The sequence below is a fragment of the Planococcus soli genome (genome assembly GCF_016881065.1).
Taxonomy (GTDB): domain Bacteria; phylum Bacillota; class Bacilli; order Bacillales_A; family Planococcaceae; genus Planococcus; species Planococcus soli.
In genome coordinates, this window is the sequence record NZ_WXYN01000022.1 from 1 (window position 1) to 115343 (window position 115343).

103 protein-coding genes and 1 riboswitch (1 of these 104 running past the window's edge) are annotated in these 115343 nt (G+C 45.1%); of the genes, 71 read left to right on the forward strand and 32 right to left on the reverse strand.

The window, feature by feature from the left end; genetic code table 11:
* The first annotated feature begins 10 nt into the window (after positions 1-10).
* The gene (locus GJB59_RS11325; protein WP_203583270.1) at positions 11-988 is read left to right on the forward strand and encodes a macro domain-containing protein; all 978 of its coding nucleotides are present in this window, start codon (positions 11-13) and stop codon (positions 986-988) included.
* A gap of 81 nt (positions 989-1069) precedes the next feature.
* Positions 1070-1720 carry a vWA domain-containing protein gene (locus tag GJB59_RS11330; RefSeq protein WP_142828040.1) on the forward strand — a complete coding sequence of 217 codons (651 nt, stop codon included), beginning with the start codon at positions 1070-1072 and terminating at the stop codon, positions 1718-1720.
* A gap of 307 nt (positions 1721-2027) precedes the next feature.
* On the opposite strand, the gene istB is transcribed toward GJB59_RS11330, so the two are convergent.
* Positions 2028-2777, reverse strand: a complete 750-nt coding sequence (gene istB / locus GJB59_RS11335; protein WP_142828424.1) for an IS21-like element helper ATPase IstB — start codon at positions 2775-2777, stop codon at positions 2028-2030.
* Positions 2770-4326 (reverse strand): IS21 family transposase, encoded by a 1557-nt coding sequence (gene istA, locus GJB59_RS11340; RefSeq protein ID WP_142828042.1) that lies wholly within the window; start codon positions 4324-4326, stop codon positions 2770-2772. Before istA ends, istB begins: the two co-directional genes overlap by 8 nt.
* A 175-nt stretch (positions 4327-4501) precedes the next feature.
* Here istA and GJB59_RS11345 point away from each other — a divergent pair, with 175 nt between their 5' ends.
* The 9 genes from GJB59_RS11345 (at position 4502) to GJB59_RS11385 (ending at position 14251) form a co-directional block, all read left to right on the forward strand.
* Entirely contained in the window at positions 4502-5332 is an 831-nt protein-coding gene (locus GJB59_RS11345; RefSeq protein WP_185960054.1) for a DUF4839 domain-containing protein, read from the forward strand.
* A gap of 1108 nt (positions 5333-6440) precedes the next feature.
* Positions 6441-7658, forward strand: coding sequence for a DUF1572 domain-containing protein (locus GJB59_RS11350; RefSeq protein WP_142828045.1), 1218 nt, complete (start codon positions 6441-6443; stop codon positions 7656-7658).
* Between the two features lie 539 nt (positions 7659-8197).
* Positions 8198-8440, forward strand: a complete 243-nt coding sequence (locus GJB59_RS11355; RefSeq protein WP_142828047.1) for a hypothetical protein — start codon at positions 8198-8200, stop codon at positions 8438-8440.
* Positions 8437-9414 (forward strand): HEPN domain-containing protein, encoded by a 978-nt coding sequence (locus GJB59_RS11360; RefSeq protein WP_142828049.1) that lies wholly within the window; start codon positions 8437-8439, stop codon positions 9412-9414. Before GJB59_RS11355 ends, GJB59_RS11360 begins: the two co-directional genes overlap by 4 nt.
* A gap of 282 nt (positions 9415-9696) precedes the next feature.
* On the forward strand, positions 9697-9912 hold the full coding sequence (locus GJB59_RS11365) for a hypothetical protein (RefSeq protein ID WP_142828051.1): 216 nt from the start codon (positions 9697-9699) through the stop codon (positions 9910-9912).
* Between the two features lie 533 nt (positions 9913-10445).
* Positions 10446-11831: a PQQ-dependent sugar dehydrogenase gene (locus GJB59_RS11370; protein ID WP_142828052.1), complete on the forward strand. Its 1386-nt coding sequence runs from the start codon at positions 10446-10448 to the stop codon at positions 11829-11831.
* Between the two features lie 447 nt (positions 11832-12278).
* The gene (locus tag GJB59_RS11375) at positions 12279-12605 is read left to right on the forward strand and encodes a hypothetical protein (protein ID WP_142828054.1); all 327 of its coding nucleotides are present in this window, start codon (positions 12279-12281) and stop codon (positions 12603-12605) included.
* 208 nt (positions 12606-12813) lie between these two features.
* The gene (locus GJB59_RS11380; RefSeq protein WP_142828056.1) at positions 12814-13761 is read left to right on the forward strand and encodes an alpha/beta hydrolase; all 948 of its coding nucleotides are present in this window, start codon (positions 12814-12816) and stop codon (positions 13759-13761) included.
* Positions 13739-14251 (forward strand): DUF4085 family protein, encoded by a 513-nt coding sequence (locus tag GJB59_RS11385; protein ID WP_142828058.1) that lies wholly within the window; start codon positions 13739-13741, stop codon positions 14249-14251. The genes GJB59_RS11380 and GJB59_RS11385 overlap by 23 nt, the downstream gene beginning before the upstream one ends.
* 74 nt (positions 14252-14325) lie before the next feature.
* On the opposite strand, the gene GJB59_RS11390 is transcribed toward GJB59_RS11385, so the two are convergent.
* Positions 14326-15855, reverse strand: coding sequence for an FAD-dependent monooxygenase (locus tag GJB59_RS11390; protein ID WP_142828060.1), 1530 nt, complete (start codon positions 15853-15855; stop codon positions 14326-14328).
* 330 nt (positions 15856-16185) lie between these two features.
* On the opposite strand from GJB59_RS11390, the gene GJB59_RS11395 reads away from it, so the two are divergent.
* The 4 genes from GJB59_RS11395 (at position 16186) to GJB59_RS11410 (ending at position 21089) form a co-directional block, all read left to right on the forward strand.
* A complete protein-coding gene (locus tag GJB59_RS11395; RefSeq protein WP_142828062.1) occupies positions 16186-16641 on the forward strand; it encodes a hypothetical protein in 456 nt (151 codons plus the stop codon).
* Positions 16642-17190: 549 nt separating this feature from the next.
* Entirely contained in the window at positions 17191-18576 is a 1386-nt protein-coding gene (locus GJB59_RS11400; protein WP_142828063.1) for a M20/M25/M40 family metallo-hydrolase, read from the forward strand.
* Positions 18577-18950: 374 nt separating this feature from the next.
* Positions 18951-19175 carry a hypothetical protein gene (locus tag GJB59_RS11405; RefSeq protein ID WP_142828065.1) on the forward strand — a complete coding sequence of 75 codons (225 nt, stop codon included), beginning with the start codon at positions 18951-18953 and terminating at the stop codon, positions 19173-19175.
* Positions 19176-19430: 255 nt separating this feature from the next.
* Positions 19431-21089: an SWIM zinc finger family protein gene (locus tag GJB59_RS11410; RefSeq protein ID WP_142828066.1), complete on the forward strand. Its 1659-nt coding sequence runs from the start codon at positions 19431-19433 to the stop codon at positions 21087-21089.
* A 217-nt stretch (positions 21090-21306) separates the two neighbouring features.
* On the opposite strand, the gene GJB59_RS11415 is transcribed toward GJB59_RS11410, so the two are convergent.
* Both GJB59_RS11415 and GJB59_RS11420 read right to left on the reverse strand, forming a co-directional pair.
* A complete protein-coding gene (locus tag GJB59_RS11415) occupies positions 21307-22335 on the reverse strand; it encodes an FUSC family protein (protein ID WP_142828068.1) in 1029 nt (342 codons plus the stop codon).
* A 250-nt stretch (positions 22336-22585) separates the two neighbouring features.
* The gene (locus GJB59_RS11420; protein WP_142828071.1) at positions 22586-23542 is read right to left on the reverse strand and encodes a calcium/sodium antiporter; all 957 of its coding nucleotides are present in this window, start codon (positions 23540-23542) and stop codon (positions 22586-22588) included.
* A 229-nt stretch (positions 23543-23771) separates the two neighbouring features.
* Between GJB59_RS11420 and GJB59_RS11425 the strand changes: the two genes are divergently transcribed.
* Complete coding sequence (locus GJB59_RS11425; RefSeq protein WP_142828073.1) at positions 23772-24215, forward strand: GNAT family N-acetyltransferase; 444 nt, start codon at positions 23772-23774, stop codon at positions 24213-24215.
* Between the two features lie 147 nt (positions 24216-24362).
* Here the strand turns inward: GJB59_RS11425 and GJB59_RS11430 are convergent, their stop codons facing one another.
* Positions 24363-25106, reverse strand: coding sequence for an SDR family NAD(P)-dependent oxidoreductase (locus tag GJB59_RS11430; protein WP_142828075.1), 744 nt, complete (start codon positions 25104-25106; stop codon positions 24363-24365).
* 237 nt (positions 25107-25343) lie between these two features.
* On the opposite strand from GJB59_RS11430, the gene GJB59_RS11435 reads away from it, so the two are divergent.
* Together GJB59_RS11435 and GJB59_RS11440 are read left to right on the forward strand one after the other, a co-directional pair.
* Positions 25344-26186 carry an aldo/keto reductase gene (locus GJB59_RS11435; RefSeq protein WP_142828077.1) on the forward strand — a complete coding sequence of 281 codons (843 nt, stop codon included), beginning with the start codon at positions 25344-25346 and terminating at the stop codon, positions 26184-26186.
* A 298-nt stretch (positions 26187-26484) separates the two neighbouring features.
* Positions 26485-27159: a metallophosphoesterase family protein gene (locus GJB59_RS11440; protein WP_142828078.1), complete on the forward strand. Its 675-nt coding sequence runs from the start codon at positions 26485-26487 to the stop codon at positions 27157-27159.
* 162 nt (positions 27160-27321) lie between these two features.
* Here the strand turns inward: GJB59_RS11440 and GJB59_RS11445 are convergent, their stop codons facing one another.
* Positions 27322-28779, reverse strand: coding sequence for an amidase family protein (locus GJB59_RS11445; RefSeq protein WP_142828080.1), 1458 nt, complete (start codon positions 28777-28779; stop codon positions 27322-27324).
* A 247-nt stretch (positions 28780-29026) separates the two neighbouring features.
* On the reverse strand, positions 29027-30178 hold the full coding sequence (locus GJB59_RS11450) for a hypothetical protein (protein WP_142828082.1): 1152 nt from the start codon (positions 30176-30178) through the stop codon (positions 29027-29029).
* Positions 30179-30609: 431 nt separating this feature from the next.
* Here GJB59_RS11450 and GJB59_RS11455 point away from each other — a divergent pair, with 431 nt between their 5' ends.
* The 7 genes from GJB59_RS11455 (at position 30610) to sstT (ending at position 39204) form a co-directional block, all read left to right on the forward strand.
* Positions 30610-30966, forward strand: a complete 357-nt coding sequence (locus tag GJB59_RS11455) for a hypothetical protein (protein WP_142828084.1) — start codon at positions 30610-30612, stop codon at positions 30964-30966.
* Between the two features lie 331 nt (positions 30967-31297).
* Positions 31298-32050, forward strand: coding sequence for an LPXTG cell wall anchor domain-containing protein (locus tag GJB59_RS11460; protein ID WP_142828086.1), 753 nt, complete (start codon positions 31298-31300; stop codon positions 32048-32050).
* 470 nt (positions 32051-32520) lie between these two features.
* Complete coding sequence (locus tag GJB59_RS11465) at positions 32521-34032, forward strand: GGDEF domain-containing protein (protein ID WP_142828088.1); 1512 nt, start codon at positions 32521-32523, stop codon at positions 34030-34032.
* A gap of 203 nt (positions 34033-34235) precedes the next feature.
* A complete protein-coding gene (locus tag GJB59_RS11470) occupies positions 34236-36506 on the forward strand; it encodes an excinuclease ABC subunit UvrA (protein WP_142828090.1) in 2271 nt (756 codons plus the stop codon).
* Between the two features lie 142 nt (positions 36507-36648).
* On the forward strand, positions 36649-37326 hold the full coding sequence (locus tag GJB59_RS11475; protein ID WP_142828092.1) for a type 1 glutamine amidotransferase domain-containing protein: 678 nt from the start codon (positions 36649-36651) through the stop codon (positions 37324-37326).
* Positions 37327-37614 carry a putative quinol monooxygenase gene (locus GJB59_RS11480; protein ID WP_236015638.1) on the forward strand — a complete coding sequence of 96 codons (288 nt, stop codon included), beginning with the start codon at positions 37327-37329 and terminating at the stop codon, positions 37612-37614. It begins immediately after the preceding gene.
* Positions 37615-37932: 318 nt separating this feature from the next.
* Positions 37933-39204: a serine/threonine transporter SstT gene (gene sstT, locus GJB59_RS11485; protein ID WP_142828094.1), complete on the forward strand. Its 1272-nt coding sequence runs from the start codon at positions 37933-37935 to the stop codon at positions 39202-39204.
* Positions 39205-39810: 606 nt separating this feature from the next.
* Here sstT and GJB59_RS11490 read toward each other — a convergent pair.
* Entirely contained in the window at positions 39811-40008 is a 198-nt protein-coding gene (locus GJB59_RS11490) for a hypothetical protein (protein ID WP_142828095.1), read from the reverse strand.
* A gap of 184 nt (positions 40009-40192) precedes the next feature.
* Positions 40193-41008: a CPBP family intramembrane glutamic endopeptidase gene (locus tag GJB59_RS11495; protein WP_185960055.1), complete on the reverse strand. Its 816-nt coding sequence runs from the start codon at positions 41006-41008 to the stop codon at positions 40193-40195.
* A 331-nt stretch (positions 41009-41339) separates the two neighbouring features.
* Here GJB59_RS11495 and GJB59_RS11500 point away from each other — a divergent pair, with 331 nt between their 5' ends.
* Complete coding sequence (locus GJB59_RS11500; RefSeq protein WP_142828099.1) at positions 41340-42149, forward strand: TspO-related membrane protein; 810 nt, start codon at positions 41340-41342, stop codon at positions 42147-42149.
* A 103-nt stretch (positions 42150-42252) separates the two neighbouring features.
* Here the strand turns inward: GJB59_RS11500 and GJB59_RS11505 are convergent, their stop codons facing one another.
* On the reverse strand, positions 42253-43128 hold the full coding sequence (locus GJB59_RS11505; RefSeq protein ID WP_142828100.1) for a YitT family protein: 876 nt from the start codon (positions 43126-43128) through the stop codon (positions 42253-42255).
* A gap of 695 nt (positions 43129-43823) precedes the next feature.
* On the opposite strand from GJB59_RS11505, the gene GJB59_RS11510 reads away from it, so the two are divergent.
* From GJB59_RS11510 to GJB59_RS11525, 4 genes are all read left to right on the forward strand, one after another.
* Positions 43824-44555 (forward strand): glucose 1-dehydrogenase, encoded by a 732-nt coding sequence (locus tag GJB59_RS11510; protein ID WP_142828426.1) that lies wholly within the window; start codon positions 43824-43826, stop codon positions 44553-44555.
* A 130-nt stretch (positions 44556-44685) separates the two neighbouring features.
* Positions 44686-45465 carry an aspartate dehydrogenase gene (nadX, locus tag GJB59_RS11515; RefSeq protein ID WP_142828102.1) on the forward strand — a complete coding sequence of 260 codons (780 nt, stop codon included), beginning with the start codon at positions 44686-44688 and terminating at the stop codon, positions 45463-45465.
* A gap of 37 nt (positions 45466-45502) precedes the next feature.
* Positions 45503-46477: an alpha/beta hydrolase gene (locus GJB59_RS11520; RefSeq protein WP_236015640.1), complete on the forward strand. Its 975-nt coding sequence runs from the start codon at positions 45503-45505 to the stop codon at positions 46475-46477.
* A 268-nt stretch (positions 46478-46745) separates the two neighbouring features.
* Positions 46746-47960 (forward strand): amidohydrolase, encoded by a 1215-nt coding sequence (locus tag GJB59_RS11525; protein ID WP_142828104.1) that lies wholly within the window; start codon positions 46746-46748, stop codon positions 47958-47960.
* Positions 47961-48095: 135 nt separating this feature from the next.
* Here the strand turns inward: GJB59_RS11525 and GJB59_RS11530 are convergent, their stop codons facing one another.
* The 3 genes from GJB59_RS11530 to GJB59_RS11540 form a co-directional block, all read right to left on the reverse strand.
* Positions 48096-48335 (reverse strand): hypothetical protein, encoded by a 240-nt coding sequence (locus GJB59_RS11530; RefSeq protein WP_142828106.1) that lies wholly within the window; start codon positions 48333-48335, stop codon positions 48096-48098.
* Positions 48336-48350: 15 nt separating this feature from the next.
* Positions 48351-48860, reverse strand: coding sequence for a glycine/sarcosine/betaine reductase selenoprotein B family protein (locus GJB59_RS11535; protein ID WP_142828108.1), 510 nt, complete (start codon positions 48858-48860; stop codon positions 48351-48353).
* Positions 48861-48982: 122 nt separating this feature from the next.
* Positions 48983-50059: a CdaR family transcriptional regulator gene (locus GJB59_RS11540; RefSeq protein WP_142828110.1), complete on the reverse strand. Its 1077-nt coding sequence runs from the start codon at positions 50057-50059 to the stop codon at positions 48983-48985.
* Positions 50060-50191: 132 nt separating this feature from the next.
* Here GJB59_RS11540 and GJB59_RS11545 point away from each other — a divergent pair, with 132 nt between their 5' ends.
* From GJB59_RS11545 to GJB59_RS11580, 8 genes are all read left to right on the forward strand, one after another.
* The gene (locus tag GJB59_RS11545) at positions 50192-51334 is read left to right on the forward strand and encodes a glycerate kinase (protein WP_142828112.1); all 1143 of its coding nucleotides are present in this window, start codon (positions 50192-50194) and stop codon (positions 51332-51334) included.
* A gap of 1 nt (position 51335) precedes the next feature.
* Positions 51336-52685: a GntP family permease gene (locus GJB59_RS11550; protein WP_142828114.1), complete on the forward strand. Its 1350-nt coding sequence runs from the start codon at positions 51336-51338 to the stop codon at positions 52683-52685.
* Between the two features lie 276 nt (positions 52686-52961).
* On the forward strand, positions 52962-54467 hold the full coding sequence (locus GJB59_RS11555) for a phytoene desaturase family protein (RefSeq protein WP_142828116.1): 1506 nt from the start codon (positions 52962-52964) through the stop codon (positions 54465-54467).
* A gap of 396 nt (positions 54468-54863) precedes the next feature.
* Entirely contained in the window at positions 54864-55115 is a 252-nt protein-coding gene (locus GJB59_RS11560; RefSeq protein WP_142828118.1) for a hypothetical protein, read from the forward strand.
* A 13-nt stretch (positions 55116-55128) separates the two neighbouring features.
* Positions 55129-55683: a restriction endonuclease gene (locus GJB59_RS11565; RefSeq protein WP_142828119.1), complete on the forward strand. Its 555-nt coding sequence runs from the start codon at positions 55129-55131 to the stop codon at positions 55681-55683.
* Between the two features lie 73 nt (positions 55684-55756).
* Positions 55757-56215, forward strand: a complete 459-nt coding sequence (locus GJB59_RS11570) for a hypothetical protein (RefSeq protein WP_142828121.1) — start codon at positions 55757-55759, stop codon at positions 56213-56215.
* A 143-nt stretch (positions 56216-56358) separates the two neighbouring features.
* The gene (locus GJB59_RS11575) at positions 56359-56802 is read left to right on the forward strand and encodes a hypothetical protein (RefSeq protein WP_142828123.1); all 444 of its coding nucleotides are present in this window, start codon (positions 56359-56361) and stop codon (positions 56800-56802) included.
* 28 nt (positions 56803-56830) lie between these two features.
* Complete coding sequence (locus tag GJB59_RS11580; protein ID WP_185960056.1) at positions 56831-58099, forward strand: SMI1/KNR4 family protein; 1269 nt, start codon at positions 56831-56833, stop codon at positions 58097-58099.
* Between the two features lie 133 nt (positions 58100-58232).
* Here GJB59_RS11580 and GJB59_RS11585 read toward each other — a convergent pair whose 3' ends face one another.
* Positions 58233-58709, reverse strand: coding sequence for an SRPBCC domain-containing protein (locus tag GJB59_RS11585; RefSeq protein WP_142828127.1), 477 nt, complete (start codon positions 58707-58709; stop codon positions 58233-58235).
* 87 nt (positions 58710-58796) lie between these two features.
* Positions 58797-59231: an OsmC family protein gene (locus tag GJB59_RS11590; RefSeq protein ID WP_142828128.1), complete on the reverse strand. Its 435-nt coding sequence runs from the start codon at positions 59229-59231 to the stop codon at positions 58797-58799.
* 229 nt (positions 59232-59460) lie between these two features.
* On the opposite strand from GJB59_RS11590, the gene GJB59_RS11595 reads away from it, so the two are divergent.
* From GJB59_RS11595 to GJB59_RS11620, 6 genes are all read left to right on the forward strand, one after another.
* A complete protein-coding gene (locus GJB59_RS11595; protein WP_142828130.1) occupies positions 59461-63234 on the forward strand; it encodes an AAA domain-containing protein in 3774 nt (1257 codons plus the stop codon).
* A gap of 4 nt (positions 63235-63238) precedes the next feature.
* Positions 63239-63991 carry a hypothetical protein gene (locus GJB59_RS11600; protein ID WP_142828132.1) on the forward strand — a complete coding sequence of 251 codons (753 nt, stop codon included), beginning with the start codon at positions 63239-63241 and terminating at the stop codon, positions 63989-63991.
* 170 nt (positions 63992-64161) lie between these two features.
* Positions 64162-64677 (forward strand): hypothetical protein, encoded by a 516-nt coding sequence (locus tag GJB59_RS11605; protein ID WP_142828133.1) that lies wholly within the window; start codon positions 64162-64164, stop codon positions 64675-64677.
* Between the two features lie 276 nt (positions 64678-64953).
* Positions 64954-65316, forward strand: a complete 363-nt coding sequence (locus GJB59_RS11610; RefSeq protein WP_142828135.1) for a hypothetical protein — start codon at positions 64954-64956, stop codon at positions 65314-65316.
* Between the two features lie 289 nt (positions 65317-65605).
* A complete protein-coding gene (gene ltaS, locus GJB59_RS11615) occupies positions 65606-67555 on the forward strand; it encodes a lipoteichoic acid synthase (RefSeq protein WP_142828137.1) in 1950 nt (649 codons plus the stop codon).
* A 193-nt stretch (positions 67556-67748) separates the two neighbouring features.
* On the forward strand, positions 67749-68561 hold the full coding sequence (locus tag GJB59_RS11620; RefSeq protein ID WP_142828139.1) for an alpha/beta hydrolase: 813 nt from the start codon (positions 67749-67751) through the stop codon (positions 68559-68561).
* 83 nt (positions 68562-68644) lie between these two features.
* On the opposite strand, the gene GJB59_RS11625 is transcribed toward GJB59_RS11620, so the two are convergent.
* From GJB59_RS11625 to GJB59_RS11640, 4 genes are all read right to left on the reverse strand, one after another.
* Complete coding sequence (locus GJB59_RS11625; RefSeq protein WP_142828141.1) at positions 68645-69208, reverse strand: DUF4256 domain-containing protein; 564 nt, start codon at positions 69206-69208, stop codon at positions 68645-68647.
* Positions 69209-69346: 138 nt separating this feature from the next.
* Positions 69347-70825, reverse strand: coding sequence for a UDP-glucose--hexose-1-phosphate uridylyltransferase (galT, locus tag GJB59_RS11630; protein ID WP_142828143.1), 1479 nt, complete (start codon positions 70823-70825; stop codon positions 69347-69349).
* Between the two features lie 2 nt (positions 70826-70827).
* Positions 70828-71823 (reverse strand): UDP-glucose 4-epimerase GalE, encoded by a 996-nt coding sequence (gene galE / locus GJB59_RS11635; RefSeq protein ID WP_142828145.1) that lies wholly within the window; start codon positions 71821-71823, stop codon positions 70828-70830.
* Between the two features lie 2 nt (positions 71824-71825).
* Positions 71826-73004: a galactokinase gene (locus GJB59_RS11640; RefSeq protein ID WP_142828147.1), complete on the reverse strand. Its 1179-nt coding sequence runs from the start codon at positions 73002-73004 to the stop codon at positions 71826-71828.
* A 302-nt stretch (positions 73005-73306) separates the two neighbouring features.
* Between GJB59_RS11640 and GJB59_RS11645 the strand changes: the two genes are divergently transcribed.
* The 8 genes from GJB59_RS11645 to GJB59_RS11680 all read left to right on the forward strand — a co-directional run bounded on the left by GJB59_RS11645 (position 73307) and on the right by GJB59_RS11680 (position 82915).
* Complete coding sequence (locus tag GJB59_RS11645; RefSeq protein WP_142828149.1) at positions 73307-74227, forward strand: ArsR/SmtB family transcription factor; 921 nt, start codon at positions 73307-73309, stop codon at positions 74225-74227.
* 230 nt (positions 74228-74457) lie between these two features.
* Positions 74458-75441 (forward strand): family 43 glycosylhydrolase, encoded by a 984-nt coding sequence (locus tag GJB59_RS11650; RefSeq protein ID WP_236015642.1) that lies wholly within the window; start codon positions 74458-74460, stop codon positions 75439-75441.
* Between the two features lie 45 nt (positions 75442-75486).
* Entirely contained in the window at positions 75487-76740 is a 1254-nt protein-coding gene (locus GJB59_RS11655) for an ABC transporter substrate-binding protein (protein ID WP_142828153.1), read from the forward strand.
* A 148-nt stretch (positions 76741-76888) separates the two neighbouring features.
* Positions 76889-77785, forward strand: a complete 897-nt coding sequence (locus GJB59_RS11660) for a carbohydrate ABC transporter permease (protein ID WP_142828155.1) — start codon at positions 76889-76891, stop codon at positions 77783-77785.
* A 32-nt stretch (positions 77786-77817) separates the two neighbouring features.
* Complete coding sequence (locus tag GJB59_RS11665) at positions 77818-78651, forward strand: carbohydrate ABC transporter permease (protein ID WP_142828157.1); 834 nt, start codon at positions 77818-77820, stop codon at positions 78649-78651.
* 22 nt (positions 78652-78673) lie between these two features.
* The gene (locus GJB59_RS11670) at positions 78674-80440 is read left to right on the forward strand and encodes a glycoside hydrolase family 2 protein (RefSeq protein WP_142828159.1); all 1767 of its coding nucleotides are present in this window, start codon (positions 78674-78676) and stop codon (positions 80438-80440) included.
* A 238-nt stretch (positions 80441-80678) separates the two neighbouring features.
* On the forward strand, positions 80679-81818 hold the full coding sequence (locus GJB59_RS11675) for an ROK family transcriptional regulator (protein ID WP_142828160.1): 1140 nt from the start codon (positions 80679-80681) through the stop codon (positions 81816-81818).
* Positions 81819-81859: 41 nt separating this feature from the next.
* Positions 81860-82915 carry an aldose epimerase family protein gene (locus GJB59_RS11680; protein WP_142828162.1) on the forward strand — a complete coding sequence of 352 codons (1056 nt, stop codon included), beginning with the start codon at positions 81860-81862 and terminating at the stop codon, positions 82913-82915.
* A gap of 334 nt (positions 82916-83249) precedes the next feature.
* Here GJB59_RS11680 and GJB59_RS11685 read toward each other — a convergent pair whose 3' ends face one another.
* The gene (locus GJB59_RS11685) at positions 83250-84032 is read right to left on the reverse strand and encodes an SDR family oxidoreductase (RefSeq protein WP_142828164.1); all 783 of its coding nucleotides are present in this window, start codon (positions 84030-84032) and stop codon (positions 83250-83252) included.
* A gap of 156 nt (positions 84033-84188) precedes the next feature.
* Between GJB59_RS11685 and GJB59_RS11690 the strand changes: the two genes are divergently transcribed.
* Positions 84189-84785: a TetR/AcrR family transcriptional regulator gene (locus GJB59_RS11690; RefSeq protein WP_142828166.1), complete on the forward strand. Its 597-nt coding sequence runs from the start codon at positions 84189-84191 to the stop codon at positions 84783-84785.
* A gap of 65 nt (positions 84786-84850) precedes the next feature.
* On the opposite strand, the gene GJB59_RS11695 is transcribed toward GJB59_RS11690, so the two are convergent.
* From GJB59_RS11695 to GJB59_RS11710, 4 genes are all read right to left on the reverse strand, one after another.
* Positions 84851-85240, reverse strand: a complete 390-nt coding sequence (locus tag GJB59_RS11695; RefSeq protein ID WP_142828168.1) for a hypothetical protein — start codon at positions 85238-85240, stop codon at positions 84851-84853.
* A 182-nt stretch (positions 85241-85422) separates the two neighbouring features.
* Positions 85423-86142: a hypothetical protein gene (locus GJB59_RS11700; RefSeq protein WP_142828170.1), complete on the reverse strand. Its 720-nt coding sequence runs from the start codon at positions 86140-86142 to the stop codon at positions 85423-85425.
* A 1-nt stretch (position 86143) separates the two neighbouring features.
* Complete coding sequence (locus GJB59_RS11705) at positions 86144-87016, reverse strand: ABC transporter ATP-binding protein (protein WP_142828172.1); 873 nt, start codon at positions 87014-87016, stop codon at positions 86144-86146.
* Positions 87016-87390, reverse strand: coding sequence for a GntR family transcriptional regulator (locus GJB59_RS11710; RefSeq protein ID WP_142828174.1), 375 nt, complete (start codon positions 87388-87390; stop codon positions 87016-87018). The genes GJB59_RS11705 and GJB59_RS11710 overlap by 1 nt, the downstream gene beginning before the upstream one ends.
* A gap of 182 nt (positions 87391-87572) precedes the next feature.
* Between GJB59_RS11710 and GJB59_RS11715 the strand changes: the two genes are divergently transcribed.
* From GJB59_RS11715 to GJB59_RS11755, 9 genes are all read left to right on the forward strand, one after another.
* The gene (locus tag GJB59_RS11715) at positions 87573-87776 is read left to right on the forward strand and encodes a hypothetical protein (protein WP_142828175.1); all 204 of its coding nucleotides are present in this window, start codon (positions 87573-87575) and stop codon (positions 87774-87776) included.
* Between the two features lie 170 nt (positions 87777-87946).
* A complete protein-coding gene (locus GJB59_RS11720; protein WP_142828177.1) occupies positions 87947-89146 on the forward strand; it encodes an acyl-CoA dehydrogenase family protein in 1200 nt (399 codons plus the stop codon).
* Positions 89147-89338: 192 nt separating this feature from the next.
* Positions 89339-90055, forward strand: coding sequence for a PspA/IM30 family protein (locus tag GJB59_RS11725; protein WP_142828179.1), 717 nt, complete (start codon positions 89339-89341; stop codon positions 90053-90055).
* Between the two features lie 48 nt (positions 90056-90103).
* Positions 90104-91132 carry a TFIIB-type zinc ribbon-containing protein gene (locus GJB59_RS11730; RefSeq protein WP_142828181.1) on the forward strand — a complete coding sequence of 343 codons (1029 nt, stop codon included), beginning with the start codon at positions 90104-90106 and terminating at the stop codon, positions 91130-91132.
* Positions 91129-91908: a TPM domain-containing protein gene (locus GJB59_RS11735; RefSeq protein WP_142828182.1), complete on the forward strand. Its 780-nt coding sequence runs from the start codon at positions 91129-91131 to the stop codon at positions 91906-91908. The genes GJB59_RS11730 and GJB59_RS11735 overlap by 4 nt, the downstream gene beginning before the upstream one ends.
* 32 nt (positions 91909-91940) lie before the next feature.
* Complete coding sequence (locus tag GJB59_RS11740) at positions 91941-92939, forward strand: SPFH domain-containing protein (RefSeq protein WP_142828428.1); 999 nt, start codon at positions 91941-91943, stop codon at positions 92937-92939.
* Positions 92940-93195: 256 nt separating this feature from the next.
* Positions 93196-94803: a DcuS/MalK family sensor histidine kinase gene (dcuS, locus tag GJB59_RS11745; protein WP_142828184.1), complete on the forward strand. Its 1608-nt coding sequence runs from the start codon at positions 93196-93198 to the stop codon at positions 94801-94803.
* Positions 94800-95516, forward strand: coding sequence for a response regulator (locus GJB59_RS11750; protein ID WP_142828186.1), 717 nt, complete (start codon positions 94800-94802; stop codon positions 95514-95516). Before dcuS ends, GJB59_RS11750 begins: the two co-directional genes overlap by 4 nt.
* A gap of 163 nt (positions 95517-95679) precedes the next feature.
* The gene (locus GJB59_RS11755) at positions 95680-96990 is read left to right on the forward strand and encodes a 2-hydroxycarboxylate transporter family protein (RefSeq protein ID WP_236015645.1); all 1311 of its coding nucleotides are present in this window, start codon (positions 95680-95682) and stop codon (positions 96988-96990) included.
* A gap of 355 nt (positions 96991-97345) precedes the next feature.
* Here GJB59_RS11755 and GJB59_RS11760 read toward each other — a convergent pair whose 3' ends face one another.
* Together GJB59_RS11760 and GJB59_RS11765 are read right to left on the reverse strand one after the other, a co-directional pair.
* Positions 97346-97570 (reverse strand): helix-turn-helix domain-containing protein, encoded by a 225-nt coding sequence (locus GJB59_RS11760; protein ID WP_142828188.1) that lies wholly within the window; start codon positions 97568-97570, stop codon positions 97346-97348.
* Between the two features lie 10 nt (positions 97571-97580).
* Entirely contained in the window at positions 97581-98060 is a 480-nt protein-coding gene (locus tag GJB59_RS11765; RefSeq protein ID WP_142828190.1) for a DUF2975 domain-containing protein, read from the reverse strand.
* A gap of 493 nt (positions 98061-98553) precedes the next feature.
* Positions 98554-98733: riboswitch (cobalamin riboswitch) on the forward strand.
* 162 nt (positions 98734-98895) lie between these two features.
* Here GJB59_RS11765 and metE point away from each other — a divergent pair.
* On the forward strand, positions 98896-101181 hold the full coding sequence (gene metE / locus GJB59_RS11770; protein WP_142828192.1) for a 5-methyltetrahydropteroyltriglutamate--homocysteine S-methyltransferase: 2286 nt from the start codon (positions 98896-98898) through the stop codon (positions 101179-101181).
* 151 nt (positions 101182-101332) lie between these two features.
* Here metE and GJB59_RS11775 read toward each other — a convergent pair whose 3' ends face one another.
* Together GJB59_RS11775 and GJB59_RS11780 are read right to left on the reverse strand one after the other, a co-directional pair.
* Positions 101333-102697 (reverse strand): YjiH family protein, encoded by a 1365-nt coding sequence (locus tag GJB59_RS11775; protein ID WP_142828193.1) that lies wholly within the window; start codon positions 102695-102697, stop codon positions 101333-101335.
* Positions 102694-104022: a sigma 54-interacting transcriptional regulator gene (locus GJB59_RS11780; RefSeq protein WP_142828195.1), complete on the reverse strand. Its 1329-nt coding sequence runs from the start codon at positions 104020-104022 to the stop codon at positions 102694-102696. Before GJB59_RS11780 ends, GJB59_RS11775 begins: the two co-directional genes overlap by 4 nt.
* Positions 104023-104337: 315 nt before the next feature.
* Between GJB59_RS11780 and GJB59_RS11785 the strand changes: the two genes are divergently transcribed.
* Positions 104338-104838: a pyridoxamine 5'-phosphate oxidase family protein gene (locus tag GJB59_RS11785; protein WP_142828197.1), complete on the forward strand. Its 501-nt coding sequence runs from the start codon at positions 104338-104340 to the stop codon at positions 104836-104838.
* Positions 104839-105011: 173 nt separating this feature from the next.
* On the opposite strand, the gene GJB59_RS11790 is transcribed toward GJB59_RS11785, so the two are convergent.
* The gene (locus GJB59_RS11790) at positions 105012-106091 is read right to left on the reverse strand and encodes an S-layer homology domain-containing protein (protein WP_142828199.1); all 1080 of its coding nucleotides are present in this window, start codon (positions 106089-106091) and stop codon (positions 105012-105014) included.
* A gap of 640 nt (positions 106092-106731) precedes the next feature.
* On the opposite strand from GJB59_RS11790, the gene GJB59_RS11795 reads away from it, so the two are divergent.
* Both GJB59_RS11795 and GJB59_RS11800 read left to right on the forward strand, forming a co-directional pair.
* Positions 106732-107718 carry an Abi family protein gene (locus GJB59_RS11795; protein ID WP_236015647.1) on the forward strand — a complete coding sequence of 329 codons (987 nt, stop codon included), beginning with the start codon at positions 106732-106734 and terminating at the stop codon, positions 107716-107718.
* A 17-nt stretch (positions 107719-107735) separates the two neighbouring features.
* The gene (locus GJB59_RS11800; RefSeq protein ID WP_142828203.1) at positions 107736-108275 is read left to right on the forward strand and encodes a DUF1697 domain-containing protein; all 540 of its coding nucleotides are present in this window, start codon (positions 107736-107738) and stop codon (positions 108273-108275) included.
* Positions 108276-108312: 37 nt separating this feature from the next.
* Here GJB59_RS11800 and mug read toward each other — a convergent pair whose 3' ends face one another.
* Together mug and GJB59_RS11810 are read right to left on the reverse strand one after the other, a co-directional pair.
* Positions 108313-108822: a G/U mismatch-specific DNA glycosylase gene (gene mug, locus GJB59_RS11805; RefSeq protein ID WP_142828205.1), complete on the reverse strand. Its 510-nt coding sequence runs from the start codon at positions 108820-108822 to the stop codon at positions 108313-108315.
* A gap of 38 nt (positions 108823-108860) precedes the next feature.
* Complete coding sequence (locus GJB59_RS11810; protein WP_142828207.1) at positions 108861-109073, reverse strand: TM2 domain-containing protein; 213 nt, start codon at positions 109071-109073, stop codon at positions 108861-108863.
* 238 nt (positions 109074-109311) lie between these two features.
* On the opposite strand from GJB59_RS11810, the gene GJB59_RS11815 reads away from it, so the two are divergent.
* The 5 genes from GJB59_RS11815 to GJB59_RS11835 form a co-directional block, all read left to right on the forward strand.
* On the forward strand, positions 109312-109965 hold the full coding sequence (locus tag GJB59_RS11815; RefSeq protein ID WP_142828209.1) for a hypothetical protein: 654 nt from the start codon (positions 109312-109314) through the stop codon (positions 109963-109965).
* Between the two features lie 759 nt (positions 109966-110724).
* The gene (locus tag GJB59_RS11820) at positions 110725-112338 is read left to right on the forward strand and encodes a glycoside hydrolase family 13 protein (protein ID WP_142828211.1); all 1614 of its coding nucleotides are present in this window, start codon (positions 110725-110727) and stop codon (positions 112336-112338) included.
* 564 nt (positions 112339-112902) lie between these two features.
* Entirely contained in the window at positions 112903-113793 is an 891-nt protein-coding gene (locus GJB59_RS11825) for a macrolide 2'-phosphotransferase (RefSeq protein WP_142828213.1), read from the forward strand.
* Between the two features lie 84 nt (positions 113794-113877).
* A complete protein-coding gene (locus GJB59_RS11830; RefSeq protein ID WP_142828215.1) occupies positions 113878-114753 on the forward strand; it encodes an AraC family transcriptional regulator in 876 nt (291 codons plus the stop codon).
* Between the two features lie 221 nt (positions 114754-114974).
* Positions 114975-115343, forward strand: the 5' portion of a protein-coding gene (locus GJB59_RS11835) for an SRPBCC family protein (protein WP_142828217.1). Its footprint extends 78 nt past the window's final position; 369 of the gene's 447 nt are visible here — the first part of the coding sequence; it begins with the start codon at positions 114975-114977; its stop codon lies beyond the right edge, outside the window.

Here is a 115343-nt window from a genome sequence, read left to right on the forward strand (position 1 = left end):
AAACGGCGTTATTGGGTATTTTATCACCGGCAGTGACACGATTGTCAATGCCGCAAATTCCAGCCTTAAAATGGGTGGTGGTGTGTGCGGTGCCATATTCCTTGCAGCGGGTCCTCGAAAATTACAAGAGGCGTGCGATCGCATCGGTCAGTGCACGGTGGGAAGAGCGGTGTCTACGGAGGCTTTTTCGCTGGATGCTGATTTCATCATCCACACGGTTGGACCGTTCTGGGAAGGCGGGGCCGATAATGAAGAAGCCCTATTGCGGAACTGTTACCGCAACTCCCTGGAGCTTGCACATCAGCTCGAATGTGAATCGATCTCGTTTCCGCTCATCTCCACCGGAATCTTCGGCTATCCGAAAGAAACTGCTTTGCAGGTTGCTATTTCAGAAATCGAAGCCTTTCTGATCAATCGCGAAATGCATGTTTATCTGGTCGTATTCGACAAGCAGTCTTTCGGAATCAGTGAAAAACTCTACCAGTCGATTGCCGCATTTATTGATGAAAATGAAGTAACGGAACTGGAGAAGAAGGATAGCCGGTATCGCAAGGAAGCCAAGACAGAAATCATATCGGAGTATCAAGAAGAGGAATTCGTAGTGGAAGCGCCAATTGATATCAGTCTGGAAGATTTCTTTGGAGATATGGATGAATCGTTTTCAGAACGGCTGCTCCGTTTTATTGACGAGAAAGGCATGACTGACACACAGACCTATAAAAAAGCGAATATCGACCGGAAACTGTTTTCCAAGATTCGCAATTCCCCTGGATACACGCCGATGAAAAAGACCATTGTGGCTTTTGCTGTAGCTCTTGAATTGGACCTTCACGAAACAGACGATCTGCTTGAAAAAGCGGGTTACAAACTATCGCGCAGCCATAAATTCGATCTGATCATCATCTATTTCATTAAGCGGCAAAATTACAATATCCATGAAATCAACAACGCGTTATTTGTGTTTGACCAAACGCTCCTGGGCGCTTGAACTGTCGCTTCCAAAGGGACCTTTTCACCTCTTGAAAATCATATCCTTAAGTTGGTAAGAAAACTTGAGGAGGAAAACGATATGAAAACGCAAACGACGGAACTGGTCTTTATTCTCGACAAAAGCGGTTCGATGGCGGGACTGGAAAAGGATACAATCGGGGGCTTTAACGCATTGCTTGAAAAACAACGCAAGCTTCCCGGAGAAGTCCGTGTCACGACGGTGCTGTTTAATCAGGGGTATGAACTGTTACATGACCGGATTTCGTTGGAAGGCATTTCTCCGCTGACGGAAATGGATTATGAAGTGGGCGGCATGACGGCGCTGCTCGATGCGATCGGTTCAACGATCCAGAAAATAAGCAACGTACAAAAAGGCACATTGCAAGACCAGCAAGCCGACAACGTGATGTTTGTCATCACCACGGACGGCATGGAAAACTCGAGCTGTGAATACAATTATAAAAAAATCCATGGAATGATTGCGCAGAAGAAAAGCTCAGCCAATTGGGAATTCATGTTCCTCGGCGCGAATATCGATGCGGTCGCCACTGCACGCCAATTCGGAGTCGGGGAGGAATTCGCGGTCAACTACCATGCAGACGCGAAAGGCACTCAGCTCAATTACCAAGTGGTGAGTGAAGCGGTTGCTTCTTTCCGGACGGGGAAGAAGATTGATGGTGAGTGGAAGAAGGATATTGAGAAGGATTATAACTCGCGTGGGAAGAAATAAAATCTCTTCATGTCCTTCTGGGAGGACATGAAGATTTTTATTGTGTATAGTGATTCTACTTGTATATATTTCACAAAATAGATAAGTCAATGTGTTATAATATTTTGACTATAAAATGTTAATTTTATACATATTCGATGGATGATTACGGCCACGAATTTTTACCAGGTCTGCCATCTTATTTACCACCTAGTGCCAGTTGATTTACCACGATTTGTCACACTCTTTACCAAGATAACCACAAAGCCCTACAGACCAAAAGTTATAAGTCTGCAGGGCTTTCTTTTGTGCCGTAGGCACTGAGTTCTTATCTCTGACCTAAACCATGGCGCTCGCGCATTGAGATATCTCCATCGATCATGATCTGGTAGGAGTCGTGGATGATCCGGTCGAGAATGGCTTCTGCGATCGTTTCGTTCCCCAGCTTCAAATGCCATCCACTCGGATCGATTTGAGAACAGTAAATAGTAGAAACCGTTTTATGACGGGATTCAGAAATCTCGAGTAAGATTGCTGCCTCATCAGTTGAAAGATCAGTCAATAACCATTCATCCAAGATGAGTAAATCTACTTTTGTGTATTTTTTGATGAGTCGTCGGTAACTGCCATCAGCTGCCAGTTTCGCTAGCGTCAGTTCATCAAGCAGTTCGGGCAACCGGATGTATTTCACTTTAAAGGACTGCCGACAAGCTGACACGCCGAAGGCCGTCGCAAGATACGTTTTCCCGGATCCTGTCGGACCCTTTAAAATAATGTTGTGGCCGTCCAAGAGATATGCGCCACTTGCCAGTTTCAGTACTTGCTCTTTATTTAACCGGCGATCGGCGTGATACTCGATGTCTTCAATACAGGCATTGGAATCTAAAAAAGAAGCTGCTTTAATCAACCGTTGGAGTTTATTGCTCTTTCGGCGCGAGTACTCTAAATCGACAAGCAATGAAAAGCGCTCATCAAAATCCATCTGTTGAAAATCGCGTTTGGTGACCTGTTCCTCATAGGCCTCCGCCATGCCATTCAATTTCATTTCGTTCAACTTATTCATCGTTTGCTCATTCATGCGTATCTGTCCCTCCATAATAGGCTGCTCCACGAGTGAAGCCGTAATTATTGATGCTGCTTTCCGTCTTTCTTTTCAGTTCCTGTTCGGCATCGCTTTTCTTATTATTCGCCAACAGTGTCTGTATGCTTTTGACCGAAGGTCTTGCGGTCATGGAGATGATCATCTTACAAGCCCGTTCAATTTCATACTTGGAGTAGCGTCGCTCTGTTTTCTTCAACGAAAAGATCGACTGTAAGGCTAACTTTTCAGGCTTGGTATTCGCCAATAGGTAATTGACTACTTTTACAGTATTTTCACCAATGCTTTCGGACCAATCCTTCGCATTTTCCGGTGTCTGATCGACATAGAGCTTGTGGTTGTCGGGCATGTGATCATGCGTTGTAGCTAACTGCCCAAACTTGCCATATAATCGTTTATGAGAAGCGATCCGCATATGGTTAGAATAAATCTCGACGAGATTATCGGTGAGTCGCACTTCGACTTTCCGATTGATGTATTCGTAGGGAACGGAATAAAACATACTCTCGACAGAGATATGATAATCCGGCCGAACTTTAGCCAACTTCCATTCAGACATTTTGTAGGATGCGGTGGGCAGAGGGGAAAGCGCAAATTTCTCCTCTTCTTCAAATGCCGAAAGCCGACTTCCTTGCTTTCGAGTGAAAGGCCGTTGGTTGAACTCATCCAATTTTTTTCTGACCTCCTCATTCAATTCCCCAATACTGAAACACTGTGTGTTTCGAAGCGCTGCGATGATCCAGGTCGAAATGACACCTACCGAACCCTCGACACTCGGCTTATCTTTTGGAGCGCCTACCCGTGCGGGCATGACGACGGTTTGGTAATGATCAGCCATCTCCCGGTATGTAGGATTTAAGACAAGTTCTCGAATCGTATGCTTGGTCACACTGGCTTTCAAATTATCTGGAATAATAATCTGCGTGCTCCCACCAAAATAGGCATAAGCATGATTATGAGCAGTGATCCAAGAAGACAAATTCATAGATAACGTGGCTTCCGCATAGGACAATTGGCTGCACGGCAATGTCGCTACGAAGACATATGCCTTCACTTTCTCTCCTGTATCCCGGTCAATAATGAAGGCGGTGGAGCCTGCCCAATCCACTTCCATGATTTCCCCAGGTTTCCGGCGGATCCGCAATGTAGCCTTATGCTTATTTGCGTAGCTGCTGTAATGGCGGACAAAGCTGCGATACGAATAAGGAATTTTCTTGTTCATGCGGCATTCTATCTCATATTCGTGATGGAGTAGCGACAGGGTCACATTCGGCTTAGCGAGTTCCTCGTGAATATGATCAAAGTTGAGTGGCTGTCTGCCGGAAGCTTCTAGCGACTTCTCAGGGAATAAAAATTCCTCAATCCACTTGTCGGTCATTTCTTCCTCTAATGGTCCCTTCAAGCCCTTTTTCTCCGCCCGCTCGATGATCTCGGTCACTTTCTGCCGGGAATTTCCCGTGCTAGAAGCAATACTTCTAAGACTGAAACCCTCCTCCTTTAATCTCAAAATCCTGGCATATTGAAGCATAAAAAAATACCTCCTATAAGAAATGTCACACCAGTAGGTGTGCCCATCAATTATATAAAGGTATCTTATCGAGTGGTGCATATCGTGTCATTCAATGGTACATTCTTTGGCACTCTGTGGTAAAAAAGATGGCAAGAGTGGCTCATTTTAGTGGCTGTAATCAATGGAGGTTATTATGAAAAGAATGTTAGTGTTTATATGTTTGATTACTACTCTTTCAGCTTGTTCTGATGAACAGGATCCTAATGTACTAGAAGTAAGTAAATCTTCAGATGAAATGAATGGGGAAAATTATCAAACAATCATTTCAGAATTTGAAGAAACGGGATTTACTAATATTGAGACTAAGGTATTAGATGATTTAATTACTGGCTGGCTAACAAAAGACGGAGAAATTGAACAAGTAGAGATCAATGGAACTACCGAGTTTAGCGCAAATGATAATTTTGAAAAAGATTCTGAAATAGTTGTTACATATCATACATTTTCAAAAGAAGAGAAAAGTGACGCTGAAGTCACTGATGAAAAGAGCTCGGATACAGAAGAAAAATCAACTGAAGAAAAGGGTGCAGAGCCCGTTGATCAATCAACCGATGATACATCTGTGGAAAGTGAACAGGAAATATTAACGGAAGAAAATAACGAAGACCTTGCAGCTCTTTTGGCAGTCCAGGATACTAATGATCCAATCGTTGTTGAATTTGCAAAAAAATATGCTGGTAGAACCATTGAATTCGATGGATATATCGCACATATGATGCCACATGAGGATTATACAACAAGATACGATATTTTAATCGCAGTTGGTGATTCTAGTCAAACAACTTATAGTGGTCCTGATTTTAAGTTCGAAGATGTGGATATTTTTGATTTAAATCTTACTGGTTCTGAGGTGCCGGAAACTATTGGTATGGGCCAAAATCTACGTATTACCGCTGTAGTTGAAGAATATGAAGAGAATTCCGGACTATTCTTCCTTGAGTCAGTTTCTAATGAAATAAGGTAAAAGTTAATATTCTATAAGAGAGTATTAACTTGATTACTAATGGGAAAGGTAATGAGAATTAACATCTTATTTTTATCTTATAAAATTCTAAACGTTATCAGATAATTAGTGATCGCAAGCCTGTGTAAAAATAAACTCTAAACGAATGAGCCAACACACTAAAATTTATATCCCATACATCTCCGCATGCTCTGTATCAACAATTCAAAAGTGGATTTTTTATTCTATAAATGACTACAAATCGTGTGGGAATTGTTTTCAACACAGAGTGAATTTGGATACTGCTGGAAATCGGTTTTGAAAGGCTTCCGCTTTTATATAAGCTTTTTGTATTCTATCTACTGCCACGCGAATAATATCTAGAGTGTAAGCATTTTTTTACTTTGTATATCAGTCTTAGTAATTACAATTTGTGCTGCTCCTAAAGAAGGAAAAATTAATACTTATTAGAATTTTACAACAAGGAAAAAATCATGATATAATTTACTAGTCAGCATTAAGAAGCTGATTAATAAATCTAAAAGGGATAGACCTATATTAGATAAAATAAAAATGACAAGAGACCAAAAAAACTAAAAAACCCTTTGATTCAAAAAAAAAAAAGCGAATAATAAAAAGCTGAAAAATATAATTTCAAAAGGGAATCCTAAAAACTAAGAGTCTACTTAAATGAAAAAGTGAAAATCTATTGAAAGTCTAATGCTACACCCTTTAAAGAAAGGGGGTAGAATGTCTTGCAGCAATATTTCTTAGAAATAGCTTTGCCGGTAGTAGCTATACTAATTGCAAATTGTGTTTGGCATTTTATGACAAATTATAAAATTGTGAAGAAATAGCCAGTGGATTTTTAAATCTATAAAAAGGCGTCTCTCTTTGTCTATTTCAATTCAGTTTATTAACTTAATTTGTATAAAGAAGCCGTATCCCATAACCTTAAGGTTAGCGGATACGGCTTAACTAATTTTATTTAGTAAGTTAAATATCCATAGTCACTTGTGACATAGTGAGGGCCTGGGAACTAATATAACAAAACGCTCAGATTCTTTCGGTATGAGAGATGGTAAAGTCTTTTACATTGCAAGAACTACGCCAGAAAGAGGGACAGACCATGGAATATATTTTCATTTCGATTGTAGTAATATTGTCGGCACTGGTCGTGGTCTTTATTTATTTTAAAAAGAATAGGAAGATACAGCCGCAACTAGAAGAACCAAACATTGAAGAAACTGGAGAAGACAGCGAAGTAGAGGAGCCGGAAGAAGACAGCAATTTGAACCCTAAAGTGTCTGAAGTCAAGGACGTAGGGTTCATCAAAAGTAGCTATAAGAGAATCGAGATTCCTTCGAATATGATTCCGATCATCGCGCAGACCTTGAAAGACGGTGCGGTGGTGTTTCACCAGAGTCGGACCTTCCGCGTGGAGTTCAGCCCGGATGTGGTGAAAGGCTTAAAGGATAAGAGCATGAGTTTGATCGAACGAGTGAACGGCAAAGGCTATTTGCCGGCGGTGAAGAAAGACGGCGTGAAAGAGATTTATGAGCAAGCAGTGCTAGTGAAGCGTGTGAACCCGGCGCTCTTGGCGCATGCAAGCATGAATCTTTTGACGACGGTTGTTGGCCAGCAGCAACTTGTCGAAATCCAAAGTTCCTTGAAGAGCATGGAACAGAAGCTTGAGACCTTGATTCAACACAGAGAAAATGATTTTGCTGGACGGATCGAAGCGCGTTTCGGCTATTTCAAGGAAGTGATCGAACGGTTCCGCCGAAACGGTATTACGCTTGGCGGTGTGGAAGATGCGGAAATCGAAGGATTTTATACAGCGACCTTACAGGATTTGAAAGTGCTAACGAAAGACTTGAAGGCAATCGCTGGGAATATTGAAGGATTGAAAGAACATGAAACGTTGCGGAAATGGGGAGACGCACCCGTGAAAAAAGAGTACGAGCGGCTTGTCGGAGAGTTCAACGCTAAGCAGGAGCTCGTGCTGTTGAATGTGCAGTTCATCGAGGAATGCTACGAGCCATATCTCCGAACGATTCGGAACTACGAGGAAGCCGATGTAAAATCACAGACTTTGGCACAGGTCGTTGGGGAGAACCATATCTTGATTGAGACCATCGAAGGAAAAGTGAAAAGCATCGAAGAGAATTATAAGGTGAAAATAAATTTCGGCATCAAGGCCTTGAAATACCGCAATTTGGAGAGCTTGAAACAACTGACGCCGAAAAAAATCAGCCAGCAGCTATTGGCAGAACAAGAGGTTCCGTCTGAGGTGCTGGTTGAAGTGACGGAAGATGATAAGGCGTATGTCTATATGCCGCGTTAAGATGAATAATAGAAATTAGACCAAAAACACCCTTTTCTGAGCAGTCGGCATTTGTATGCCGAAGTTTCAGGGAAGGGTGTTTTAGATTCTGCTACATTGGAATTAATTAAGCTTATGTAGAGCTTGCCGAAATATTCGAATAAGCTTAATGAAATAAATAAAAGAATTATAATTCGCGTCCCTGTGTTAAAAACAATTCTAAACGAATCTGACTATACACTACAGTATATAATGTATACATTGCCACACCCGCTGCATCAGCATTTAGGGCGTGGCTTTTCCTTCTTATTCACCCATATAAATTGTGTGGAAATTGTATGCGACACAGGGAACATTTGGGGACTGCTGGAAATTCAATTTAGCTGTTTCGTCCTAGACATTTCCTTCATTATCATATTGATTAAAGAACACCAATTTACAGCACCTCCAATCTGCAGTTCATTTCTTGCCACCCTCACCGAACACCGCTACGATAAAAGAAAAGCTGAAGAAACAATCTTTGTCATAGAAGGAATCAAAAAGATGCGGGAGGAGATGCAGTGAAGAAGTCCATATGGATAGGAAATTTACTGGCGATGCTGTTTTTATTGTCGGCTTGTAGTGTAGACAGTGAAAAGGCGTCAATTGAGGAAGCGAGTTCAATGAATGAAATTTCAGGGATATTGAAAGCTTCCATCCAAGTGCCCAATCAGTCGCCACCGATACTTGTGGAGTTTAATGGAGATGGCGGCACATTATACCTTTCCCAGAGTAACAAAGTTAAAAGGAGGATACGATTATGAAACAGTTATTAATAGGTGCTTTATCTTACATTGAAATTAAAGACTTTGCGGCTGAAGCTATTATCTTGGAGGAACAAATCAACTTAATTAAAGACACCTATCCTATTGAAAAAGAATTTCTTACTGAATCTTTTATAAAAAAAATAGGATTAATAAATTTTGAAAAACTGACAACCGGTTTGACTCATTGCAGTGTTTTGGAAATTGATCAAGTTGTAAATGACCATTACGAAACGAATCCCTCGTTACTAGTTAATGATTATTTGGGGTTGGTAAACGCATTTCAAATAGCTTTATGGTTCGTAAAAGATAATTCGGTTAATACTGGTAATCTCTATTCTTATAAAACAACCAGAGATGAAGTTGAGATTATCAATACAAGCACACTTTATAGTAATTCTGCAGGCGAATATTGTAATACTTATTTTTCTCTGGAGGAGTTAAAGCAAGCAATATCTTGGTTAAAGATAATAAAACCTCATTTATATACTGAAGAATTTAATACAAATTCTAAAGAAATGACTAATGCCCGTAATCATCGTAAAAATATGCAATATAAGGAGTTTAATCGTATAGTAAAGTCGTTGATGCTTATTTCTAATGCTAGGAATGATTCTTTTCTTCCGTCAAAAATTTCTTCCTATATGAGTGCTGTAGAAGCCTTAATTGCTTCTGATAGAGACTCATTAACTATGCAAGTTTCTGAAAGAGTAGCTGTATTAGTAGGAAACAGTAGAGACGATAAACTTCAAATACACGACAGTTTAAGAGAGGCATATAAAGCCAGATCCTCTTTTGTTCATGGTGATAATTTAAGTAATAATATCGAACGTAGAATTGAAGAAATAAGTAGAGAGACTGATGATATAGTAAGGCGATTAATTATTAAAGTAATTACTGACTTTCCAGAAATTGCTGAACTAAACCCAGAGAAGTTAAAAAAATGGTATAAGGAAAAATTGTTGTTTACTTAATCCTTAATTAAATCGCCTCACAGTTACGTATTGCAAAGTCGAAGTACAGAACTTTGAAACGAACTTGTACAGAGTTTTGCTTCAATTAATCGCATCCCTCTTCCTGGAAAGTAAGAATAATTGAGTGAAAACGCCAATACACTGTCAACGCCTATTTTGTTTATATGAACTCAGTTTTTTAAAGAAAAAACGTACGTATCTTTTGCTAATCTTTTATAGAAGGAATCAAAAAGATGCGGGAGGAGATGAAGTGAAGAAGTGGCGGCACTTGAGATTCCAGTCTTGATAATTGCTAGCACAGCTGATTCGCAGGTGCCGACCTCCGATGCAGAAAGCTTGCATGCGGCGCATCCGGAATCCCAACTGCTGATTATTGACGATATAAACCATGTGCTGAAAACGGTGGCGGATGAAGGCGAGAATGAGGCGGCATACAGCAATCCTGATTTACCGTTGGCGGAGGGGTTGATGGAGGGGATTGTTGGGTTTATGGAATGAAATAATATATGTAAAAAAAGCTGCGAAGGGATTCGCAGCTTTTTTGCAGGGTTTTTGTACTCACTCAGGTAAAGACGCAGTTTTAAATATTTTCTCTATACTACTGCTTTAAGTGAAGATGTTAATGGACCTATAATAACAAAATTAATAAAGTCTTATGCGCCCCAGACCCAGAAACTGCAACACAGATGGTGGGTATGGCTGCCGGCAGCATTTAGGATTTATGTGCACGTAACATCGACAAAGTATTACGCCGTGAAGGGGATGCGAGACATAGACAGGCTGAATACATCACAAAAACCAGCAACACCGGTTGTTGTCTTTTACCAATTAATTGTTACAATAATTTAGTAAATGTCACAGGAAAGTAACATAATTGTTTTATTTTTAGTAAATCTGGGTATATTACTTTCAAAGGCGTTTCATATTCTTAGTTTTGATATGAAAGTCTTACCTAATTTTTATACTGGGTTTTAGGGTACTGAATTTTAATCTCTATTCAGTTTACTATTTTAGAAAAGGGAGGAAAAAGGATGACGAAAGTTTCGTGGTCAGGATTAATGTTATTTACAATGCTGATTTTTGTATTGGCTTTGGCAGCATGCGGCAATGATGATGCTTCAAACGAAGAAGCACCTGCTGATTCGGATGCTACAACAGAAGAAAGTGCTGAAACAGAAGAAAGTGCTGAAACAGAAGAAAGTGCTGAAACAGAAGAAGGTACTGAAGAGGGCACTGAAGAAGACGCTGAAGAGGGCACTGAAGAAGTTGATGATGGAAGTGCAGAATCTCAACCAAAAGTTACTGAGTTTGAACCGGCATTTCCAGAACAAACAAGAGCACCTGCAGTAGTGACTGAAACAGAACTTAATGAGGAAGTTATTGCTGAAGGTCTTGGCGTGTCTTGGGGTATGGCAGAGTTTGAACCAAACCGCTTGCTTGTTACGCAAAGAGATGAAGCAGAACTTCTAATTGTAAACCTTGATGAGTTCTCTGTTTCAGATCCAATCGAAGGTACACCAGAAGTAAATAACGAAGGTCAGGGCGGGTTGCTGGATGTAGCCGTTGCACCTGATTTTGACGAATCAAGAATGGTATTTCTGACGTATTCTGAAGATGCTGAAGATGGTACTGTAACTGCAGTCGGTAAAGGTGTTTTATCAGAAGATGAAACTTCACTGGAAGATTTCGAAACATTCTTCCAAGCGACACCAGCATATGCTGGCGACTTGCACTATGGTGGACGTATTATCTTTGATGAGGATGGCAATCTGTTCCTAACAACGGGTGAGCGTTCAGATGACCCAATTCGCGAACGTGCACAAGACTTGGATGCTTACTTGGGCAAAGTCATTCACATTACACAAGATGGAGAAGCAGTAGAGTCGAATCCATTTATCGAAGATGAAGACGCACTGGATGGTATTTACAGCTACGGTCACCGTAATATTCAAGGTGTGGATTTCCACCCTGAAACAGGAGACTTATGGATTGTTGAATTCGGTCCACAAGCTGGGGATGAACTGAATATTGTTGAACCAGGCAATAATTATGGATGGCCGATTGTTTCTTATGGTATCGAGTATACTGGCGAATTGATCAATGGTGGTGTTTCAGAACACGAAGCGCAAGGCTTTGTTGAACCAAGATATTATTGGGATCCAACAAGTGCGCCAAGTGGTAGTTCATTCTATGATAACGACGCAATTCCTGAATGGGAGAACAACTTGCTCATCGGTGGTTTAGTGTCGAGCTATATTGCACGTGTCGTTATTGAAGATGACACCATCGTTGGAGAAGAACGTCTATTAACTGATGAAGGCGAACGTTTCCGTGATATTCTTGTAACTGAGGATGGCGCGCTTATTGCAGCCACTGATGGCGGTAAGATTTATAAAATTTCTGCAGCAGGTGAATAAAAACGCGCTCCTGTGTCCAAAAGGATTCAGTTTACTAATTGCAATTGCATGAAGAATAAGCCGTATCCAGAAACCTCAATGGTTAATGGATACGGCTTTTGTATGTAATCTAAGAAGTAATTGACTTTGATAGAGAACTTAATGATGTTCAGACTTCCATAAGCAGTATATCTGGGATCATAGACACCGACTGATTAATACAAATAGCGTTTCTCTCGGCGCTTGTTGCATTTTATTCAAGCTCATATTTTGTTTAGGAGTTGTGTCGTTCCCTGGGAAGTGGGATTTTCAAGTACTAATATGCAAACAAGTATGTGAGCTATCCTAAATCATTACCTTATTTACTAAATGAACTAAATATTCTAAAATTTTTAATCTTTTCACTAGGAATCGAACGTAAGTTCTGTTATATTAAATACATACCACTATGGAATGAGGTGTATTTCGATGGTGCTTGCAATCAAAGAAGTGAACGGATTTGAAAAAGGAAAGAAATATACTAAGGAACTTGAGTTTGTTTCTTGCTTTAAAAGCGACGAATATCGAGTAATCGCTTTAGCAGATAGAGATGGCTATGTTTTTTATTGGACAACTACAGAAGATTCGCTTGAATATCGAAATTTCCGCAAAAAAGCTACTTACACATTTAAAGTTAGCTATATTTCTACAATAGTCGGTCCTTCTAGACCTAAGGTCATTATTGCAGAATTGGATGATGTAACAGCTGAAAACAGCATGTATGGTAAGGCAGAGCAATATAAATTAAATGCTTAATATATATTTGTAAAAAGAACCTTGATGCTCTCAAGGTTCTTTTTGTTTAGATATGTAAATGTTAGTCTTTCCATCAGGGATTATCTCCCCGCACTCTTTGCATTCACATTTAGAGTGTGGTATTTTTATTTATTTATCAGCATAAATTAGGAAATGCGTCGCTTCCACGGAAGCGAAATGGTTTATTTTAAAAGAGGGAGATTAATATATGAGTAAGTTTTCTATTGTGGCAATTAGTTTATTGGCATTTATCATCATCGCTCTTGCCTTTGCCGGGGATTTCTTTTACGGCGAAGCTGTGCAGCGGGGGACTGAAGTTGAACTTTATGAGGAAGAAGAAGTTCCAGTGACAATCGTTCTTGAAGATGAACAGATTATCGAGGAAGCGGCTGAATGGTACGAAGAGCAGGAATTTGAAACGGCTTCTATCCTTTCATATGACGATCTTAGGTTGGAAGGTGACTTTTTGGAGAACGAAGATTCGGGTGGGAAAGCCGTGATCCTTGCACATGGCTTCCGCGGAAACAGTGAAGATATGAAAAATTTTGTTCAGTTTTATTATGACCAGGGATTTGATGTTTTAATTCCCGATGCTCGTGGCCATGGAGGGAGCGAAGGGGATTATATTGGTTTTGGCTGGCACGACAGGCTGGATATAAAGCAATGGACCCAGCTGCTCATTGATGAGGAAAACAGCAGCGATATTTTTCTTCACGGCGTTTCAATGGGAGCGGCGTCCGTATTGATGACGAGCAGCGAAGAGCTTCCGGCGGCAGTGAAAGGGATTATTGCTGACAGCGCTTATACGTCAGCGGCGGATATTTTATCTTATCAGCTCGAGTCTATCTACAATCTGCCGGCGTTTCCGCTCATTCCAATCACTAGTGGTATTACAGAACTCAGAGCGGGTTTCACTTTTAATGAAGCCTCCGCGCTCGAGCAAGCCGCAAAAAATGCGCTTCCTTTGTTTATCATTCATGGAGAGGCGGACGAACTCGTCCCGACGTCGATGGCAGAAGAACTGTACGAAGCAGCAGGCGGCGACAAAATGTTTTGGACAGTTCCGGACGCCGGACATGTTAAAGCCTATACGATAGCCACTCAGGAATATCAGGAGCGGCTGAAGAGATTTATTGTGGAAAGTATGGAAAATTGATTTGCATGAAATGGGCGTCTGCTTGGGAACGGAAAGGCGCATGCTCGTCAATCGGTGGGAACGGGATTACGAGCGGCGGATGGAAGAGCTTAGTGACCGGTATAAGCAGCATTTCGAATCGATCAAAGCGGAGCTCCCGTCAGCCGCAGTCGAATTGGTAGAGAATGGCCTGCACGATGCGGTCGTCCTTTCTGTTGAAAGACCATCTGAAGATCTGCTGGTCCTGATGCTCGACTGTAGTGGAGGTTTCTATTATTTCACGGATTTCCGACTCACTTTTGAAGGAGTCACCTATTCGAACGTTCCGGCTGATTTCAAAGGTGCATGGTGGCTGTATGATGAAATTTACAAAACGGAAGATAGCTTTGAGCTTCATACATTGTTCGACTCGCCGATGATAGAGACAGTAATTCGCGCGCGCGATGTAAAAATCGAGCCGCTGAAACTGCCGTTAATGCGCCGGTTGCAGAAATGGTATAGAAGAAGGTAGTTTACAGTGCAAGGAGGCTAAAAGAACGATCCCATCACGGATCTATTTCTCAAGCCTCCTTTACAATTTCTCCCTCACTCCGCTCCAAAAGCCATAATCCCAAAAGCCTCCAAATACATTTTCAACACACGCACCCATTGCTTTTCAGTCGCAAGCGCCACGTGTCCATCCGGCCGGATCAGGTACAGCGCATCTTGCTTGAATCCTGCGTTTTTCATCTGTACTTCCCATGGAAACTCATGGAGCTGGAGCGACTGCGCATGGGCAAAGTCGATCAGTTCGGGCTGCGCTTTGCCGTATATGTGAATTTGCCAATCGACGGAACGCAGCGGCGCGAAATTATCGCCGTTTGCGGTTTCAATCCACGGCAAGCGCATGCCGCCGTAGACTTTACCGGCTTTGCCCTTGCTGAAGAGGCTGTTGCGGTAATTGATGTGGATTTGAGACAAGATCTTAAAAGCATTTTTTGAGGGGAATGAAAATTTGAATAGGGACGGTAAGACGTAAGGGACGGCATACTCCCGCAGCAAAGTGCCGCGCAGTTTTTGGCTGACGATCGTTTGGAATGCTTTGTCGGTTGTCGCGATCAACCGGCGCGCAAAGGCGATGCGCTCTTGTTCGTAGGTGCTCAATATTCTAGGAGCGACTTTCCCTTGAACCACCGCTGCGAGTTTCCATCCCAGATTGATGGCGTCCCCAATACCGGTGTTCATGCCTTGTCCACCGGTCGGGCTGTGCAAGTGTCCGGCGTCACCCAGAATAAAGACACGCCCTTTGGCAAATCGCTCGCTGACGCGGTTGTGGACGCGGTAGGTCGAAAACCAATTGACCTTGGCCGCGCTCACGCGGATTTTGTTTTCAATGTAATTGGTGATGTCACTGTATTGGACATCGGTGCGTTCGTTGAATTCCTCGGGCACAATGCCGAGGATTCGTTTGGTGTTGGCGTTGCGGACGTTCATATACAGCATAAAGCCGTCATTGTCCATGTACATGTCCATCTTTTCCATATCGTCTACCGGTTCTTCGGTTTCGATATCAGCGACAAAGAATAATTGCTTGTACGTGCCGCCGGGAAAGTCGAGTCCCAGTCCTTTTCGGACCATGCTGCCGGCCCCGTCGCATCCGCATAAATAGGCAAATTCCGCTGTTTCTTCTGGCTGTCCTTGTTGCTGTATCACGGCATTCACGCCAGCTCCTGTGTCTTCAAACGAAAGCAACGAGGTGTTCCATTCCACTTCGATGCCTATTCGACTTAATTCGTCCTCAAGAATTTCTTCGTGCTCGTCTTGCGGCAAACTCAAGATAAACGGAAACGGGCTCAGCCCTTTGCCCAACTCATGGAATTTCACTGTGGCTCTCACTCGTTTGCCGTCGCTGACATCCAGCGACAAAATCGGATGCCCCCGCTTGATGTTTCGTTCGGCGAGGCCCAGTTGCTCGTACTGCTCCAATATGCGCGCATGCACAGCGAGCGCACGTGACGCTGTGCCGGTTCCTGCGTTTTTATCGATGATCCGAAACGGCACGCCTTGACGCGCCAGGCTAGAGGCAAGAGCCAGGCCAGTGGGGCCAGCTCCGACGATTAAGATTTGTGGGTTCATCATAGAGACCTCCTAATGAGTATCACGCCTGCTGATCAGTCTAGTTTCAAGTGTCATGTAAAGCTATAAAATCGAGTAGATGAAAAGTTCTTATAAGAAAAAAGCATGTGATACCGAACTGAAAAGATCTTGTACAGCTACTATATCCTTAATCGACCCATTTCAAGCAAAAAAATAGTGTCCTGGAGCGTACAATTTAAACACGGAGCAATCATCGGGACGTGATAGAATAACAAGTAGTGGAACGGAAAAATAAACGGTATGGCCTTGCCTGGCAGAAAGTGCAGTATTCACAATTGATAGATGAGTTGAAAGGAATGAAATAGCAAAATGAACAAAATGGTCGAACAAAAAATGAACGAGATGACAGAAGTGTTTAACAGTTTGCCGAATTGCCGGATTGAAACCGATGAGGGCGGCCGAATTTTGATTGTGAGCGACAATCCGGTCCCTTGGAGTGACGCGCTTGAGAAGAAGGATGCGCATTCGGCGTATAAAATTGGGTCCATTAAGCCTCATAAAGCGGCACTCGGACTGTATATTGATTTCCCACATGATTATATAGAGATTGACCGGGTAGATGACATCATCGATCCCGAATTCACATTGACTTATTATGAGCCAGGCACCAAGACATCAACAGTGAAAAGCTGGTGGAGGTTCCGTTCGGACGAGAAGTTCGACAGCATCCACCTTGTTCTGAGAAAAACAGAGCTGGAATTGTATGATTTCAAGAGAGAAGAATGGGTTCGATTGATGGAAGAGATAACTGGTGTTCATAAGTGATTTATTGCATAGCCGAATAAAAATCGTCTTTAAGTGTCGAACTCAATTCAGTTTTTAACTACAATTGCATCAATAAAATGCCGTATCCAGTGACCTTAAGGGTTAATGGATACTTTTTTTTTATTTTATCCGGGGCAGCTGGGAATCACGCATACAGTAGGAAGAATCAGATTTTTATCATACTCGTATTACTGTGTGTACTTTTTAGCAGAATTTTATAATCGTTGCATTCACGTTGTGGGTGCGGTTTTTTATTTTATAACTGCTGGCAACTGCTCATCATCTTTGTTTCGCGTGTAGAGAACGAAAATTGTTTTGTTTATAAATAGTATTTTAAGTGTATATTAATGCGTGGTAAAATAATCTCTATAAGTCATATTCCAGGAAAACCCTTTAAAAAGGAGCCTGAACAATGACGATGAAAGAACAAATTTTCAAGCAAGATGAATCATTTCTCAACTGAAATTACCCAAATAAGACGCCATCTACATAGGTACTCTGAATGATCACATCAAGAAGCGAAGATGGAACCAGAGGAGGAACATCATTATGAAGGTTACTAATCATGAAACATTGCGTACTATCGTTGGGGACTTGATGCCTCAGGCAATCGATACCTTAACGTCATACGTCAGAATTCCTTCAGTGGCTGCACAAAACCAAGGGATTCCGGAAGCGGTCCAGTTTGTTGTCGACCTATTGGAAGGGACGGGTGGCGAAGCCCGCGTTCTGAGAGACTTGGGTGGCAACCCCGTTATTTACGGTTTTTTCCCGGCTGGAAAAAACGGTGCGCCGGATAAAACATTGCTGTTTTATAATCATTACGATGTCCAGCCGCCGGAACCGTTTGACGAATGGAAGACGGAACCTTTTGAGGCCACTGAAATCGAGGGGATTTTATATGGAAGGGGAGTCGCCGACAATAAAGCGGATTTGATTGTCCGTCTGACAGCGATTCAAGCCTTGCATGAGTCCGACGGTGGATTGCCGTGCAATGTGAAATTTATGATTGAGGGAGAAGAAGAAGTGGGGAGTCCCAACCTTCTTCCTTATTTGGAGAAGTACACCGAGTTGTTCCGGGCAGATGCGTGTATATGGGAGTTTGGCAACAAAGATGAGAAAGAGCGGGTCAGCATGGTGGCGGGCATTAAAGGAATGGCCTACATGGAATTGATTTGTGAAAGTGCTGATATTGATCTGCATTCGTCCATGGGCGCTTACGTCGATAATGCGGCTTGGCGTCTCGTCCACGCGTTGACGTCTATGAAAAACGGCAAAAATGAAATCCTGGTGGAAGGGTTTTATGACGACATCATCCCGCCGACAGCTGAACAACTGGAGGTCGTCGAGTCATTGCCTTTTGAAGAAGACGCCTTAAAAGAAATGAACGGGCTCAAGCGTCCGCTTATTACAGAAGCGCTTGGAAAAGATCCGCGGATCGCGATGGTATTTGAACCGACCATGACGATTTGCGGATTGGAAAGCGGCTATTACGGGAAAGGCAGCAAAACGGTGCTGCCAAAGCGGGCCATGGCAAAAGTGGACTGCCGTCTGGTACCGGGACAAGACCCTGAAAATATTGTTCAATCCATCAGACGCCATTTGGACAAACATGGATTTACGGATGTGGAAGTCCGTGCGTTGAACAGCCAGCGCGCCTACCGCTCCGATTTTTCCCATCCGTTTATCGCTCAGGTAGTCGAAACGGCCAAGGAAGCATACGGAGCAGAGATCGTCATGGCGCCGAATCATGCGGGCACAGGGCCGATGCATGATATCGGAAACCGGCTGAAATTGCCGATCGTCAGCACAGGCGTCGGCTGGGCAAATTCAAAAGTGCATGCGCCGAATGAATCTATCCGATTGAACGATTTTGAGCAAGGCACCGTGCATATGGCTTACTTGCTGAAAGCGTTTGGTCATCCGGAGAAGTAGAATCAGGCTCTGCGAATTGAGAAATGATGTTTAAATTGTCGCTTCCCTGTGTAAAAATCAATTCTAAACGTTTCCGACAATATGTGCCATGCATTATCACATCCGCTGCTTCAGCCTTGCGGGTGTGTTTTTTCATTTTTTTCATCTATAGGATGGCATGAAAGTTGGACGGAGCACAGTCCCGCGTCTTCCTCTCAAGCTATATTCGGACTTTACGGAAAATTTCTTACCATATATAATCCGGAGTCTTTTTAAAAATACTTGTTTGCATGGCGGCGTATACAGGGAAAACCCTTTGAATCAGGGAATGATCTTGGAGAATTTTAAAGGACTCTGTCCAATTATGAAGAATTTGAACTTAGGGAGGTGAAATTATGAAGAAATTCGTCATCCAATATACCTTAGAAGAAGGACTCACTGTGGAAAGAACAGTGGAAGCAGAATCGAGGGAAGATGTGGCCTCCATGGCATTATCAGAACAGATTGTCCAGTTTGAGGACGTTTTCGGAGAATTGAATCTGTTTAATAAAGACGACATCAAACTAGTGAAAATAAAAGATTATATTGAGCCTGTCAATACTTCGAGAAGAGGTGGGTAATGAAGCTGGGAATCCACATAAGTCTGTAATGGAGCGGACTTGTCATGCGGCTTTATGGGGGAAAAAGTAGTTATAATAAAAAACGACAGTGTCAAAACAATTCTAAATGATTTTGGCAATACGCGATAACTTATATTTTGATACCGCCGCCTCTGACTTATCAATATTTCGAGTAAAAACCTTCCCTATTTTCCTGAATAAATACTGTTCAGCTCTAAAGAACAGCAGGCTATAATCACTCCAGGGGGAATTCTCATGAACTTAAGCAACCTGAAAACAACCGTGCCGGCAAAGCTTTATAAACGTGGCCTTGATTATTTTGAGCAGGATTTTGTGGAGCAATTGACGGAAGATGCGCCGAATCGGTGGCATGCGCTGGTAGCGGGCACGCGGGATTACGAGGTGTCGGTCAATTTGACGAAAGATGGAACGATTGTGGGTTCTTACTGTACCTGCCCGTTCGAATCGGATTCACTGTGCAAGCATGAAGTGGCGGTATGCTTGGCGATCCGTGAATATAAAGAAGAGAACGGTTCGACTGCAGTGGATGTGCTGACGCAATTAAAGACGCTGAAAAAAGCGGAGCTGCTGGAAATTCTGGAGGAGCTGGTGGAGAAGCAGCCATCCGTCCAACTTTATTTAACAGAGAAATTCTCGGATTCGAGTGATATGAATGAGGAAAAGGCGCGTCGAATCATCCGGAAATCAGTGAGCCGCGCCAGCCGCAGCGGATTTATCGATTGGGACCGGCCGGATCAGGCTCTCGAAGGCGTTTTGGAAGTCCTCGAATATATGGATGGATTGGACTCGCAGCAAGATGCTGAAAAGATCATCCGCCTCAGTTTGATTATCATAAAAGAATGTACTGAAATACTGGGAATTGCGGACAGTTCGTCCGGGGACATCAGTTCAGTTATCTACGAAAGCCTGGAGAAAGTTGACGATGCGCTGGCGCAGTGGCCGGAAGATCTGGATAGAGCGACTGTTGACCGTATGCTCAATCTGCTGTATCCACATATCCTGTTCGGACTGGAGCAGGACATGACAGATGCACCAAGTAGTTTGCTGGAATCTGTCCTGCAATGGAATGAAAGCAGCGATTTCACAGACAAGTTTTATGATTTTATTGAAAAAGTGATTGGCAGCAAGGAAATGCAAAACAAGTCATTCGATTACGAGGAAGAGCGGTTTCGCCGATGCCAGCTGAGGGTGCTGCAGCAACAGGGAGACAAGGAAGCGGTCGAAGCATTTTACGTGAAGCACCACCACTATTCAGAAATCCGAAAAGCACAGACTCTGCAGGCGCTGGTTGCGGGTGAATTTGAAAAAGTGATCCGGTTGTGTGAAGAGTCGGAAGGATTGGATGCGAACCTCCCGGGACTCCTGCAAGACTGGAAGGAGCTGCGCTTTGCAGCTTATGAAGGAATGGGCAGCACGGCGGAAATGATCGACCTCAGCTTTGAGTTTGCTCTGCAAGGGGAGGGGAAATATTACGTTAAGCTGAAGAGTTTGGTGGATGTGGAGCAATGGTCGGAGAAGTTGGAATTGCTTCTTGCGGAGATGAAAACCAGTCCGCGGAGTCTGCCGCTGTATCTCGAAATTTTGATTGATGAAAAGAGGTTGGAGGAGCTGCTGGATTATTGTCGCAGCAATGTCTCTGCAATCGAGTACCTGTATCCGCATCTGCTTGCCGATTATCCGCATGAAGTGAATGAGATTTATACGACCTATATATACCGCCTGATCGAACGGGCTTCCAACCGCAAGGCATACTGGACTGCCTGCCAAAGGATCAAAGATTTTCAGCAGGCGCTGGGGGCTGAAGCGGCCGCGGGGCTGATTGAGGAGTTGAAGTTCATGTACCCGAAACGGATAGCGCTGCTGGATGAGTTGGGGAAGATTGAGTCGAAATGATTGTGTCGCTCCCTGCTAAGCGAAATCGAATTATAACTAACAGAACCTAAAAGCTAATATGCTCCAATTTAGACATAAAAAAGACCGAGTGCGTTAACACTCGGCCGATGCAGTACATGCCGTATAAGAACGGCTGGCCAAATTGAAGATGTTATTAAGCAAAAAAGTAACCACCTACAATCCTGGCAGGGAGAAGGCGGTTACTTTTTTGTTGATGTTATTTTTGTGCCTGGTTCAGCAGCTGATCTAGACGGTGCAGATAAAATGTATAATCAAAAAGAGCAGATGCTACGATCATTAATCGGATGTTCTTCTCCGGATCTTCCTTAGAGAGAGAAAGCACTGATTCATAAAATTCGTTTCTTCGGTTTAACATATCTGCGTCTGAATGCTGAAATTCTTTAATCTTGCCCTGATATTTCAAAAATAGGTACTCATGATATTTAATTAATTCTTCCAGGTACTGATCAAATAACTGATTGACACTTTTTTCAGACTTACTCTGAAAGTAATGGTCATCAATTTTTCCGAGAAGCTGATCTCCCTCCTCTAATGTCTTCAGCATCTGCCTGAAAACAATCATTTCTCTGTCGTTCAATTGTTTTGTTCGTGATTTTCCGAGCTTAATTCTTTCCTCATCAAACAACTCGAATTGCTCCACTAAGTTTTCAAGTTCTTTCTTAAAGTTACGGGAAAGAACCTGATAGGAACCTTCTGTCAGCTCATTTGAAATTGCAGTTCTTAATAACAATGACATTTGCTGGAAAGCTGAGTGGATGTTATCCGAAAAATTCTTTTTATATTTCGGTGGAAAAACAACCAGATTAACTACTATAGCGGAAATCGTTCCTACCAAAATAACTAAAAATCTTTCCAGGGCAAAATACAAATCCTCGCCTGCACCGGAAGTCATAATCGCAGCTACCGTTACAAGAGTTAGGGGGATTGTGCTATCCATTTTTAATTTCAAGCTTAATGAAATCATAATCATAATAACTAAACCGATGGTGATCGGATTTTCGCCCAAAAAATAGATGAAAAACAACGAGATGGATGCGCCTAACGTATTTGTAATCAATTGATCGGGCAATTGCTTCCAAGTCCGGTATAACGAGGGCTGTACAGCTAAAATAGCTGCAACAGCTGCAAACGCAATGTTGTCCAATCCGAAAAAATCACATACATATATGGCAATTATAACTGCTACTCCAGTTTTAAAAATACGAGGACCAAAAGTAATATCCATTTCTCCTTTCAGATAATAAAGAACTGGAGGAATGCTTTTTCACTCACCAGTATCTCGTTAGATAATTATTATCTATGTTATATAATGTTGTCTGATTAAACTTTAAATTGCGATCGATATTATGTCAAAAGTGAGTATTGCACTTCAGTATTTTTATCAGTTAATGTAAAAAGGGACTGTTACTCAAAAGTCATTTTCATGCCCTTTTGGGACAGCCCCATTCTATAATTTATTCGTTCTGCTCTACATGTTAATTCCTCAAAATAATGTAAACAACGTAAATAATGTAGATAACGGCTAAAGCCGAACCTTCAATCCTTGAAATCTTATACTTGGTTCTTGCAAGAATCATTAATAGGATGGACACAGCGATCATTACCCATACATCCTGAAAAATCTTCGAATCCACCGTTAAAGGATGGATAGCTGCTGAGGTTCCCAGTATGAAGAATATGTTGAAGATATTGCTGCCGATGATATTTCCTAACGCAATTTCCACCTGTTTCTTTAACGCTGCGGTTATAGAGGTGACCAGCTCAGGAAGTGAAGTACCTACAGCCACGATCGTCAAACCGACTAAGGTCTCGCTCATTCCAAGTGAGAGGGCGATCTGAATGCTGTTTTCTACGACCAGGTTACCGCCAAACACGATGGCCGCAAGTCCGCCGATTGTTAAGAATGTATTTTTCATTTTGGATATGTTCGCGATATCAGCGGGATTTTCTTCTATGTTCATTCGGTCTTTTCTTGCCACCTCAAAGATATAGTAAAGAAAAATCACAAAGAATAGGAGCAAAATAAGGCCTTCAGTTCTTGTAATCAGATTGCTGCCTGATGATCCGAGTTGAATGTCGCTGATCAGAAGCAGCAATGCAACTGCGCCCAATAAGGCGAATGGAATTTCTTTTCTTATGGTTTCGCTCTGAACCATCAAAGGGAAAACGAGTGCTGTAACTCCTAAAATGAACGTGATATTAAAGATGTTGCTGCCAACTACATTCCCGATAGCTACATCACTGTTTCCTTCGAATGCAGCAATAAAACTGACGGACGCTTCCGGTGCGCTTGTACCAAAAGCTACAATTGTTAAGCCGATTAACAGGGGTGAAACCCTCAAGCTTTGCGCTATTTTTGAAGCTCCTTCTACAAAAAAATCAGCTCCTTTAATCAAAAGAGCGAATCCTACTAATAATAAAAAATAAGTCATGTGGGCTTCAATTCCTTTCTAATTTTTTCATTTGTTGTTAAGAGAAGTCACTTTCCTCTTTTCTATGCCAATACCCTTCGAACTATTTTAAAAACCATAAAAAGTCGTCACCCAGAGCCTTCGGAATGTGAAAACTTTGAAATCTGAAAGAATTTAAGGTTCAATAGTCTAAAAGTTTACCATGTAAATACATAAAAAAGAAGTAATCCAAACAGATGGAGGCGAAGAAATGGCAGATATTCGAATTTGTCGTTATGAATCATCTTTTGCCGATGAAGCGGTAGCAATGTGGCGATTGAGCAAGAAGAAGGCGATCGGGCAAAAAGAAATCCATTCTTTTGAAAGCCACGTCCACTTTTTGAATCATATTTTACCGCAGGACTATGAAATTTATTTGGCGCTCGAGAAGGAGCGTGTGGTCGGCATTGTCGTTTTCAAATCGGATGAACTGAACCAGCTTTATGTAGCCAACGACCAGCAAGGAAAAGGAATTGGAGAGGCATTATTGAATATAGCGAAAGAGCATTCGAGCGGCAGTCTATTTTTGTATACGTTTGAAATAAATAAGAATGCACAACGGTTTTATGAAAAGCATGGATTTGTAGAAGTCGGGCGAGGATATGAGAATGAAGAAAATTTGCCTGATATCAAATATGAGTGGCGGGAAAGGTAAGGTGAATTTTAAAGGTGCTTGTCCTGGTATGGAAAGCATTTTATGGGTTTGCATTTTGGATTTGGACAATAAAAGGTAATCAAAAATCACGCAGGGAAAAAATCATTTCCCCTGCGTGATTTTTTGGTTCTAAGCTTGGAAATTTGCTTACTGGGCTGTGTATCCTCCGTCCACCATGATTGTGGCCCCTGTGACAAAATCATTTTCGCACAGGAAGATGATGGCATGAGCCACTTCTTCCGGCCGTCCCAAACGGCCGATTGGATGTTTTACGACGCTTCGCTCATAAGCTTCGGGGCTTAATGTCGTGCGGTTTGACATAGCGGTTTCAATATAGCCCGGACTTACCGCGTTTACTCGGATGTTTTTGTCTGCATATTGCAGCGCCAAAGATTTTGTCATCAATTTCACTGCCCCTTTAGAAGCGCTGACCGCAAAAGCCCGTGCCTCTCCGACACTTCCCAGGATAGAAGCTGTGTTGACAATGGTGCCGCCACCGGATTTCAGCATTTCGCGGATGGCGTGCTTGGAACCGAAGAAGACCCCGTCCTGGTTGACGGCGATCACTTTCCGGTAATCTTCATAGGATAGCAAATGCGTTTCACTGAGTGCGCGAATCCCGGCATTGTTCACCATGATGTCGATCTGCCCAAATGTTTTGACCGTCTCGGCTATCAGATTTGCTACAGATTCTTCTAGAGAAGCATCGACTTCAATAAATACAGCTTCTGCTCCTGTGCCTTGAAGTTCTTTTGCAGCGGCTTCTCCACCTTCTGTATTAATATCGGCCACTACCACTTTTGCGCCTTTTGCGGTAAGTGCTTGTGCCGTCGCCAAGCCAATTCCTGAAGCCGCTCCGGTGACAACTGCCACTTTTCCTGCCAGTTCCACTTGAATTCCTCCTCTTTTCGAATGTCTTTCTAGTAGCTAGTTTACCATTATTATTTTGAATATTCAGTCTTTTTATCGCACTTATGATCAAAGCCAATAAATTGTGCCGGGGTGAAGGGGAATAATGAAGCGGTCAGCGGAAGTTGTTCTATTCGCTATTTTTTGGAATGTAGAGTAGTTTGAGTTTTCAGTCAGGTAAGAGTAATCTTAAAGTAGAAGTGAGAGGAGTGAAAGTGGATGGAAAAAGCAATACCAGAAGTTACGTTGAACGACGGAACAAAATTACCGGTTACCGGACTCGGTACATACGGGCTTTGGGGCAATGCAGGGGCGAACGCAGTCAGCAGCGGGATCAATGCCGGCTATCGGTTGATCGACACGGCATATAATTACGAGAACGAAGGAGCGGTCGGGGAAGGCATCAAACGCAGCGGTGTTTCCCGTGAAGATTTGTGGATTACCTCCAAGCTGCCAGGCCGTTATCATACTTACGACAAAGCGATGGTTGCGATTCAGGAATCATTGTACCGTTCAAAGCTGGATTATTTTGATCTATATTTGATCCACTGGCCGATGCCAAATCAAGACGTATATGTGGAAGCGTGGCAAGCCTTGATTGATGCGAAGAAATGGGGGCTCATCCGGTCGATTGGCGTCAGTAACTTCCTGCCTGAACACCTGGAGCGCATTATTCAGGAGACAGGAGTAACACCGAGTCTGAATCAGGTCGAATTGCATCCGTTCTTTAATCAGGAAGAGCAGCGGAGCGTACACAAGAATCTCAATATCCAAACAGAGTCATGGAGCCCGATTGCCAAAGCAGCGGACATTATGTCGAATGAAACAATCAGTAAGATAGCAGGCGTCCACCACAAAACGATTGCTCAAGTGGTCCTGCGCTGGCAATACCAAATAGGATCCGTTTCGATTCCGCGATCCATTTCTCCTCAGCGGCAGCGAGAAAACCTGGCTATTTTCGATTTTGCCTTGAGCGATGCCGAAATGACTGCGATAGCAGAACTGTCCCGTCCAGACGGCAGGCTGTTTGATATGGACCCGGCTACCCATGAAGAATTTTAATATAGGTACTGGTCGATTGCTGCATAGAAGAATGTAAGGAGTGTGAGAAATAATAGCAGCTCCAGACAAATGAGTCAAAACAATTCTTAATTTATGATAGAAGCGCCTGGTCTATACCAGGCGCTGCATTTTATTTTTGAGAAATTGCCCTTAATTAGAAAGTAAATTCTTTCAGAAATCATCCTGCAACCCGTCGCTTACTCTAAGTAGGGAATAATAGAAATTAGCTCTCAAACAAAAGGCAAGTGCAGAGCGGTTTCCCGGTGGTTTCAGAAGACTAAAAGCAGGGGTGAACACGATGAAAAGAACGTTGGTCATCAGTGACATTCACGGAGAACTTCATCTTTTTGAGGAGCTGCTGCAGGAGGCGAAATACAACGCTGCTGAAGATGGACTGATTTTACTAGGGGATTACGTGGACCGGGGCCCGGATTCAAAAGGGGTTCTGGATCGGGTCATCGAATTAAAAAAGCAGGGCGCTATTGTATTAAGAGGCAATCATGACCAAATGATGCTGGACGCTGTAAATGATGAAATCGGTGCGAAGAAGAATTGGGCAAGAAACGGGGGACTCGCTACACTGCAAAGCTACGATCCTTCAATAAAAGACGTGACGTTCCCGGCGGCAGATATCTTTTGGGAGCACGTCGATTTTATTAAGGAAACGGCTTATTACCATGAGCAGGATGACTCCATTTTTGTGCATGCGGGTGTCCATCCGAGTATCCCGGTTCAGCAAACAGACCCGTATATTTTAATGTGGATCCGTGAAGAATTTCATAGGGTTTATTCAGGCGAAAAAACGGTGGTGTTTGGACATACCCCGGCATTTATACTGCGGGGGACAACTGATCATGGCGTTTATTTTGGTGACAATCGGATTATTGGAATTGATGGAGGAGCAGCTTACGGGGGACAGCTGAATTGTCTTGAGCTGCCGAGTAGAAAAGTCTATTGCGTAAAGAAAAGTTGAGATTAAAGCTTTTCGATTTTCGTACGCTGATCCGTAAATCGCCCCAAGTGGAAATCACTTTTCACAGAAGCAGAACTCATGAAAAACACCCTCCGCTGAGCGGTTGGCATCTGCATGCCGACTTTTCAGTAAAGGGTGTTTTTCATTGCCATACACTAATCATCAATAGGATTCGAAATCCGGTGCCTGACGCTTTCGAGTTGCCTGTTCATAGGAGTAGGCCAGTTCGATCAAGCGCGGTTCGCTGAAAGCCTGGGCGCTGAACGTGACGCCGACCGGATGCCCGCTGCTCGTGTAGCCGGCTGGAACGGTGATGGACGGATAGCCCGCTTTTGCCGGCATCGCAGCACCACGGTTGTTTTGGAATAACAGCGCATCCAATTGGTGTTCACTCATGACGAGATCCAACCCTTCCAGAGTGGAATGGCGCAAATCGGTTTGGCGGTGTTCCACGTACGTCGGGTCAGCCGGATCGTCGCTTAAGGACTGCGATTTTTCCAGTTCTGCCTGGCCGAATTTCATCCGGCGCTCCGGATCTTGTTTATTAAACGCGATGACATCCGCCAGTGATTTGACCGGCACCTCATCAGGCAACGTGCTGAGATACTCATTGACACCACGCTTGAATTCATACCATAAGACGTCTGATTCGAATGACTGCTGGGGAATCGTCACTTCTTCCACTATAGCGCCGAGCAGCTTCAATTGTTCGATCGCATCAATCATGATGGCACGTTCTTCCGGCTCTTCGTTGTTCAGGAAAGAAAGGTCGACGCCAATGCGGGCGCCTTTCAAACCGTCCGTTTTCAAGTGCGGCGTGTAATCGGTTAACGCCTGACCGGCACTCGCCTGTGTTGCCGGATCCTGTTCATCGACGCCGGTCATAGCGCCGAGCAGGATCGCAGCATCTGCAACGGTGCGCGCCATTGGTCCTGCGGTATCCTGGCTTTCAGAAATCGGGATGATGCGTGAGCGGCTGATGAGCCCGACCGTCGGCTTGATACCAACGATCGAATTGGCGCTCGCTGGGCTCAAAATCGATCCCGAGGTTTCGGTGCCGACGCCGACAACGGCGAAATTCGACGCAATGGCGGCGCCTGTTCCGGAACTCGAGCCGCCGACATCTTCCGGTTTGAAGGTGCCGACTCCATAAGGGTTCCGTACTTGTCCACCGAGTGAGCTGTACCCGCTCACGCCTTCTTTCGACATGAAATAAGCCCATTCGCTCAAGTTCACTTTGCCAAGAATGATGGCGCCTGCATTCCGAAGCTGCGAAGCGACAAAAGAATCCTGCTGCGCGAAGTTCTGCTCCAGTGCGATAGCGCCGGCTGTAGTTGGCATCGGGTCCGTCGTTTCGATATTGTCTTTGAGCAACACGGGAATGCCGTATAACGGACCTTGCCCATCCTGCCCGCGCATTTCATCGAGCCGGGCTGCAATTTTCAGTGCGTCCGGATTGATAGTCAATACAGAGTTGATCTTCGGACCATTCCGGTCGAATGTCTCGATCCGGTCAAGGTAGGCTTCCACCAACTCCACGGAAGTGAGCCTGTTTTCCTGAAAAGCCTGTTGAATGTCTTCGATTGTCGCTTCGTTTAGTTTAAATGAGGTTTTCTCCATCGGTAGACTCCTAACTATATATAATAGATTAGCTTTAATTGTACACCAATTCTTAATTTTACATAAAGTAGGGAATTCAATATGTACACTTACAAGAAGATAGAGCAAAATAAAAAAGCCGCATTTTGAGATGCAGCTTTACTATTTATGGATATTATTATGAATAATTTTACTATATGATTTTTCGATTACTACTTTATAAATCCAAGTTTTGATTAAAAACACAATTACTATATTTAGAGGTGGCTTAGTTAGTTACTTCAAATTCAATATTCTGTGCATCTGAAAGTGTTTCGTAAGTCTCAGTTGACATGGATTCGCTAATCACAACTCTGACTTTTTCTACTTTAGTCGGGTCAGTTTTAATTACTACTCCAATCTCACCAGCTTTACTTACAGCCCCATAATAATCTGGATCTTGGGCTTCATCATAGTCAATGAAGTCTTTCCAATCATATGCCACGTCAATTTTTTCTTGTTTACCTTCTGAGAACAATACAATCTCATTGATTCCGCTAAAAGTTACATCTTGATCAGAAGTGTTTTCTGCAGTGTATTTAATATAAAAATAATTAAACTCTGCCCCTATTGGTTCGTCCGTATACATATTGTTTATATCGAACTGCTGATCCTCTGAGACATTGCTCGCTTTTTTGAATGATACTTCTTCCAATGTAACGTTTATCGGCTTTGCATCATACGATTTATTCTCGGCTACAACAGACAACACTTCAGAAGTTTGCTCAGGTTGTTCTTCTTCTGTTTCTTCCGATTCTGTCCAAGACTCACTGTCTTCTCCGCTGAACATATCTTCTAGCTGGGAGATATTAGCGAAGATAGCTTCCTCCAAGTTTTCGTCATCTACAATTTTAAAGTTTCCTTCATCATCTTTTTCTAAGTTTAATTCTACCGACCGTGTAACGAGAGGAGCATCCTCAGCAGTCATATATTTTACCATGGTCTTTTCAGCCATTTCTTCAAAGACTTTTTCTGATTCTTGAGTTTCTTCATCAAAAGCACTGGCAAAAGCTAAAGGCATGATTTCAGCCATTGTGCTGGTCATAACGCTTCCCATATCAAGAGATGTAATTTCAGTTTTTATAACTGCTTTATCATCATCAGTTGATACTTCTTCAGTCTTTTCAAAGTCATAGTTCTTAGAGATGTTTTCAAATAAGGTCATTGCTAATTCTTCATCTGCCTCTTCAGCCGTTTCTTGATCAGTAGTCAGGCTTTCAGTACCACCCTGAACATAAGAACCTGCTTTTTCAAAATCATTCTTTTGGACGGCAGTTAGAAAATCATCTACAGTGGCGCTAGGATTTTCTGATCCACAACCTGCTAGAAGGCCTGTAATCAGACCGACGAACATCAAACTCATTAATTTTTTCTTTCTCATTTTCATTACCCCGTCTTTCTTTTCTACTATAACAACTAATAAATAGTACCATCAATTGGATGATTATGGAACAGGATTTATGCTATTTTTAACAAATATATCTTTATATTTACAGATCAATATCCAACTGTGCCCGAATTCATTCAGGACTAATAGATATAGCTTCTGGATAACAAACTGCCGGCGGAAAGCCGTGGTTTTGTTTTGGAAAGGAATTTTATGGTCGGTTATGGAGATTCTGTGGATTTAATAGTAGGTGTCTTGTTTCTTAAACAACCTAAATTTATTTAGAATAAATGGGAAATTTATGTATTTCAAATCAGTGCTTTGTGATACTATTTACTCACGTCTAAAGTAATGTTTAATTTCATGAATGCTTTATTATAGCTTAGTCAAAGAATTTAGACGTTTACAAAAAGGGGGAAGGTCAAGTGAAGATTACAATGAAAATGAGTGAGGAAGCCTATCCAATAGCAAAGAAAGTTTATTCGGGACAATTGACGAGAAATGACGGAAAAAGTGAAATCAATCGCGTTTCTGGTATGAACGAAGGATCTGCTCAAGCATATATCACGATTTTTTTAGCCATGATGAGTGGGGAAGAATACAAGCGAGCATTTAATAATGAAACCAATCGATTTTTATTTGAAAGTATTCGAAGAGATTTCGGAGAGCCCCATTACAAAAAGGCATTAACTGCCGCACAGAAGCACATCAATTACTATGCTACGCTGGGCAAAGGCAATCTAACTGGGCTCCAAAGAATTGTAAATGAACTAAACCATTAATTGTTTCTCACTGAGAAGCGGAAAATTCGATCTCATATAGCAAGTTTAGATAAATAGATTATAAAGTTTACCGAAGGTTTTGGAATGGGGCTAGAGGTGCTATGCAGTATTGTGCTTGCCAATCCTTTAAAAATCTTAACTGATTCAATGACTTTTTTAGTTTCGTTTCCCACTTATTCTTTTCGAAAGGCATGATTTAATTTTGGATTTTATAAAGTCAGCTGTTCTTGCTGCGGCTTTCAAGTGTTATTCAGGATTATAAGTTCAACGGAATCGAGTCGCGCCCTGGGAAGTGTAATTTAGTGAAAGCCAGCTACGAGAGGTGAGATAAATGAACCCCAGTGAATCCATCACGTTTTTTCTTATTGGACTTGCAGTTTTGTTAGTAGTGGGGATAGTTTGGATCCTCTTTAGAAAACGGAAAAAATGGGCGATTGTTCTAACTTGTTTATTGGTTGCAGGGTATGTCTGGTATTATGCTTATTATCCATACTTGAAAGTCAGTGTCCATGCAGAGAAATATGAGCAGGTCAGTGAGTACTTGGCAATCACTTATCCGGACCGGAAATTCATAGTTGTACCGGAACAGTATGAAGAAGGATATACGGTCGGAAGTTTTGACGTCAACGATAAAGAAACGCCCGGTATAGGCGTGACCTTATATGTCGATGACAATGGCCAAATCCAGCAACCAAGCAATTGGACAAATCAGGGATTCCTTTCGCAGCGGGAACTGTGGCGGGAGCTCGAATTTCATTACGGAGAAAATTATACTCTGGACAGTGACAACATTGATATTACAAAACAAGATGTATGGATAGATGGTGAACTGACAGTATTTGCGCTAACTATAGATGGGATGCCGGCAATCGCAATCTATGAATATTCAAATGGTGATTATGGCTTATTGGATTTGCAGGTAGCAGAGGATAAGTTATTCATTTCTGCTGAAGCAGAGGGATATACATTCATCTATGTTGATGAACGTTACGAAGGGGAGACAGAGGCCGTACTATTGGGAAATGGTAAGACGATTTCTATGGATGCGGCAAGGTATAAAGGAAAATTGTTTATGATGGAATAGCAAGTGTATGAATGGCTAACCCCGCAGCTGAAATGAAAATCCAGCTGCGGGGTTCTGGTTTGTAATCAACTATTTTTGATTTTTGTTAAATTAGTACAAACACCCAGTTTAAACCAATAATTATGTTGCTTTTACAGAATAGAATTTGATCAGATGGGCCGAAGTCTTTCGTCATTTCTTCCATTATTTTGGTAGGTAATTAGTATTTCTTTATAACGTATATATTATGATAAAAGGACTATTTTAATGTCATATTAACGGGTATAATGAATTTACTAAGATTTTGATATGCTGGCTCAGTGGGAAGCTTTTAACTAGAGGGATTTTTTGTTTGAAGTACCCATGGTGCGGATCCGGATCATTGTCTTTGGCGATTAGGCGTATTGCAGCTGTTCCGTCTGTTTACGGTTTACAGGCAATGGAACAAATTGCGGGCTTTAATTAATTTCAGGCATTGAGGGGGTACGGCCATGTTCAGGAATAATATTTTTCCCATATCACTTCTATTATCGGTCATCATCGTATTTTACAGCTTGACGCATTTCTTCGAACAAAGCCCGTGGCTGATTTCCGCAGGGACCAATGTGCTTCAGATTCTGATCGGGACGCTGAGTCTCGTTTGGCTGTTACAGGCGTATCGCCGAGCCGGCAGCCGGCAGAAGAATTTTTGGCTGCTGCTGTTCGTCGGGTTCAGCGTCTATTTGTGTTCCAATTGGTTGTGGCTGTATTATCAGATCAGCCGGCAGACCATAGAGTCGGAAAATCTTATGAATGTATTGTGGATGGTTGCCTACCTTTTCTTTCTGGCCGCCTTGATTGTTAAAATACGTGAACTGAGCGGTGCCTTTTCCAGCCAAGCCTATGGTTTTAACATCATGGTCTTTATGATTACCGTCGCTTCCATCAGCTACCATTACCTGATTGATCCGGTGCTCGAATTTGCCGGGGATTCGCTGCTGGTGATGTTGCTGACCTTCGCTTATCCGGTAGCGGATCTGACCATTCTTTTCGCTGTCACGATTTTGTATTACTTGATTCAGAAAAACGATAAGCAAGGCATCCTGTTGCTCTGCATCACTGGATTTTCCTTCCAGGTCGCCGCAGATTTCATTTATGCGTACCTGACGTTCAATGGAACTTATCAAGCAGGCCATTACGTCGATCTGTTATGGCAGCTGTCCATTTTGTTCATCGGGCTTACAGCGTATTATGCAAAGGAGGGTGAGGGGCAAAATTCTTGGCTGGTGAAAAACCGGGTGCGCGACCAGGCTGCGCTTTTTCCTTATGTGAGCATTGTCGTTCTGATGGTATTGGTCATCGAAAGTTATCAATTCGATTTCAATGCCCTCAGCACGGGACTGCTGCTGGTGTTCCTGTTGCTGCTCGGCCACCAAATGCAGATTCTTCACAAGAATCGCCAGCTGGTGGCGCAATACAAACAATTGGCTTACCATGATCCGTTGACAGGGCTTCGCAACAGAGGCAGTTTTAAACAGGAGATTGAAAGCATGCTGACTGATTATCCGTCTTCGCAGCTGGCACTGCTGCTCCTGGACCTGGATAAATTTAAAGCGGTGAACGACACCTTGGGCCATCATATTGGAGATATGGTCTTAATGAAAACTGCACAACGGTTGGAAGCGGCAGGTGGGAACGAAGCTCTGATCTTCCGCCTGGGAGGGGATGAATTCATCATCATTATGCCTAGTGCTACACAGGAACGGTGCACCGTTTTAGCCAAAAGAATCGTAGATGTGTTTCAGGACCCGATGGATATTGAAGGCCACGTGGTTAGTGTGACGCCGAGCATCGGCATCAGCAAGTATCCCGAAAACGGAAACACCTCTGACAAACTGATGCAAAATGCGGATGCAGCAATGTATGTTACAAAAGGAAACGGGAAAAATGGTTTCAGTTTTTACGATGAGGATGAAAACTGGAATGAAGTCCGCATTAAAAATGAAAATCGCGTCCCTGTGTGAAATAGTTCAAAATGATTCTGACAATCCAAGACACAGCTGCCACACAATGGCAGCTGTGTCTTTTTCCTTTTTTCGATTCGCTATAAGTTTTGCAGCACCGAGGGAACAACCGTAATAATTATTTGTGTGAGCCAAGCCAAAACAGGGAAACCATTTACGGATAGGGTAATTCCTTGATTGGTTTGGAAAAGGAGAATTTTTAGATGGCAGATAAAAGAGATGAAATTATATTGAGAGGGCTTCAGGAAAACAACTTGAAGAACATCGATTTGAATATCCCGAAAGAAAAAATAAATGTGTTTACCGGCCTGTCGGGTTCAGGAAAAAGCTCCGTCGTATTTGATACGTTGGCGACCGAAAGCAGAAGGCAAATGACCTTGAACTACCCGCTGTATGTCCGGCATCAGATGCCGCGGTACGAAAGGCCGCATGCTGACTTGATGCAGCATTTGAGCCCGGTCGTTGTCGTGGAACAAAAACCGGTAAAAGGCAATGCACGCTCAACGGTTGGCACGTATACGGACATCGATCCGTTGATCCGGCTGTTGTTCTCACGAATCGGCAGTCCATCAATCGGTTCAGCGACTGAATTTTCGAGTGAGGGTTCTTTCGGAAACTGTCCGGAATGCAGCGGATACGGAGAAATCGTTGCGCCGGATATCACCAAACTCATCGATCATACGAAGTCACTCAGGGACTCCGCAGTGAGATTCAAGCCGCTGGCGCCGCCTGGCTGGCAGGGCAGGTGGATGGTGGACGGCGGATTGTTCGATCCAGATCTCCCCATTAAAGATTTCACGGAAGAAAAATATAATATGCTGGTCTACGGACCCCCGGAAGGCGAGCGGGCATTCAGCACTTATTATTACAAAGTAGGCAATCGGGACATCGAATGGGACGGCATCCTTCCCCGTTTTATTCGCCTGTACATTAACCGGGACCTCACGAAACTGAAAATAACGTCGCAGGAAGACGTGCTGGCAATGACGACACACACAGCGTGCCCTACCTGCGAAGGTTCGGGATTAAATCCGAAAGTGCTGGAATGCAAAATCAACGGCTTGAATATCGTGCATTACGACCGTTTGGAACTGACAGAATTGCTGGATGAACTGGCGAAAATAAAGGACCCTGTCGGAAAATCCATTGCACAGCAGGCGTATCCGAATGTAAAACAGCTGGTTGACTTGGGGCTGGGTTATTTGAGTCTGTCGCGAAAAATGGGAACTTTGTCCGGCGGAGAAGCGCAGCGCGTGAAAATTGCCCGTCATTTAGGAAGCAGTTTAAATAACATCACGTATATTTTCGACGAACCCAGTGCAGGGCTTCACCCGGAAGAAATCGAGATGTTGACGCATATGTTGGAGAGTCTACGGGACAATTACAATACCGTCGTCGTCATTGAACACAATTTAGCGGTCATCAAAACAGCAGATGAAATCATTGAAATGGGGACAGGAGCGGGCGTGAGCGGCGGCGAGGTGGTCTATCAAGGCGGACTGGAAGGGCTGAAAAAAGCATCAGCCATCACCAATTTGGACCATAAACCGAGCATCAATAAGAACCCGCGAAAAGCAGAAGATGGATTCTCCATCAAAAATGCTTCTGCCAACAACTTAAAAAATGTCAGTGTGGACATTCCTAAAAATGTCCTGGTCTCGGTATGCGGCGTTTCCGGTTCCGGCAAAAGTTCGTTAATGTTCGGCGCATTTACCGAAAACTACCCCGAAACCATTTCGGTTGGCCAAGGCAGCATCGGAACGTCCAGCCGTTCGACGCTTGCGACTTATATGGGGATCATGGATGACATCCGGTCGATCCTGTCAAAAGAAACCGGACAACCGGTGGGACTGTTCAGCTTTAATTCATCAGGGGCTTGTCCTGTCTGTGAGGGCAAAGGCGTCACGACGCCAGACGTGGCTTTTGCGGATCCCGTGACCGTCACATGTGAAGCGTGCCGGGGGATGAGGTATTCAGAAGAAGCCTTGTCTTACCGCTACAAAGGAAGAAATATCGTGGAAATTTTAGAACTGACAATCGACGAAACCAATCAGTATTTAAACATGCCAAAAATCGTCAAAAAAGTGGATACCTTAAGGGATGTAGGATTGGGGTACCTGACACTCGGACAGACGACGAGTTCGTTAAGCGGAGGAGAAGTGCAGCGCCTCAAACTCGCCAGCCACTTGAAAAAAGAAGGGCAAATTTATTTGTTGGATGAACCTTCACTCGGGCTTCACACAAAAGATAACGATCATTTATTGGATGTTTTCCAAGGCCTTGTGAACAAAGGGAATTCAGTTATCCTCGTTGAACACAATTTAAACTTTATTGCAGCGAGCGACTGGGTCATCGAAATGGGTCCAAGCGGCGGCAAAAAAGGTGGCGAAGTGTTGTTTGAAGGAACACCGGAAGAGATGCTCGAGTCGGACACATTGACGGCGAAGTGGATGAGAAAAGGGATAGAGGCGTAATTTTATGGTCGCTCGTATATTTTTTGATTTCGGTTCCCAGTATCAAAAACAATTTGCTGGAGTTGTCCGTTAGTTTAGACGATAAAAGATTCGGGAAACACTAATATTAGGGTATTTTATAATTAAGAGGAGGAAACAAAAAATGGCGAAAGTATTAGCAGTGCTGTCAAGTGGACACAAGGATACAGAAAATAACTACGAAACCGGCTGGTGGGCGGAAGAATTGTTTGCACCGATGGAAGTATTGGAAAAAGCAGGACATCAAGTGGATCTGGCTTCACCGCTGGGCGGGAAACCTGCACTTGATCAGGTCAGCATCAGTGAAGATTACGACCCTGAAGGCAAATACAAAAAAATATACGAATCGGGAGTAGCGGATAACACCACAGCTCTTTCGGAAGTCGTTCCAGAAAACTATGACGCAGTATTCATCGTCGGCGGCCACGGGGCTATGTACGATTTGGCTGAAAATGAAACATTGCATAACATAATCAATGCTGTTTACGACAATGGCAATATCGTTTCGGCCGTATGCCACGGACCGGCTCCGTTGCTTTGGACAAAACGTCCGGATGGCAAGAGCATCATTTCCGGTTTGGACGTAACAGGATATCCAGAAGCGGTTGAACCTGAGGGCCTTCCTGCAATTTTGCCATTCAGCCTGGAAGGCGAAATGAGCAAAGTGGCTAATTATTCCGCTGAGCAAAAAGTGGTATGGGGCAATGACCAATTGCTAACTGGACGCGATCCGTTTTCTTCTGAAGAATTGGCCGAGGAATTGGTAAAGGCATTCGACAAGAAAACCAAGAAGGGCAACTAAATGATGGAGCCCATCATCATTACCGCGATCCTAAAGCCCAAGGAAAACATGGCAGATCGATTATTGGTGGAATTAAACAAAGTGCAGGAAGCTTCGCAAGCAGAAGCGGGTTGCATAAACTATGTTCTTCACCAGTCAATTGAAGACGACACGTTTGTCCTTCATGAAACATGGAAAGACCAGGATGCTTTACAGAGCCATATTGAATCTCTTCACTACCTGGAATACCGCGCGAACATTGCGGATCTGGTGTCGGAGAGAGAAGTTTACAAGCTGAAGGCAATCTGATTCGTTAGCAATTCCATAGAATACCGAAAACAGAACTTTGCAGAGAACCATCGCAAAGTTCTGTTTTTCTTTTGGCATTGGGAATGCAGAGCCGCTCATCTGGAATAATATAGGCAACGACCAGTCAATAAGGCGGGTCTTTTTAGTCGTGGCAGCGGTTCGAATGAATTAAGTATTTGATTTTATAAAAAATTTATTCTATTCGTGCATCTATTTGGTTAGAATAGGAATAGATTGAAAATGGCGGCTGCATCTACAACGGATGGGAGAGCGGCGGCTGACTTACAGCATAGAATAAACTAGCATGGGGGAATGGGTATGAACGTATTGAAAATGTGGAACCGGATCAGTCTTGTGAAACAAATCCTGATCGGCTTGGTCTTAGGGGTAGTCTTGGCGGTTGCGATTCCGGAAACTGCGGCATCATTGACGATTTTTGGCACCTTGTTTGTCGGAGCACTGAAAGCGATAGCACCTGTCCTCGTGTTGTTCCTGGTCATGGCATCGATTGCCCAGCACAAAAAAGGACAGCAAACGAATATGAAATCGATCGTTTTTCTTTATTTATTAGGTACATTTTTAGCAGGGCTTGTCGCCGTCGTTGCGAGCTTCATCTTCCCGGTCAGCATTGCGCTTACGCAAGGAGCTGAAGGCTTGACGCCTCCGGGCAATGCGATTGAAGTCCTCAAAACTTTGGTGTTGAACGTGGTCGACAACCCGGTCAACGCGCTTGTGAATGCAAACTATATCGGTATTTTGGCGTGGGCAATCGTCCTTGGCCTGGCATTGCGAAATGCCGCGGATACGACCAAAACGGTTATTACAAATGTTTCGGATGCTGTGGCGAAGATGGTCGGCTGGATCATTAAATTCGCGCCGTTTGGCATTATGGGTCTTGTCATCGAGTCGATTACGACAAACGGACTGTCATCGCTCTTGGGCTACGGCAAACTATTGGCTCTGTTGATCGGCTGTATGCTTTTCTTTGCGCTAGTGGTCAACCCGCTTATCGTATTCATCAATATCCGCCGCAATCCGTATCCGCTAGTCTTCAAATGTTTGCGCGAAAGCGGCATTACGGCATTCTTTACCCGCAGCTCGGCTGCAAACATTCCGGTCAATATGACGCTTTGCGAAAAGCTGGGCTTGGACAAAGGCACTTACTCTGTCTCTATTCCGCTTGGCGCAACAGTCAACATGGCTGGAGCCGCAATTACGATTTCCGTTTTGACGCTTGCAGCGGTCAATACGCTTGGCATCCAAGTGGATATCCCGACAGCAATCATGCTTAGCATTCTGGCAGCAGTATGTGCATGCGGAGCTTCTGGTGTGGCAGGCGGCTCGCTGTTGTTGATCCCGCTGGCGTGCAGTTTGTTCGGCATCCCGGCTGACGTAGCAATGCAAGTAGTCGGCGTCGGCTTCATCATCGGCGTGCTGCAGGATTCTTTTGAAACGGCTTTAAACTCTTCAACAGACGTGCTGTTCACAGCAACGGCTGAATACAAGAAGCGTTTGAAAGAAGGCCACGAAGTAGTGGTCGGGAAAAGTTTTGAGATCAATAAACCTTCTGAAGACTTGGTGAAAAGTTAAGTTGTTTGGCTGATGTTACTTGGACCTTCAAATAAGGCTGCATCGCCAACAAAATAGGTTTTGTTAAAAGGCAAAGCACCGCTCCGGCAAAAATCGGAGCGGTGCTTTTTGATGTTGGTATTGAGTGTCAGGGCAGGAGTACACTTTTTTGAACGCTTGTTTCATTGCTCAATAGCCACGTCATTTAGTTGAAGGAAAACAGGTGGCATCGCGAGATTTGATTTTCTTTAGTAATTGCCAATGCCGTTCTTCAATAAAGAAATCAGTTTTTCTGTTTTTACATTTTATTTTCTGCAATTTCAGTTCTGCCAAGCAAGAGAGACGGCACTAAGTAGATGGCTTTTAAATTGCTTCCCTGTATAACAAATTCCAAGTAAATTTTGCCGCATACAGGGGCGAAATAGGAGAATACTATATCCTTTTGGAGCAGCTCCTATATGATCATCTTAATGCAGGAAGTGTTCCCATCAGAAATCCCTTAGAAATCAATAAAAACGCCCAACAAATCAGGATGGATTTGCTGGGCGTTTGTGTTTATATTTTTAAGTTTTGCAATAGGAAATCGCTATTCAAATAATCCTTTTGCAAACCAATCAAAATGGAGAGTCAGGGAGTTCGGTTATTGTTTTTGTTTGTTAACTTATTATTTTCATCCTGGGTACGCGCATTATCTTTTAACGATTGGTTTTTTTGTTCCTGTGGATCGAAATCTTGTTTTTCGGAAGTTTCCTGATTTTTGTCTTCAAGAAATGCGTTCATTTTTTCAATGTTTTTTTCCTGTTCGGATGATTGGTGATTGCTCATCGGAATCGCTCCTTCATAACAGTTTTTATTTATATTCCCGATAGCTGGAGAGATAAACGCTGACTAGCCTGCACTTGATGACAAACTGTTCCTCAGAGTGATCGGGGGAAGTATTCATAATTGAGCACCACTCAGGGAAAATGTTGGGAGTGGAGCGAGCAACTCCATCCTTAGAAATTCAATTTCAAAAAACACGTGTTTCTTCTACCTTATTCTCCAACCCCCGCGCCAGCCACGCAATGATAAACAGCAGCAACGTCAAACTGCCAGCCAGCACAATCAGGTTCGGCACACTTTTTGTATACAGGTCATTGATGCTCGATATCATCAGCCATTGCGGAAAAGACGGATTCACGAAACTTTGGTAAACGGCGACAAAGTTGTTGGCGCTGTGCAGTAAAATCGGCACCAGCAGATTGCCGGTCTTTAAATACAGCAGTGACGCCACCACGGCGAACAGGAAAGCGCCAAAAAAGTTGATGTGAAAAATGCCGAAGATCAAACTCGACAAGCCGATTCCTTTCCAGAAGCCAAATCCCGCGACCAGCCAATTGAGGATCAGCCCGCGGAATACGAACTCTTCTGCAATCGGCGCAATAACCGCTAAAATAAAGCCGGTCGCCACCAAGTACCATAACGTATCGGGAAACGGCTGCGGCATGAGTGCCAATTCGACCGCAGTGGGGGCGATGGACAGGAGCCCCCGCAACTGCAGCCAGTAGATGCTGACGGAAAATGAAGTCACCAGCACGGTGAGTCCGAGGATTGGCAGCAGCCAGCGCAGGGTGCCGCGAAAGAAGAAGACTTGACTCAGCTTCACGCCGCGCTTCTTGAAATGGTAGCGGACAAACGGCACCGGCAAGACGACGTAGAAAACCAACAGCATGGCAACACCGATAATGAGCTCGTTTTGCGTGACCTGCAGCAGGATGAAAATGGACACGATCCATGCGCCCAGCATCCAGCCGAACATGTTCGGTGACTTCCGTTCCTCAGACATCCCCAGCGCCGCCTTTCGTTTTAGGGTGATTGCATTCCCGAGAGTGGAACAAATCATCTTCTGCAACAAAATCAGCTTTTACTACTGAATGGAATTTTTTTTAGTAATATTTTGATTTTATAATAGCATGACTTAAGGTTTTAAAAAATATTTACAGCTCATTTGATAAGGGAAGAAATATAGTTCTTAGCTGAAATGTTTAAGCCTCTTTCATTTTCAAACAAGATTTTGCAGGAAACTGTTTCGTCGTGGGACCAATTCGGGAAGACATATTGAAAGAGAGTTATGGAATGATGTTAAAAGTACTAACTACCGAGAGGATGCGTTCATTATGGATGAAAGTACATTGAAAAAAACAAAAGTCTTCACCTTATTAAATCTGGTTTTCTATTTTTTAACGCTCGGCGTAAATTATCTCGGATCTTCCGGATTTTTTAATGGGATGGGTCAGAAAGACATCTCAGACAAATACATGACGCTCATATCGCCGGCACCTTTTACGTTTTCGATTTGGGGAGTCATTTATAGTTTGCTGCTGATTACGCTGATTTATCTGTTTGTAAAAAGAAAAGATAAGCGTATCAGCAAGCTGGTGCTGTTAATTTCACCGTTGTTTATCGCGAGCTCCCTGCTCAATATGGGGTGGATCGTTGCTTTTTCTTATGAGCAATTAGGAATATCCACACTGCTGATTTTGGGGATGCTGTTTTCCTTGCTCATCATTGTGGAAAGAATCTACAAGAATCGCTTTGAGTTTCCATCTACGCTTGCTGGTCTCAGTTTTACCTTCTACAGTTCATGGGTGTTCATTGCGACAATCGTCAACATCTCGTTGTTTTTAGTGCAATTGGAATGGAACGGATTCGGGCTTTCCGATTCAATCTGGACATTGGTCGTATTGGGGCTCGCCATAGCTTTCGTGCTCTTTTACTTGTCCCGTTTCAAAAATGCTGCCTTTCCGATTCCCATCGCTTGGGCTTTCTATGGAATCTATAGTACCTATGCCGGCGGACAGCTCAATCCTGCCATGTCTACTGCCATTCAAGGCGTTTTGTTGGCAGGCATCGGCATCTATCTGATTGCTGTTGTGTGGAGATTCATAAAAAATGGCAATGCTCTTTTCCCAAGACAGACGGCTTAAGAACGCTCATCAAATAAAAGCAGCCGGTTCTTTCAGTGGATGCAAAAAGCGCCGCTCTCTTTTTAAAAAAGAGAAGCTGGCGCTTTTTTTTGTTTCTGACTCATCAATGGATATCCCGTTTTTTGAAACTGCCGCCTCTGACTTCGGCGACGTCGTATACGGCAACGAATGCGTTTTTATCAATTTCGAAGATGATTTCTTTCATTTTGCTGTCTTCGAGCCGATTGATGATGCAGGTGATTTCTTTGTATTGCTCGTTCGTATAGGCGCCGTTGACGATATTGTAGGTGGCGTTGCGCCCCAGACGGTCGTAGATGGTCTGGACGAGCAGCTCCGGTTCACGCGAAATGATTTTATACGTTTTGGAGCCGCTGAATCCTTCTTCCACCAGGTGGATCACTTTGGATGCGATAAAATAAGCGATTCCGGATAGGAACGCGCCTTGCAAACCGAAGACAAAGGAAACGATGATAAAGACAAATACATTCAGGAATAGGATCATGTCACTCGTCCCGAATGGCAATTTGCGTGACAGCAGTACAGCCAGCATGTCGATGCCGTCAAGCGCACCGCCGTTCCGCAAGGCGAGGCCCATGCCAAAGCCGATGATGATCCCGCCGATGACGGTGACCAATAGCGTGTCGCCCTCAATGATGGGCGGAATGTGGTGCATGAGAGTTGTCGCATAGGCAAGGGAAGCAATGCCGATGGTGGAGTAGATGGCGAAGCTTTTGCCGATTTGTTTATAGCCTAAATAAACAAAAGGGATGTTCAAAACGGCGATCAGCAAGCCAAGCGGCAAGCCGAACAATTGGGAGCCGACAATGCTGATGCCGGTGATGCCGCCGTCCGATACATTGTTTGGGATCAAGACGGCTTCCAAGCCGTATGCGGTGATAAACGCACCGATGATAATGGGCAGCGCCCGTAAAATCAATTTCACTTTACTTGCTTTTCGTTTTGTAGCTGCAGCACTCATTGTATTCCTCTTTTCTGTAGTAGCATGATGGCATTTTTCGCTCTATATATGTTGAACGAAAGAAATCAAATTTCACCAATCGCTTCGCCCTTGGACGCGCCGGCGCTAAGAGATAGCAAGTCTGGTTTTCCTGATGTATTCATCAAAGATATTCCACAAATCAGCAAGTGAAGATCATTGATTCAACATATATAACTATTAAATATAATCCTTTTATTGCTATTTTAGTAGAGTAAATTTGGAGAGAATTCACCAAAGGGTATAAATTCATGGAGAATGCAATATTCGCGTGCAATTAATCATTCACCAAAAGGCAGAAAAAGTGTAAATTATATTTCCATGCCCCATGATTCAGTATGGTGAAGATCTTATTATTTAAAATGGCAGAATTTCTATAAGCCAACCATATTTAATGGCTGCTGATAATTTGGTGTATTGACAATATTTTGATTACATAATATTATGACGTTGAATTTTAAAAAGGACTGAAAAATCTCTTTAATTAATGATTAAAAAGGAAGGAGTTGATTTGGGAAGGGGCGAACGTTCGAGACGTTGCAAACGCTGAGTTACAAAGGGGCTATGGTGCGAAGGAGCAGCTGCAGCAATATTCCTACAGTTTTTTAATCATATGAAGTAAATAATGGCGGGCTAATACACAATTATTCATTGTCAAAAAAAGGAGGCGATTGATGATGGGCAGATTGGACGGCAAAGTTGCCATTATCACAGGAGGCGCTGGAGGAATGGGGGCATCATATGCCAAAAGGTTTTTAGAGGAAGGGGCAAATGTCGTAATTACGGACATTTTGGAAAAGGAAGGCAGAGCGGTCGCAGAGGATCTCGGAGGCAACATCAAGTTCTTGGAGCATGACGTCACGAAGGCGGCGGAATGGGAAAAGGTCGTGGCTGAGACGGAATCATCATTTGGACCCGTCAGCGTGCTGGTAAATAATGCGGGGATTGCTTTGCTCAAATCGATCGACCAAATGACAGAGGCACAATACCGAAGAGTTATTGATATCAATCAAGTCTCGGTATTTCTGGGGATGAAGTACGTGCTTCCATCAATGAGAAAAGCAGAGCATGGATCCATCATTAACATTTCTTCCATTAGCGGGTTGAGAGGGAACAGTGACTCCATAGCTTACGATGCTTCAAAATTCGCTGTAACAGGCATGACGAAAAGTGCGGCAATCGAATTCGGAAAAGAGGGGATCCGTGTAAATTCCGTTCATCCGGGAATTATCGAAACTCCAATGATCAGGAAGAGCCGGGTCAGTCAGCTAGCTAAGAAAATTCCTTTGCAGCGGACAGCCCAGCCAGTGGAAGTGAGCAATCTGGTTGTCTATTTGGCTTCGGATGAATCCAACTACGCCACAGGTTCTGAATTTGTGATTGATGGGGGTTTGACCGCAAAATTATAAACGAAAAAAAAACCCCATCCTCACTGATTTTATTTAAGATGGCAGTTGCATATTTAAGGGTATAAGTATGTATGCGTCATTCTGCGGAACAGAGAAAAGCTTTCGCCGATTTACTGAAGGAGGACCCACCATGAACATCGGAATTATCGGAACTGGAAATATCGCTACGTATTTATTGGAACAAGTGAACTCCAATAAGATGGCTAACGGACGAATCACCGCAATTTTTGGCCGTAACCAACAAGCGGGCCATGGGTTGAGTGAACAGTTTGAAACTGATTTTTACACAGATCTTCAAGCGTTTTTGAAATTGCCGCTAGATATCGTCGTGGAGGCAGCTACTGTGGAAGCGGCGGCCCTTTACCTGAAAGAGGTCGCCACGCATAAGAAAGATCTTATTGTCAGCAGTATCGGCGTATTTAAAGAAGCCGCTTTCCTGAACGAAGTCAAAACCCTGGCAGAATCGGCAGGCACGCAGATCTTCCTGCCGTCCGGTGCGATTGGTGGACTCGACGTCCTGCAATCAGCGAAAGCAGCGGGTGGGTTGCAGCGGGTCCAGCTGACGACAAGAAAGTCACCGGCATCGCTCGGAATGGAAGCGGGCAGCGAGAGGGTGATATTCGAAGGTTCTGCATATGAGGCCGTCGAACAATTCCCGAAAAACGTCAACGTGGCGATGACGCTCGCACTGGCAGGAATCGGCATCGAGAAAACGAAGGTGCGCATCATTGTCGATCCGGATATTGAACGGAATACACATACGATCGAAGCTGAAGGGGATTTCGGGAAGCTGCATCTGCAAGTCGAAAACAATCCGATGCCGAGCAATCCGAAAACGAGCCTTCTTGCCGCATTGAGTATTCTGGCTGTGCTGCAGAACAAAGATGGAGCATTGAGAATTGGCAACTGAATTTTAATTTGGCTAGGGTTTAAAGGGGGATTCGGGATTGAAAGTAACGCGCAAAATGGTCAATAAGCAATTAAGGTTCAGAGGAATGCTGCTGAACAGGCTGGTGACGAAATCGACGGAAGAAAAGTTTATCGAGTCGATGCACAACTCTAAAGAACAGATGGAGAAGCGGTTTAAGGGGAAAGACGTGGAAGGCTTGGGCTGCAGCGAAGAGTGGGTAAGCCGTGGGGATGGTTCTTCGATTCGCGTACGTATTTACAAACCGCTCGCCCCCGTGAAAGATGTGCCGGGCGTGCTATGGAGTCACGGCGGCGGCTATGCGCAGGGTGTTCCGGAAATGAGCGGGGATATGTACAAACGCCTGATCGACACGAGCGATTGTGTCATTGTCGCACCGGATTACCGCCTATCGATCGACGCGCCTTATCCGGCAGCGATAGATGATTGCTACAAAGTGCTGTTATGGATGAAGCATCATGCACGGGAGCTGGGGATCCGCAGCGATCAGCTGATGGTGGGCGGCGAAAGTGCCGGTGGTGGCTTGACGGCCGCGCTGGCGCTGCTTGCGCGGGACAGAGGTGACGTGAACCTGGCTTTTCAAATGCCGCTTTATCCGATGATCGACGACCGGATGTTGACAGAGTCTGCGAGAGACAATAACGCCTATGTCTGGAACTCGGATACGAACCGGTGGGGTTGGAAACTATATCTCGGGGAATTGTTTGGAAAGCAGGTGCCGATCTATGCAGCAGCTGGACGTGCAGCGGATTATCGAGGGTTGCCGCCAGCTGTCACATTCGTCGGAGACATAGAACCGTTCCGGGATGAAACGATTCAGTACGTGGAGCGTTTGAGAGCTGCAGGCATTTCAGTAGATTTTAGGATTTACAAAGGCGCTTACCACGGGTTTGACATCATCCATCCGGAAGCGGACATCAGCAAAGCGGCAAGGGACTTTCTAATAGAATCCTTTAACTATGCAACCAAACATTATTTTGCGAGTCAATTTTGATATTTGACCGCAACTGCTTTAATTGAGTGGAATCACGCCTCAAGCGAATGCTGGTTTTTCATTCTCATGCAAAGCGTGAAACAGCAGTGGTAAAATCAATGAAACGTGTAAATATTCTCCGAATTTCCGGACTCGATTGAAAGCTTTTTTGTGTATTTGGTGGACCAGAGTGATATGTTTGTTACTAGATAAAATGAAAAAAAAAGTAACAGCATAAAGAAATCTTCACTCCGTGGAGAGGTAAATTAACTTAAGGAGAGATGAATACATGACTCAACCGATTAAAAAGAGTGGGACAAAGCAGCAATTACTGGATATGCTGGAAAGCCGGAAAGACGAAATGATTCAGATCCGCCGCCATTTGCACCAGCATCCCGAACTTTCTTTTCAAGAAGAAAAAACCGCTGAGTTTATAGCGGAGTTTTATAAAGGAAAAGATGTGGAAGTGCATACGCATGCCGGAAATGGCTTTGGTGTCATCGTCATCATCAGAGGGGGAAAGCCTGGGAAAACAATCGGGCTGCGGGCTGATTTTGATGCCCTTCCAATTTTTGAAGAAACGGATGTGCCATTCAAATCGCAGAATGAAGGAGTCATGCATGCTTGCGGGCATGATGGCCACACCGCCTATATGCTCGTTTTGGCAGATTGTTTGATTCAGCTGAAATCCGAACTTTCAGGAACCATTAAAATTATTCATCAGCATGCAGAAGAAACGCCGCCGGGCGGAGCGAAAAGCATTATCGAATCAGGAATTCTGGATGACTTGGATTATGTGTTCGGAACCCATCTGTTTCCGAGCCATCCGGTGGGCACGCTCGGTTACCGCAGCGGTTACGCCATGGCCGGACGAACGTATTTCAAACTTAAGATCCAAGGCAAGGGTGGCCACGGATCAACGCCTCATCGAGCCAATGATCCGATAGTTGCCGGTGCCCATTTTGTTACAGCTATTCAGACGGTCGTAAGCCGACGCTTGAACCCATTTGAGATGGGGGTCGTTACCATCGGTTCTTTTGACGCCAAGGGCTCCTTCAATATCATCAAGGACAGCATTGAGATTGAAGGGGATGTGCGTTATATGAACGACCAAACGCAAGAGCTTATCGCCCGGGAAATCCAACGCATTGTCAAAGGAATCGAGTTGGAGTTTGACGTTGGGTGTGACTTGACCTATACAGCGGATTATCCGCCGCTTTGCAACGATGCGGAAGTCACTGAGAACGTTGTGTCCATCCTGAAAAATGCGAATGATCCAGCGATTGTACACGTAGTCGAGTTTCCGGTATTTTCGGGCTCGGAGGATTTTGCATATTATTTGGAAAAAACACCCGGACTCTTTTTCAACATCGGCTGCAAACCTGAGGGAAGAGAAGAAATTTATATGAATCACCATCCGAAATTTGATATTGATGAAGATGCGCTTCTTGTATCGGCGAAGGCGGTTGCCCATGTCGTCTGCAGTTACAGCGATATTGAATAATGAAGAAAACAAAAACAGCCATCCTTTTCAAGGGTGGCTGTTTTTTTCTTATAGCCGTTAGAATCGATGGAAGACGTTCTCAGAAAGCAGTCTTGGCAGCAAAGGATAAGAGGTTCGTCAACGTAAGCCTCGTAACTAAGGCTTTTCCTGATACGCTGCCCTTGATCCGGAAGACAGGGCCAACAGCTCCAGCAATTGATCCACCACTTTCCCCCGTGTTTCAAAGTCGAACGGTTCACCGCACGGCCGTCCCATTTTAAATGGCACATGGAGTGTGCGCGGAGCGCCGACTTTGTCGGTGATTTCCGGAAACAAGGTGACCATGGCAGTCGGAATGTGTGTTGCTTCTAAAGCCCGGGCATACAGCCCAAGCACGTTATGGCAGGATCCTCAGCCAGGCACCAACAGCGCGGCATCGATTCCTTCGTTATGGAACAGTTCGACCACTTTCGGGATAAAATCTTGTTCAGCTATCGTCGTGTCCAAGATGCCGCCGTTCAATCCAATATGGACGCCGGAAACAGAGCCAATCTTTCCGTCCGCCGCGGATTCTTTAAGTTGCTGGAGCGGGAAGACGATGGACGGATCGGTTTTGGCGAACTTTGTATCGAAATAAATATGCGTCACGGTCAGCTCCTGTTCGGTAACGTCTGCCGGGATGATCCGAAACGAAGGATCTCCGGCCGGATTATCCACATCAAACGGTTCGTCCGACTTCAAGTGAACACCGGCGGTTGAAACCAGTGCCACTTTGCATTGGTCCAACGGCTTCTGTAAAAAAGCTTCGGGCAAGCTGCTGTTTTCTGTCATGTGGTTCATGGTGAATTTCTGGTAGGCATTCGTGAAATTACTGGAAAACGTCCGTGACAGCTTTGATTTGAGTTTTGTCTTCATTTTCATGATCAGCCATTCCTCCAGTTCAAATAGTCTAATGGATAGTATTCGCTGACGGGGTGGAAATTCCTTTTTGGATTTTTTCCTTTTTCGTTTGATAGCGCGACAGGTTTGATGCAGCAAGTAAATTACTTCCTAATAGCCAATGCCAAATGCAAAACGACTGCATCCTGGAATTCCGATGGGTCCAACCCCGTGATGTCCAAGATCTTTTTCAGGCGGTAGCTCAAGGTATGGCGATGGATTTTTAGCCGCTCAGCGGTTTCGGTATGGCTTTTGTTAGAGGCAAAATAAGCAGTCAGCGTCTCGCATAAGGGTTCGCTCAAGCCTGCTAGGATTCTGCCGGTAAATTTGGCGAGATCGTCTTGGGGATTGCGCTTTAGGAGCGCCATCAATTCCACGTCTTCAAAATAAACCAGTTGCTGGCCGGGGGCGCCAAAGTCCAAGGCATTGCGCGCAGCCAAATAGGACGTCCGGATATCAAAAATGCTGTCGACGGCTACACCTACGCCGATTCTCCCAGGCGCACTTTTCTGCAGAAAATGAAGCAAACTGTACAATTCTTCTTCCATTAGGGATGGCTTTTCATTTGCCACCAATAGGAAGATTTCGTTCAGCTGGGAATGTCCAGCGACGACGGTTTGGTTTTGGAAATGGCCTTCCAGCTGTTCGATGACCCGGTGGGAAGGGGAAGGCGGCTTTTTCAATTCAATCAGCAGTGTGACAAAGGACATTTTGCCTTCGAGTCCCATCTGGAAAATCCGTTCATGGACAGCCGCAGACAAAGGTTTGCCGCTTGTCAGTTCTTCAAAAATCAATTCATTGCGCTTGCGGTTCCATTCGATGTGGGAAGTGATGAGCGACTGGTGAACCATCATTTCTGTTGTCAATTGGACCAATGTAGAAATTTCTTTTAGTTCTTCCGGATTGCCGGTGATTCCGATGACACCGACAAGTTTCCCCTGAAAATGGATCGGCATATTGATGCCGGGTTTTACGCCATGCCATTCCGCTAAATCGGCTTCTGTGATGGAAAGGGTTTCGCCGCTTCTGGCTACGTGTGCTGCACCTTCATGGATTTTTTCGATCCGCTCTGCCTCGCCTGATGCCAAAATCATGCCGTTGGGATCCATGACGTTTAGGTTGCGGTTCAAGCGGATCATGGTTTGTTCGACAATTTCTTCTGCCAGCTGTCTTGTAATCATAAATGCGCCCCTTGGTATATATATTCTAAATATTTCGGTAAAAATATGTACACTCAGTATAATGTATCTCCATCTTCTTTTCATTATAATTCTATGTAAGCGCTTTAATAAAGCGGCAAGGAGGTTTTGGCAATGAAAATTATGGTAGCACCCGATTCTTTTAAAGGCAGCTTATCTGCAATGGAAGCAGCGCAGGCAATGGCAGAGGCGATACAAGAACTTGGCAGCGGAGCAGAAACCGTTTTGTTGCCGGCAGCGGATGGCGGGGAAGGTACGATGACTGCCATGGTGGAAGCGACTGACGGAAAATTGGTTGCTCACCAGGTCCAGGATCCGATTGGGCGGACCGTTTCTGCCTGCTATGGAATTCTTGGAGACGGCAAAACCTGCGTCGTTGAGATTGCGGAAGCATCCGGGTTGACCTTGCTGGAAAAGCACGAACGAGATCCACTCGCAGCCTCTTCTTTTGGTACGGGGGAATTGATCAGGCATGCGTTGGACGCCGGTTTTCGGAGCTTTATCATCGGGCTTGGCGGCAGTGCCACCAATGACGGCGGTGCCGGGATGCTCGAAGCGCTTGGCATGAAGTTTTTGGACAGGAGTGGAGAGATTTTGGCGCGCGGCGGCGGTGCACTTGCCGAGCTTGCAGAACTGGACGTTTCCGGTTTTGACCACCGCATTCCGGAAAGCCGCTTTTTGATTGCTTGTGATGTGGAAAATGTCTTAATCGGCGAACACGGTGCATCAGCGGTATTTGGACCCCAAAAAGGGGCATCACCTCCTATAGTCCGGCAGCTCGACGCCAACCTGCAAAATTTTGCGGACATTGCCGAACAGTTAACAGGCATGGCGCTCCATCATAAAAAAGGAGCCGGTGCTGCGGGAGGTGCCGGCGGAGCGATGCAGGCATTTTTTGCAGGAGAAATGAAGCGCGGCGTTGATGTTGTTTTGGAGGCAATTTCGTTTCAAGCCCATATGGACACGGTCGATTTGGTTGTGACCGGAGAAGGCAAAACAGACAGCCAGACGTTATCCGGAAAAACGCCTTTAGGCATTGCCGAAGCCGGAAAGAAAGCAGGCAAACCGGTTCTTTTGATTTCGGGAATGATTGACAGTCAGAGTTCAGGGCTGGTGGAGCCTTATTTTACCGAAATCCATGCGGTCGTGGATGGGACGGTTACGGCACAACAGTCGATCGCCGATCCGTACTACTGGCTGAAGATGAAAACGCAAACGGTTATTGGAGTTTATTTGAAAAAACAAAAGGGGTGCTGATATGTTATTTTTCATTATTGCTTTAAGTGTTGTATTGGTTGTGTTGTTGACTGCGGTCTTTAAAGTTCATCCATTCTTATCGTTATTGATCGGGGCATTCTTCATGGGAATCGCATCCGGCATGCCATTGGCGGATGTTGTGCTCAGTGTCAATGAAGGTTTTGGCGGGTTAATGACCAGCATCGGGATCGTTATTGTCGCGGGTACCATTATTGGTGTCATTTTAGAAAAGTCCGGTGCTGCTTACCGTATGGCGGAAGTGGTCTTGCGTCTGATCGGCGAAAAACGGCCGCAGCTGGCCATGTCGATTATCGGCTTTATCGTATCGATTCCTGTTTTTTGTGATTCTGGATTTATTATCTTATCAAGCTTGAAAAAAGCATTGGCGAAGCGTGCGAAAGTTTCAATCGCTTCGATGTCTGTCGCACTTGCGACAGGTTTGTACGCGACGCATACATTGGTCCCGCCAACCCCGGGCCCAATCGCAGCTGCCGGCAATATCGGTGCTGAAAACTACCTGGGTACGATCATTTTAATCGGCTTGATCACCGCGATTCCTGCGGCCATTGTCGGCTATATTTGGGCAGTCAAAGTTGCTTCAAAAATCGTAGTGCCGGAAGATACAGTCCAAAGCGGCGATTTGAACTACGAAGAAGTCATCAAATCGTTTGGCGAAATGCCTTCTACATTCAAAGCATTTTTGCCGCTTGCACTTCCTGTCTTGCTGATCGCCGCGGGATCGATCGCCAGTGTTCTTGGCGGCGATGATGCAATCACAAATACTGTGAAGTTTTTAGGTTCGCCGACTGTCGCGTTATTGTTTGGTGTGTTTGCGGCCTTCTTATTGCTTCCAAAATGGAACGAAGAAACTTTGTCCGGATGGATTGGCGAAGGGCTGGTAAGCGCAGCTCCGATCCTATTAATCACCGGCGCCGGCGGAGCGTTCGGCCGCGTTATCACCAATTCTGGCGTGGCGGATTTGATTGCAGGCATGGATTTGTCTGCACTTGCTGGAGGTTCATTGTTCCTGCTGATTCCATTCTTTATCGCAGCCGCATTGAAAACGGCTCAAGGATCTTCAACTGCCGCACTGGTCATCACTTCAACTTTAGTGGCGCCTCTGTTGCCGACTCTTGGTGTTGAAGGCGCAGTGCCACTCGCGCTAGTCGTCATGGCAATTGGTGCCGGGGCAATGACCGTGAGCCATGTCAACGACAGCTTCTTCTGGGTCATTACACAATTCAGCGGAATGAAAGTGACGGATGCTTACAAAGCGCAGACAATGGCGACGTTGCTGCAAGGGGTTACCACCATTGTCTTCACGATGATTTTATGGACGATTCTTGTGTAACAATCAACATGCATGTGCAAGGCGAAAGGGAAACCATCTTTCTTAGGAAAGGTGGTTTTTTGGTTGGAAAAGGTCAGGACAGATTCCTCTACTAAAGTCTTTCAATGTGGACATTCAGACAATTCTGCTTCTATAATGAAGTATGTATAAAAATTATACAAAAACTATATAAATAAAGTTTTTAAAGCCAATCCGCAGGGAATTAAAAGAACTCTAGCGATAATTTTACTGCTTCAATAATACGAACATACTTGAAAGATGAAAGGCGGTACATATATGGTGAATGCGACTAAATCCGTAATTGTGATCGGGGGAGGCCTGGGCGGCTTGTCTGCAGCGATTTCCCTTGCTCAAAAAGGGTATGGGGTTTCTTTATATGAGAAAAATGACCACATCGGCGGGAAAGTGAATCGCCTGGAACAGGACGGTTTCGGTTTTGACCTCGGTCCGTCGATTTTAACAATGCCGCATATTTTCGATAAATTGTTTCAAGGCAGCGGCAAGCGGATGGAGGACTATGTGCCGATCAAGCGTCTGGAACGCGAATGGCGGTCGTTTTTCCCGGATGGTACGGTGCTGGATTTGTACCATGACCTGCGCTTGATGGAACGGGCGAACCCTGCGCTTTCCAAGAAGGACATGAAAGAGTATTACGCCCTATTGAAATACGCACAGCGGATTTACAAGACGACTGAGCACAGCTATTTGAAAGAAGGCTTTGAGTCGCCGAGAGAAGCCGTTGCCCAAAACGGCATCCTGGCCACCTTGATCGGGTTCGACTTGACGTCCACCATGTACAGCGCGATTTCCAAGCGCATCAGCAACCCGCATTTGCGCGATATGCTTTCCTATTATGTGAAATACGTCGGTTCATCGCCCTACAGCGCGCCTGCGGTTTTGAACATGATGATTTACATGCAGCATGCGCAAGGCTGCTGGTACGTAGAAGGCGGAACGCATAAACTGGCGGAGGGCTTGGAGCGGCTGGCAAGAGAAGAAGGCGTTCAAATCCATACCGGTATGGGCGTCATTCGTGCCCTGACGAGTGAGGATGGAAAAATCACCGGTATTGAACTTGAAGACGGTTCGTTCAAGACGGCTGATTACTATGTATCGAATATGGAAGTCATTCCATTCTATAAGAAGATGGTCAAGGCGGAGCATGAGTTTATCGACAAGCTCGAGAAGAAATACGAACCCTCAAGTTCCGGACTGGTTTTGCATCTTGGGGTAAAAAAAACGTATCCGCAATTGAATCACCACAATTTCTTCTTCTCGGATAATTTAAAAGAACAGATGTACAAAGTATTCGAAAAGCACGAACTGCCGGACGATCCGACGATTTACCTCGTCAACGTCAACAAGACGGACCCGGCGCAGGCGCCGGAAGGCCACGAGAATATTAAAATCCTGCCGCACATCCCCTATATCCAGGACAACCCGTTCACACCGGAACAGTACCGTGAGTTCGAGGAGCTGGTGCTGGATAAACTCGAACGCATGGGTCTGGACGGTTTGCGCGAAAATATTGTGACGCGTGACGTCTGGACTCCGCATGACATTGAACGGACATACGGCTCAGACCGGGGAGCGATTTACGGCACCGTTTCCGATAAAAACAGGAACGGCGGCTTTAAGCACAAAAAACAAAGCGAACTATACGACAACCTCTACTTTGTCGGAGGCACCGTCAATCCCGGCGGTGGCATGCCGATGGTGACACTCAGCGGCCAGCAAGTGAGCGACAAGATTGTCAAGCGCGATCAGGCGCGGAAGAAGTAAAAATGCATTTTGTTGAAAAGCAGCCCATTCAGTTATAAAACACAAAACTAAAGCTTTTTAGACCGCTAATTCAATGTTGAATTAGCGGTCTTTTTAATGCTGGTAAAGGATTCTCAACTTAAATGATCAAGATATTGGATTGCGTAAATAAGTAGCGGCCTTTTTTTCTTCGGTGTTGCCGGCTTTTAGATGGAGCAGATCAGAACCGCAACTTTGGTATTCATCAGTTCGTCAGATAAGGGATGGTGGAAATAAAAGAGATGGTGGAAATAAAAGCCATATTTTTTGAAATATGCTACACTAAGGTTATGGAATAATCAGACAACTGGGTCGATGAATTAAGTTAAGTAAGAAGCTGGTTTTTTCATTTTACTAAACTCTTTTAGGAGGGCTTACATGAAAAAAACGTTTGAAACTACTTATAACGGCCGTCATATTTTAGTGGAAAATCGCTGGTTTGAAGGAGAAAAGCTATTTGTGGACGGAGAATTGCAGGACGAAAATATCGGACTCAGTTTTAGAGGAATCTTAACGGGCAAGCTTAAAAGCATTGAAACTTCAAAGGATATTAAAGTAACGCTCGGCGGCTTTTTTGCCATTCAATGCAAAGTATTTGTTGACCATGAATTGGTTTATTCGAGCGAGTGAAAGGCGGTTCAACATGGCCAGAAAGAAGAAGAATGATAATTTAGGTGAGTTGCTTACCGGAATTTTGATTCTCGGCAGTGTTAGTACTTTTGTTTACACGCAGTCAGTCACAGGAACCATCATCGTATTTATCGTTGGCTTTATATGCATGCTGGCAATTGCGAAAGCGATTCAATTCAAAAAGCGGAAGAAATTGAACGAGTCCGGAATATTGCAGGTCGATGGAATGTCCGGGGCAGAGTTTGAAGAGTTTCTCCGTTTGCGCTACATGGCTGAAGGCTATGCCGTTCATAAAACGCCTTATAAAGGGGATTATGGAGCAGATCTCATTTTGGAAAAAGACCAGCAAAAGATCGCTGTACAAGCGAAGCGTCACAAGAGCAATGTCGGCATCAAAGCCGTGCAGGAAATTTCCGCTGCGAAACTGCATTACGGAGCAACCGAAGCATGGGTCGTCACAAACAGCTTTTTCACAAGAGCGGCTGCAGAGCTTGCGCGGAGCAATAAAGTGAAATTGGTGAACCGTGATGAATTGGTGGAGATTTTATTGGCGAAGAAAGCAGTCTGAACAGTGCTTCCAATGTTTTTTTATAACAGTGATAGAACCGGACTGCCTTTAATGTATGGAGGGAGGGGGATTCATGGAACCATCAACTCGCAAAGAAATGATGAAAAAGCTGGATTTTTTCATTGGCACCTGGACAGTAGAAATCATCCATCCGCATCTTCGGCCCACCCCGATTTTGGGGCACACCAGTTTTGAATGGCTGGACGACAGTTATGTCGTTCAGCGCATGCATATTGATAAACCTGAATTTCCAAGCAGTATGATCGTCTGCGAGTGGAATCCGGAAACGGGCCGCTATTTACAGCATTATTTCGATTCGCGGGGTGTAACACGCCTGTATCAAATGACTTTGGAAGATCGTGTTTGGAAGTTATGGAGGGACACCTCTGATTTTTCACCACTCGATTTCTTTCAGCGGTTTGTTGGGGAAATCGATGAGGCTGGGAGCACGATTGAAAGTTCTTGGGAACAATCAGATGATGGCATCAATTGGACCCGTGATTTTAAGGTTTTGTATAGAAGAAACTCATGATATAGGGCGGCAAAACTATATCTAGCGGCGTCCGGCTAATGATCCTATTGGGCTAAACCGACATGGCAATGTCAATCTCACCTTGCCATGCCGGTTTTTGTATAACAGCGTCTTAATAGAAATAATAAGGGGGGTTCTGGAACATGTTTGAAAAACAAATTATCGACAAGCAAGACCACCGGAACTTTTTTGTGCAGATGTCCAATCGAGGGACGAGGGATACGTTCCCACTGCTGACAGATGATCCTTCGACCATTATCAACCGGGCCTATGAAGAAATTTCCATGGGGTATACGTCACTGGTTATATATAAAAGAATGGCTATTCTTCAACAGGATAGCTGTGTTGATTTGTCAAAAAAGGATGAAGGCAAGGCCAAGTATTATCAAAACTTTCTTTTTGTTCAGCAGCATGAAGAAAGTGAACACGTGGCTTTTTCAGCATTCGAACCCCCCAATCATTACGAAACATTGGACGAAGCGATTGCGGCCGGCAAGGAAGAGCTCAAAAACAAGCAGCGGATTTTTCCGGGCCAAGTGTTTACGGTGGTCTGCAGCGCATTTTTAGAAAATCACGCTTGGCATTAAGAGAGGAAGATACAGGATGCAATTAGTCATGAAGCGAATTTCAAAAAAACTGAGTTCTCATTTCGGACCCTTTTTAAGCCAACCCGCAACTGTCGAGGAGATTGAAGATCTGGAACGTATACTCGGGGTCAGCTTGCCAAACGATTTGAGCCGGCTCTACCAATTGCATAACGGAGAGCTGGCCGGAGAGCCGGGTTTGTTTTTCGGCCTGTCTTTTTTACCCCTGCCGGACGTTTTGAATGAATGGCGATTTTGTGCGTCATTAGCAGACGATAGGGCAATGAACGATGTCCCGTTTTATGCGGTTCCGCTCGAAACGATTAAAGACCAATACATAAACCGCAAATGGATTCCTTTTGCGGCTGATTTCGGCGGTAATTTTCTGGCGGTGGACTTGGACCCGGGTCCAAACGGTACATATGGGCAGGTCATCAACTTTGGAATAAAGGAAAATACACGGCACGTCGTCGCACACAGCGTTGAGGAGTTAATGGAATTTATTTCGAAAACGCTTCAGGAAGGTCCTTATACAATTGACGGGGAAGGAACGTGGAGCTATAGCGAAACAGAGAGCCTTCATTTTTTTCGTGCTTTGGAAGATATGCCGCTGCCGGTTCTGCATCCTGAAACAGCCGAATCCACAGCAGAAGCATTGGAGAAGGAACAGAAAGAACAAACTAAAAAGAGCGTAAGAAGTTTTGCCGGCGATCCGTGGGAAGAAACCGTGTATGTAGATGGCCGGATTATCACAACTATTTCGCAGAAAACAAATACGGATCCGACTAAGCTCCACGAAAATGGCAGTGAAGAGCTGGACAAGGTGAAGAGTTTGGACGTGTCGATCTTCAGCATCGATCAGTTTGAAGAGATTGCAAAGAAGGCGACTCAATTGGAGCATTTGCACATTCGACAGTTAGTAGGGGTGGTCCACCCGGATTTAAGACTACTCAGGGATATAAAAAACTTGCAATCGCTGACGATTGAACATTGTGCATTTTACACTATGCATCTTTGGGGGAACTTTAGAAATCTAAAAAAGCTTACCTTAATCGATTGCCAAATCTTCGACGCCACGGAAATCAAAGAGACGCAAATTGAAACCTTGGAGTGCATCCGGACGCCTATCGAAAATATTGAAGTGATTGCCGAGTCGCCATCGCTGCAGAAATTCTCAGGCAGTTTCCAGCAATTTGCGGTGTTACAGCCAGTTGTGAAACGCCCAATGGATTTTTCCAAAATTACTGGCGGCATGACAGACAGCGAGCGGGATATTTGGTTTAGCAGCCTTACAGAATAAGGTTTTCTCTGCAAAAAAACAGCTCAACAAATACAAAAAACACCTTCATTTTCTCGCTGATAGTCTACGCGATACTGAAGGTATTTTTTGTACTATGCGTTTTTTGGCTGAACTTTCCTGTTCTGATATACAATTATTTCTCAATAAACTGCGCAAGATTTTCCAGTGTAGAACCCAAACCCTCATCATGATCTTCTTTCCGAATCCCTTCGGGCACATGCTCACAAACAATGATGACCTTTGTGCCTTCTAAAACGGCTTCCAAATACCAGGTTTGAATCATCTCACCGGAGAAAGCCGGATCTTCCGAATCAAAATTGACGGACAGCACGATTTTCGTGTCAGGAACGAGTTCCAGAAAAGTTCCTTGGGATACATCAGTATGAGCCGAGGTCTTGCCAGGATTTGAGTGATCCACTTCGTATGTCAAGGCCATCTTGTATGCTCCGCCTTCACGAGGATCGAACACCTCGATATGAGCCGCCATCCCTTTAGGCGGAAGCCACGTACCTAATGCTTCAGGATTCATAAAGGCTTGGTAGATGGCTTTTGGTGATGCCATGATTACTCTTGATGCAGAATCAATTCTATTGCTGGACGAACGGGTCATGGTAAACAACCTCATCAATTGTGTTTTGGTATAGTATACCCACCTTGAGTCAGTAGTCTTCCAGTTCTCAGCACCGCAAAAAAGCAGCTACGTTGCGCTGGCTTCTTCACCGTTCAGCACGAGCCGGTAGCGGACATCCGCTTTCAGTGAATGTGCGACCGGACAATATTTTTCTCCGCTCACTTCAATGGCGTGAAGCACTTGTTCCGCCGCGATTTCGCCTTCAACGACGAATGTTACCACGAACGATAAAAATTCTTTCGGGGGATTGCGCCGTTTTATGCCTTCGGTGATGATCTCCAGAGAGCGAATCTCTTCTGTTTTCGACCGCAAAATCATGATTACATCCATCCCGACACAACCCGCAAGCGAACCAAGCAATGCCTGCATCGGCAACAAGCCCTGTTCTTTTCCGACACCTTGATGAGCATCCATCGTCAACGAATGGCCGCCTTGCCCAACAGCCGAAAAAACAAAATCCCCTTGCCATTTCGTATTAAGAATCAATTGATCAGTCTCCATCACGCATCCTCCTCATATTTTTCTTTCAGTGTATCACTTGTTGTCTGAATATTATTTCTTTAGGAATTTTTTCGTTGATTCAAATAATAAATTAAAACGAACATATATTCGCTAAAATTTACAAATTATAAGCTCATAGCCATTAATAGATGATATGATTAGATGAAAACAGATCAGGCAGAATTCGTCGGTTTGAAATTTATACAGCTTTAAAAGAACAGGTGATTAAATGGGTAACGCAAACAGAGCAACATACAAAACTTCAATACGATTAACCAAGACGGCTATGGAAAAAATGGGAGGGTTCGGCATCAGCGAACGCTCGTTTTTTGTTGCGGATAAACCGTTCAAGGTGTTTATCGAGCGGTATCCTTCCAATGCGGATGGCGAGCTTTCGGTAGCATTGATTTTGGACAAGTCGGAAAACGTCCGGCTGGCCGGAAAAGACATGGAAGGGTCGATCGTCCTTCACGCGGTCTTCACCAATCACAACCTGCTGGTCACCAACTTGACCATGCGGAAATCCTATCAGGCGCTCGGCACCAATTGGCAGCGCGAGGAATACTTGGTGTTCGATCGGTCCCGTGATCCTGCTCCTGTCTCCCTGATCAATCTGATCAACCGGATGACACCGGCGAAGGAAAGCTCGGATTATGTCAAAAAGCGGATCGGCAGCTGGGAAGGCTATTTGAAAATCCAGGAACGCGGCATGGACATTCCTGACATCAAAACCAGCTATTCCAGCCTGTCGTTCAGCCACGATTTCAGCCGCATCACGTTAAAAGGCTGCCAGCTGAAAGACACGGAATGGAGACAGCTGAAAAGTTTAACCGTGCGCCTCACCGGAATTGCGGGAGATGTCGGAACGGTCATCAAAGCAGCAAACCGGACAGTGGAAGTGGAAATCCAAAGCTATATGGTCAAACAGCTCCGGGAAAAAGGGCTGGCACTCGATAAAAGGGAAGTGGTCTTCAGCAACTTTGCGGCTTTGAGCCAAGTCAGGCGGCTGCGGCAAGGGTTTGCGAATCTCGAGAAAGGCCTTGCGGTGAACCCGAATCTCGATCGGATCCTTTTCGAGGAAAAGCCGCCGGTCAAGCCGCTCCGTTCGCTCGAGAAGCTGTCTTTCGATAACCGGCTCAATGAGTTCCAGCAAAAAGCGGTGTCAGGTGCGATGGCGGCAGAAGATCTGTACGTCATCCAAGGTCCGCCGGGAACAGGGAAAACGACCGTCATTTCAGAAATCTGCCTGCAAAATGCCCGGAAAGGCTTGAGGACACTGGTTGCTTCACAATCCAATTTGGCGGTCGACAACGCACTTGGCCGCTTGCTTGCCAACAAGGACATCCGCATTTTGCGTGTCGGACGGACCGAGAGCATCGAAGAAGAAGGCAAAAAGTTTATTGAAGAAAACGTCGGCCAGTATTGGAAAGACCACACGCTGGAAGAAATCACGGCGCAGTACGAGATGCGTGAAAAGCGCGAACCCGAGTTAAAAAACGCATTGTTGGCGAACGAACAAGCTACTGTGAAGCTGGAGCCGGTTTACGAAAGCCTAGGCAGAGCGGTTGAAGAGAAAAAACACGCCCAGAGCCAGCGGCAAGCCGTTCAAAAGCTGCTTGAAAAAGAGCAGTTGAAATTGGCGACGTGTGAACTCGAAAAAGGCAAAGTTGTAACGGAAAGCCGGGAACTGGCGCACCGTCTGCATGAGCTGACAGATTTGATTGACCAGGATTCCGCATTAATTGACGGCAAAAGAGACAGCGCGTGGTTCCAGGAAGAGCATCTGCGGATCCATAAGCAAATCAAGCTGTATGAGCGTGTTATCGGGCTGCCGCGGCTTGAGCAAGACCTGGCGGTAAAACGGCAGGACCTCGCCGTGGTGACGGAAAGACGCGACCAAATCGCGGGGATCATCGAGCAAAAAAGAGTGGCCATCAGTGAAATGGACAGCATCAAGAAAATTGATGGCCTTCTTCACGTGCTGAAAGAGCAGCGGGTTGAGGAAACACCGACCATTACGTACTTGATCAACCGGCTTGAAGCGAACCGGGAAAACATGGCGGAATGGGGCAAGCTCAATCAATACAACGAGCAGGTCACAGCTGCGATTTCCTACATTGAAAAACTGTTGGCACCTGCCGGCATTTCTGTTGCGGATTTGAAACAGCAGGCACTGGCCAAGACAGAAGCGTATACGTCAGCGGAAATCGACGAGTATTTGGAGAAGCTGCGGAGACTGTTGAAAAGTGCGAAGCATCATGACTCCATCGTTCTGCAAAAAGCGCTCAACGGTTTGTACAAAAGGCAAAATGATTTGTGGAGAAGAGGTGCCAAACTCAAAGCATTTGACGTCTATGCAGCAGAATCGAAACGGGCTTTCCAGGACTTGAAAAAGCATTTATGTGACGAGCTTGGCAACCAGCAAAAACAATACCGATCATGGGACGAAAAGTTGCTGGAGCAGCAGGAGAAAAAGCAGGAAGACATGGCGCCGCTTGAACAGCGCCACCGCCAAATGCCAAATCGGGCAGAGCTTCCAGCCGACCTCGAAGCGGCCGTCCGTGATGCAACCGCAGAACTTGCCAGGCTGCAAAAAGATAAAGCTCTTTATGAACAGACTAAAAAGAAGATCGCGGATCATCAAACGGAACGCACGCAAAAAGCAGCGGCTCTGGAAACGAATGATGCCCGAATTGAGGCAATGAATGCCAATATCCTTCAAGTTGAAAAGGCTGTAAAAGGCCACGAAGAAGAGTTGCTCGCATTACGCGAAATTTTGTCTTCGGATGTAGAGCGGCAGCTTGAACAGGCGGCTAAAGATCTCGCCAGTTTGTCTTTCACGAAGGAATCGCTCAAGCAGGAAATGAAAAATCTGCCTTTGCTTCAATCGATTCAGAAAAAATGGCTGGATTTATTGGCAGGCGCGAACGAGCACGATCTGGATGAGATCCGGAAATTGTATATCAAGCACGCCAATGTCATCGGCACGACTTGCGTGGCATCAGCACGCAAGGATTTTATCGACAACTACCCGGAATTTGATGTGGTCATTATTGATGAAGTATCCAAAGCCACGCCGCCAGAGCTGTTATTGCCTATGCTGAAAGGTCAGAAAATCATTTTAGTCGGCGACCATCATCAATTGCCGCCGCTTCTTGGCAACGACACGCTGGAGGAAACGCTCCAGGAAATGATTGACGAAGACAACGGCTTTGAAGAAAAGAAAGAACTCGAAAAACTGCTTGAAGAATCGCTGTTTGAACGCCTCTATAAAAACTTGCCCGCAGCCAACAAGACAATGCTTGCCATCCAGTACCGGATGCACGAAGACATCATGGAAACTATTTCGCCGTTCTATAAACTGGAAAGGGATCAGCTGCAATGCGGCATTGCCGATTCCGACCGGGAACGCGATCACCTGTTGGAATCACCTGCAGTGAAGCGGAACAACCACCTCATGTGGCTGGATCTGCCGAATGAACCAGCGTATTTTGAAGAACGCATGAGCGGCGGTAAAAGCTTGTACAATGCAGCCGAGCTTCAGGAAATCCGCGCGTTATTGGTGGATTTGAATGAAGCAGCTGGAGAAGCAAAGCAGGCCGGACGAATCCACATGGACCAACAGAAGAGCATCGGGGTCATCAGCTTTTACGGCGAACAGGTCAAGCGGCTGCAGCGGATGATCGACCAGGAACTGCACTTGCCGCATTTGACTGTCCGCACAGGGACGGTTGACCGGTTCCAGGGAAGCGAACGGGACATCATCGTACTCAGCATGGTGCGGAACAACCAAAACAAGCAGGGTGACATCGGCTTTGCGAAAGACTACCGTCGGCTGAACGTGGCGCTGTCGCGTGCCAAGGAGTTGCTGGTGCTTGTCGGCAGTTCGCAGATGTTCACAGAGCGCGCCAAGCAGCCGGAAACAAGAAGTATGTACAAGCACGTATTGAACGTCGTGAAAAAGAAAGACGGCTTAAAGCTGTTAGAGAAGAGCAGGGGGTAGACATGTGGATAGGCTGATAGAAGAACTGCGGACGCGCGTAACAGAAAACCCGGAAGTGTCGATCGTCAATGATAAAGTGTGGAGGCTGCCGGTCGTTTTATACGATGTAGGCTATAGCCGAGTTAAACGCTTGAAGATGGATATTTTGATGAAAATGCTGCTGCTGGCTTTTCAGGAAGCCGATGTCCGCCGCGCTGCCACCTTGTCTGACATGCTGTTTGTGGAAGAGCTGTTTATTAGCGACCTGATCGGTAAGATGCAGCGCACCGGGTTGATTGGCCTTGAGAAATCCGGCTATAAGCTGACGGCGAAAGGCTATGATTATTTGGCCAAAGGCATTTTTGATGAAGAGATGGACGGGGACAAAACCGTGATTTCCTATAGTGCTGCTCACGACCAGTACCGGTTGGCAGAAGACGACGGCCATTCGGAAGCAGGAGACGAGCTTCCGGTGTACCGCTACCCGGTAAAAGGCAGTTTGAACAAAGACCGCATGCAGCAGCTTCTTTCAAAGGAGCTGTCGGGCGGGGAAGAAGGCTTTCAAACAATTGTCAGCGGAATTACGAGCTGCGTTGAGCACGAGACTGTTTATATCCCATGCATCGAATTTCAATTGTATGACCAGAAGCAGGATATTTTTTATGCCCGCGTTTGGAATGGTATGTCTAATAACTGGGACGAAACACTGGAAAAACAAATCGAGGCGCGTGAGCTGGTGAAATGGCGGAAGGCGATGATGGAACAGCCGGTCTTGTGAATAGGAATTTCCATAGGAAAAGCAGGTGCAAAATTGAATTTGCGCCTGCCCTTATTTAATGGTTTGAAACTGAATAATCAAAAATATATTCACTCGTGTATTGTAAAAAACTAGGCGGCCTGCTACGCTATTCATTATACGAATCATTATGAATTAGAGGAGACCGGATCATGTCGAACCTTTCGCTGGCAGAAGCTGTCAAATTGAAATCTGTATTAGCAAAACGCATTCATGAGTTGGAAGAAGAGATGGACCGGGTGGCGTTTGTGGAAATGGAAAAAGGCAGTAAAAAGCCGAAACAAGCCCGCTCACTGTCGCAAGTCGAGGAAGAGATTGATGACATTCGAAAAGATTTTCGGCTGTTGGATAAATTGATGTACCGTGCCAATTTTGAAAACGAAGTAAGTTTTAACGGGGAGGAGCTGGCGATTGTCGAGGCCATCGAATTGGCTACCCAGCTTCGTGCGAAAGCCCGGAAGTTCAAGGTGTTTGGATCTGCGGTGAAAGAAGATCTCCAATTTGGCTATGGGGAAGGCACGCCCATCGTCAGACGTGCCATGTTTGACCCTGAAGAATGCCGCGTAAAAGCGGTTGAACTGGAGCGGCAGGCCAACCGGCTGTCAAATGCCATTAACACCAAAAACTATTCCATCGTTTTGGATTTCGACAGCGACAAGTATTTCTGATCCTTGGAGCGGTGAGACTCCGCTTCAGGGCATGGAAGGAAACCTCTTTTGTACTTCGGTGCAACCAAATTTTAATGGCTACTGGCAAACCAATGACCGATACCCCATTACGATGTTACCTGTTACCGATTCCCAACCAAAAGCAAACGACGGTCGATGACCACAGTCCTGTTTTAAAATTCCTTCCCTGAAATCCTCTTGCTTTCGGGCAGGAGGGTTTTTAGCTTGTGGAAAAAGAAGTCCTAACTATTGATAGCGAGAGGAGAGTCGTCAGCGATGAAAATTGTATCAACAGAAGCGAAAGCAGAATCCCTCCAATCCCTCCAATCAACTATCCGGAAATCGGAAAAAGCGCTGGCCCAAATGATCGAAAAAGGTGCAAGCACAAGCTTGATAGAAAAGCGGCTTCAAGCTCTTCGCACCGGCTTGGCTGTATTGGAAAAGGTCTGGCATGAACAGCCTCATCCATATAGTCAGGAAGAACTGGCGAAAACCCGTGAGGTACTGGCGGGTTTATTGCCGTCCATTGAAAGCATGTATGCCAAGTCAAAGTCAGGCAGTCCCCAACGAACACTGCTGGAGAAACGGATCAGATCACTGGAGCTGGCGATTAAGGCAATTGATTGCATTTTTACGTGATTCAAGGAACTTTGGACACACTCAATCGTCCTATACTATATGTTCCCTGCTCTGCCGCAGCCATACTTGGATGTGGCTTTTTCCTTAGCAATAAAGCTGTTCTTTTTTTTTGTGGACGGGCCTGGTGAATAGTCTGAAAAAACCTTAAACTGTCATTTTATGGTGCAGTAGAGTAAAATAGATTCTGTCATAATTTTTACGTACAGTTTACTTGAGCTTAATAGTTTCAAGTTTTATAAATTCAATGTCCCACAATCCCTGTGAAATACGCTTTATGAGAAGGTGCAATATGAAAAACATTAAAACGATGGATAAAAAAACGCTGAACAAGTTCATTCCGTTCTTTGTGCTTGCAGTGTTCATGCTATGGATGAAAACCTATATTACCCAAAAAACACAATTCAGCTTGAGTGTAGATGGAACGATTCAGGAGTTCCTCTTATTTCTCAACCCGTTAGGCTCCGCACTCTTATTATTAAGCTTGTCGCTGTTCTTTAAAGGAACGCGAAAATATATTTCACTGTTGCTGATTTATATGGGCACGTCGTTCATGCTCTATGCAAATGTAGTTTACTACCGATTTTTCAGTGATTTCCTTACATGGCCGACTTTATTCCAAACGCAGAATTTCGGCGATTTAGGCGGCAGTGTAGCGACTTTGATCCAGCCGACCGATTTGCTGTTCTTTGTGGATGTCGTGATTCTGGCTGGTTTGGTTATCATGACAAAAGCGAAAAAAGAGTCAGGGAGTTTCAAAACCAAGGCTGTCCTGCCGGTTATTACAATCGCACTCGCCATCTCGTTTTTCAACCTGGCTTTGGCAGAAGCGGACCGTCCGGAGTTGTTGACCCGCGGATTTGACCGGAATTACATCGTCAAGTATTTGGGCATGTACAATTACGCGCTCTATGACACCGTTGAAACCGTGAAATCTTCTTCCCAGCGCGTTCTCGCTGACAGCGATGAAGTGACGGAAGTATTGAACTATACAAAATCGAATAACGCGAGCGCCAATGAGGAGTACTTCGGTGCAGCCGAAGGCATGAATGTCGTTTACCTCCACTTGGAATCGTTCCAGACCTTTTTGATGGATTACGAATTAAATGGGGAAGAAGTGACACCGTTCTTGAATTCCTTAATTGGAGGCGAGGATACGCTGTATTTCGATAACTTCTTCCATCAAACGGCGCAAGGCAAAACTTCCGATGCGGAGTTTATGCTGGATAATTCTTTGTACGGCTTGCCGAAAGGATCCGCATTTATTACAAAAGGCCAGAACACGTACCAGGCTGCGCCTGCGATTCTGAAAGATAAAGGCTATACTTCAGCCGTATTCCACGGCAATAATGGAACATTTTGGAACCGGTCTGAAATCTATAAATCTTTTGGCTACGATCATTTCTTTGATATTGAGTCCTACAAGGACCTGACAGAACAAGATATGGCAGAGTACGGGGTTATGGATAAACCATTTTTCGAGCAGTCGGCGCCTCTTTTAGAGTCGTTGCCAGAACCTTTCTATACGAAAATGATCACAGTATCGCATCATTTCCCTTATAACATCGATCAGAGTTTAACGACCATCGATAAAGGGACAACAGGCGACACCAGTGTCGACAATTACTTCCAGACGGCTCGTTACGCTGACGAAGCAATTGAGCAGTTCTTTGTACAGCTGGAGGAATCTGGTTTAGCTGATAACACGATGATTGTCATGTATGGCGACCATTATGGAATTTCCGACAATCACAACCAGGCGATGGAACAAGTGCTTTCGAAAGAAATCACACCGGTTGAAAATGCCAAACTTCAGCGTGTGCCGCTGTTCATCCATGTACCGGGCATGGAAGGCGGCATCAACTCCACGTACGGCGGCCAGATCGACTTGCTGCCGACTGTGATGCATTTGCTTGGAGTCGAAACGAAGAACTACATTCAGTTTGGTACAGATCTATTGTCCGAAGATCATGAGGAACTGGTCACTTTCAGAAACGGCAACTATGTCAGTCCAGAGATTTACTCGATCGGCGAAACTTTCTATAATCCGGAAACCGGGTTGCCGATTGAGGAAAGCCAGCTGGAGCAAGCAGAGAAATTCCAGGAGAATGGAAGCTATGAAATGGAGCTGTCCGACCAACTGGTTAATGGAGATTTGCTGAGGTTCTATACGCCGAACGGATTTACACCAATCGATCCGGCGGATTACAGCTATCAGGGAATTTTGGATCCAGAAGAATGATTGATGAATTATAAAGCTCACCCAAGAGGCGGTTTTACCGTCACTCGGGTGAGCTTTTTTTAGGTTAAGTATTGAAATCAAAGTTCTTTGGAATAGTGTCTTCAAAAAACCTCTTTTTAGAAGGAAGGTAGTTTCTCAGCGGATGAAGAATACTACTCAATAGGAAATAGATTAATGGAATGGAGGATGTTGGATGAGCGAAGAAAAAATGATTCAATCATTTGATGGAACAGGACTGTTTACCCGTAAAGATCAGGCTGAAAAGCAAAAAGCGGCAGTGGTGATTGCCCATGGGTTAGCGGAGCATTTAGGGCGGTATGATGCATTGGCCGAAACCTTGCTGCGCCATGGATTCACGGTGTATCGCTATGAACAGCGCGGGCATGCACGTTCAGAAGGGAAGCGGACCTTTTTCAAAGATTTCAACGAAATGCCGGACGATTTAAAAACCATTATGGATTGGGCTAAGGAAGAAAATCCGGAACAGCCGGTCTTTTTAATCGGCCACAGCATGGGTGGTTTCACAGCAGCCGCGTATGCAACGAAATATCCGGGAAGTACAGTCGGCATCATCCTGTCCGGTGCCCTGACCCGCTACAACAAGGAAATCTTCGGACCGCTGCCGATGGACCTGCCTGCAGACACATACTTGGACAATGAGCTCGGAGAAGGAGTATGCAGCGATCCGGAAGTTGTCAAAGCCTACGGGGAAGATCCGCTTGTCGAAAAGAAAATTTCAGTGGGCTTGATCAATGCGTTTGCCCCGGGCGTTGCCTGGCTGAAAGAACATGCAGCCAGTTTTACCGAACCTGTGCTGGTGCTGCATGGCAATGAGGATGGGCTTGTCGCGGAAAAGGACTCACGGGACTTTTATGGCGAAATCGGTTCACAGGACAAAAGCTTGAAGATCTATCCTTTCCTGATGCACGAAATTCTCAATGAGCCATCCAAATATAAAATCTATGATGAGATGATTGAATGGATGGAAGAGCGGCTGCAGGATTGAAATACAGGTTCAGAATAAAAGGCATTGCCGGATCCCGCAATGGGTTCCAGCAATGCCTTTTATTTTTGCAGTTCTTGTTAACCCTAAACTCTCAATAAGCCCCGGAACCCTCTGGCTGCGTAATACGAATCTGCACCATTGTGGTACACAAAAACATGTCCGTAGCGGGAATCACAGAAAAGCGCGCCGCCGCGCTCCCGGATGTCTGCAGGCGTTTGCACCCAACTGGACGTTTTAACATCAAACGTGCCATGCTGCTGCATCGCCCGGTATTGTTCTTCTGTTAACAGCTCGATGCCCATGCTGTTGGCCATCGCCATCGCACTGTTTTCAGGTTTGTTTTTCTTTCGAGAATCCAGTGCCTGCTGATCAAAGCAAACGCTCCTGCGGCCACTCGGGCTTTCCGCTGAACAATCGAAAAAGACATATTCGCTCGTTGCTTCATCGAACTCCAAAACGTCCGGCTCTCCGCCAGTCCGTTCCATTTCGTGGAGAGACCATAGTTTCTCTGGTTGCGCTTCAAGCTTTGCCTGAATCTTATCCCATTGCATCCATTCATGGCGATCGATGTGCTTCTCGAACCGTTCTTTCAGGGTAGTAAGCAATTCTTCACGCTGTTCAGATGTTAACTCGTTTTTTTCGCTCATCTTGCTTCCTCCTTTTTAGATGAATGATAATCTTGATAATTTAAGTATAGTCAAAAAATGGAGTGAATACGATCTATTATCAGCAAAAACAGGATGAACCTCATCTGGAGGGCTCATCCTGTTTTAAATGCTGGCCGTTCATTTATTAAGCGTGGTAATAAATCGCTGGAATGCCTCTGTTTCTTTTAATACGCCAGCGTCTTCAAGAACGCGTACAAATTTTTTCCCCAGCTCATCCTGCAGGATTGCTTCTGCGTCTTCCGGAAGAGAAGGGGTACCGTATTGTGCTTTTAGCTGTTCAGCCCATTCGAGATGGAAAGGGGCTACGTTGCTGGCATTGCCTAGCAAGAACTCCTGGATTTCAGCAAGTTCTTCTTTTAAGCGCGGCGGCAAAACGGCCAGCCCCATCACTTCGATCAAGCCGATATTTTCTTTTTTGATGTGGTGGACATCCGCGTGAGGGTGGAAAATACCGGATGGGTATTCGGCCGTTGTCCGGTTGTTTCGCAACACCAGGTCGATTTCGAACAGCCCGTTGCGCTTTCTTGCAATCGGCGTCACGGTGTTATGCGGCGTCTCGCCAGTAAAGGCAAGAACATTTGCTGATTCGTCAGAGTAATTTCTCCACGTCTGCAAAACTTCATCTGCCGCATCTACCAGACTGTCGATCTTTTTCCCTTTCAAGCGGATCACCGACATCGGCCATTTTACAACGGATGCCGTGATGTCCGGATAAGAATCCAAGCCAAACACAAAGGCATCTTCCGCTTTGGTCATGGCAAATTCGTAGCGCCCGGCCTGGTAATGGTCATGGCTTAAAATGGAGCCGCCAACAATTGGCAAGTCGGCATTCGACCCGACAAAATAATGGGGGAACAGTTCGGTAAAAGCAAGCAGCCGTTCAAAGCCGCTCCGGTCAATTTTCATGTCGCGGTGTTCTTCAGACAGCAAAATGCTGTGCTCGTTGTAATAGACATACGGCGAATACTGCAAATACCAGTTTTCTCCCGTAAGCGGAATTCTGACGACCCGGTGGTTTGCCCGTGCCGGATAGCCAATCCGTCCTGTGTAGCCTTCGTTTTCCTTGCACAACAGGCATTTCGGGTAACTGAGTGTTTGCTTCATTTCGCGTTCTCTTCTGATTTGCTCCGGATCTTTTTCCGGTTTTGACAGGTTGATTGTGATGTCCATCTGGCCATATACGGTATCTGTCTTATAGGAAATATTTTTTTGGATTCGGTTCATTTGGATGTAATTGCTGTTTTTGCTTAATTCATAAAAGTAGTCGGTTGCGGCGATTGGCGATTCTGCGTATTTTTCGTTAAACGCAGCGTTGATGACAGAAGGGCGGGCGACAAAGCAATTCATCATATTGGCCGACAGGATTTCCTTGTCATCAAAGATATCCATGATCACGCCTTGCTCTATGGCATAGGCAATCAGGTTTTCCAGCAAGTTGGGAATGGTGTCGTCTGCCGATTCGACCGCGTTTTCAGGAAACGATTCCAAGCCGAGCAGGTTCATCACCTGGTTGCGGACATAATCTGTGTCAGCCGCTTCGATCAAGTGGGATGCGAGAGCTTTGTCAAGAAGTCCTTCCAGATTTTCATAGACCATATTTACACGTCCTTTTCATAGCCGTTGGGGTTCGAAGAATGCCACTTCCATGCATCTTCGATAATTTTGGTGACAGATGTAAAAGCAGGGTTCCAGCCCAGTACTTGTTTGGCTTTATCCGAACTGGCGATCAAAACACTTGGGTCGCCTGCTCTGCGGGGGCCGATTTTAACCTGGATTTCTTTTCCGGTTACAGAGCGGGCAGCGGAAATCATTTCATTCACGGAAAATCCTTGGCTGCTTCCGAGATTGAAGACATTACTCTCGCCGTCGTTTCTCAAGTATTCTAATGCTAACAAATGGGCGCGTATCAAATCTTCGACATGAACATAATCGCGGATGCATGTTCCGTCTGCCGTATCGTAATCATCACCGAACACCGTGATTTCTTTTCGCTGTCCCAAAGCTGTCTGCAGGATAAGGGGGACAAGATGGGATTCGGGGCGGTGGTCTTCGCCAATTTCTGCTGTTTCTCTCGCTCCAGCTACATTAAAGTAGCGCAATGAAACAAATTTCAAGCCGTGGGCCAATCCTGTCCACTTCATCATTTTTTCCATAGTCAGCTTTGTTTCGCCGTACGTATTGGCCGGGTTGGTGGGCATCGTTTCCGTGATGGGCACGGCTTCTGGTTCGCCATAGGCAGCGGCGGTAGAAGAGAAGACAATCTTCTTCACATTGTGATTGATCATGGCCTGTAATAGCACTTGAGTGCCGTATACATTATTATCGAAATACTTTAAAGGATTTTCCATCGATTCGCCGACCAGTGAATTGGCCGCAAAATGAAGAACCTCATCAATCGATTCCTTTTCGAATACGGAGTCCAAAAAGTCTGCATTTCGAATATCGCCTTTGTAAAAAACAGCTTTCGGGTGTATGGCTTTCTTATGCCCGGTTTCCAAATTATCCACAACTACAACGTCTAGCCCTTGATCGATTAACTGAAAAACTGCATGTGATCCAATATATCCAGCTCCGCCTAATACTAAAACACTCATGTTCAAAACTCCTCTACAAGTTCTTTGGCGCCATCCGAAATTTTGGCCTCGTAAAAAGAAGGAGAAAAACCAAATCTTTCGGTATAGCTCGTTGTTAAGTTTTCTTTAAAGCCTTGGATCTGCGCCTGGTGAACAATCGCAATGGCGCAGCCGCCAAATCCTGCACCGGTCATCCGTGCACCGATGACGCCTGGATGGTTCCAAGCTGTTTCTGCGATGGCATCAAGTTCGTCACCGGTAACTTCGTAGTCATCACGAAGAGAGACGTGTGATTGGTTCATCAATTCGCCAAACGTTTCAATATTGCCTTGTTGGAGCTCTTTGAGTGCCAGCAAGGTCCGTTCGTTTTCATAAATGGCATGCTTGGCGCGTTTGCGGTTTGTGTCGTCTTGGATCAAGTGCTTGTGTTGTTCAAACTGTTCGCCTGTCAATTCGCCAAGACTGCTGACGTCAAGTTCCGACCGGAGATCAGACAGCGCTCTTTCACATTGCGCGCGGCGCTCGTTGTATTTTGAACCAGCCAAGGTACGCTGTTTGTTGGAGTTGATGATAACAATTTCATGATCGTTCAGTTCGACTGGCGCGTAGCTGTATTCCAGCGTTTGGCAATCCAATAAAATAGCAGAATCTTTTTTTCCTTTCCCAATCGCGAACTGGTCCATGATGCCGCTGTTGACGCCGATGTATTGGTTCTCAACGTTTTGTCCGAGTTGGATCATGCGCAAGCGGTCGATTTCTAGATTGAACAGGCCCTCAAGCACAACGCCTGTGGCCATTTCGATAGAAGCGGAAGAGGACAGCCCGGCACCATTCGGTATATTTCCGTAAAACAGAATATCCATTCCGTGAGAGACAGAAAATCCGTTTTTTATAAAATGGTGGATCATGCCCTTCGGAAAGTTTGCCCAGTCATGGTCCAGGTTAAAAGACAAGTCGGCAAGATCGCACTCAATGACTCCTTTTTCCGGAAAGTTCATGGAATAAAACCGCAGCTTTTGGTCCGGACGCTGTCGGGCAACGGCATACGTGCCAAAAGAAATGGCTGCCGGAAACACGTGCCCGCCATTGTAATCCGTATGTTCACCAATCAAGTTAATGCGCCCAGGCGCAAAAAAGAAACGTGGATTTTGGTCTGTCTGGAATATGTTGCTGAAAGTTTGGGACAACTCATTTCGGTTCATCTAATTCCTCCGATACTTTATAAATTAATTTAATTAACTTTATTATAGTAGATATTATCAAACTATTCAATCCTGAATTTAGAGATTGCTAATGAATTTAATATAGAACGCCCAACCCTTTTTTTAAAACTGCAATCGCTAAATCCCCAGAAAGGATCGAGGCAAACTTCATCTGCCAAACAACTTTTTGGCTGGAATATTAACCGGATGTCAGATTTTATTCACTACTCTGTGCTTGACTTCATCAATAGAGTGTTATAATTTTATTACAATAAAACTTAGAGTAAAAGTAGGATATGCCCATGAGAACCTTAGAGCTAAATTTCGAAGAATCCATTGAAGTATGTAAAGCTTTGGCCAATAAACACAGGATGGCGATACTGCGTCTTTTAAGTGAGCGGCCGCATAACGTCAACGAACTGTCGGAGCGGCTCGGTCTGCCTTTTTCAACAACTGCTGTAAATGTAAAAAAGCTTGAAGACGTCGACCTTATTACCACAGAGCTGTTGCCAGGCCGTGGCACGCAAAAAATCAACACAAAAAAATACGATCAGATTATCATCGATATTGCACCGCAAGAAACCAAAGAAATTGAAGAAACAATTATTTACGATATGCCTATCGGCCACTTTTCTGACAGCAGTATTGAACCAAGCTGCGGTTTAGTAGGTGAGTCTGATTATATTAATGGACATGATGATCCCCGTGCTTTCTATGAAGTGGGCAGGGACGAAGCACAACTAATTTTCTTCAAAACAGGTTATTTGGAGTATCGGTTTCCAAACCGTCTTCCTCGTGGTGAAAAAGCAGATCAAATCAAGTTTAGTGCGGAAGTTTGTTCAGAGGCTCCGTTATTCAAATTGGATTGGCCTTCCGATATAACCGTTTGGATTAACGGGCATGAAATTGCCACTTGGACGTCGCCTAGCGATTTTGGAGGGGAGCGGGGGTTTCTTACGCCAAAATGGTGGATGACGAACCATACGCAATATGGATTGCTGAAAAACTGGCGAGTGAACAAAGACGGCTGCTATTTGGATGACAAACTCGTCAACAGTAACTGTACAATAGACTCGTTAAAGATCGCCGAGAATCCTTATATATCGTTTAAAATTGGTGTCAAAGAAGATGCAGTCAACGTGGGTGGAATAAATTTATTCGGCCACAAATTCGGGAATTACCGGCAAGGAATTGTTATGCGCTTGCTGACAGAGCATAAATAAATGAACTTATAAAAACAAGATCCACAGATAGCCACTGTGGATCTTGTTTTTTTCTGTTTGCAAAAGAGTAAGCAAAAATAAATCTATTTTTTATTACAGATATACTTGTAATGAAACAAACTTATGTATTACAATGGCTTCATGTAAGTGCTTTCATAAATTAAAATGAAGGAGTTGATTCCACAATTTATAAGTTTTCGGTTTTTGGAGTCTTTTTACTGGCAATCATTTTGGCAGGCTGTTCTCAGGAAGCTGAGCAGCCTGCAGAAACAGAATCCTTTGCCAACCCTGTATATGAACCCGTGTTGGCGGATCCTTCGATTATACAAGCGGAGGATGGCGATTACTACGCGTACGGAACAGAAGATGCATGGGGCGATGATTCTGATACGAAGTTAGTTCCAATTTCCCGATCCACAAACTTAATTGATTGGGAGTTTGTTGGCGAAGCTTTTGAAGAAAAGCCTGACTGGAAGACGGCAGGAGATCTCTGGGCGCCGGATATTCAATTTTACAATGATCAATATATGCTCTTTTACTCTTTGTCCTTATGGGGAGATTCAAATCCTGGCATTGGTGTAGCAGTTGCTGCTGGTCCGGCAGGGCCTTTTGAGGACAAAGGAAAGCTGTTCACAAGCGAGGAAATTGGTGTAGACAACTCGATTGATCCATTTTTCTACGTTGAAGATGAAGTGCCTTATCTTGCTTGGGGAAGTTTTCATGGCATTTATGGAATTGAGTTGTCACAAGATGGATTGACGACAGTTGGTGAAAAGTTTCAGCTGGCTGGAGAGGATTATGAAGCGCCCTATATTATTGAACGGGATGGATTTTATTACTTTTTCGGTTCCAAAGGTTCTTGCTGTGATGGACAAGACAGCACCTATCATGTAGCGGTGGGTCGGTCAGAAAATTTTAAAGGACCTTATGTTGACCGCGAAGGAAAGACATTGCTCGACAATGGCGGGACGACAATCTTATCTTCCGATGAAGAAAGCAAGTTTGCTGGTCCTGGACATAATTCGGTTATTAAAGACGAGGCAGGAGAAGATTGGCTTGTCTATCATGCCATTGAAAAAGCTGATCCATTGTTATGGACGGGTGCTTCAAGAAGGCCATTGATGATTGATCCTATTATTTGGGAAGATGGCTGGCCGGCAATCGAAGGCGGACAGCCAAGTGAAGAACAAATACCAGTTCCAGTGATGGAATAAAAATATTCAAAAACTGTGCTTTAACTAAGAAAAGGGAGTGGGAAAATGAAGAAGATGAATAAACGATGGAGTGCTTTGGCAGTGACATGTTCGGCAGTTTTATTGACAGCGTGCAGCGGCAATAGTGGTGTAGTTGAAGAAGGCGGCGGAGATTCAGGAGGCTCTGGAGAAAGCTCTGAAATCACGCTTTGGGCACCGTTTTCAGGACCCGATGGCCCGTTTATGAAAGAAATTGTCGATGAATACAACGAATCACAGGACGAGTATACGGTTAACTTCCAAATAGTTCCGCAAACAGAGTATTACAGAACCGTTGATTTAGCTGTTAACGGAGAGTCGAATATGCCGGATGTAATGGTCATGCACGGCGATCAAATGTTTACGTACGCTGAAAAAGGTATTATAAGAGATCTTGGCGATTTAATGGGTGATGAGATTTCGGCTGATGAATATCATCCGAATGCCATTGAAGGCGCTTCAGTTGAGGAAGCCTTGTATGGTGTGCCTTTGGATATACATCCGCTCCTATTCTATTGGAACAAAGATATGTTTGAAGCAGCTGGATTAGACCCGGAGCAGCCGCCGACGAATCGTGAAGAATTTATCGAGTATGCACAGGCATTAACAAATGAAGATGAAAACCAGTTTGGCTATGTTGTCCCAACTTTATGGCCACAAGAATTTATTTTCCCGACAATCGTTTTCCAAAACGGCGGTGAATTGTATGCCGATGGAGAAGTTCAGTTTACTTCTGATGCAGTTGTGGAAGCCTTGGAATTTGAACGATCTTTAATTGACGAATATGCAGTTTCTCCCAGCGATGTTCAGCAGGATGGAGAAGTAACCATGTTCTTGCAAGGAAGAAGCGGCATGCACATGAACGGTCCGTGGATGATGAAGCAATGGGAAGACTCAGGCCTTAATTACGGTGTAGCACCAGTACCGCAATTAGGTACAGAACAAGAAGGCGTCTATGCGAACTCGCATAACTTTGTTGTTCCGGAAAGTGTAGACGAGGCGAAGTTGGATGGAATTACTAACTTCTTAGGTTATGTAGGAGACAATGCGTTGGCTTGGGCAGAGTCCGGCCAGGCACCAGCTTCAAAAGCTGTGTATGAAAGCGATGAGTTCCAGGAAGTAAATGCACAATCTCCAGAAGTAGCGAAACAGTTTGACTATGTTAAGTTTGGTCCGGATGTGGAAAACTGGGGGCAGGCAACAAGTCCTTTGATGGAAGCAGTCAATGAAGTGCTCTTGGGACAAAAAGATGCAGCAGAGGCATTGGAAGAAGCACAGTAAAAAGCTGCGAATGCTTTGGAATAAAAAATTAAAAAGTAAGCAGGTGGAGTCTGCACTGCTTACTTTTTATTTTTACCCCGCTTCAACTGACCGTAAAAATCCGAATGGATCAACAGCATTAAGTTATCCAGAATGAGGTGAGAAAGCAATGAAAGAAGCAAAATTGCCTGCGAGCAAGGCAAAAAAAGAAAGACTTTCCAAATTCACATCCTTCCTGTTTGTGTTGCCCTATTTACTGTTGTTTTTAGCTTTCCTCTTTATCCCGCTTGTTTACGGTATCTACATCAGTTTGCATGATTACAATTTACTGTCGAGTGTGCAGCCTTTCATCGGCTTTGAAAACTACGCGACTATTTTCAATCCGGATTCCGCGATGAATTCGCTGTTCTTCGAAGGGCTGGGGAACACGGTCAAGTTTGTCATTTTTTCAGTGCCTTTACTGGTAGCGATTGGATTGGGTCTGGCGTTGCTGTTAAACAGCATCCCCGGAAAACTCAGAACATTTTTCCGTACAATCTACTTTATCCCTTATGCCATATCGGTTTCAGTAGTATCTATTATTTTCCTATGGATCCTCGATACAAATTCCGGATTGCTGAATATGTATTTAATGGACTTGGGCTTTGATGCCATTCCTTGGCTGACAAAACAGCCATTCGCGTGGATTTCTCTTATCGGAGCCACGATCTGGTGGACGCTCGGCTTTAATATGATTATTTTTATCAACGCTTTGAATGAAGTGCCGGAAGAATTGTATGAAGCGGGTGCCATTGACGGCGCAAGTGCTTGGCAAAAATTTATTCATATCACTTTGCCGACAATCCGGCCTATTATGCTATTCGTCATCATCACTTCAACCATTGCCTCGTTTAACGTCTTTGGACAGCCTTACTTAATGACACGCGGCGGGCCTGGAGACTCAACGGAAGTGCTGCTGATGGGAATTGTCAACCTGGCTTTTGAGGAACGTGAATTAGGCGTTGCATCGGCAATGGCTTTGCTCATGTCCTTAATCATGATTGTCATTTCCGTTATTCAATTTTAAATCGCCAACTACAAACAAGGAGGGGAAAACTGATGAAAAAGAATGGAAAACAGATTGGGCTGATTGTACTTGCTTCGGTAATAGGGCTTTTGTTTCTCATTCCTCTTATCTGGATGATTTCCACTTCCTTTAAAAATGATTTTGAAGCCATCGCCGGAGGATTAAACTGGATACCGGAAAACTTCACTTTTGAAAACTATTTATACACGCTGACGGGTGATGGCGTGGATGTTCCGATATTCAGATGGATGTTCAACTCGTTATTTGCAGGACTGGCTGGAACAGCAATCATCGTCGCAATTGACGCGCTCGCTGCTTATGGCTTGGCCCGGTTGGATGTTCCTTTCAAAAAATACTTGTTTCCACTATTTATCAGTACATTAATGATTCCTTTTGTCATCACGTTCCTGCCCATGTATATGCAATTCAGCAACTTTGGGTTATTGAACACCTATGCTGTATTGATTTTCCCTTACACAGCCAATGCATTCGGTGTCTTTTTGCTTTATCAATTCTTCAAATCTTTCCCGAAAGAATTGGAAGAAGCAGCGAAATTGGACGGAGCGAACAAGTGGCAGATTTTCGTTAAAATCGTCATTCCTTCTGCAAAACCAATCATTTGGACATTGGCAATTTTCTCTTTCATGGGAATCTACAACGATTTCTTATGGCCGTTAGTGGCAACAAACTCACCGGACATGAGAACAATCACAACCGGTATTGCCATCATGCAGCAAGGAAGTTTTACATCTTCTTATGGGAAACTCATGGCATTGACAACGATCGCCACTATCCCAATTTTAATTGTCTTCTTAATTGGACAGAAACAACTGATCAAAGGCATTACGCAGTCAGGCATCAAATAAGTGACGGAGGTAGCGCGAACATATGGCAAACTTACAAACAGAATACCCGAGACCGCAATTTCAACGAGATAACTGGTTGAACCTGAACGGGGAGTGGAATTTTTCTTTTGACGATCAAGAACTTGGATTACAGGAAAAGTGGTACCAAAACTTTCCCGCAGGACAGACCATAAAAGTTCCATTTGCCTACCAGACTGAAAACAGCGGCATTGGAGATCCTTCTTTCCATGAAGTGGTCTGGTACAACCGGACCTTTTCAGTGCCGGAAGACTGGCAAGATAAACGAATTCAGTTAAATTTTGGCGCCGTTGATTACCGAGCTTGGATATATGTAAACGGAGAAAAAGCAACCTATCACCAAGGTGGAAATGTTCCTTTTTCAGCCGATATTACCGATTTGCTAGTAGCAGGAGAGAACAGCCTAACCGTGAGAGTTGAAGATCCTTCTGAAGATACAACCATACCGCGCGGCAAACAATATTGGCACGAAGAATCGGCTTCTATCTTTTATACGCGCACAACGGGAATCTGGCAGACGGTTTGGCTGGAACCTGTGGCGGAAACTTCGATTAAAAGTTTGCGCTGGACGCCGGAAATAGATCGCGGCGACATTGAGTTTGAAGCCGAACTTGCTGGAAAAATCAGCGAAAATACGAAACTGCGAATAACCGTCACGTTCCAAGGCGAACCGGTTTTTAGCGAAGAAGTTACCGTTTTCCAGCCGCATATTAAACGCAGCATCAACATCCGCGGCCGTTTTCCGGACAGAAGCAATATTCACGGACCGGGGTGGTATTGGAGCCCGGAGCATCCGAACTTGTTCGATGCCAAAGTGGAACTGATTGCAGATGGAAAAGCGGTAGATTTGGTAACAAGTTACTTTGGAATGCGGAAAGTATCCATTGAAAATGGCACGTTTATGCTGAACAACAAACCATACTACCAAAAGCTCGTTCTTGACCAGGGATATTTCCCAGGCGGTCTGTTGACTGCAGAATCGGACGATGCGTTAAAGCAGGACATCGTGCTTGCCAAGGAAATGGGCTTTAACGGGGCGCGCAAGCATCAGAAAGTGGAAGATCCACGATTTTTATATTGGGCTGATCAGCTTGGATACCTTGTATGGGGGGAAATGGCAAACTGCGCAGAATACAGCGAAGAAGCTGTGGAACGGATTTCTGCGGAATGGATTGAAGCGGTGAAACGCGACTACAGCCACCCAAGCTTGGTTGTTTGGGTGCCATTGAACGAAAGCTGGGGAATTTCTCGTGTCGCGAGAGAAAAACAGCAGCAGCATCATTCACTCGCGATGTACTATTTGACGAAATCCCTTGATCCAACCCGGCCAGTTTGTTCAAATGAAGGCTGGGAGCATACGGTTTCCGATTTGTGCGGCATCCATAATTACCAGTCTCCTGAGAAGATGACAGAAGCCTATCAAACTGTGGAAAGTGCGATTGCGGCTACGCCTGCAGAACGCCCTATTTATGCAGAAGGTTTTGGATACAAAGGAGAGCCCATCCTGATCACCGAATATGGTGGAATCGCCTATGATACAAAAGAAATCAATCAGGAAAATGGATGGGGATATTCAGCGGTTCAGGGCGGCGAAGAATTAATAGAAGCTTACCGTGCAAATACAAAAGCCTTGCTCGATTCTTCGGTGGTCCAAGGTTTTTGCTACACGCAGCTGACTGACGTTGAACAAGAGATCAATGGTCTGTTGACATATCATCGCAAGCCGAAATGCGATTTGTCCGAAATCAAAAAAATCAACGATGGCAAATGAGGATTTTGAAAAAAGTTTGCTGTGATGCAATAAGTTGAGAGACACCTTTCGTTGAAAAGTGGGTATAAAAATACCCGCCATTCGATAAAAAGGTGTTTTTCTCTGGCTGTGAGAGTTTTTTCTCCAAAAACAATAAGTTAATTTAATTAACAAAGATTCCATAGATTTGTTAAACTATTAACTAATAGAGTTCGAAGCAGCTCCAAACTGCCCGAATCTGATAAACGGAGGGATTACGATGCGCCAAGGCACTTTTAAGTGGATGAAGTCGATGAACAAATCAATCATCCTCAATAAAATAAGAAAAGATGGTCCGATATCGAGAGCGCAAATTGCACGCGAAACAAACTTGACGCCCCCGACTGTCAGCAGCAACGTAAAAGAGTTGATAGAAGAGAAGATAGTCGAGGAAAGCGATATCGGGCAGTCGCAGGGCGGCCGGAAACCAACGATGCTGATGATTAACAACCAGGCATTTTCCATAATCGGCGTGGATGCAGGTCCAGAAAGCATTGAATGCATTGTGGCAGACCTTGCTGGAAATGTGCTTAAAAGGTCAAAAACAAAGCTACAGCTGCCAATCACCAACGAGGAGTTTATTGCTGCGTTAAATAGTACCATTAAAAAAGTGCTGGAAACTGACAAACAAGTCGTAGGCATTGGTGTGGCCATGCATGGCGTGGTGGAAGTTGAAACCGGCACTTCGTTGTACGCACCCAATCTGGGCTTGAGCAACATCCCCATCAAACAACAATTGGAACAGGCATTTGGCATGGAAGTGAAAGTGGAAAACGATGCACGGGCAATGGCATTGGGCGAATACTGGTTTGGCGATCACGGAGAACTGGAAAGCATGCTGGCCGTGAACATCGGCAGCGGTGTAGGTGCAGGACTCATCATCGAGGGCAAACTGTACCACGGCGCTTCTGATATCGCTGGAGAAATCGGCCATATGACAATCGATTTGCACGGGGAGACGTGTGAATGCGGAAACCAGGGATGTCTGCAGACATTTGTTACCGGTCCTGCGATCGCCAGAAAGGCACCTGGAAATCATCTGCTCACAGCAGAAAATGTATTTGAGCAAGCCATCAGTGGCAATGAAGAGTTTGCAGCTATTTTGAAAGAATCCGGAAGAGCGATGGGCGTCGGACTGACCAACCTGATTCATATCGTCAATCCGGAAAAAATCGTTCTTGGCGGGGGAGTATCAAAAGCTGAAAAGTTTATTTTGCCTGCCATACGGGAAACGATTAGAACTTCTGCACTGACGCCCGCAGCCAGCCAAACAACAGTGGAAGTATCCAAGCTTGGAGATGATGCCACACTGATTGGGGCAATCACCTTGCTGCTGGTGGATATCTTTGAAGTAAAGTAACAAAATAAAATGGATAACAAACAGACGGAAGGATGAAAAAAATGAAAGTCAGTGAAAAAGTATTCGATTATAAAAACGATCGGCCGATAAAATCATATACATTGGAAAACGACCAGGGGTTTCAAATGTCCTGTATCGATTATGGCTGTGTGATTACTGAAATTATCAGCCCAGACCGCAATGGAAATCTGGAGAATGTCGTATTAGGCTTTGATACGCTTGAAGAATACGAAAACAACCCGTTCTTTTTCGGAGCATTGGTGGGGCGCTTTGCCGGACGGATCAAAGATGGGGAGTTTTCAATCGAAGGGATAGATTATCAAGTACCTAAGAATGCAGACGGCCATAATTTGCATGGAGGTGCCAAAGGCTTTCACTCGGCTCTTTGGGATTCAAAAGTGATCCAAACGGAAAATGAAGCAACAGTCGAATTTACGTATTTCAGTCGGGATGGCGAAGAAGGGTTTCCTGGCAACTTGTCCATGACGGTCCGCTACACCCTTAAGAATGACAGCAATCAGCTTGTCATATCCTATTCAGGAAAATCTGACATGACAACTGTGTTGAATGTTACCAACCACTCTTACTTTAATTTGAGCGGCAATTTCAAGCGGACGATCCTGGATCATGAATTGACGATGGAAAGTGATTATTATTTGGAGTTGAATGAGGAACTGCTGCCGACAGGCCATTTGGTTCCGGTTGCCGAAGACACGCTGTTCGATTTCCGAAACGGCAGAAGCATCAGGGAAGCAACAATGTCTGATCATCCACAAAACAAACTGGCTAGCAACGGCTATGACCACCCCTTTTTGTTGGATCGTGCAGAACAGTCCGGAATCGAATTAACTGATTCAGTAAGTGGCCGGAAACTGGTTGTGGAAACAACAGAACCTGCCGTGGTGCTGTATACAGGGAATGATATCGGGGGATCCTATTCGATTCGAGGGACACAAGCCGAGGATTATTTGGCACTTTGCCTTGAAACGCAAAGTCCGCCGGATTCATTGCGTCACCCGCATTTCCAGTCCGCTATCCTCAAAGCAGATGAAGAGTTCAAATCGGAAACGACTTATACGTTCTCCAGCAATGGCTAACTATTTTATTGTACAGTCTACCGTCTTTTAGAAGAATTTAGTGGGAAATAGTTGGTTATGCCAAGTGAACAAACTGGAAGAAGCTGCACTTGAGAATTATCACTTCTGATATCGCTACGGCTGCTTTAGGCATAGCGAAGCAATTAGCCGGAAAAAGACACCCGTCTTATTGCTTCGCCCGTGGATGCGCCGGCGCTTAGGGATTTGTTAATGGATAAAGCTGTTTTAAAAGGGGGTTTCCACTTTTAAACAGTTTTTTTATGTTAATTAAGAAATAAAAAAACTGCAGCTCCATATTCAACATGGGAGCTGCAGTGTGAAGTTTTACGGGCGATTAGTATTTGTAAGACTGTCCGCCATCGATCGGGATAACAGTAGCGTTGATGAATTTTGCAGCATCAGACAGCAGGAATGCGACAAGGTTGCCGACTTCTTCGGGCTTTCCGAAACGCTTCATCGGGTTGACGCTGACAAACTCTTTGCCTGCAGACTCCCAGTCGTCGCCTGCCATTTGCTTCAAGGAACCTTCGACCATTGGCGTCATGATAGCACCAGGTGCGATGGCATTGATGCTGACGCCAAACTGGCCGTATTCAATGCCGGAGTTGCGGGTTAAGCCGACAACGCCGTGTTTGCTGGCTGCGTAGCCGGACTGGTTGCCGACTCCGCGGATGCCGCCGACAGAAGCGGTGTTGACGATCGAGCCGTGGCCTTGCTGCTTCATCACTTTCAATACATATTTCATGCCGTAGAAAACGCCATTTAAGTTAACGCTCACCACTTTTTCGAATTCTTCAGAGCCGTATTCTTCAGTCAGGTTCTGTTTACCTTCGATGCCTGCATTGTTAAAGAAGCCATCAATTCGTCCGAATGTGTCCATCGTGAGCTGCACATAGTTTTTCACATCTTCTTCACTTGTTACATTGGCTTCAACAAGCACGATTTCCGCTTCTGGAACCACTTCAAGGATTTGTTTTTTGCTTTCTTCAAGTGATTTTTTGTTCATATCAACGAGCACCAATTTGCCGCCTAACTGAGCGATAGAAAGTGCTGCTGAATATCCCAGACCGGATCCTCCACCTGTGATAATAACGACTTTATCTGTATAACTGATCATGAATGATCTCTCCTTTTTCATTGATATGCTAAACTGGATTTGAGGTTCGAATTTAGTGTAAACCTTTACAAAAGAGGGTTCAATCAGTAGAAAATCCGAAACTGTCGAGTAATTCGACAGTTCTTTAAAAAATGTCGATTCTGGGGGCAGCAAATCATGGAAGAGAGAAAAGAAAATCTTTCACCGCAAGCCGAGCGGACAAAGCGCCAGTTTAAACAGGCGTTCACCGAGCTGATCAATGAAAAAGGCTTCAGCCATGTATCGGTGACGGATATTGTGCAGCGGGCACAATACAACCGGGCGACTTTTTACCTCTATTACGTGGACAAACAGCATATTACCAAAGAACTGAAAACCGAGATGTTCTATCAGACCAAGCGGACAAGCAAAGAGCGTTATGCTCTTGGAAAGCTGGTGGCGACAAAGTCGATGGATGCGGATTCGTTTGAATTGGTGACGTTCATTTACGATAATCGGTCTTTTTTCAATCTTTATTTGAAAGAAGACACCATACCGGGACTGCATCAGGATTTGCCGCGGGCGATTTTCGAATTGTTGGATGAGCAGTTTACGTTTACTCCGACAGGTGACCACGATATCAATTCATCGCAGTTCAAGCTGTATATGGCTCATGGAACTGCAGGGCTTTTGCTGGATTGGGCTGCTAAAGGCTATCAGAAATCCCCGCGGAGAGTGACGGAGGAATTGATTGGAATTCTGCAGGCGTTTGCAGACGGTTTCCAGGTTGAATAGCTCTAAAAATTCTACTCAGTAAAAAATCCCCTGAAAAAGAGTTCTGTTCTTTTTCAGGGGATTTTCTATTCTTTTTCCGTCAAAAAAGTGATGACTGCAAACAGCAGGAACGCTATCAGCAGGATGCTGCCACCTACGATAAACAGGATCATGACCAAGGTTTCATTCCAGTTGAATGGATTTAGGTTATACAGCCACATGCCGCCGGTCAGTGCAAAAGCACCGACCATCGCAAGGACACTATGAATGGCAATAAGCTTTTTGTATTTGATTGTGTAGACTCTGTAGAAGATTCCCCAAGCAAACACCGATAGCCAGCCTACGAGCAGGATGTGTGCATGAATCGGACGCAGGGCATAATCCATTTCCCCGGCCATTTGTGAACCGAGAAAGGTGCCGAACAAACCGAATATTGCTGAAAAGCGTATTAAACGAAGACTCCAAGTTTTTTCCATGATGGTACCTCCAGATTATGATTGTTTCAGATTGCAATGCCGCAAAGCTGATAATGAATTTACTCTCTTATCCTAATATATTGGGAGCTCAAATGATACTTCGCTCCGTTTATGTGTTGATAGAATTTTAAAAAAGGCCTTGCCAAAACCCGATATGGGTAGTGGCAAGGCCTTTTTGTTTCTTACATTTTAATCGAAATGCGTTTCGTCAACATTCTCGTGGATACCAACAGTACTGCAATCAACATCAGCGAACCGGCGAGTGCCAGGAAAGGGCTGGCGTCAGCTGGAATCTCCGGAACCCATGGAATAACAGAACTTAAGCCGCCATCTCCCCAGAAATAGCCGTTTAGGCTGAGGGCTGCTATTGCAATCCCGACAAAACCAAATCCGATGACCCAGCCGAAACGGTAATAGCCAACGCCGATCAGCCAGCCAATTAAGTGATAGGTAAAGGCATTCAGGAAGAAAATGCCTGCGGCTGAAAGCCACCCTGATCCTGGATCGTATAAAGGTGCAGCGTCTGTATCGATCGGCAATGCGGCAAAGTTGGAAATCAGATGTTCAATGACATTCACTGCGAGGGGCACCAAAGTGACAGCCAGCGCCAATGCCAGTGTAGAGATGACGGTTCCGACATACAGGTCTTTGCGGGTGATGCCGTGCTGTACATAGTACCCCATGAAGGCATAGGCTGCGATGATTCCGCAAACCAGCATGAAAATGGCTACGGATTGGCTGGAAAAGACGAAAAACTGTTGGATGGTGGTGTCGTTTCTGGCCACAATGATCATTCCGATTATATGACCTGCAATCAAGAATGAGAAAAACCAGATGGCCCATTTGAATTGTTCGTAAAAGAGGTCGAATGCAACTTTTGGGTAAAGTTTGACTGATTTCATTTTAATGTGCCTCCTCTGTTAAGTGGATGAACAGATCCTGCAGTGACACGGGGCCGATTTCTAGACCCTGCTGATGGGCAGCGAGCTGGTGCTGTTCACTCAGCGTTCCGTATACCATCACGGATTTTGTGCCTCCAAGCTTTTGTTCGTTCAAGAGTTTCATGCCAGAGACGAAGGCATCAACTTGATCCGCCGCTCCGGTGATGGAAGCTCCTTGAGCAGAGATGGTTTCATAATCTTCATTCATCAGCAACCGGCCATGATCGATGATAACGACATTATCGAAAAGGTAATCCATTTCCGAAACAAGGTGCGTGGAAAGAATGAAGGTCCGCGGATGTTTTGCTTGATCTGCTAAGATCTCCTGGTAAAAAATTTCGCGGGCCGGAGCATCCATACCAATATATGCTTCATCAAAAATCGTAATCGGCGTACGGCTGGCAAGTCCAATGACGACATTCAATGCTGATTGCATTCCTTTAGACAATTTGTAAATGGGCTTATCGAGAGGAAGCTTAAAGCGCTTCAGCAAATAGTCAGCGTACTCCTTGTCGTAGTTTGGGCGGTAACTTTCCGGGAATTCGAGCATGGCAGGAATCTTTTGGTACTCGTCTGCATAGTTTTTTTCATAGATAAAACCAACCTGCTGCATCTTTTCCGGATTTTCAAAAACAGCTTCGCCATCAATTTCCACTTGTCCCTGTGTCGGTTCACGGAATGCGGCAAGCAAAGATAGGAGGGTGGTCTTGCCGGCACCGTTGCGTCCGATCAGTCCGTGAATCTTGCCGGCTTCAAGCGTCAGTGAAATATCTTTCAATGCTTCAAATTTCCCGAATTTCAACGTGACATTGTTCAATTCGATCTTGGCAGCCATTAGACTTCACTTCCTTTCGTGTTTTTGATCAGTTCAATAACTTCTGCTTGCGTAATACCGAGCTTGTTAGCTTCTTGCATAAGGCTTTTAACATAATTATCGACAAACGCCTCTTTTCGCTGCCCCATTAATGTCTGTTTCGCACCTTCAGCTACAAACATCCCGATCCCTCTCCTCTTGAATAAGATTCCTTCTTCCACCAGCTGATTGATCCCTTTTGAAACGGTTGCGTGATTGATCTTATAGAAGCTGACCAACTGATTGGTCGATGGTGCTTGATCGCCTTCTTTCAGTTGATCGTTGACAATCTGATCTTCAATCAATTCGCGGACCTGCATAAAAATCGGCTTGCTCGAATCAAACGCATTGCTCACTGCAAACACCTCCTAATTTGGAATAGGTAATATGGTTATATACTTATGCATATAACCATATTACCTTTTTGTTTGTTTGTCAATTGTTTTCGTGCCAGGCACCAACACAATTACGCAGAGTGGTTAATATTGGACACAATGGGTAAACAACTAGTAAATCTTTAAAAACCGGAGGGATAGCAATGACAAGAAAAGGTACAGCAGGCAGAACACCTGATCAACAATCGGCTCCTCCAGAGTCGGGAATCGATAAAGTCGTCAAGAAAACGAAAGAAGCTTTGGACGGTGATAATAAAGCGACTGACTATAAAGACGTCGAAGATGAAATGGATGAAGCAAAAGAGCACTCTAAAGGGATAACAGATAAAAAGACTCGAAAAGATTAAAAATACAGAATGCAAGGCATCGTAAGTATCCCATTGGGTTATCGGCGGTGCCTTTTATATGTGCTTTCAAAATTCTCAATTGTGTGGGTGCCAGGCACCAACTTATGCTCTTCAAAAAAGGATTGTCTGCCAGTTCTGCAGAATAGAACAATTGAAAGGGGCGATTGAAGATGGACTTTTCTTTCACACCAGAACAAGAGATGCTGCGCCGCACAACACGGAGCTTTGTAGATAAAGAAATCATGCCGTTTATCGAGGAATGGGACCGTGCAGGCAAATCGGATCCGGCGATTTATGGAAAGCTGGCGGATCTCGGGCTGATGGGCGTCTGCATCCCTGAAGCATACGGCGGCAGCGGCATGGATTATAATTCTTTGGCCATTGTCTGTGAGGAACTGGAGCGTGGAGACACGGCTTTCCGGACTGCTGTTTCTGTCCATACTGGTTTGAACAGCTTAACCATTCTTCAATGGGGGACGGAAGAACAAAAGCAACAGTATCTCATTCCTCAGGCAAAGGGGGAGAAGATCGGTGCTTTCGGATTGACGGAACCAGGCGCTGGATCGGATGTGGCGGCGATGAAGACGACCGCTGTGAAAAGAGGACAACATTACGTATTAAACGGGCAGAAGACTTGGATTTCCTTGAGCGAGGTGGCGGACCATTTCCTGGTGTTTGCCTATACCGGTGAGCAGTTGCAGAAGCATGGCGCGATTTCCGCTTTTATTGTAGAACGCACATGGGCAGGTTTTTCTTCCAAGGCCATCAAAGGCAAGCACGGCATACGGGCAGGCAATACTGGAGAGTTGTTTTTTGAGGACGTCCAAGTCCCGGCAGAGAATTTGCTGGGTCAAGAAGGCGAAGGATTCAAAATAGCAATGTCGGCACTCGATAACGGCCGATTCACGGTTGCTGCCGGAGCGGTTGGACAGATTATGGCATGTCTCGAGGCAAGCATCAGCTATTGCCATGAACGCCAGACGTTCGGCAAGGAAATCGGCCGCCATCAGCTGGTCCAGCAAATGATCGCAAAAATGGAAGCGGGCTTTCAGATGAGCCGGCTGCTTGTTTACCGTGCCGGTGAACTGAAAAACCAGGGCAAACGCAATACGAGGGAAACGTCCCTGGCAAAATGGCAAGCGTGTGATTTTGCCAATCAGGCAGCGGATGACGCTTTCCAGATCCACGGTGCCTATGGCTATTCAGACGAATACCCGGTCAGCCGCTACTTGCGCAATTCCAAAGCGCCGGTCATCTATGAAGGAACGCGGGAAATCCATACCATTATGCAAGCGGAATATGTACTCGGCTACAAGGAAGACAAAGCTTTATCGAAAACATTACCGGCATGGGAACGGCAAACCGAATAGTTTTTTCAAAATATTAACTGAAGCGCACAATGGGATATACTGTATTGGAGAACTCTTTTCATCTTGTATGCGCAACAGCAGGGATTTTAATTGGTTGTATGCTTAATCTCTACAAGTAATGGGTAAATCTTTCATTAAGAAAGAGCGGCTGCTCGGCAGTCCCGCAAAAACCACAAAAAGAGGAGAATGATGATGGAAATTTTAAAACGGTTTAAAGACATTATGACAAGCAATATTAACGCTTTATTGGACAAGGCAGAAGATCCGGAAAAGATGATTGACCAGTATTTGCGTGATTTGAACAGCGACTTGGGAAAAGTGAAATCAGAAACTGCAGCGATCATGGCAGCTGAAAAACGGGAGCGCCGTGAGCTTGAAGAATTTGAAAAGGAAATTGGCGACATGCAGCGCTATGCGGTAAACGCGTTGGAAGCCGGCAACGAAGACGACGCACGAAAATTCCTGCAGCGCAAGGCAGAGCTTTCTGAAAAACTGACAGACAAACAAACGGCAGTGGAACTTGCGGCTGCCAATACGCAACAGATGCGCCAGATGCACGATAAGCTGGAATCGGATATCGGCGAGCTTGAATCCCGCCGCTCGGAGCTGAAAGGCAAGGCGTCTGTAGCAAAGACTCAAAAACGCATGAACGATTTCGCTTCTTCAGTGGACGGTGCTGGCGAACGGATTTCCGCTTTCGACAAGATGGAGCAGAAAATCAACCAGGAGCTGGATGAAGCCATTGCGATGTCGGAGTTGAACAAAAGTTCAGGAACGGACATCAAAGACCTTGCTTCAAAATACGACAGCGATTCTTCTGTCGATGACGAGCTGGAATCCCTGAAATCGGGCATCAACGTGGACGATGAACTGGAAGCATTAAAAGGTCAATTGGGCAAAAATGAATGATGGCTCCCGTACGGACAGTTTCCTTTAAACTGAAAGGAGGCGGACGGAATGGTTATTCAGTATAAATGTCCAAACTGTGGTGCGGACATGTCGTTCGACAGCGAATCGGGCCACTTGTCATGTCCAAGCTGCGGCAGACAGGATGAAATCGAGACATTCCCGGAAACCAATATCCTGCGGAAGTTCGACCCGGGTGAAGCAAAGGAATACCATTGCGAAAACTGTGGAGCGGTCATTTTGACTGAAGCGGAAACCACCGCAACTCATTGCAGTTTCTGTGGCGCGCCAGTGCTGATAGCGGACCGGCTGAGCGGTGACTTGGCTCCCGCCAAAGTGATCCCCTTCACCATCAGCAAGGAAGAAGCTGTCGCCGCTTTCCAGAAGTGGACGAAGAACGGCCGGCTGACGCCAAGGGGCTTCACAAGCGGCGACCGGATCAAAAAGATGGCCGGCATGTATGTGCCGTTTTGGCTTTATGACATTGACGGAACAGCAGACGTGGCGGCACTTGCGACAAGGGTGCGCAGCTATACGAGAGGCGACACAATTTATACGGAGACTGATTTTTACGATGTCCGCCGGAAAATGGACCTTAGCTACCTGAAAGTGCCTGCAGATGCTTCGGAAAAGATGGACGACGAATTGATGGATAAACTTGAGCCCTACAATTACGAAGAGCTGAAAGACTTCAGAATGCCTTATTTGGCCGGATATCTTGCCGAAAAATACGATTACGACGATGAAGCGCTGTTTTCACGGATCGAATCCAAGATTGTGCCGTATATCGATTCGTACATAAGCAGCACCGTTTCCGGCTATTCAACCGTCAGCTATACCAATAAACAGATCCAGACGAATAAAAAAAATGTCTACTATACCTTGTTTCCGGTGTGGATGGTTTATTATGATTTCGAAAACAAAGAACATACCTTTGCGATGAACGGCCAAACAGGAAAAGTGGTCGGCAAGCCGCCAATCAGTCCGTTCAAAGTTGCGGCCTGGTTCACCGGCATTGCGGCTTCCACTTTTGCAGTGATGAAAGTGATTTCGTTCGCTGTAGGAGGTGTTCTTTGGTGAAGGGATTTCAAGTGAAATGGCTGTTGATATTTTCAATCCTGTTGGTTTTTAGTGGAGTCGGCGGCATTACCGCGTCGGCTGCTGTGGATCAGCGCGTTTACGACAACGCCGATCTGCTGAGCGAATCGGAAATTGCAGAATTGGAAGCTGTCGCAGCGGAACATAGCCGGAAACACGGAACGGATTTTCTGTTTTGGACCACTGCAGATGAACAATCGCTTTACATCCAGGATGATATGGGTGATTTCTATGATACGTGGGCCGAAGAGAACGGGCAGGAAAATGCAGTTCTGCTGTCGATGAATATCGCGACGCGTGATGTTTATCTGGCGGGTTTTGGAACAGCGGAAAGGTCACTGGATAACCAGCGTGTCAATTTGGTGCTGGACCGGATCATCCCGGAAATGCAGCGGGGCGACTACGCGGACGCTTTCCATGAGACGGTGACAACTTCGAGCCGCTACATGGAATTCCGTCCCGGTGTCAATCCGGAAAACATTTTCTTTAAAACCTGGTTCCAACTGGCGATTGCATTGCTGTTGGGCGCAGGGGTTGTCGGTTTCATGCTCTATAATTCAGGTGGACGTGTGACCACGACTTCCACAACCTATTTTGATGACGATCACACAAAAGTGACCAGCAAGCTTGACCAGTTCCGCAATAAAACCATATCACGCCGTAAGGTTCCGAAGAAAAGCAGCGGAGGCGGAGGTTTTGGAGGCGGCGGAAGCACAGGAGGCGGACGCTCATTTAGTGGTGGCGGCCGTAAATTCTAGAACGGAATGTACCAAAGGAGGGAATGAACAGAATGGGGTTTTTCAGCAATCAATTTGCAGATGTAGTGGAATGGGAAGAATTCAGGGAAGACATGATTTTCTGGAAATGGACCAATAACGAAGTCAAAAAAGGCAGCAGGCTTATTATTCGACCCGGCCAGGATGCCATTTTTATCAACAACGGCAAGGTTGAAGGAATCTTTGAAGACGAAGGCGAGTACGACATCGAATCGGAGATTGTGCCATTCCTGTCTACCTTGAAAGGATTCCGCTTCGGCTTTAACAGCGGCATGCGGGTGGAAGTGCTCTTTGTGAATACCAAAGAGTTCACGGTCAAATGGGGGACGCAAAATCCGATCAACATCCCGGCGCCCCAGCTGCCAGGCGGCATGCCAATCCGCGCAAACGGCACATTCCAGTTCAAGGTCAGCGATTATGTAGGTTTGATCGATAAGATTGCGGGTGTCCGGAACAGCTACTTGGTAGACGATGTGAAAATTCGCATCACTGCAATTTTGGATCAGCTCTTGATGAAATGGATGACCAAAGAAGGCAAGGACATGTTCAACCTGCAAGCCAATGCGCATGAAATCGGCCAAGGCATCCAAGATGACCTGAACATGCAGCTCATGGATGACGGCATGAAAGTTACCGGCTTCCAAGTCATGAGTTTCAATTATCCGAAAGAAATCCAGGACATGATCAATAAAAACGCGTCGCACGGCATGATCGGCGACGTCGGGAAATACCAGCAGATTTCAGTGGCCGACGCCATGGGCAAATCTTCCGGATCCAATACAGCTTCCGACATGGCCGGCATGATGATGGGCATGAACATTGCCAAAGAAATGATGGACGGCCAAAAAGAATCAAGTGCAGGCAATCAGCAAAAAACAGCCGGTGCAGGTTCGGGCGATTCAGCTGCTCAATCCGACGGCAGCGAAAAGGCGGTGCCGAAATTCTGTCCAAACTGCGGACAGAAAAACGAAGGCGCAAAATTCTGCCCGAATTGTGGACAGAAGCTTGGTTAAATAGATGTGAAAAACCGCTGCCGGGATGAAAATCCCGGCAGCGGTTTTTTTGAGTAACGTAGCAAAATGTGGACACCATGCTGACAGTGCTTCAACTTTCTTCCGCCTCGTTCCTGTTCAGTGGTTTCAAAAGCTGATTCTTTCATTCCACTAATATAGTAGAATAGCAGAAGGGCTCGGCTTTAGGCTGATAGAGGGATTTGGTTTTCAGGTACAGCCGAACTAGCGAGCATTAACAGGAACGGAGCGGCAGCTAATGAATTTATCACGCTTTAAATTGAGTACGGTCATCATCTTCTTTATCTGTCTTGTAGTATTGATTTCCCTGTCAATCACCATTCTTCTCGTTACCGATATGACAAGCGAAAATATAGAAAGCCAACTAGAAGAAAAAGCAGTTACTCTTTCACGCACGGTTGCAGAATCACAAATAGTTCAAAATGGCTTGCTGAGGACTGAGCTGGAGACAGAGATACAACAGTACACGTCAACCATTCAGGAAGCGACAGACGTACTGTTTATTGTTGTCATGGATATGGAAGGTTTGCGGAAATCCCATCCGGATCCTCAACAAATCGGACAACCTTTTGTTGGTGCAGATGAAAAACAGGTACTATTGGGCGAAGACTATACGTCACGTTCAGAAGGGACGCTCGGAAAATCCCTGCGTTCTTTTACGCCCATAATGGATGCGGAGGAAAATCAGATCGGGGCAGTGGCAGTCGGAATTTCACTCGATGAGGTCCAATCTTCCATCGACCAGAGCTTGCTGAAAATACTGACTGGCTCTGCCATAGGCTTGTTGGTCGGCATTATCGGCGCTTTCTGGTTGGCCTGGTATATTAAGAAAAGCCTGTTTGGGTTGGAGCCGTATGCCATTGCCCGCATCCATGAAGAGCGGAACCAGATGCTGCAATCTGTCTATGAAGGGGTTATTGCGATTGATGCGGACGCGAAGATCGTGCTGGTCAATAAATCAGCGAGACGGATTTTCCATCAAGCTGGATTGATGGCCAAGGAACCAATCGGCATGGACATCAACGAGTTTTTACCGGGCGCTATGCTGGAGCGGATGCTGGATCAAAGGCAGCCGGAATTGGATAAGGAACAAAGTTTCAACAGTGTTTCTGTTATTTCAAACCATGTACCGCTGGTGGTCAATCATCACGTGATCGGAGCAATTGCTACATTCCGTGACAAGACAGAAGTGAATCAACTGGCCGAACAGCTGACAGGCGTCCAGTTATATGCCGACACGCTGCGTGCGCAATCGCATGAATTCATGAATCAGCTGCATGTACTGCTCGGCATGATCAAGCTCGAAGAGTATGGGCAGGTCAAGCGGTTTATTGCCAAGCTGACTGACCATCAAGCCCATGAGGTCGGGGCTGTCACACAGTACATAAAAGACCCGGTTCTTTCGGGATTTATCATTGGGAAAATCAGCTATGCAAGAGAAGCGCATGTTGAACTTGCTATCCAGTGCAAAACAGAGATTCCGCAGCCTAAAGATCGGGCTGTTACACATGAACTCATCACAATTCTCGGCAATATTATCGACAATGCAATTGATAGTGTGTCGGGCATGGAAAAGCAGATTATCTCCGTTCATTTTTCCTATATTGATGAATTGCTGGAGCTGACCGTAGCAGACTCTGGTCCCGGCATTCCAAAAGGCATGCAGGAGTCCGTCTTTTCAAAAGGCATCTCTACAAAAAAAGGAAAAGATCGAGGATTCGGCCTTTACTTAGTGAAAAACAGTGTTGAAAAACTGGAAGGCTCGATCGATATTATATCGGAACTGGATGGAGCCGTGTTTTCCATCATCGTTCCATATGAAGAAGTAGGAGGTGAAAAACAATGATCAACGTGCTGATCGTAGAAGATGACCCGATGGTGGCAGAACTGAATCGTCAATATGTTGCACAGGTGGAAGGTTTTTTCGTGACCGGGCGCGCGGCCGATGCAGTGGGAGCCCTCGAGCTGCTGGCTGCGGAAAAAGTGGACTTGCTGCTGCTTGATATCCACATGCCTGGCATGAACGGCCTGGATTTTTTGCGGCAGCTCCGGGAAGAAAAAAAGGATCTGGACGTCATCCTCATTACAGCGGCTTCTAAAATCAGTCAGATTCAGCAGGCACTGAGGCTTGGTGCAGTCGATTATTTAATCAAGCCGTTTGAGTTCAGCCGGTTCCAAGAAGCGTTGCTGCAATACAAAAACCAATATTATGGCCTTGATGATAAGGACAAAGTGGATCAGCAGGAGCTTGACCGAATGCTTCAAAAAAAGGGTGAGCCTGTTCAAGAAACCGAAAACTTTGGTGCAGTGCCGAAAGGACTGACAAAAACGACTTTGAAAAAAATCGTTGAAGTGACATTACAGATAGAAACGGATACGTTTTCGACAGAAGATATCGCGGAAATCAGCCAGATATCAAGAGTATCAGTGAGAAAGTATTTGAAATTCCTGACTGAAATCGACTATCTCGAAGAAAATCTTGTTTATGGAATCGGCCGTCCCATTTATCGCTATCTCGTTAAAGAAGATAATCGATCCCGTATAACGCCGTATTTGTAGAAGCAGCCACTCCGGCTGCTTTTTTTAATTACAATAAGTTCAATACTTTCATAAGGTATCCGTTTTCTGACTATTTAACTATGATTGGTATCAATAGATTGAAAGCGCTTTCCTTGAACTGCCGTCAATCATAAAGAAAAGAAAGCGGGATGGAGCTGAAAAAATGGAAGAAACAAAACGAAAAGTGCCGGCAGATGTGCCGATGAAAAAAAACTTAAGCACGTTCTCGATTTTTAATGTCCCAATTTTATGGTTTGGTATTTTTGCAGCAATCGCCCTCTATGCGATGTATACAGATAACTTGCCTGCAGGGATGATTGGAGCGCTGTTGATCATCATGGTCCTCGGTGAACTGCTCGGATGGATCGGAGACCATACCCCGATTGTCCGCACATTTTTAGGCGGCGGTGCGATTGTGGCTATATTCGGTTCAGCCTATATGGTCTATAGCGGATTGATGCCGGAAACTACGTCAACTCTTATTACGGAATTTATGCAAGATGGGGACTTCTTGAACTTCTATATCGCTGCGTTGATTACCGGCAGTATTTTGGGCATGGAGTCGAAAGTGCTTGTGAAAGCCGGCGTCCGTTATGCATTGCCTTTGCTTGCGGCAGTTGCAGGAGCAGTCGTGCTTGCGGCATTGGTCGGTATGCTGATCGGATTTAGTATTCAGGATGCTGTCTTGGTCATCGCCATGCCGATTATGGGAGGAGGCATGGGTGCCGGTGCAGTGCCAATGTCACAAGTTTACTCCGAAATGCTTGGAAACGAACCGGGTTATTACTTGTCGATATTGGTCCCTGCACTTGCGCTGGGAAATGTATTCGCCATTATTCTGGCCAGTGTATTGAACATTGTCGGCAAGAAGTACCCGAGTTTGACTGGGAATGGACAATTGATCAAAGGATTTCATTATGAGAAAAAAGAGGCGCCTGAATACAGCCTGTCCAAAATGGGCATCGGTGTCCTGGCCGCCGTGTCGTTTTATATGTTAGGGAATCTATTAGGTGATTTCATTCCATTGCATCCATACGCCATTATGATCATCCTGGTGGCAGGGTTGAAAGTGGCCAATGTCATGCCTGAAATTATTGTAGATGGTGCTAGCCAGTGGTATGAGTTTGTTGCGAGAAACTGGACCAACGCCCTGTTGATCGGCATCGGTGTTGCTTATACAGATTTGGCTGCTGTCTTGAATGCTCTAAGTATTGAGTATGTTCTTATCGTTCTTGCGGTAGTTTTGGGAGCGGTCATCGGTTCCGCCGTCGTCGGAAAGTTCATGGGCTTCTACCCGATCGAAGCAGCGATTACAGCTGGTCTATGCATGGCAAACATGGGCGGGACAGGCGACGTAGCTGTATTATCGGCAGCACGCCGAATGGAATTAATGCCATTTGCACAAATTTCATCCCGTCTTGGCGGTGCATTGATTTTGCTGCTGGCCAGTATATTCATTCCGTTCTTTATCTAGTAAACAGAAAAAATCCACCCACAGAGAATACTGTGGGTGGATTTTTGGTTTTTAACCCATTGCCGCCGCAATGGACGATCCTTCAAACTGTCATCCCATTTTCTCCCTTCAGCCGAATTGCCCGGACTGTCAGTTTTTCCAGCGCCGCCGCAAAAGAGCCGACTGCTACCGACAGAATGATGCAGATGAGGCACAGCATGTGAATACGCCGCGGATGGCGGAAATACAGAAGGCAAGTGCCAGAAGAGCAAGTAGAACAAGGACAGACTTTAGAAAAAGCAAAGGATCTTTTGCCGATTTCATAAAGAACACCTCACTTGTTATTCATTGATTGAGAAGGCGGTGAAAATGCTGACTACGAGGACGGCTCATCTTTTTCAGGACGGTATTCCAGAACATCTCCAGGCTGACAATCCAATGCTTTGCAGATTGCTTCCAATGTGGAAAGCCGAACAGCTTTTGCTTTGCCGTTTTTCAAGATGGACAGGTTGGCCATCGTGATGCCAACCCTCTCCGAAAGTTCGGTAACACTCATTTTTCGTTTTGCCAGCATCACATCGATATTGATTATAATTGCCATATCATTCACCTCAGACCGTCAGATCATTTTCAGATTTTATTTCAATCGCATTTTCCAATAACTTTTGGAGAACCGCCGCAAAGACCGCGATTACGATGGCGCCGAATGTAATGACCATTCCAAGCCCGCCAAGGCCAGGCGCATCGTCGACCTCAGCTGTGTACAGGATGATCGGCAGGCACAATACGTACAATACGGTAATGATAAGGGCGCAATATTTAATGTTTTTCAGCGCCTTCACGGATTTTTCCGAGAATGCGATATTCCGGTCAATATAGCTCAAAAGCTTCATCGCCTGATATAATGCCGCAAAATAAGCGATTGCAGTACCGTATAGCGCAATTAAAAAGATGTATTGTAAAAATGACCATTTTGGCAGAATTTCTCCGACGAACTGTGAGAGCGGAGGTACCACAAAGATGCACACTGCCAAAACTGGCAAGGCCATCAGAAAAAGTACAACTTTTAAGAATATGGTTTCTCGTTTCATGTTAAAGCACCTCGCTTGTTTAAGATTAACTCCAGTATAAAATATTATTTATCGAATTACAATAAATTAATATTGATTTATAATTTATTTTAACAATTTCCATTGTTTATTATGAATAGATTATCTTGAGAGGAAATATATCATGGATGCATTTAAAAAAGACTGAATTATCGGTTTATTTGATTTCATTTTTTGATAAAGCGGAGTATGATAAGGATAAAAGGAGGAGGAGTTTAAATGGAAGCTACCTTTGGCCTTGTGCCCATGCTCGTCCTTTCCGCCATTGTCGTTGTACTCATCGTGTCCTATTTCTTCTTCCATAACTGGGCAAAATGAGTATTGAACAGGAAAGCCGCATGCTGTTATGCGGCTTTTTATTTGTGGATATACTATGAATTTGGCAAAGGACTGAATGGCAATAGAAATAAAACCAATTTAATTTATCGGAAAAATCTATGTTTTCTGTGGTCTCTATGCTATAGTTGTCAGAATTACATAACGTGTAAGAGTTGGTGCCAAGCTGCGGCTTGGCTTAAAAGGGAAGAACGGTGAAAATCCGTCGCTGTCCCGCAACTGTAAATCGGAGCGAACCACAAATGCCACTGTCTAAGACGGGAAGGTGTGGTGAGCGTTGATGATGAGCCAGGAGACCTGCCAATTTCTAGTGCGCGCCAAATACCTACGTGGAAATAGGTGGTGACATTCATTTTGCGGCAGCAGGTTTTTTTGCATGCCCTTTAGGCATCTCTTTGACTTGAATGTTAAGCCATTTCCCATATGCGGAGATGGCTTTTTTGTGTTTGGCATCTTGTAAATCCTAAAGGAGGATCAGTAGATGAAAACAGTGAGTACAGTCGTAGGTTACCCGTATATCGGAGAGAATCGGGAATGGAAGCGCAGTTTGGAATCGTTTTGGAAAGATGCATTATCGAAGGAGCAATTCCTCGCAGAAATGAAAGAGGTTCGCCTGAACAATCTGAAGCGGCAGCAATCGCTTGGGTTGGAGTTGTTGACTGTCGGAGATTTTACTCTTTATGACCGCATGCTCGATCACGCGGTTATGTTCGGCTTAGTGCCGACCCGCTACAAATGGTCAGGCGACAAAGTTGAGCTGGAAACTTATTATGCAATGGCCCGTGGAGCGGAAAAAGTGGTGGCGTGTGAAATGACTAAATGGTTCAATACGAATTACCATTACATCGTTCCTGAATACGAAGGGCAGCTACTTGAGCTGACGGAAAACCATCTATTGGATTATTTCAATGAAGCAAAAGAAGAATTAGGAGTTGTAACAAAACCGACGATTATTGGGCCATTTACGTTTCTGCAGCTGGTGAAAGGATATGATGCCAAATCGAAAGCCATGTTCGTGCTGCAGCTTTTGCCGCTTTATGTGAAAGTGCTTCAGCAGCTCGTCGATGCAGGAGCGGAATGGATTCAAGTGGAAGAGCCTGCATTAACGCTGTCCTTGAACGAAGAAGATGTCAAACTGGTCAAGGAAATCTACACTCAATTAGCGGACGATGTACCCGCTGCGAAAATTATGCTGCAAACCTATTTTGAAGCCCTATCGGCATATGAAGAGCTGTCGCGATTGCCTGTCGCGGGAATCGGCCTTGATTTTGTCCATGGAGCAGAAGAAAATATGGCTGCTATCCGCAAATACGGTTTTCCAAAAAACTGTGTATTAGGAATCGGAACTGTGAACGGCCGTGACATTTGGCGCGCAAACTTGGCGGAAAAAGCAGTGAATCTTCAAGCCGTCCTATCCGGATGTGAAGTGACAGAAGCCTGGATTCAATCTTCCTGCAGCCTTCAGCATGCGCCGGTGACAACGAAACAAGAAACAGCCTTGCCGCATGTCCTGCTGGATGCATTATCATTTGCGGATGAAAAAATTGTAGAGCTGACGCAGCTGACCGCTTATGTGCGTGAAGGGACATGGGCAGGAAACAAGAACGTATCCGAAAGCTTACGCGCGATTGAAGCGCTGGCGCAAAACGAAGTTAGGGAAAACACACAGGTAAAAGAGCTTGTCGCGCAAATAAAGGCAAGGCATTTTACACGTCCGGTCGCCTTCAAAGAACGCCAGGAACTGCAGCAGCAAGCTCTCGGACTGCCGGTTTTTCCGACCACCACAATCGGCAGCTTCCCGCAATCCGCTGAAGTCAAGCGGACACGGAGTGCCTGGCGCAAAAAGGAAATCACGGATTCAACATATGCGGAATTTGTGAAAAGGGAAACCGAGCGCTGGATCCAAATTCAAGATGAAATCGGCTTGGATGTGCTGGTACACGGAGAATTTGAGCGGACAGACATGGTGGAATATTTCGGCGAGAAATTGACAGGCTTTGCCTTTACCCAAAAAGCTTGGGTGGTGTCTTACGGGTCCCGCTGTGTGAAGCCGCCGATCATCTACGGTGACGTTGAGTGGACTGCCCCGATGACTGTCAAGGAAGTCGTGGATGCGCAGCAATTGACTAAGAAATACGTCAAAGGAATGCTGACAGGTCCGGTGACAATCTTGAATTGGTCATTTGTCAGGGATGACATTTCACGTGAACAAACTGCCAACCAGATCGCACTGGCATTGAGAGAAGAGATTGACGCCCTTGAAAAAGCCGGCATCCAAATTATCCAAGTGGATGAACCGGCATTGCGTGAAGGCTTGCCGCTCCGCAAAGAAAATTGGAATGAATATTTGGGCTGGGGGGTGAATGCTTTTAAATTGGCGACATCTGGCGTGGCGAATGAAACGCAGATCCACACCCATATGTGCTATTGCGAATTCAATGATTTCATTGAACCGATCCGGGCCTTGGACGCAGACGTCATTTCAATTGAGACGTCGAGAAGCCATGGCGAGTTGATTGATTCACTCAAAAAGAATCCCTATGAACTGGGCGTTGGCCTTGGTGTCTATGATATTCATAGCCCGCGTGTCCCAAGCGTTGAGGAGATTGAGGCGATTTTAACAGACAGTTTAGAGGTGATTTCCAAAGAGCAATTTTGGATTAATCCGGATTGCGGCTTGAAAACAAGACAGGAAACAGAAACGGTCGCCTCGCTGAAAAATATGGTGGCAGCGGCACAAAATATACGGCAGGGACAGACTGTTTAACATACATTTTATGAACGTCCAGGAACAAGTCAGTCCTGCACGCGCAGTTTATTTTTGAATGCAACCAGCTCTCCTCAATTGGAGCGGAAACGGAATTCAAGGTAATTAAATGAAAAAAATCCACTTCCAATCGGAAGTGGATTTTTCGCTTCTATACGAATAGATGGCCAAACAGCACAAGAATCGGCAATGTGATAATAGTACGTAAAATAAAGATCACTGCCAGTTCCCAGAATTTTACCGGGATGTTCGAACGCAGAATCAAAATGCCGATTTCGGACATGTAGATGATTTGCGTTAAGGATACACCGGCCAGAACAAAGCGGGTCAATTCACTTTCGATGCCGCTTCCGAGAACAGCCGGCAGGAACATGTCTGCGAATCCTACAAGGAAAGTAGGGGCGGCTGCAGCTGCTTCAGGCAATCCCATCAACGTCAGCACCGGAATCAGCGGGTAAGAAATGATTTGGAAAAGTGGAGTATATTCCGCAACAATCAAGGCCAGTGTACCAAGAGCCATGACCAGCGGGATCAATGCCAGCCAGATATCAAGTACGGTTTCAATGCCGACCAGTGCAAGCTTTTTCGGACTTGCGGCACCATTCGCTTTGCGGCGCGCTTCATCAAATCCCCATTTGAAAAGGGAAGCTCCTTCAGGAATGGTGTCATCGATCTGTTTGCCGACCGGCGCGTAATATGTATCTTTTTTACGTGACAGCGGCGGGATGCGCGGCATAATGACCGCTGCTACCAGGCAGGCAACCGATACAGCCAAGTAGAACGGCAGGAACAGGTGGCCGATGCCGACAACATTTGCGACAACCAGGCTGAAGGCGACGGATGCGATTGAAAAAGTCGTCGCAATGACGGAAGCTTCACGCTCAGTGTAATTGCCCTCGTCATACTGTTTCATGGTCACCAGAACACCAACCGGCGCAGCACCCATCCATGATGCCATTGCATCGATCGACGAGCGGCCGGGCAAAGTGAAGACGGGGCGCATAAACTTATTGACCAATGCACCGACAAATTCCATTAAGCCGAATTCCACCAGCAAGGGCAGTAAAATTCCAGCGAACAGGAACCAGGTAAGCAATACGGGCGCCAAGTCATAGAGAACCACGCCTCCGGTATTCCGTGAAGCAATTGCTTCAGGGCCAATTTCATAATAAGCCATGATGCCAAATGCGAAAGCTAGCACACGGACGATCAGTCCGAATGGACCGTTGATGAAGGTGGAACGTAAAAAAGGCGAGTTCTGTACAATAGCAGGTTTCAAGGCAGTTGCCGCTAAGCTGGCGATTGCGGAGAAGCCGAGCAGGATCACAATGAACGGCGGGATTACGTCACCGAACGTTGTCAAGAGGAACGATGCCAGAATGCCGACCCCGATGGTGATTTCGCCGTTGTAGGAAATCGGGCATAGAAATAACAATGCGCCGATAAGGGAAGGGATCAGAAACTTCCAGGTATCAGCCGGTTGGATGGTCTTTTTTTCGCTTTGAAGCATGGTCATGTCATTTTCCCTCCAGTGGTATTTGCGTATTTTTTTAGTTTGCGGACTACAGATGGCTGGCTGATGCCCAAAATATTGGCCATCTCGGTGGTGGTCCGGTAGCGCTTTTGTGCGTTCAGTAAAACTTTTTTTTCAACAGATTCCAGAATGTGCGGAAGCGTTTGGCCATTGAGTTCAAAACCGATGCGCTCATCCGAATCCGGCTGATAGGCAATGGGAAGGTCGTCGAGTGTGATGAGCGACGATTCGCTTTCAATAAAACTGCGTTCCAGCACATTGCGCAGTTCGCGGAAATTGCCTTTCCAAGATAGCTGCAGGAAATGAAAGTACAAATCATCTGTCAACGTTTTCTGCTGGCAGTAGTTGGTGTTCAGTTCTGCCAGGAAACGGCTGATGGCCTGATCGAGGTCGTCCGGCCGCCCTCTCAACGGCTTCAGTTCGATGGAAGCCAAATGCAGCAAATAAAACAGGTCCTCACGAAAGCGACCGTCTGTAACAGCTTCTTCTATTGAAGTGGTGCTTATGGCGATGACACGGGCAGTGTGAGGCTGCTGCAAAATTTTGAACAACGCTGCCTGAGAAGCAGCGGAGAGTTGATCAATTTCATTCAGCACTAAAGTTCCGCCAGCTGCTAGGCTCATATAGCCTTCACCATCCAATCCCCCAAAACTGATTTCGAATATCGATTCCGGGATGGCACTGCAATGGACTTCAATAAACGCGGCATCCCGCCGGCTGCTTTGCGAGTGGATAAATTTAGCAAGGGCCGTTTTTCCAGTCCCGGGTTCTCCTTGGATGACAACTGGCACATCGAGCTGCGCCATTTTGGCCGCCGTTTGAAGTGCTCGGCTGGAAGAAGGGCTTTCCATGACGCAGCCCTCAATGTGCAGCTGCTGACTGCGCAAATGGGCGAGCTCGCCTTTGACTTTGGACATCTCCGATTCCAGGTTCTCCAAATATTCCTTCATAACCATCAGCTGGGACATGTCATAGGAATAGCTGACGACAAACTCCACGTCGCCCTTGTCATTAAACAACGGAATTCCAGTGATCAGCACTTTTCTTCCGGAAGGTGTATCCTGCCGCAGCACAACCTTTTTTTTCTGCTCCAGTACCAACGGCGTAATCGCAGGAGAGAAAATGCCCGCCGCTTCCAGGTCATAGATAGATTTTCCAAGCAGCTCTTCAGGCGTCACACCATAAGGTTCACCGCTGCAGGGAGAGACTTTAATGATGCGGCCTTCCCGGGTAGTGACAATGATATCTTCGTCGTAGGTATCAATGATTTCTTCATCAGTATTGGGAAGCAGAAACAAAGTATTCATCATTGACCTCCGTTATTCATTCTTGTATAGACTATACATGATTGAATAATCACATTACAAGAAAATAATTAATTATTCTTGAATAACTTTATGCGAGTTAAGGACTTTAGGGTGTTGCTCAGTAAGAGGCAGCTACAGATAATTAAGTAATTATTATGAGTTATTGAGTATTTTTATTAATGTAAGGCTAATATTTTCTTGGTGCATAAAAGCGGTGCCGCATCTATACATGAAGTTTAAAGAACGTGGGGAAGGGAATTCTAAACAGTGTAGTCAAATTACTCTATCAACATACTATAGGAGGAAAAAATAATTATGGTAAACAATACAACAAGCAATCTGGAATCTATTCAAACGGTTAATAAGCTGATCAAGGATATCAAAGTAGCGATGTTCACGACGATTTCGTCCGACAATAAAATCATTTCACGTCCAATGCAGACACAGGAAGTGGAATTTGATGGGGAACTATGGTTCCTGACAATGAAAGATACGGAGAAGTACGAGGAAATCATCAGCAATCCGAACGTCAACTTGGCATACGCAGGCAGTTCATATGTATCCATCAGCGGAACTGCTGAATTTATTGAAGATGCAGCGAAGAAAAAGGAATACTGGAATCCGATTTTTGACAAAATGCTGGACACATCTTATGATGACCCGAACGTCGTGCTGATAAAAGTCGATGCGGATTCAGCTGAATATTGGGATTCGGGCAATACCTTAAAGTCAGTCAAGACTTTCGTTAAAAAGCTGACCAATAAAGACACTGAAAAAGACCATAAAGAAATTAACGATACAGTGGATTTCAACTAAAGAACCTTCATGACCTAGAAAAGCTCGGAGACAATTAATTGTCTCCGAGCTTTTGCTGACTTTAATAACTTCTGTTTTTACTACTTGTCCAACCCCTGTTGCCAGTGGCCGGACCGATTGAGATGATACACTGCTATTCATTTTGGATAGATTTTGTCTACAATCTGAAGATGTCATTCAACAGCAGTCAACTCTTTCGTTACAGTGCCATCCATTTTCACGGATTTCACTTCACCAAATCCTTCAACCATATAATAGATGTGCCCCTCTTCTAAAAATGCTGCATCAGCCGCAACTGTCACTTCAACAGCATCCGTAAACGTCTGGTACTGTGTTTCCACAGTCACTCCGATTCCAGTAATTTCGCGTAGAGCAGCGTACATCGTATCGGTATACCAAGCTTGCCCCATTTCCACAGGATACTCCAATTCGGTATACGATTCCGAATAAGGCAAGCCAAACGAATAATGCTCATGCGTTTCAAATTCGGTCGAGTCGGTCAACAATGCCCCATCTTCTTTGTGGATGCTCCATATAAAGCCCATCTCCAGCCCATTCCGCGCGGGTACATAATTGTAGACATGCCGCTCGATGCCGTACTCTGTATCATAGGTGTAGGTTTTCGTTTTGTCTCTCAAATAGGATTTCGGAATGGTGGCATCATTTTTGAATTTCGGTTCTAACCCGCGCGCCAAAAATGCAGAAAACTGGCCACGAGTCACAGCTGCATTTGGGCGGAATGTCTTATCCGGATATCCGATGGTAATGTTTGCCGCGAGTATTTTTTGCACGGGTTCATATGCCAGCATATTCGGTGTTACATCGGTGAAGCTTACATTTGCACGGAACGGAACAACGAATGACCGCGATAAAATAAAGGCAATTTCGGCTCGCGTAATCGTATTTTCAGGACGATAGGTGCCGTCTGGATAGCCTTCAATCAACTCTGCTTCCGCCGCTGCAGCAATGGAACCGCTCGCTTTATGGGAAGCGGGTACGTCTGGAAATCCCGTGTCGCGCGGCGTATCATCAAACTCTTTCAAGCGGCTGATCATAATTGCTGCTTCCGCACGCGTCACTCCCTTATCTGGCCGCATCGTGCCATCGGGGTAGCCTTTCAACACATCACGATTCTTCAAATAGGTGATTTCTTCATAAAACTCATGAGACTCCGGTAAATCGGAAGCCCCTTCGACAGGAAGTGCCAAACCAAGCATTAATACCAATACCGCCAATAACGATAACTTTTTCAATGCCCTCACTCCTTCTCCTTATTTCTCACCATTCCACGGACCATCAGGCTCGAATCATTCTAAACTTCCCAAGCAAACTTTTTTATTCACCCATACCCCTTATTGCAGAACATTAAAAGGGAAAGCATTTTTGCCTTTTTGTAAAAACCTTGCTTATAGAAGCCGGATTGAGGAAACAGACAGAGAAATCACCAATTATATAAGTTGAACTAATGATCTTCGCCTGTTGATATTCCACAAATCAGCTCCGCTTTCGGGCCCGCAGGATGCGGGTCATGCAGCTGGCGCCGAACTCACTCGGGCTTTTGGCCCGAGTGGATTTCTTGTATGCCGTTGCATCGCTGCGCTGTTCCCTTGGGAGTCTCCGCTGATTTGCTCCATACCCTTTATGAGTATAGTGAGCAAACAAAGGTTCACTTCGAATTCACTCTATCTCTTAGCGCCGGCGCGCCCAGGGGCTAGGCGAAGCAAGAAGACTGGCGCCCTTTGCCTGGCTTCTTGAGGGAGCATGCCCAAAGCGTCCGAAGCGTTGTGTAGAAGCTAGATTCTTTAGTTCAACATATATAGAATAGATTTTTTATTTTAGTGAGCAAGTGGTTTATAAATGGTGTAGTTTCGCTTACAGTAAAAGGAGATGAATATGCAAAGGATGAGATATGTGAAAGATTTTGCCTCCCACGACGAACAGCTGGAGATACTCGAAAAGCGGGGCTTAAAGATCACGGACAAAGCGGCTGCAAAACGGATTTTGTCGCGCGAGAATTATTATGCGTTGATTGACGGTTACAAGGATCCGTTCCTGGAGCATGATGAACGGATCAATCCATATGGCCTTGAGCAGTACCAGGCAGGCACCGAGTTCAGCCATCTGTATGCGCTGCACAGTTTTGACCGGAAGCTGCGGCTGCTTTTGCTGAGTGAATTGCTGAAGTTCGAAAAAAACATCAAGTCGAAAGTGGCATACCGCTTTTCCGAAAAGTTCAGGGAAGCGGGAAGCTTTTTGGGAGCTGGCAACTATAGTCCGGACAGTCGCCACCATCATGAGCGTGACCGCATCATTTCGACACTTGGCAATCTGATCAAAAGCCATAAAAAGCGGGACAAGGTGAGATATCCGGCTATCCGGGAGTTTTACGATAAGCATAAAGATGTGCCGCTGTGGGTGCTGGTCAATTTCTTGTCGCTTGGCCAAATTACTCATTTCTATGCCGTTATTGATGAAGAGCTGCGGGAACAGATTGCGAGTGATTTTGCGGAGGAATACAGTGAAGAGAATGCATCGATTTGTTTGAAGGCAAGCGATTTGGATGCCATCCTGCGCATTGTATTCCCGTACCGCAATAAATCTGCGCACGAGGAAGTGCTGTACCGATTCCATCTCTCTCACCCTGTGGAACTGGGCAGTGTCGAGTCGATGCTGAAAATGAAAAAAGGGAGCCTCAGCGGCGCTACAGTGTTTTCTGTGATATGCCTGCTTCAACTCGTGCTGGCAAAAGGTGAGTATGCAGTATTTTCGAAGAAAGTCGAAAGCTTGGTCAAGGAACTTGAAGAGTCGGTTCAGAAATCTGCATTTGCAAAAATTATGAAAGATGCCGGCTTTGACGTCAGTGGAAGCAAATCCTGTTAATTGAGGAGAGGATTCTGATGGTTTATGTGGCATTGCTGCGCGGAATCAACGTAGGCGGCAAAAACAAGGTGGGCATGAAGGAGCTCAAGCAGGCGTTCGAAAGAGTTGGGATGACGTCGGTCGTCACCTACATCAATTCAGGCAATATTGTTTTTGCTGCCGATATTCTCACTAAAGAACAATTAACACCAATTTTGGAACAGGCAATTTACAGCCAGTTCGAACTTCAAATTAAAGTGCTGATTTACAGCTCGGAGGAGTTTCAAAAAATCAACGCAGCCATTCCGGAAAACTGGTCAAATGACTCGCAAATGAAAAGCGATGTCTTGTTTTTATGGCAGGATCTGGACGAGGCAACCGTGCTGGACAGGTTGGTCGTCAAGCCCCAAATCGACCGCGTCAGCTATGTTCCAGGAGATGTCCTTTGGTCCGTGGATAAGGACCAAGTCACCAAAAGCGGCATGATGAAAGTCGCCGTTTCGGCTCTTTACCGGCGTATTACGGTCCGAAACGTCAATACCGTCCGAAAAATCGCGGCGTTGCTTCCGAAAACTTAAAAAATGTCGCCCTCAATTAGTGAGAGGGCGACATTTTTTATTTGTAACGGTTTAAACCACTGTAAATCTCGACAATATCATCCATCTTAATGCGGACTAAGCCGCTTGAGGATGGAGCGACATACTCAACAATGCCCGGAATGACCGGTGGTTGTTGCAGACCCCAAGAAACCGCCTTCCTTTTACTGAACTGCTGGTAAACGCCTTTTCCGACAAAGCAGACGGCTTTTGGCCGGAATTTCCGGATTTTCTGCTCCAGCAGCTCGGCGCCTTCCCTGTATTCCGCATTGGAAATCTCTGCGGCTTCTTTGGTCGGCCGTGCAACGATATTCGTCAGACCGTAGCCGAGAGTGAGCAGCTCGCTGTTTTCGTCAGGCCGATATTTTCGCGGCGTCAATCCAGCTTCGTGAAGGATCTTCCAGAACCGGTTGTTCGGATTTGCATAATGAAAGCCGGTTTCAGAAGAGCGGATGCTCGGGTTAAAGCCAACGAATAAAATTTTCAAACCTTCCTGCAGATGGTCAGGAATCGGTTCAAGATGCAGCATAGATTCTCTCCTTTACCGTGTAGAAACAGTAGGCTGCTTTAGCGTCTACCGTGTTTTTCCTGAAAAGTTTCTTCAGATTGAAGCAGGTACAAGATTCCTTCAATGATCCCGATAACTGCAGGGATCCCTGTCCAAAAGAACAGCAGGTAAAGAACTCCCATACCTGGACGCCCCAAATAGAATTTGTGTGCGCCAAAGTCGCCAAGGAAAATGGCGAGCAATGCCGACGCTAATTTGCTTTTTCTTTTCATATAGTATCATCCTTTCCAGATATACTACTATTCCCGAATTTCGGAAAGTTAACGGATGAAAAAGAAAAAGAATGTGGTCATTTTGCGTGCAGCTTACTTAAAGGATGAAAAGCAGTGTTGTAATGGACAATGAAAAAACGATATGCTTTTTATAGGTATTTATGATCGTGAAAATATGTTCATATAGTTCCCTTAATTTGTTATAATACTTGTATAATGAATAAATGGAGAGTGTACGATGCTGAACAACCAACAACGTGAATTTCGAAAAAAGATAAAAAGTGCGGAAAACAAAAAAGAACAGCATCATGACATTTACAGTTACCGTGACCAGCGCTTTACGAATGAAAAGCCGAGAAAGCGCAAAAAGCAGATTTTGCAAGTTGGCGGAGCGTTTGGAATGATCCTGCTGTTGTGGAATGTCTTTGCCTTTTCCACTTACTTTGCGCCAAATGGAGAGGCTGGTTTGTTATCGAAAGAAGAGCTGGAAGTGCATCAGTATATTGAGAAAAACAGCCAGGTGGAAATGGAATTGGCTGGCTCGATCAGCATGCTGGTTTCACTTTATAACGACAATCTATTAAGTTCAGATCAAATTGAGGAAGTCCGGCTGCAGCTTTTGGAGCTGCAACAGAAGATGGAGACAACAGATGAGCGGTTTATCGCGATGCACGCATATACCGATGAACAATTTAATCTTGCTTATCAGATGGCCAATGTGCTGAAACTGGGAAATTCAGAAGCGACGAACCGGGAACTTGCTTACATCATTGAGCAGCAAAATAAATTGCTGGAAAGAAGAGATGAGGTGCTTCTGAAGCTTTTGGCAAACGAAGGAATGACTTTTGAGCAACTGGAGGATGGCAGTATATCTTATGAGTATGGTTTATGAACGACATGATAGAAAGGGAGAGATTAGTTGTTCAGTTTTTTTAAGAAGCCATGCTCTTTATGCAAGAGAAAAATTGCTCCTTTAGCCACCTATTTGAATGATCGCGATGAAAAAATTCAACTATGCAGTCCGTGCCGGGAATATGCCGAGAGAAGAGCATATCGAAAAGTATGAAAAAGGAATGGACTTTTCTTTGACAGACTTGAGAAAATGGTCGGCGGTTGAACATATTCTTAATAACAGACGGCTATATTCCAGAAAATAGTATTTGCCCAATTCAAAGCAGATTCCTGACGCTCAGGAATCTGCTTTTTTGAGTTGAAGGTGAGAAAGTCTGTCCGAAGAATAAGGGGAAATATTATTTAAATATCACTCATATAGAATAAATCGGCCAATATAAGGAAGAAAGTAGCAGGCAAATAAAAATATACGAAGATGAAAACGGTACCATTAAAATAATGTTAGAAAACTTCACAAATAAGGTTTTTTTATTGTTGCAGCGGTTATAATGTAAGATATTCAAAAGAGAGAGGGTGGCTGCGCCAGCTAAAATCCACTAATAAAATGGGTCTGATAACTTGGTAATTTTTTGCGAACTCTGCTACACTATCAACTTGAAATTAATTTTCTAAGAAAATGTTGCTGGACGATGGAATAGATAGAGACGAAATAGACGATCGGGCATCTTCAAACGAAATCAGAGGTTACAGCCGATTGATGGATGGGGAGAATGGCCAAGGTCTTTGTGAGGGATCAGGTATGAACAAGAAATGGTGGAAAGAAGCAGTTGCATATCAGGTGTATCCGAGAAGTTTTATGGATTCGAATGGTGATGGCGTAGGCGACATCAACGGTGTGACCAGTAAGTTGGACTATTTGAAAGACCTTGGCATTGATGTGATTTGGATTTGTCCCATGTATAAATCCCCCAATGATGACAACGGCTACGATATTAGCGACTATCAGGCGATTATGGAAGAGTTCGGCACGATGGCGGATTTTGATCGCCTGCTTGAGGAAGTTCATGCGCGGGATATGAAGCTGATCATCGACTTGGTGATCAACCATACGAGCGACGAGCATCCATGGTTTATGGAATCACGTGCGTCGCGCGACAACGACAAGCGCGATTGGTATATCTGGAGCGATGAACCGACCAATTGGGAAAGTATTTTTGGCGGTACCGCCTGGGAGTACGATCAGGAAACGAAACAATATTATTTGCATTTATTTTCTAAAAAGCAGCCGGATTTAAACTGGGAAAACCCGGAAGTGCGGCAAGCTTTGTATGACATGGTCAATTGGTGGCTGGACAAAGGAATCGACGGCTTCCGTGTAGATGCCATCAGCCACATCAAAAAAGAGTTGAGCGATATCAAAGATCCGGAACAGAACCTGTATGTGCCGGCCTGGGAAAAAATGATGAATGTCAAAGGCATACAGCCGATGCTTGCAGAACTGCGTGATGAGACATTTGCAAAGCACGACATCATGACGGTCGGCGAAGCAAACGGTGTGCAGGCAGACAATATCGATGAATGGATTTCAGAGGATGATGGGAAGTTCAATATGGTATTCCAGTTTGAAAGCATGGGCTTGTGGGATACCGATGCGACAACCGGGATTGATGTGCCAAAGCTGAAAGAAGTGCTGACCAAATGGCAAAAAGCTGTGGAAGGCCATGGCTGGAACGCATTGTTTGTCGAAAATCATGACAAGCCGCGCATTGTCTCTTCTTGGGGGAATGATGAGGAGTACTGGCGTGAAAGCGCAACGGCCATCGCCACGATGTATTTCTTCATGCAAGGCACGCCGTTCATTTACCAGGGGCAGGAAATCGGCATGACCAATGCACCTTTTGAGGAGCTTGATCATTACAACGATATCCAGACCCATAGTCTTTACCATTTCAACCGTTCGGCAGGAATGGAGCACGACGACGTGATGACGATTATCAAGGCGCAGAGCCGCGATCATTCACGCACGCCGATGCAATGGGACGAAAGCCCAAATGCCGGATTTTCAAACGGTGAGCCCTGGCTCCGCGTCAATCCAAATTATGAGAAAATCAATGTTGCGGCGCAGCTGCGTGATCCGAATTCAGTTCTCTGGTTTTACCGGAAAATGATTTGGCTGCGCAAGCAGCAGGATGTCCTCGTTTACGGAAACTACGAACTGCAAGACGTCGGGCACGAATCGATTTATGCCTATACCCGCACGAATGAAGAAAAAACGGTATTGGTCATCACCAACTTGACGGAGTATTCCTGTTACTGGGACGAGCCGGAAGGGGCGCGTTGCCTGTTGAACAACTATGGCCAGCAGGATCCAAAGCAATTGCTGCCGTTTGAAGCGCGAGTTTATGAATTGTAAAAAGGAGACCCTGTCCTCAAGCGTTTTGCTTGAGGACAGGGTCTTTTTGGCGGAGATTTTCCGTGGATATCCGGAAATTTGCTATTGCGCAAACAAACTAGGGGATACCGCAAACAAACTAGGGGATACCGCAAATAAACTGGGTATTGTGCAAACAAACCCGAGGATTCCGCAAACAAACTCCGGTATTGCGCAAACAAACCCAGAAATACCGCAAACAAGCTCCCTGAAAGGTGAATAAAATTAGAAAGCAGGCTAACTTTATTCTAATAAATTGGGATAAAAATGGCTTCCAGCCTTTTTGAGGCTAAAAACAGAAAAAACCATCTTGCCCGAGGGCAAGATGGTTTCGATAGTTTGCGGCGTTCCAAGCCACGCTCCACAACGTGTTCCTAAAAGGAGTGCTTGTCCGTCTTACGCAAACGAGCTCATCGCGTAGTTAACAATAGAGCATCTGTTTCCATCTGTCAACTCCTCGGCTGCTAGCTGTGTTTTTTGGCGGATGGTAAAGGGAAGTTAGGAATAAAGGCAGCAATAGAGCAGTTTTTGAAAGGTGGGATTTTTATGGAAAGGAATGAAATTATAAAACTGGCGGAAAAGCACAACTTCATGATCGAAGGGCGCGATTGGGCGCTGAATCAATCCGGATTGGATTTTTCGGTAGTGCAGTTTGAAGATGAAAATGGCGTTTCCTGGATATTGCGCATTCCCAGAAGAGAAGACGTGCAAGATCAAGTCCTCAAGGAAAAAAGGATTCTTGATGTGGTTGTGCCGAACTTAAAGGTGCAGGCACCGAAATGGGAACTGGTGAATGATGAATTGATTGCTTACAAAGCTTTGCGCGGTGTGCCAGTCGGAACTTACAATCCTGAAGTGCAGCAGTTTGAATGGGGGCTTGACCCGAAGAATCTTTCCGACCGCTTTGTTTCATCCCTGGCAGAAGCGATGGTTTCACTGCATTCAATCTCTTTCGATAAAGTTCGGGAAGGGGGACTTCCCGTTCAGTCGATTAGTGAGGTTAGAAATCAGATGCAGCAGCGCATGGACAGAGTGAAGGAAGAGATGGATGTCGCAGACAAGCTGTGGAGCCGCTGGAAAAAATGGATAGATGAGGATTCATATTGGCCTGAGCAAAGCGGTTTTATCCATGGTGATTTGCATGCCGGGCATATGCTGATTGACAAACAAGAGCGGGTTACCGGTTTTATTGATTGGACCGAAGCACGTGTGGCGGATGTCTCCACTGATTTTCTGGGACACCTTGTGGCTTATGGTGAAGCAGAGCTGGACCGGTTGATTTTGGCATACGGACAAGCGGGCGGCAAGGTCTGGCCAAATATGAAAGAGCATATTATGGAACTTGCCACGACTACGCCGATCGACATTGCAGAGTTTGCCATTAAATCGGACAGTGAAGAATACATGGAGATGGCGCGAAAGATGCTGCAGGAATAAGGGCAACCGATTGTTTCCGTACACAGAAAATCGGATGCACCCGATTTGTTCCCCTTAGAATAAGATGAGAAAGGAGGGTTATGCATGGATATGCTGAAGGATATGAACGAAGCGCTGCGCTATATCGAGGAACATTTGGATGGAGAAATTGATTTTGGCAAAGTCTCGGCAATTGCTGGAGTTTCAGAATTTCATTTTCGTAAAATGTTTTCGTACCTGTCAGGCATGGGATTGAGCAGCTATATCCGCAGCCGGCGCTTATCGCAGGCAGCGATGGATCTGCAGCAGGAACAAGGACGAGTTCTTGATGTGGCCGTCAAATATGGCTACGATTCGGCTGACGGTTTCAGCCGTGCATTCCGCGAATGGTCGGGTATCAATCCATCGGAAGTAAAGCACAGCGATCACTTTAAATCATTTCCGCGCCTGACTTTCCAATTGACGATTCAAGGAGGAATAGAGATGGAATACCGCATCGCAAAAAAAGAGGCATTTAAACTGGTAGGAATAAAAAAACGGGTGCCCATCGTTTTCGAAGGACAGAATGAGGAAATCATAAAGATGGTGCAGTCCATCACAGCCGATCAGCGTGAACAGCTTCAAAAATGGCGCAATACGGATGTTGGCACTGTGGTTAATGCATCGTTTAATTTTGATGATGGACGCTATGAGGAAGAAGGACAGCTGGATCATATGGTGGGGTCGATCACAACATTGGAAGACAACTTTGAAGGCTTCGATGTTGTGGAGGTGCCGGCAGGGAGTTGGGCGATTTTCAGCATCGAGGGACCTTTTCCTCAAAAGCTGCAGGACACATGGGGGAAAATTTTCTCTGACTGGCTGCCGTCGTCAAATTATGAATTGATCGCGGGACCCGAAATTTCCTTTAACGGCGATTTGTCGGACCTGCAGAATGTATACAGCGAAATATGGATTCCAGTAAAGAAACGCCAGCAGTAAAAAACTCTCCACGCATCAATGGCTCTTAACAGCTGATAGATGTGGTGGAGATTCTTTATTGCAGAGTAGAATTGCGGCGCTGCCGAGCTCTTTTCTTTTACAATAATCCCAAAGGAGAATACTCTAAGCTTACATAATTGAAATCGGAGTTGGATGGCACCTCTACATAGCGCGGACAGGAGCAAACAACAATTGTCCGCAAAACCAAGGAGGAGAATAGCATGTGGACCATCCGAAAAACAATGGTGATCGATCGGCCGGTTAAGGAGATTTTTGGCTACGCCTCAAATCCTGTAAATTGGTATCAGTTTTATGTCGGACTTTCTGAGCCTGAGAATTTGGAGGGAAATGGCGAAGTAGGAACAACCATGGACATGAAATACACCATGCTGGGTTTGCATCTTCCCATCACATTGGAGGTCACCAAAAATTCGCGCGAAGGCAATAGCTGTTTTTGGAGCGGCCAAATCAAAGGTGCTGTCAGTTCAACTCAGTCTTGGACCTACAATGCCGAAGGAACTGGAACAGAAGTCAATCTCTACATGGAATATGAATTGCCCGGCAGTGTTCTTGGAAAAGTCGCCAATAAG

Bases quoted from the DNA above. Each gene is read 5' to 3' on its own strand.
- GJB59_RS11330 (WP_142828040.1), top strand. From the start codon at position 1,070: ATGAAAACGCAAACGACGGAACTGGTCTTTATTCTCGACAAAAGCGGT.
- istB (WP_142828424.1), bottom strand. From the start codon at position 2,777: ATGAATGAGCAAACGATGAATAAGTTGAACGAAATGAAATTGAATGGC.
- istA (WP_142828042.1), bottom strand. From the start codon at position 4,326: ATGCTTCAATATGCCAGGATTTTGAGATTAAAGGAGGAGGGTTTCAGT.
- GJB59_RS11345 (WP_185960054.1), top strand. From the start codon at position 4,502: ATGAAAAGAATGTTAGTGTTTATATGTTTGATTACTACTCTTTCAGCT.
- GJB59_RS11350 (WP_142828045.1), top strand. From the start codon at position 6,441: ATGGAATATATTTTCATTTCGATTGTAGTAATATTGTCGGCACTGGTC.
- GJB59_RS11360 (WP_142828049.1), top strand. From the start codon at position 8,437: ATGAAACAGTTATTAATAGGTGCTTTATCTTACATTGAAATTAAAGAC.
- GJB59_RS11370 (WP_142828052.1), top strand. From the start codon at position 10,446: ATGACGAAAGTTTCGTGGTCAGGATTAATGTTATTTACAATGCTGATT.
- GJB59_RS11375 (WP_142828054.1), top strand. From the start codon at position 12,279: ATGGTGCTTGCAATCAAAGAAGTGAACGGATTTGAAAAAGGAAAGAAA.
- GJB59_RS11380 (WP_142828056.1), top strand. From the start codon at position 12,814: ATGAGTAAGTTTTCTATTGTGGCAATTAGTTTATTGGCATTTATCATC.
- GJB59_RS11390 (WP_142828060.1), bottom strand. From the start codon at position 15,855: ATGAACCCACAAATCTTAATCGTCGGAGCTGGCCCCACTGGCCTGGCT.
- GJB59_RS11395 (WP_142828062.1), top strand. From the start codon at position 16,186: ATGAACAAAATGGTCGAACAAAAAATGAACGAGATGACAGAAGTGTTT.
- GJB59_RS11400 (WP_142828063.1), top strand. From the start codon at position 17,191: ATGAAGGTTACTAATCATGAAACATTGCGTACTATCGTTGGGGACTTG.
- GJB59_RS11405 (WP_142828065.1), top strand. From the start codon at position 18,951: ATGAAGAAATTCGTCATCCAATATACCTTAGAAGAAGGACTCACTGTG.
- GJB59_RS11410 (WP_142828066.1), top strand. From the start codon at position 19,431: ATGAACTTAAGCAACCTGAAAACAACCGTGCCGGCAAAGCTTTATAAA.
- GJB59_RS11415 (WP_142828068.1), bottom strand. From the start codon at position 22,335: ATGGATATTACTTTTGGTCCTCGTATTTTTAAAACTGGAGTAGCAGTT.
- GJB59_RS11420 (WP_142828071.1), bottom strand. From the start codon at position 23,542: ATGACTTATTTTTTATTATTAGTAGGATTCGCTCTTTTGATTAAAGGA.
- GJB59_RS11425 (WP_142828073.1), top strand. From the start codon at position 23,772: ATGGCAGATATTCGAATTTGTCGTTATGAATCATCTTTTGCCGATGAA.
- GJB59_RS11435 (WP_142828077.1), top strand. From the start codon at position 25,344: ATGGAAAAAGCAATACCAGAAGTTACGTTGAACGACGGAACAAAATTA.
- GJB59_RS11440 (WP_142828078.1), top strand. From the start codon at position 26,485: ATGAAAAGAACGTTGGTCATCAGTGACATTCACGGAGAACTTCATCTT.
- GJB59_RS11445 (WP_142828080.1), bottom strand. From the start codon at position 28,779: ATGGAGAAAACCTCATTTAAACTAAACGAAGCGACAATCGAAGACATT.
- GJB59_RS11450 (WP_142828082.1), bottom strand. From the start codon at position 30,178: ATGAGAAAGAAAAAATTAATGAGTTTGATGTTCGTCGGTCTGATTACA.
- GJB59_RS11460 (WP_142828086.1), top strand. From the start codon at position 31,298: ATGAACCCCAGTGAATCCATCACGTTTTTTCTTATTGGACTTGCAGTT.
- GJB59_RS11465 (WP_142828088.1), top strand. From the start codon at position 32,521: ATGTTCAGGAATAATATTTTTCCCATATCACTTCTATTATCGGTCATC.
- GJB59_RS11470 (WP_142828090.1), top strand. From the start codon at position 34,236: ATGGCAGATAAAAGAGATGAAATTATATTGAGAGGGCTTCAGGAAAAC.
- GJB59_RS11475 (WP_142828092.1), top strand. From the start codon at position 36,649: ATGGCGAAAGTATTAGCAGTGCTGTCAAGTGGACACAAGGATACAGAA.
- GJB59_RS11480 (WP_236015638.1), top strand. From the start codon at position 37,327: ATGATGGAGCCCATCATCATTACCGCGATCCTAAAGCCCAAGGAAAAC.
- sstT (WP_142828094.1), top strand. From the start codon at position 37,933: ATGAACGTATTGAAAATGTGGAACCGGATCAGTCTTGTGAAACAAATC.
- GJB59_RS11490 (WP_142828095.1), bottom strand. From the start codon at position 40,008: ATGAGCAATCACCAATCATCCGAACAGGAAAAAAACATTGAAAAAATG.
- GJB59_RS11495 (WP_185960055.1), bottom strand. From the start codon at position 41,008: ATGTCTGAGGAACGGAAGTCACCGAACATGTTCGGCTGGATGCTGGGC.
- GJB59_RS11500 (WP_142828099.1), top strand. From the start codon at position 41,340: ATGGATGAAAGTACATTGAAAAAAACAAAAGTCTTCACCTTATTAAAT.
- GJB59_RS11505 (WP_142828100.1), bottom strand. From the start codon at position 43,128: ATGAGTGCTGCAGCTACAAAACGAAAAGCAAGTAAAGTGAAATTGATT.
- GJB59_RS11510 (WP_142828426.1), top strand. From the start codon at position 43,824: ATGGGCAGATTGGACGGCAAAGTTGCCATTATCACAGGAGGCGCTGGA.
- nadX (WP_142828102.1), top strand. From the start codon at position 44,686: ATGAACATCGGAATTATCGGAACTGGAAATATCGCTACGTATTTATTG.
- GJB59_RS11525 (WP_142828104.1), top strand. From the start codon at position 46,746: ATGACTCAACCGATTAAAAAGAGTGGGACAAAGCAGCAATTACTGGAT.
- GJB59_RS11535 (WP_142828108.1), bottom strand. From the start codon at position 48,860: ATGAAAATGAAGACAAAACTCAAATCAAAGCTGTCACGGACGTTTTCC.
- GJB59_RS11540 (WP_142828110.1), bottom strand. From the start codon at position 50,059: ATGATTACAAGACAGCTGGCAGAAGAAATTGTCGAACAAACCATGATC.
- GJB59_RS11545 (WP_142828112.1), top strand. From the start codon at position 50,192: ATGAAAATTATGGTAGCACCCGATTCTTTTAAAGGCAGCTTATCTGCA.
- GJB59_RS11550 (WP_142828114.1), top strand. From the start codon at position 51,336: ATGTTATTTTTCATTATTGCTTTAAGTGTTGTATTGGTTGTGTTGTTG.
- GJB59_RS11555 (WP_142828116.1), top strand. From the start codon at position 52,962: ATGGTGAATGCGACTAAATCCGTAATTGTGATCGGGGGAGGCCTGGGC.
- GJB59_RS11560 (WP_142828118.1), top strand. From the start codon at position 54,864: ATGAAAAAAACGTTTGAAACTACTTATAACGGCCGTCATATTTTAGTG.
- GJB59_RS11565 (WP_142828119.1), top strand. From the start codon at position 55,129: ATGGCCAGAAAGAAGAAGAATGATAATTTAGGTGAGTTGCTTACCGGA.
- GJB59_RS11570 (WP_142828121.1), top strand. From the start codon at position 55,757: ATGGAACCATCAACTCGCAAAGAAATGATGAAAAAGCTGGATTTTTTC.
- GJB59_RS11575 (WP_142828123.1), top strand. From the start codon at position 56,359: ATGTTTGAAAAACAAATTATCGACAAGCAAGACCACCGGAACTTTTTT.
- GJB59_RS11580 (WP_185960056.1), top strand. From the start codon at position 56,831: ATGAAGCGAATTTCAAAAAAACTGAGTTCTCATTTCGGACCCTTTTTA.
- GJB59_RS11585 (WP_142828127.1), bottom strand. From the start codon at position 58,709: ATGACCCGTTCGTCCAGCAATAGAATTGATTCTGCATCAAGAGTAATC.
- GJB59_RS11590 (WP_142828128.1), bottom strand. From the start codon at position 59,231: ATGGAGACTGATCAATTGATTCTTAATACGAAATGGCAAGGGGATTTT.
- GJB59_RS11595 (WP_142828130.1), top strand. From the start codon at position 59,461: ATGGGTAACGCAAACAGAGCAACATACAAAACTTCAATACGATTAACC.
- GJB59_RS11605 (WP_142828133.1), top strand. From the start codon at position 64,162: ATGTCGAACCTTTCGCTGGCAGAAGCTGTCAAATTGAAATCTGTATTA.
- GJB59_RS11610 (WP_142828135.1), top strand. From the start codon at position 64,954: ATGAAAATTGTATCAACAGAAGCGAAAGCAGAATCCCTCCAATCCCTC.
- ltaS (WP_142828137.1), top strand. From the start codon at position 65,606: ATGAAAAACATTAAAACGATGGATAAAAAAACGCTGAACAAGTTCATT.
- GJB59_RS11620 (WP_142828139.1), top strand. From the start codon at position 67,749: ATGAGCGAAGAAAAAATGATTCAATCATTTGATGGAACAGGACTGTTT.
- GJB59_RS11625 (WP_142828141.1), bottom strand. From the start codon at position 69,208: ATGAGCGAAAAAAACGAGTTAACATCTGAACAGCGTGAAGAATTGCTT.
- galT (WP_142828143.1), bottom strand. From the start codon at position 70,825: ATGGTCTATGAAAATCTGGAAGGACTTCTTGACAAAGCTCTCGCATCC.
- galE (WP_142828145.1), bottom strand. From the start codon at position 71,823: ATGAGTGTTTTAGTATTAGGCGGAGCTGGATATATTGGATCACATGCA.
- GJB59_RS11640 (WP_142828147.1), bottom strand. From the start codon at position 73,004: ATGAACCGAAATGAGTTGTCCCAAACTTTCAGCAACATATTCCAGACA.
- GJB59_RS11645 (WP_142828149.1), top strand. From the start codon at position 73,307: ATGAGAACCTTAGAGCTAAATTTCGAAGAATCCATTGAAGTATGTAAA.
- GJB59_RS11655 (WP_142828153.1), top strand. From the start codon at position 75,487: ATGAAGAAGATGAATAAACGATGGAGTGCTTTGGCAGTGACATGTTCG.
- GJB59_RS11660 (WP_142828155.1), top strand. From the start codon at position 76,889: ATGAAAGAAGCAAAATTGCCTGCGAGCAAGGCAAAAAAAGAAAGACTT.
- GJB59_RS11665 (WP_142828157.1), top strand. From the start codon at position 77,818: ATGAAAAAGAATGGAAAACAGATTGGGCTGATTGTACTTGCTTCGGTA.
- GJB59_RS11670 (WP_142828159.1), top strand. From the start codon at position 78,674: ATGGCAAACTTACAAACAGAATACCCGAGACCGCAATTTCAACGAGAT.
- GJB59_RS11675 (WP_142828160.1), top strand. From the start codon at position 80,679: ATGCGCCAAGGCACTTTTAAGTGGATGAAGTCGATGAACAAATCAATC.
- GJB59_RS11680 (WP_142828162.1), top strand. From the start codon at position 81,860: ATGAAAGTCAGTGAAAAAGTATTCGATTATAAAAACGATCGGCCGATA.
- GJB59_RS11685 (WP_142828164.1), bottom strand. From the start codon at position 84,032: ATGATCAGTTATACAGATAAAGTCGTTATTATCACAGGTGGAGGATCC.
- GJB59_RS11690 (WP_142828166.1), top strand. From the start codon at position 84,189: ATGGAAGAGAGAAAAGAAAATCTTTCACCGCAAGCCGAGCGGACAAAG.
- GJB59_RS11695 (WP_142828168.1), bottom strand. From the start codon at position 85,240: ATGGAAAAAACTTGGAGTCTTCGTTTAATACGCTTTTCAGCAATATTC.
- GJB59_RS11700 (WP_142828170.1), bottom strand. From the start codon at position 86,142: ATGAAATCAGTCAAACTTTACCCAAAAGTTGCATTCGACCTCTTTTAC.
- GJB59_RS11705 (WP_142828172.1), bottom strand. From the start codon at position 87,016: ATGGCTGCCAAGATCGAATTGAACAATGTCACGTTGAAATTCGGGAAA.
- GJB59_RS11715 (WP_142828175.1), top strand. From the start codon at position 87,573: ATGACAAGAAAAGGTACAGCAGGCAGAACACCTGATCAACAATCGGCT.
- GJB59_RS11720 (WP_142828177.1), top strand. From the start codon at position 87,947: ATGGACTTTTCTTTCACACCAGAACAAGAGATGCTGCGCCGCACAACA.
- GJB59_RS11725 (WP_142828179.1), top strand. From the start codon at position 89,339: ATGGAAATTTTAAAACGGTTTAAAGACATTATGACAAGCAATATTAAC.
- GJB59_RS11730 (WP_142828181.1), top strand. From the start codon at position 90,104: ATGGTTATTCAGTATAAATGTCCAAACTGTGGTGCGGACATGTCGTTC.
- GJB59_RS11740 (WP_142828428.1), top strand. From the start codon at position 91,941: ATGGGGTTTTTCAGCAATCAATTTGCAGATGTAGTGGAATGGGAAGAA.
- dcuS (WP_142828184.1), top strand. From the start codon at position 93,196: ATGAATTTATCACGCTTTAAATTGAGTACGGTCATCATCTTCTTTATC.
- GJB59_RS11750 (WP_142828186.1), top strand. From the start codon at position 94,800: ATGATCAACGTGCTGATCGTAGAAGATGACCCGATGGTGGCAGAACTG.
- GJB59_RS11755 (WP_236015645.1), top strand. From the start codon at position 95,680: ATGGAAGAAACAAAACGAAAAGTGCCGGCAGATGTGCCGATGAAAAAA.
- GJB59_RS11760 (WP_142828188.1), bottom strand. From the start codon at position 97,570: ATGGCAATTATAATCAATATCGATGTGATGCTGGCAAAACGAAAAATG.
- GJB59_RS11765 (WP_142828190.1), bottom strand. From the start codon at position 98,060: ATGAAACGAGAAACCATATTCTTAAAAGTTGTACTTTTTCTGATGGCC.
- metE (WP_142828192.1), top strand. From the start codon at position 98,896: ATGAAAACAGTGAGTACAGTCGTAGGTTACCCGTATATCGGAGAGAAT.
- GJB59_RS11775 (WP_142828193.1), bottom strand. From the start codon at position 102,697: ATGACCATGCTTCAAAGCGAAAAAAAGACCATCCAACCGGCTGATACC.
- GJB59_RS11780 (WP_142828195.1), bottom strand. From the start codon at position 104,022: ATGAATACTTTGTTTCTGCTTCCCAATACTGATGAAGAAATCATTGAT.
- GJB59_RS11785 (WP_142828197.1), top strand. From the start codon at position 104,338: ATGGTAAACAATACAACAAGCAATCTGGAATCTATTCAAACGGTTAAT.
- GJB59_RS11795 (WP_236015647.1), top strand. From the start codon at position 106,732: ATGCAAAGGATGAGATATGTGAAAGATTTTGCCTCCCACGACGAACAG.
- GJB59_RS11800 (WP_142828203.1), top strand. From the start codon at position 107,736: ATGGTTTATGTGGCATTGCTGCGCGGAATCAACGTAGGCGGCAAAAAC.
- mug (WP_142828205.1), bottom strand. From the start codon at position 108,822: ATGCTGCATCTTGAACCGATTCCTGACCATCTGCAGGAAGGTTTGAAA.
- GJB59_RS11810 (WP_142828207.1), bottom strand. From the start codon at position 109,073: ATGAAAAGAAAAAGCAAATTAGCGTCGGCATTGCTCGCCATTTTCCTT.
- GJB59_RS11815 (WP_142828209.1), top strand. From the start codon at position 109,312: ATGCTGAACAACCAACAACGTGAATTTCGAAAAAAGATAAAAAGTGCG.
- GJB59_RS11820 (WP_142828211.1), top strand. From the start codon at position 110,725: ATGAACAAGAAATGGTGGAAAGAAGCAGTTGCATATCAGGTGTATCCG.
- GJB59_RS11825 (WP_142828213.1), top strand. From the start codon at position 112,903: ATGGAAAGGAATGAAATTATAAAACTGGCGGAAAAGCACAACTTCATG.
- GJB59_RS11830 (WP_142828215.1), top strand. From the start codon at position 113,878: ATGGATATGCTGAAGGATATGAACGAAGCGCTGCGCTATATCGAGGAA.